This is a genomic window from Bradyrhizobium sp. Ken01, assembly GCF_055807355.1.
Genome location: NZ_JBVVPC010000001.1, coordinates 284,415 through 396,087 on the forward strand (window position 1 = coordinate 284,415; position 111,673 = coordinate 396,087).

The following is a 111,673-nucleotide window of genomic DNA, read 5'->3' on the forward strand; positions in this document are numbered from 1 at the left end:
CTGGCTCTCCATGGATCACGGCCGGCTGTTCTCGCGTGGGCAATTGACCTCGGCTGAATCCAGCGTGATGAACGCTGCACCAAACTGGGCGGCGGCTGTATCGCTCGATCGGCAGCCTGTGTCGCCGTCGGCCCGTGAAATCGAATGGTTTGCCTTCAACGGCAATCTCTATCGGCGGGATCGGACGGGCCTTGCCGGTCAGACATTGATCAAGGCAGGGGATGTGCCCCGCGATGGACCAACGGGATTTCTGGATGTGCACGAGGTCCAGGGGCTGACCGCGCACCTCGCGGCCGGCTGCGGCGTACCGTCTGTACTTGCCGGCAATGACGACTATCCCGCGCAGTCCACCGTTCCGGGTGCCCCGGTCTACCGCTCCTACTGCGGCGACCTCTGGTTCGACATCGACGGCGCCAATGGCAATGTGCTGCAAAGGCTGGATTCGTCGCGGCGGGCTTATCGCTGGTTCTACGGCGCGCTGCACACGCTGGATTTTCCGGTCCTCGTCGCGCATCCGTTGCTGCGCGACTGTTTGGTCGTCGGGCTCTGCGCCCTCGGCTTTCTGTTCTCCATCACCGGCATCGTCATCGGCTGGCGCCGCCTGGTCGCGATGCGTTGAGCGGGCAAAACCACCGCTTACTGATCGTACAATAAAGAGAGGCTGAGCCGACTGCCATGCATAGCTCATAAGCAATCGCATGGCCCGTAGCGCCGGTCGATCGCCTGCAAATTAGACAGTGCGTGCGCGGCGCGCGGATTGCAGTGCAGCGGATGTGGCGTTTCGTCCGGGAAAATTCGTGGTGCGCTGCACTTGTCACGCGTGGAACGATCCACACAGACCTGCTCTCCATGCGGGCAGCGCTGCACTAAAATGTGCCTCGGCGCGCCGCGCTGGTTGCGGACCGGTCCTGTGCGTTGCGACAACTCTGGCCCTATCCCGAGCCCGTCGCTCTGTCGCACACTCGCAAGCGGTGGCATGACAGGGGATGATGATGAGCGCTCTCGGATTGCGATTGAACCTGGCGATGGACGGGAAGCACCCGGTATCCGGTTCAAACGTCGTCCGCAGCTGACGCCAAATGAGCACCGACGAAAATCACTGGGAGGTCGGCACCGATAGCGGTGGCACCTTCACCGACATCATCGCGATCCGGCGCTCCCCCGCGGAGGCGCGGATCGCGAAAGTGCCATCACGCCCGCAGGCTCCGGTTCAGGCGATGCTGGAGGCGATCGACGCGGTGGGCCTGCGCAAGAGCGAGGTCAGGCGCTTCGTCCACGGCACCACGCGCGTAACCAATGCCATCGTCGAGGGCAGGCTGCCGAAAGTGGCGCTGGTGGCGACCGAAGGCTTTGCCGACGTGCTGGAGATCGCGCGCTATCGCCGCCGCGATCTCTACCGTCTCGACATCCCGCCGAAATCGCCGCCGCTGGTGCCGCCGGAACGATGTTTTGGCGTCGCCGAGCGCCTCGATCATGAGGGCCGGGTGCTGAAGGCGCTGGAGGAATCGGAGATCGAGCGCCTGGTCGCGTGGCTGAAAACGACCGGCGTGCAGAGCGTCGCGGTCGCGCTGCTTCACGCCTATGCCAATCCCGTCCACGAGAAAATGCTCGGCGAACGCCTCAAGGGCGTCGTTGCCCACGTCTCGCTGTCGCACGAGGTCAATCCCGAGGCGCGCGAATACGAGCGGACTTCGGCGACCGTGTTCAACGCGGCCGCCATGCCGATCGCGGTGGAATATCTCAGCGAGCTGGAGCAGCGGCTGCCGATCGGCCCGGGCCTGCAGGTGTTTCATTCGGCCGGTGCCATGGTCCCGATCGCGGCCGTGAAGCGGCGGCCGCTGGTGATGGCGATGTCGGGCCCCGCGGCCGGCGTCTCCGCATCCGTCAGCATCGCGCGTCAGCTCGGCACGTCGCGGATGCTGACGTTCGACATGGGCGGCACCACGACCGACGTGTGCCTGATCGTCGACGGCCAGGCCGAGATGACAGACGGCCGCATGCTCGGCGACAAGCCGCTGCGCCAGCCGATGCTCGCGGTTCACTCGATCGGGGCGGGGGGTGGATCGATCGTGCGCCATGGTCCCGGCGGCCTGACGGTCGGACCGGAAAGCGCCGGCTCCGAGCCGGGACCGGCCTGCTACGGCCGCGGCGGTACCGAGCCGACCATCACCGACGCCAACGCCGTGCTCGGCTATCTCAATCCCGAAACCAGGCTCGGCGACCGGATCGGAATCGATATCAAGGCAGCCAGTGATGTCATCGCGCCGATCGCGCGCGCTCTGGGGCTGAGCCTGACCGAAACCGCGCTCGGCATCATCAAGGTCGCGAACGCGACAATGGCGCGTGCGCTCCGCCGCGTCACGGTCGAGCGCGGCATCGACGGGCGCGACTGCACGCTGCTCGCCTTTGGCGGTGGCGGCCCGATGCACGCCGCGGGCCTTGCCGATCTCTACGGGATTGCCGAGGTGGTCGTTCCCAGCGCGTCGAGTGCGTTTTCGGCGCTGGGTTGTCTCACCGCCGATTTCAGCTTTCTCCAGCAGCAAACCCTGCGCGCTGCGCTCGACCGCATCGACATCACCCGTGTATCCGAGCGGATCGGGGTGCTGATTGAGGATGCTTCGGCGCCGCTCATCGCCAACGGCGTTGCCGAGACCGAGATTCGGGTCGAGCTGGTGGCCTTGATGCGCTACGCGGCGCAGAACGACGCTATTCCGGTGCCGTTCGCGCGGCCGCTCGACGTCATCGCGCTGAAGAAGGACTTTCTGGCACGGCACCACGAGCTGTTCGGCTACGCGACGGGCGAGAGCTGCGTCATCGAATCCGTGCGGGTGCAGGCACGCCGTCCATCGACGACCGTCGTGAGCCGGCCGGCCGTTGCGGTCAGAGCGGTCTCCAAAGGCGAGCGCATCTGCTCGTTCGACGGCTTTCACGACGTCGCCACACGCATCATCGACCGTGCCTCGCTGACCGAAATCGTCAGCGGCCCGGCCATCATTGAAGACGCATGGTCGACCGTGGTGGTCCCGCCCGGCTGGCAGGCGAGGCCGGATGTTTCAGGCAATCTGTTCCTGACGCGGGTGGCCGCATGAAGCTCGATCCGTTCGTCGTCGAGGTCATCAGGCACGGGCTCTCGGCCGCGGCCGAGGAGATGAGCCTGGTGATGACGCGCTCGGCGCGCTCGCCGCTGCTGCGCGAGGCCGGCGATCTTTCGTCGGCGATCACGGACGGCCGCGGCGACCTGGTCGGGCAGGGGCGCGACATCCCGATCCATCTCGGCGCAATGGCCTATACGGTGCTCGAATTGCTGAAAGTGGTGCCACGGGACAGCCTGAACGACGGCGACGCACTGATCTACAATGTCGGCCCGCTCGGCGGCAATCATCTCAACGACGTCAAGGTCGTGCGGCCCGTCTTCGTCGACGGCGAGATCGTCGCGTTCGCGGTCAGCCTCGCGCATTGGCCCGATATCGGCGGCACCTGGCCCGGCAGCTATTTTGCGAAAGCCATCGACACCTTCCAGGAGGCGATGCGCATTCCGCCGGTTCTGATCGCCACGGCAAGCGGCGTCAATACGCCGATCGTGCAGCTGCTCAAGGCCAATGTTCGGGATGCCGAATCCTGCGAGGGCGATCTTCTCGCTCAGATCGCCGCAACGAAAGCCGGTGAGAAGCGCATCGTCGAGCTCTGTCGCGAGCACGGCAAGGCGCTCTTCACAGCGGCGCAGTCGCGCCTGCACGATCTCTCCGAAATCGAGATGCGCGAGGCGTTGCGCGATCTGCCTGATGGCGTCTACGAGGGCGAGGATTATCTGGACGACGGCGGCGTCAACGAGGCGCCTGCGCGCATTCACGTCAAGATCACCATCGCCGGCGACGAAGCGACCTTCGACCTCTCGGGAAGCTGCGACCGCGTCTCGAACTTCTGCAACACGACGCCGTTCATGGCCCGCTCTGCGGTTGCCTATGCCGCGCGCATCATGAGCGGGCGCGACATGAACCAGAACGCGGGCGCGCTGCGGCCGCTGACCATCGTCACCCGCCCTGGCTCGATCCTGGAGCCGGGGTGGAATGCCTCGGTCGCGGCCGGCAACCACGAGACCTCGATGCGCATCGTCGATGCGATCTTCCGCGCCATGCAGCATACCATTCCGGAGCGTCTGTCGGCCGGCGGGGCGACCACGGCGGGCGTCCTCTTCTTCGCCGAACCGCGACAGAACGGTTCGTGGAAGATGCTCTACGAGGTCCACGGCGGTGGCGAGGGCGCGCGGCACGATCGAGACGGCATATCGGCGACGCGGGTGCATCTGTCCAACACCTCGAACACCCCGGTCGAGGTGATCGAGGCGAATTACGCGATCCAAGTCGAGCAGCAGGCCATTCGCCGGCAGTCCGGCGGCCCGGGCGCCCATCGCGGCGGGGACGGCGTCATTCGTAGCTATCGCATCCTGGCCCCGTCGATGCATCTGACCACCTGCATCGAACGCATGGTGATGGCGCCGTTCGGCATGCAGGGCGGTGAGCCCGGCAAGGCCTGCCGCATCTCGCTGATCCGGCAGGGTGCGAACGTCGCGATCGACGGCAAGTCGAACCTGGTGCTGCAGCAAGGCGATCTCGTCACGATCGAGACCTGCGGCGGCGGTGGCTACGGCGCCGAGGCTGCGGAATGAAGGGATTGCAATGAGCAAATTGTTGCGAACCGGGCTGAATGCCGGCGACAGCGCGCCCATGGCCGTGGTCGGGGGCGAGGGCGTCTATTTTCATCTGTCGGATGGTCGCAAGCTCATCGACGGCAGCAACACCGGCGGCGGCCTCGGACATCGTCATCCCGCAATGGTGGAGGCGATCCGCCGCGCCGCGGATACGCCCGTCGTGAACGAGGGGTGGACCTGGGTCGGCCGCGAGCAGGCGGCTGACGATTTGATGGCCACCGCCTTCAAGGGCGAAGAGGATTGGGTCGGTGCGGTGCGCTTCTGTATCAGCGGCAGCGAGGCCAACGACATGGCGCTGTCGCTGTGTCAGGCGTTGACGCAGCGGTCCGCGCTGGCAACGCGCGAACGCGCCTATCACGGCATCACCGGCCTGTCGCGCAGCATCACGGTGCAGCCGCAATGGCATGGTGGCCTCGCTGTGCACTCAGGCGGCTCGAAGCTGCCGGCGCCGATGGCGCCGGTGCGGATATTGCCGGCGCCACAGGGCGCTATCTATGGCGCGCCGGCCAACAATGTTCCCCCCAGCGAATATCTGGCCGATGCCACGCGCCTGCTTTCGGATACCGCAGCGACGATCATCGACTACACGCAAGGCGGCATCTATTACGACGGCGCCTATCAGGACGAGGTGGCGCGGTGCGCGCGGCAGGCTGGCTCCTACTGGATCGCCGACGAAGTGGTGACCGGTGCGGGCCGCGCCGGGCGCTGGTTCGCGTTCCAGGGTGCCGAAAGTCGTCCTGAGATCGTGACGCTCGGAAAATCTCTCGGTGGCGGCGCGGCGGCGGTTGCCGCGGTCGTGGTGTCGAAAGACATCCTCGAACGGCTCAAGGGCACGAGCTGGCAGAATTACGGCACGTTGCGCGGGCATCCCATCAGCATGGCCGCCGTTAGCGCCTATCTGAAGGTCGTCAGCGAAGACAGGATTTTGGAGCACGTGAGGGGCCTCGAAAAGCTGTTCACCCGCCGCCTGCTCGCCATCGCGCAGAAACATCCAAGCGTGCAGCGCGTGGCGGGGCAGGGGCTGCACTGGACCGTGGAGCTGCACGGGCCCGACTGGCGCTCCTGGCGCGCTGACACCACCGAGGTGCCGATTGCCTCGCGCGTCGCGGAGCGGGCGCTGGAAGCCGGCGCCGTGATCGGGACCAGCGGCGAGCAGACCTCGCTGTTCCTCGCGCCGCCGCTCGTGATCTCCGAGCATGAGGCCGGACAGCTTCTGGATGCACTCGACCATGGCCTGGATGTTGCCGACGAGGAGCAGAAGTGAGCGTGGATCATGCAACGCACACCATGCCGATCGGCGGCTGGAAAGTCCTGGCGATGCTGCGTTATGCTGCCGCGCGCCGGCACGTTGTTGAAACTGTAGCTTAGCTCAAAGACATCACCAGGAAATCGCTGATGCGTATCGTCAATGTTGCCGCCGCCCAGATGGGCCCGATCCAGAAAGCGGACAGCCGCGAGGCCGTGGTCAAGCGCATGATTGCGCTGATGGACGAGGCCAAGAGCAAGGGCGCCGACCTGATCGTCTATCCGGAACTGGCGCTCACGACCTTCTTTCCGCGCTGGTACGTGGAGGACCGGGCCGAGTTCGACGTCTGGTTCGAGCGCGAGATGCCGAACGCCGCGACCCGGCCGCTGTTCGAGCGCGCGGCGCGGCACCAGATGGCGATGAATTTCGGCTATGCGGAGCTGACGCCGGATGGGCATCATTTCAACACTGCTGTTCTCACCGACAAATCCGGCAAGATCGTCGGCAAATATCGCAAGATCCATTTGCCGGGCCATGTGGAATACGACACCAAGCGCTCGCACCAGCATCTGGAGAAGCGCTATTTCGAGCCGGGCGATCTCGGCTTCAACGTCTGGCGCGAGCTGGGCGGCATCATCGGCATGGCCATCTGCAACGACCGGCGCTGGCCCGAGACCTATCGCGTGATGGGCTTGCAGGGCGTCGAGATGGTGCTGATCGGCTACAACACGCCGTCGGTGAATGCGGAGAGGAGCGATGAGGGCGTCGAGAAACGCCTGTTCCACAACCGCCTCTCCGCGCAGGCCGGCGCCTATCAGAACGCGACCTGGGTCGTCGCGGTGGCCAAGGCCGGCAATGAGGACGGACACCCGCTGTTTGGCGGCAGCCTGATCGTCGATCCCAATGGCGAAATCGTCGCCGAGGCCAAGACGGAAGAGGACGAGCTGCTGGTCCACCCTTGCGACCTCGACGCCACCACCTTCGGCAAGACCACGATTTTCAATTTCGCGCAGCATCGCCGCATCGAGCATTACGGTCTGATCACGAGCCAGACCGGCGCAGTGCCGCCGCCGGAGAAGTGACGTCGATGGCGGACAAGGGCACATCAGGTATTCCCCTGCGCGAGCTCGATCCGCGCGACCGTTACAAGCTGCTCTGCGGCGTGGTGGTGCCGCGGCCGATTGCGCTGGTGACGACGCTCGATGCCAACGGGGCGGTCAATGCCGCGCCGTTCAGCTTCTTCAACGTGTTCTCGGAGAGCCCGGCGCTGATCGTGCTCGGTCTCCAGCACAAGCCGGATCACAGCCCGAAGGACACCACCCGCAACATCCATCGCGACGGCGAATTCGTGGTTCACATGGTGGACGAGGCTCTGTCGGTGGCGATGAACGACTGCGCGGTGGATTTTCCATCCGGTGACAGCGAGGTCGCCGCGGCAGGGCTGGCGACGCTTCCCTCTGTAGACGTGAAGGTGCCGCGCCTCGCCGCGGCACCCTTTGCGCTCGAATGCCGGCGCCATGTCGCGCTGAATTTTTCGCCCGATCGCGAACTGCTCGTCGGCGAGGTGCTCCGGGTTCACGCCCGCGAGGGCCTGGTCGATGAGGCCAACATGTATGTTGATCTCGACGCCTACCGGCCGATCGGCCGCATGTTCGGCAATCTCTACACGACACAGCGGGATACGTTCGCGCTTGTCCGGGAGAGCCACGCGCAATGGCTCGCGCGGCAGGACGCCAAAGAGCTGAAGGACGCCTAGTGATTCGAGAACTGCACCGTACCCAGCGCCATGGTGACGGCCGCCTGTGTCGGGTCGATCACGGCAATGCCGAGCGCGTCTTCGAGGGGGCGGCGATGGCGCGCCATGCCGGCACAGCCCATCACGATGGCGCGGGCGCCGTCCTCGTCGCGCAGCGCGCGGCCGATTTCGATCATCCTGGCGAGCGTGCCTTCCCCCGAGGCAGTTTCCGCGACGCTCATGTTGAGCGGCCGCTCGCCGGCGAGACGTTCGGTCAGTCCCATCTGCCTGAGATAGCGCATGTGACGCGGGATCGAGCGCTGGGCGATCGCGATGACGCCAAAGGTTTCGGCGCGGGCCAGCGCGGTCAGCACGCCGCACTCGGCGATGCCGAATACCGGCCGTTCGGTGCCTTCGCGGCAGACCTGAAGCCCGGGATCGCTGTAGCAGGCGATGACAAAGGCGGCCGAGCTGTTGTCGCCCTCGACCAGCCGGCGCAGCGGCATCGCGACGCCGTCGACATCGTCCTGGGTTTCAATGCCGAACGGACCCTCGGCCAGCGTCTGGCACACCAGTTCGGGGCCGCCGTCGAAACCGAGCGGCTTCAGCGCGTCCTCCAGCCCCTGCGTGACCGCAGGGTTGGAGTTCGGATTGATGACGAGAATGCGAGGTCGGGACATGCTGGTCTTCCTGCAAAATTTCGATCACTTGGCTTGAGCCTATCATGGAGTGCCTCATGACTGAACCCGCTTACGACCTGATCATTCGCGGTGGGCGCGTCGCGACGACGACCGACGTCTTTGAAGCCGATGTCGCTATCTCCGGCGAGACCATCGCCGCTATCGGGCGTGGACTTCCGTCCGCGAAGCGCGAGATCGACGCCCGCGGCAAGCTGGTGCTGCCAGGCGGCGTCGACAGCCACGCCCATATCGAGCAATTGTCCGCTGCCGGCATCATGAACGCCGACACGTTCGAGAGCGCGACCGTCTCGGCGGCCTTCGGCGGCACGACCACGGTGATCCCGTTTGCCGCCCAGCATGTCGGCATGAAACTGCCGCAGGTGGTTGAGGATTATCACGCGCTGGCGAAGAAGGGCGCCGTGATCGACTACGCCTTTCACATGATCATTGCGGATGCGACCAAGGAGACCGTCGAGGAGCACATTCCGGCGCTGGTGAAGCAGGGCCATGCCTCGATCAAGATCTTCATGACCTACGACCGCCTCAAGGTGGACGACGAGCCGCTGCTGGACATCCTTCTCGCCGCGCGACAGTCCGGCGCGATGTTGTGCGCCCATGCCGAGAACCACGGCATCATCGCCTGGATGGTGAAGCGCCTGCTCGCGCGTGGCTACACGATGCCGAAATATCACGCCGTCAGCCACGCCCGCGTGTCGGAGGCGGAGGCCTTCACCCGGCTGATCGGCATGGCGGCGCTGATCGACCAGCCGATCATGATCTTCCATGTCTCGACGGCGGAAGGCGCAAAAGTGATCCGGGACTCGCGCGGGCAGGGGCTGAAGGTCTTTGCCGAGACCTGTCCGCAATATCTGTTCCTGACCGCAGCCGACCTCGACAAGCCCGGCTCCGAGGGCGCCAAGTGGATGTGCAGCCCGCCGCCGCGGACGCATGCCGACCAGGAGGCGCTGTGGCAAGCGCTGTCGCTCGGCGATCTCCAGACCATCTCGTCGGATCACGCGCCGTATCGTTACGACGAGACCGGCAAGCTGCGCGCCGGTCCCCATCCCAACTTCAAACAGGTCGCAAATGGCCTGCCGGGGCTGGAGTTGCGGCTGCCGTTGCTGTTCGACGCGATGGTGTCGAAGGGGCGGCTCGGCCTGGAGAAGTTCGTCGAGCTGACCTCGACCGCGCCGGCCAAGATCTACAATCTGCATCCGCGCAAGGGTTCGATCGCGGTCGGCGCCGATGCCGATATCGCGATCTGGGATCCCGATCGCGAGACCGTGATCGCCGATGAGATGATGCACGATCTTGCCGGCTACACGCCGTTCGCAGGCCGTAAGCTGAAGGGCTGGCCGGTGTCGGTGCTGTCGCGTGGCCGGGTGATCATCGACGGCAACAAGTGTCTCGCGAGCGCCGGCAGCGGCCAGTTCCTCGCCCGCAGCGGCGGTGAGGCGGCCAAACCGACGGGCCGGCTCGTCGCCGATATGGACCCCGAGCGCAATTTCGGAGCGAAGCTACTGTGACGGCGGATCGCGCGCGATGAAGATCGTCATCTTCGGCGGCACCGGCTTTGTCGGCCTCAATGTTGCCGAGGCGCTGCTCGCGCGCGGGCATGAGGTGACGCTCTATGACCGTAAGCAATTGCCGGCGGGAGCGGAGCGATCGTTTGCCGACTATGGTGAGCGGTGTACGGTTGTTCAGGGCGAGATCACCGACATCGAAAGGATCGACGCGCTTCTAAAGCAGAGGTTTGATACGATCGTCCTTGGCGCCGCCATAACCGCCGGGGATCACCTCGAACGAACCACCACCTCGAGTATCCTCGAGATCAACGTGATGGCTCAGATCCCGATCTTGAGCGCGGCGGTCCGCCGTGGCACTCGGCGCGTGATTAATCTCTCATCCGCTTCCGCCTATGGCGCTGCGGGGCAGCGTCATGCGGTGCTGGACGAGGAGACGCCCTGCGATCCCGTCTCCTTCTACGCGATCAGCAAATTCGCCTCGGAACGATCGGTGGCTCGGCTCGCGGAGTTGTGGGATGGTGACTTTCTCAGTGTGCGTTTGAGCGCGGTGTTCGGTCCGTGGGAACGGATCGGCAAGGTACGGGATACGCCGAGCCTTCAGTTTCAAATCCTGGCCGAGTTCGCCCGCTGCGGGCTGGCGCTCATGCCGGGCGCGGGCGTCAAGGACTGGATTTACGCCCTTGATGCGGCCGAGGCCGTGGCGATCTTGATCGAATCCGAGCGGCCGCGCCACCGGCTCTACAACATCTCCAGCGGTGGGCTACGGCCTGCGCTGCAATGGGGCGAGGCCTTTGCGGCGTTGCATCCCGGCCTGCAATGCCGGCTCGCGGCGCCTGGGGAGAAAACCGTCATCAAGCTGCATGGACCCTATCGCGCGCCGCTGTCGGTGACGCGGATGGCGGATGAATTTGGCTGGCGGGCGCGGTTCGGCTGCGCCGAGTCGGCGGCCGCGATGAGCGCCTGGTTGACGCAGCATAAGGAGTGGATCTGAGATGCGGCTGCAGGGGCGCACGGCCATCATCACTGGAGCCGGCTCCGGCATCGGCCGTGCCAGCGCGAAGCTGTTCGCGGAGGAGGGCGCGCATCTCGCTCTGGTGGATCGCGATGCCGCGGGACTTCAGGAAACGTTGAGCCTGGTTGGCGATGCCATGACGCATGTTGGCGATGTCGGCGATGCCGATTTCGCCGAGGCCGTTGCAAACGACGTCGTGGCACGGCACGGCCGGCTCGACATTCTCATGACCGCGGCCGGCTTCTCCTGCGGCGGCACCGTGTTGACGACGGACCCTGCCGATTGGGACGCGGTGTTCCGCACCAATGTCGGCGGCACCTGGCTATGGGCGCGCGCCGCCGTGCCGCAGATGCAACGGCAGAAGAGAGGTTCGATCATCACGCTGGCGTCACAGCTTGCGATTGCCGGCGGCAAGGGCAACAGCGCCTATATCGCCGCCAAGGGCGCGATTATCAGCCTGACGCGGACGATGGCGGTGGATTTTGCGACGGACGGCATTCGCGTCAACGCAATCGCGCCGGGCGCGGTCGACACGCCGATGCTTCGGCGCAGCTTTGCCCGTCACGCCAATGCGGACGAGGTGCGCGAAACGTCGCGCAACCGCCACGCCATGAAGCGGTTCGGGCAGGCCGAGGAGATCGCGCAGGCGGCGCTGCATCTTGCAAGCGATGCGTCCTCGTTTACCACCGGCACCGTGATGGTGGTCGACGGAGGCTGGCTCGCGGCATGAGTGATGCTCTGACAGAGCTCGAAGTGAGCGTTCACGCCGATCTCGCACGGATCGCGCATCCCGGTGCCGCCTGGCTCGGACCGAAGGCGGGCCCGGACGGCGAACCGGCGCTGGACGTGCTCGTGATCGGCGCCGGCCAATCCGGCATCGCCATCGGCTTCGGCCTGATGCGCTCCCGCGTCAACAATATCCTGCTGCTGGACAAGGCCGAGGAGGGGAAGGAGGGGCCATGGCTCACCTATGCCCGCATGCCGACGCTGCGCAGCCCGAAGGACTATACGGGACCCGACCTCGATATCCCCAGCCTGACCTACCAGTCCTGGCATGAAGCCCGTTTCGGCAAGGAAAGCTGGCAGACGCTGAATCTAATCCTGAGGGAGCATTGGGCGGAGTATCTGCTCTGGCTACGGCGCACGATCGGCTTGCCCGTGCGCAACGGCTGCGAGCTCTTGGAAATCCGGCCCGCGGAAGATGGTTTGCTGGCCGCACGCGTGAAACGTGGCGACGGCGTCGAGACGCTCTTTGCGCGCAAGATCGTGCTGGCGACCGGGCAGGAGGGAATGGGGGACTGGATGATCCCCGAGCCGCTGAGCCATCTGCCCAAGAGCTCGGTCGCAACCGTCGCCGACGACATCGATTTCGAAGATCTTCGCGGCAAGCGCGTCGCCGTGATCGGTGCCGGCGCATCGGCCTTCGACAATGCGGCAACCGCGCTGGAAGCGGGCGCGGCCGAGGTGCACCTGCTTTGCCGTCGTGCGCAGATCCAGGTGATCCAGCCCTATCGCTGGCTGACCTTCCGCGGCTTCTTGCGTCATCTCAGCGATCTCGACGATGCCTGGCGCTGGCGCTTCATGCGCACCATCCTCGAGATGCGCGAAGGCTTTCCGCAGCCAACTTACGATCGCTGCGCAAATCATGCCAATTTCATATTGCACGAGGGCGCGCCGATCGACGCGGCCCGCGAGACCGATCGCGGTGTGGAGGTGCAGACGCCGCACGGCGTCATACCTGCGGATTTCGTCATCTGCGGCACCGGCATCGACATGAACTTTGCCGGGCGCGGCGAACTCGCCACATTTGCCGGCAATATCGCAACCTGGGCCGACCGCTACCAGCCCCCGGAGAGCGAGCGCAACGCGCGGCTCGGCCGCTTTCCCTATCTCGCCGACGATTACGCCTTCACCGAACGTGTTGCGGGCGAGACGCCGTGGATCTCGAATATCCATCTCTTCGCCATCGCCTCCACGATGAGTTTTGGCCCGTCGGGGTCGTCGATCAACGCGATGACGACCGCGGTGCCGAAGCTGGTCAATGGCCTGACGCGCGCCCTGTTTCGTGCCGATGTCGAACGGCACTGGGCCTCGCTCCGCGCCTATGACGTGCCGCAGGCCGTGGTCACGCGGCCGGCGCGAAACATGGAGGAATCGCGATGATCGTCCATGCGCCGCCGCGACAAAGCGTCCACAAGAGCGCATCATGAGACTGGCGCGCAACTTGCTTCTTTCTTGACCTGTCCTGCTGGCGTTCCTGTCGAAAATATTGGGGAAAACGAATGCGTTTTGTGTCTTTCAGGTCGGCAACGTGCTTGCTCGCCACCACCGCGTTGTTGCTCATCGCCACTGCGCCTTCGCAAGCGCAAACCAGAGCCGAGACGTTGCGCTATGTCACCGGCGCATCCGTCAACACGCTCGATCCCAACATCCCGGGCTCGACGCGCGAATCCTTCGCGCTCAGCATGAGCACCTACGACCGCCTGGTGGCGTTCGGCCGCAAGCAGCTCAACGGCAAATGGGTGTTCGATCTCGACAAGATCACCGGTGAGCTCGCCGAATCCTACGACGTCAGCCCGGACGGACTGAAGCTGACATTCCGTCTGCGCAAGGATGCCAAATTCCAGGACGGCTCGCCCGTGACCGCCGAGGACGTGAAATGGTCGCTCGATCGCTGCGTCACCGCGCCGATCCTCGGCAAGGCGCAATTGCTGACGGGCTCGCTGACGTCGGCCGACCAATTCAAGGTGATCGATCCCCTCACGATCGAAGTGACGCTGCCAAAGCCCGACAAGCTCGCGCTGCCGAATCTCGCGACGGTCTACCCGCTGATCATCAACTCGAAGGTCGCCAAGGAGCACGCGACCCCGGAAGATCCCTGGGCCACGGCCTGGCTGAAGGAGCATACTGCCGGCAGCGGTGCTTACGTGATCGAGAGCTTCAAGCCCGGCGAGCAGGTGATCATCAAGCGCAACGAGGCCTGGAACCGCGGCTTGCCCGACAAGCCGGCGTTCTTCAAGCGCGTGATCGTGCAGTCCGTGCCTGAGCCCGCGACCCGAGCCAATCTGGTCGAGCGCGGCGACGCCGATCTCGTCGTCGATCTCCAGGCCAGCGACGTGCAGTCGCTCGAGGCCAAGGGCAAGCTCAAGGTGATCTCGACGCCGCAATACAATTCGATCACCTTCGTCTCGATGAACAACCAGATCCCGCCTTTCGACAACGTCAACGTGCGCCGCGCCGTCGCCTTCGCGCTGCCTTATGACGACATGTTCAAGGCCGCCTTGTTCGGCCGCGGCGCGCCGCTGTTCGGTGCGAATTGGCCGGATGGCAAGCCGCTGAACGGCATCTATCCGTTCCAGGCGCCAGTGAAGACCGATCTCGACAAGGCGAGGGAATATCTGAAGGCCGCCGGCCTCCCGGAGGGTTTTTCGACCACCTTCAGCTTCAACGTCGGTCAGGCCTCGACCGCGGAGCCGATGGCTGCTCTCGTGAAGGAATCGCTTGCCAAGATCGGGATCAAGGTCGACATCCAGAAGCTGCCGGATGCGCAGATGTCGACGCAGATCAACGAGAAGAAGCTGCCTTTGTTCACGGAAGGCATCGTCGCCTGGCTGCCCTCGACCGATTACTTCTATCGCAACTTCTACACCGGCAATCAGCGCTGGAATTACAGCTCGATCAACAATCCGGAGCTGGCCGCGATCGCGCAGGAAGCACGCTTCGAGCCCGACAAGGCCAAGTACGAGGAGGATGGCCGCAAGCTCAACGCGATTCATTTCAGCGAGATGCCGCAGATCCCGCTGTGGCAGCCGAACCAGGACGCCGTGATGGCGTCGTCGATCGAGGGCTATACCTACGAGTTCCATCGTCAGGTCGATTATCGCGATGTCAGCCGCAAGTAATCTCGACATGCAAGGGCTCTGAAAGGTGATGACCGGTTTTGGTGCGACCGTGACGCGCGCGGGGAGGCGGCTTCTGTCGTCGCTGCCGGCGTTGTTCGGCGTGCTGGTCTTCACCTTTCTGCTGATGCGGGTCCTCCCCGGAGATCCCGCGGTGTTCTTCGCCTCGGGGCCCAATGCCGGCAAGGAGGAGATCGAGCAGATCCGCAAGCAGATGGGGCTCGACAAGTCGGTGCCGGAGCAGCTCGTGTTCTATCTGTCCGATATCGGCCGCGGCAATCTGGGCCGCTCCATGATGACGGGACAGCCGGTGCTCAAGGATTTGCGCGAGCGTTTGCCGGCCTCGCTGGAGTTGACCTTCACGGCGCTCCTGATCGCGCTGATCGCGGCGGTGCCGCTCGGCGTGGTCGCAGCCTTGAAACCGGGATCGCTGGTCGATCATGGCGTGCGGCTGTTCTGCGCGCTCGGCGTCTGCGTGCCGACCTTCGTGTCGGGCCTGCTGCTGATCTATGTGTTCTACTATCTGCTCGGTCTTGCGCCTGATCCGACCGGGCGGATCGACGTCTTCACCTCGCTGCCGCCGCAGCGCACCGGGTTTCTGTCGGTCGATTTCCTGCTCGCGGGCGACATCGAGGGCTGGTGGGCGGCCTGCAAGCAGTTGATCCTGCCGGCAGTGAGCATGGCCCTGTTCGTCATCGCGCCGCTGGCGCGGATTACCCGTGCGTCGATGCTGGTCTCGCTCGGCAGCGATTTCGTGCGCACCGCGCGCTCGGTCGGATTGTCCTGGCAGAAGGTCGTCGTCACCTATGCGCTGCGCAATGCGATCCTTCCCGTCATCACCATTGCCGGCATCGTGTTCTCGACCATGCTTGGCGCGAATGTCCTGGTGGAGAAGGTGTTCTCCTGGCCGGGCGTCGCCTCCTATGCGCTCGATGCGCTGCTGTCGTCCGATTATGCGCCGGTGCAGGGTTTTGTGCTGCTGATGGCTGGCATCTTCGTGCTGGTCAATCTGGTCGTCGATATCTGCTACGGCATCGCCGATCCCAGGGTGTCGATCGGATGACGAGCGCAACCCTCCGCCATTCGGTCTGGATTTTGCGCGGCAACCCGCTGACCGGGGTCGCCGCGGCCGGTGTCCTCCTGTTTGTCCTGGTCGCGATCTTCGGACCCTGGCTCGTGCCCTATGATCCCGTCGTCTCCAATGTCTCGGAAGCCTTGCAGCCGCCGAGTGCGGCGCATCTCGCCGGCACCGACCAGCTCGGGCGCGACGTGTTCAGCCGCCTCGTCGTTGCGGGCCGCCTCGACCTTGCCATCGCGGTCTCGGCGGTCGGCATCTCCTTCGTGATCGGCGCCGTCGTCGGCTCCTTCTGCGGCTATGCCGGAGGCAGGCTCGATCGCTCGGTCGGCCGCTTCGTCGACGTCATGATGGCCTTTCCGCTGTTCGTGCTGGCGATGGCGATGGTTGCGGCGCTCGGCAACCGGATCGAGAACATCGTGATCGCGACCGCGATCATCAATCTTCCGTTCTACATCCGCTTCGCGCGCGCCGAGGTCAACGTCCGGCGCAATGTCGGCTGGGTGGAGGCGGCGCGTTCCTGCGGCGAGAGCCATTTCTCGGTGGTGCTGCGCTTCCTGTTGCCGAACATCCTGCCGGCGATGGCCGTGCAGATCTCGCTCAATCTCGGCTGGGCGATCCTGAACGCAGCCGGCCTGTCCTTCATCGGCCTTGGCGTCAAGCCGCCGACACCGGAATGGGGCATCATGGTCGCGGAAGGCGCCCGCTTCATCTCGACCGGGCGGTGGTGGCTGGTGGCCTTTCCGGGCCTTGCGTTGATGATGGCCGTGCTGTGCTTCAACCTTCTCGGCGACGGGATGCGGGACATTCTCGATCCGCGCATGCGCACATGAGCGAGACTCTCCTCGAGATCGACAATCTCCACGTCTCGTTCTCAACCCGGCGTGGACTGGTCGAGGCCGTCCGCGGGGTCACGCTCACGGTCGAAGCCGGCGAGATGCTTGGCCTCGTCGGCGAAAGCGGATCGGGCAAGTCGGTGACCGGTTTTGCGACGACGCGGCTGCTCGATGCGGCCGGGCGCGTCACTGGCGGAAGAATCCTGTTTCGCGGCCAGGACGTCACAAAACTCAGGGGCGATGATCTCCGTCAGCTCCAGGGCGCCGCGATGTCGATGATCTTCCAGAACCCGCGTGCGGCGCTCAATCCGATCCGCGCGATCGGCTTACAGATTGCGGACGCGATTCTCACGCATAAGCGGATATCGAAGGACGCCGCTCGCGCCGAGGCGCTGGAGCTGTTGCGCGCCGTCCAGATCCGCGACCCCGAGACGCGGATGAACGCCTATCCGCACGAACTCTCCGGCGGCATGTGCCAGCGCGTCATGATCGCGATTGCGATCTCCTGCAATCCCGCGCTCTTGATCGCCGATGAGCCGACGACCGGACTCGACGTCACCACGCAGAAGGTGGTGATGGACCTCCTGGCGGAGATTGCCGCTGCGCGCGGCATGGCGACGATCCTGATCACGCACGATCTCGGGTTAGCGGCGCGATATTGCCGCCGTATCGCCGTGATGGAACGCGGCCGCATCGTCGAAGAGGCAAGCCCCAGGACACTGTTCGGCGCGCCGCAGCACGCCTATACCAGGCGCCTGGTGGCGGCGTCACCGACCGCGACCTCCGGGATCGCAGACCTCGTGACGGAAGAGGAGCGGGAAGGCTACGCGGCTGTCGTCAGCAGGCCGAGGCAGGAGCCCGTTCACGGGACTCCGCCGCTGCTGGAAGTGCGCAAGCTCGCAAAACGATTCGACGAGGGTGCTGCGGCGGTGGCGGACTTCTCGATGACGATGGCCGGCGGCGAGAGTGTCGGCCTCGTCGGCGAATCCGGCTCCGGCAAGAGCACGACGTCACGCATGATTTGCCGCCTGATCGATCCGAGCGAGGGCGAGATCGTGTTCGACGGGCAGTCGATCGGCCACGTGGCGTCGCGCGATTTTCACCGCTCGCAGTTCCGCAAAGACATCCAGATGGTGTTCCAGGACCCGAACGAGAGCCTCAATCCGCGCTTCACCGCCTTCGATTGCATTGCCCATCCCCTGATGCGGCTCGATCGTATGCGTGGGGGCGATGCGCTGCGCAAGCGGGTGGAAGACTGCGCGAAGCGTGTGGGGCTGCCGCTGGATCTCTTGCCGCGCTTTCCGCATCAGCTCTCCGGCGGCCAGAAGGCCCGCGTCGGTATCGCCCGCGCCATCGCCTGCCGGCCGCGGCTCCTGGTGCTGGACGAGCCGACCGCCGCGCTCGACGTCTCCGTGCAGGCCGTGGTGCTGCAGCTGCTCGACCGCCTCCGGCGCGAGAACGATATCGCACTGCTGTTCGTCAGCCACGATCTCAACGTGGTGCGCATGCTTTGCGACCGCACCATCGTGCTGCGCAATGGCGGCATCGTGGAGCAGGGCGAGAGCCGGGCGTTGTTCGACAATCCCAAGACCGACTACACGCGCAAGCTGGTCGAGGCGATCCCGCATATCGAGACCGGGCCTGTGCTGGCGGCTGCGCTTTGAGGTCTCGACCGGCCCAGATGGTGCGGGATATCCCGCTGGCGAACGTCCGGTTAGTGGCATACCATTTGCACGCCAATGAGCTCTGGTTTCACCTGTTCTTGGCCAACGATGGCCGGCATCACGGCACTATTGGGAGGATTTCATGGATCGCAGGACCGTATTGAAGGGACTTGCCGGCGCGGGCGGTCTGGCGTTGAGCGGCCTTTCGGCCCCGGCGATCGCACAAGGCGCCTCCGCGCGCACCCTGCGCTTCGTGCCGCAAGCAAACCTCGCCAATTTCGACCCGATCTGGGGCACGCAATATGTCGTGCGCAATGCCGCCGCGCTGGTCTGGGATACGCTCTACGGCGTCGATTCCTCGCTGCAGCCGCAGCGGCAGATGGTCGAGTCCGAGGAAGTGACCGACGATGGCACCACCTGGACGTTCAAACTGCGGCCGGGGCTCAAATTCCACGACGGCGAGCCGGTTCGGAGCAAGGACGTCGTTGCGAGTCTCACACGCTGGGCGGCGCGCGATCCGATGGGGCTGATGCTCAAGGCACTGCAGCAGGAGCTCACTGCTGTCGACGATCGTACCTTCAAATGGGTGCTGAAGCAGCCGTTCCCGAAGATGCTCTATGCGCTCGGCAAGAACAATTCGCCTTGCGCCTTCATCATGCCGGAGCGCATTGCGCAGACCGACCCGTTCAAGCAGATCGGCGATTATGTCGGCTCGGGGCCGATGAAGTTCACCAAGAGTGAGTGGGTCCCCGGTGCGAAAGCAGTGTTCGAAAAATTCGCCGATTATGTGCCGCGGCAGGAGAAGGCGTCGTGGCTCGCCGGCGGCAAGCAGATGCTGCTCGACCGCGTCGAATGGATCGTGATGCCCGATCCGGCGACCGCCGCGGCCGCGTTGCAAAACGGCGAGATCGACTGGTGGGAGAACCCGATCGCGGACCTCGTCCCGATCCTGAAGAAGAACAAGAACATCAGCGTCGACATCGGCGATCCGCTCGGCAATGTCGGCTCGTTCCGCATGAACTTCCTGTACCCGCCCTTCAACGACGTGCGGGCGCGGCGCGCGGTGCTGATGGCGATGAGCCAGGAAGACTATATGCGTGCGCTCGTCGGCGACGACAATTCGCTGTGGAAGCCGCTGCCCGGCTACTTCACGCCGGATACGCCGCTCTATACCGAGGCGGGCGGCGAGGTCCTGAAGGGCAAGCGCGATCTCGACGCTGCCAAGAAGCTGCTCGCGGAGAGCGGCTATTCCGGCCAGCCGGTTACGTGCCTCGTAGCGCAGGACCAGCCGATCACCAAGGCGTTCGGCGATGTGACCGCCGATCTCCTAAAGAAGCTCGGCATGAATGTCGACTTCGTCGCGACCGATTGGGGCACGGTCGGCTCCCGCCGCGCGCAGAAGACTCCCCCCGGACAGGGCGGCTGGAACATGTTCCACACCTGGCATGCGGGTTCGGACTGCATCAATCCGGCGCCCTACACCGCCATTCGCGCCAACGGCGACAAGGCCTGGTTCGGCTGGCCGAACAGCCCCGGCACGGAAAAGGAGGTCACGTCCTGGTTCGAGGCCAAGAACCTCGACGAGGAGAAGGCCGCGGTCGCTCGCCTCAACAAGGTCGCGCTCGAGGACGTCGTCTACGCGCCAACCGGCTTCTTCCTCAGCTACACGGCCTGGCGCAAGAACGTCTCCGGCATCACGAAAGGGCCGCTGCCGTTCTTCTGGGGCGTGTCGAAATCCGCATGACCCTGCGCTGAAGCCAGATGCTCTCCTACATCCTCCGGCGTATCGCCTCGACCTTGCCAGTGATGGCGATCGTCGCGCTGTTCGTGTTCAGCCTGCTCTACATCGCGCCGGGGGATCCCGCCGTGGTGATCGCGGGCGATCAGGCAAGTCCAGAGGATGTGGAGCGCATCCGTCAGAGCCTCGGCCTCGACCGACCCTTCCTGATCCAGTTCGGCAGCTGGGTCTGGCGCATTCTGCACGGCGATCTCGGCACCTCGATCTTCACCAATCTGCCGGTCTCGACCATGATCGGGCAGCGTCTCGGGCCGACGCTGTCGCTGATGATGGTCACGCTCCTGCTCACGATCGTGATCGCGGTGCCGCTCGGCGTGCTGGCGGCCTGGAAGGCGGGAAGCCTGATCGACCGGGCCATCATGGCCTTTGCCGTGTTCGGCTTCTCCCTGCCGGTCTTCGTCGTCGGCTATGTCCTCGCCTACATCTTCGCGCTGGAGCTCGAATGGCTTCCCGTGCAGGGCTATACGCCGCTCGCCCAGGGCCTCTGGCCCTGGCTGCAAAATCTGATCCTGCCGGCGATCGCACTCGGCTGTGTCTACATCGCACTGATCGCGCGTATCACGCGGGCCACCATGCTCGAAGTGTTGCAGCAGGACTATATCCGCACCGCGCGCGCCAAGGGCCTCGGGCAGGGCGGCATCCTGTTCGTCCACGCGCTGAAGAACGCGGCGGTGCCGATCGTCACGGTGATCGGGATCGGCATCGCGCTCCTGATCGGCGGCGCGGTCGTCACGGAGAGCGTGTTCGCGATTCCCGGCCTCGGCCGGCTCACGATCGACGCCATCCTGCGCCGCGACTATCCCGTCATCCAGGGCATCGTGTTGCTGTTCAGCTTCGTCTACGTCCTCGTCAATCTGATGATCGACGTCATTTATACGCTCGTTGACCCGAGGATCCGCTATTGACCGACACGACCGTGAATCCGCAGGCGCTGCCGGCGGGCTTCGTCCTCGCGCCGCAACTGCCTGAGATCCTCCGGCCGGTCACAATCCGGCGCGGCTTCGTCGGGCTGCTGCGCGGCCATCCCACCGTTGCCATCGGCGGCACGTTGCTGCTGTTGCTCGTCCTGATCGCGATCTTTGCGCCTTATCTTGGAACGGTGGATCCGACCGCACTTGCACCGGCCAAGCGCACCCGCGCACCGTCGGCGCTTTACTGGTTTGGCACCGACGTCCTCGGCCGCGACATCTATTCACGCGTGCTGTTCGGCGCGCGCGTCTCGCTTACGGTCGGCTTGTCCGTTGCGATCTTCGCCTCCGCGGCCGGTCTCGCCATCGGCATCGTCTCCGGTTTCATCCGCTGGGCCGATGGCATCTTGATGCGCTTCATGGACGGCCTGATGTCGATTCCGCCGATCCTGCTGGCGATCGCGCTGATGGCGCTGACACGCGGCAGCGTCGGCAACGTCATTCTGGCGATTACCGTTGCCGAGATACCGCGGGTTTCCCGTCTTGTCCGTAGTGTGGTGCTGTCGCTGCGCGAGCAGCCTTACGTGGATGCGGCGGTGGCCTGCGGCACGCGCACGCCGATGATCATCCTGCGCCACATCCTGCCGAACACGCTGGCGCCGATGCTGATCCAGGCGACTTACATTTGCGCCAGTGCGATGATCACGGAGGCGATCCTGTCCTTCATCGGCGCGGGAACGCCGCCGACCATTCCGTCCTGGGGCAACATCATGGCCGAGGGGCGCGCGCTGTGGCAGGTCAAGCCCTACATTGTGTTCTTTCCGGCGGCCTTCCTGTCCGTCACCGTGCTCGCCGTCAACCTGCTCGGCGACGGCCTTCGCGATGCGCTCGATCCGCGCATGGCCAAGAGCCTCTGAAGGTGAGGGACTGATCGCGATGGCACTGCTCGAAGTCGAGAATTTGCAAACGCACTTCCGCACGCCCAGCGGCATCAACCGCGCGGTGGAAGGCGTGTCGTTCCATGTCAACGAGGGCGAGACCCTCGCCATCGTCGGTGAGTCCGGTTGCGGCAAGTCGGTGACCTCCATGTCGCTGATGCGGCTGATCCCGGAACCGCCGGGCAGGATCGCCGGCAGCATCCGCTTCGCGGGCAAGGACCTGTTGCAAATGTCGGATCGCGAGATGCGCGCGATCCGCGGCAACGACATCTCGATGATTTTTCAGGAGCCGATGACCAGCCTCAACCCGGTGCTGACCGTCGGGCGTCAAATCCGCGAAACGCTGATGATCCACCAGGGCCTCGACAAGGAGGCCGCGGAGGCGCACGCCATCGAGATGTTGATTCTGGTCGGCATTCCCGAGCCGAAGCGTCGCGTGCGCGAATATCCGCATCAGCTTTCCGGCGGCATGCGCCAGCGCGTCATGATCGCCATTGCACTCGCCTGCAATCCAAAGCTTCTCATTGCGGACGAGCCGACCACCGCGCTCGACGTGACGATCCAGGCGCAGATCCTAAAGCTGATGCTGGACCTCAAGCACCGGGTTGGCGCGGCGATCATCCTGATCACCCACGATCTCGGCGTGGTCGCCGAAATCGCGGAGCGCGTCATGGTCATGTATGCCGGCCGCAAGGTCGAGGAAGCACCGGTGGCGGACCTGTTCCGATCGCCGCGTCATCCCTATACGCAGGGCCTGCTCGGCGCAGTGCCGCGGCTCGGCTCGTCGCTGACCGGCACCGCGAGGCGGCTTGCGGAGATCCCGGGGCAGGTTCCTGATCTGCGCAAGCCCATCGTCGGCTGTGTCTTCGCCGGACGTTGCGCGCTCGCGACCGATCTCTGCCGGCAGTATGCGCCGGGGCTCGAAGAGAAAGGGCCACGTCACGTCGCGGCCTGTCATTATGCGGCCAAGGGAGCGGTCGCGGCATGAGTCCCCCGCTGCTCCAGGTCAACGACCTCAAGAAGCACTTTCCGGTCAAAAAGGGCCTGTTCAGCCGCAAGTCCGAGTGGGTCTATGCGGTGGACGGCGTGTCGTTCGAGATCGCGCGCGGCGAGACGCTCTCGCTGGTCGGCGAATCCGGCTGCGGCAAATCGACGGTCGGCCGCGCCATTCTGCGCCTGTTCGACATCACGGCAGGCCAGGTCATCCTCGACGGCCAGCGCATCGACGACGCCCATCCGAGCACGATGCGCCAGATGCGCCGCCGCGTGCAGGTAGTGTTCCAGGACCCGTTCTCGAGCCTCAATCCGCGCATGCGCGTGCGCGACATCCTGGCTGAGCCGATCCGCAATTTCGGCCTCGCCAAATCCGCGATCGATCTCGAGACCCGGGTGACGGCGCTGATGGATACCGTGCGCCTGCCGCGCGAGGCGCTGAACCGCAGGCCGCACGAATTCTCCGGCGGCCAGCGCCAGCGCATCGGCATCGCGCGGGCGCTCGCCGCCGAGCCCGAGCTGATCGTCTGCGACGAGGCGGTGTCGGCGCTCGACGTCTCGGTCAAGGCCCAGATCGTCAATCTGCTGCAGGATCTCCAGCGCGAGTTCGGCCTGGCACTGCTGTTCATCAGCCATGACCTCGCGATCGTCGAGCACATGACCCATCGCGTCGCGGTGATGTATCTCGGCAAGATCGTCGAGGTGGCGCCGCGCTACGAGATCTTCGCTGCGCCAAAGCATCCTTACACCAAGGCGCTGCTCTCGGCGGTCCCGCTGCCGGAGCCGGGGGCCCAGCGCAATCCGATCATCCTCAAGGGCGACGTGCCGAGCCCGATCAACCCGCCGAGCGGGTGCCGCTTCCACACCCGTTGCCCGCTCGTGTTCGATCGCTGCCGGACCGAGGAGCCGACATTGCGTGCGGCTGGACCCGAGCAGTGGGTGGCCTGTCATCTCGAAGGTAGTGCAGCGGTGGCGAGCGGCTAGCCGTTGGGCTGGCGGCAATCCTCTGGATCGAGGCGTAGGCGCGACAATCGGGCGATGATGCCACTCTGCTCCTGTTTTGCCCGACGAGTCAAAGACGTTTACGACGAAAATTCATTTGTAAAAACAACATCGTTCTACTGTGCATGGGGTTGTTTTCGCGTTTTTTGTTTAGCGGCCTTCAACCTTGGCGGCGCAGGAAGCCGGTGATCGTGACCTTGTCCCAGATGCCGGCCGCCGCAAACGGATCGGCTCGGTTGAAGGCCTCGACGTCGCCACGGCCCGCTGCCTCGATCAGGAACAGGCTGCCGATCATCCTCTCGCCGTCGTCGGAGACCAGCGGTCCCGACATCACGATCTTGACGCCGAAGCGGGAGGTGTCGCTCAGGAAAGCCTTGTGGGCATCGTAATTCGCGAGCCGGGTCGGCAGCGCGCCGTCGCGGTCGAGAGCGTGAATGGCGAACAGCATGGTGGTCTCCGTCTATGTCTCGTTTTCTTGGGACGGCCGCGACAGCGGCCGTCCGGGCTTGTTGTGATGGTGTGCTGACTTACTTGCCGCCGAGCTTGCTGGCTTCCTCGAAAGTCGGGCAGCTGCGTTGCTCCAGCGGCACGTCGAACGGCTGGTAATTGTCCTTGGTGATGACGGTCGGCTTCAGCACGATCTCGGCGATGACGGGCTGGTTGCGCAGGGATCGGATCGCCATCATGGTGCCGAGGCAGCCTTGAAAAAATCCGTTGTAGTCGCCGCTCGCGAGCAGCTTGCCGGACTTGATTGCGTCGATCGCTTCCTTGGTGCCGTTGATGCCGATCACCTGCGCCTTGCGGTTGGCGCCATCGAGCGCCTCGATCGCGCCGACCGCCATGGCGTCGTTGGCGGCGAGCACGCCGTCGATCTGCGCGTTCGACTGCATCAGATTCTCCATCACCTGGAGCGCCTGGAGCCGCTGGTAGTTGCCCGGCTGCGAGGCCAGCAGCTTCGCACCGGCATTTTCCTTCAGCGCGTCGTTGAAACCGCGGACGCGGTCGACATTGGTCAGCGAACCCTTGACGCCCTCGATGATGACGATGTTGCCCTTGCCGCCCAGCGTCTTGAGCAGGAAGCGCGCGGTTTCGAGCCCGAGGCTGTAATCGTCGGCGCCGACGAAGGAGAGGAACTTGCCGCCGGCCGAGCGGTCGGTGATGTTGACGACGGGGATCTTGGCCTCGTTGATCTTCTCGACACCCGGTACCATCGCCTTGTAGTCGACCGGCGTGAAGACGATGGCGCTCGGCTTCTTCACCACGACATCCTCGATCTGGCTGAGCTGCTCGGGAATGCTGTCGGGCTTGGTCGGGATGTACTGCAGCGTCTTCGCGTTCAGCGTCTTCGCCATGTTGTCGGCGCCGACCCGCACCGTCTGGAAGAACGGGTTGGTCTGGTTCTTGGTGAAGACGGCGATGGTTTCGCCGTCGGCTCGCGCTTGCGTGGTGAACACGGCCGCCATCAGCAGCGGCAGCGTCAAATAACCCAGTTTCTGTTTCATGTTGCCTCCATCCCTCGTTTTGCTTGTTGGTCGTTCAAGAACTCATTGCGCGCGGCGGCGGGTTTTCATATCGAGCCAGACCGCGAGAATGACGATGATGCCGGTGACGAGCGGCTGCCAGTTGGCGCTGACCGACAAGAGGTTCATGCCGTTCAGCACCAGCGTCAGGATCAGTGCGCCGATGAAGGTGCCGAAGACAGTACCGACGCCGCCGAACAGGGAGGTGCCGCCGATCAGCACGGCGGCGATCGCGGGCAGCGTCAGGCTTTCGCCGATGTCGGCCTCGGCCGAATTGAGTCGCGACAGGAAGATGATCGAGGCTAGCCCGGCCATGGTGCCGGAGACGGCGTAGACCAGCAGCAGGCGGCGCGCGACCGGAATGCCGGAGAGCCGGGCCGCGACCGGATTGGCGCCGATCGCATAGATCTCCTGGCCCCAGATCGTTCGCTGCGCAAACAGCGTTCCAATCCCGAGGAACACCAGCAGCAGATAGACCGGGATTGGCAGGCCGAACAGATAGCCGCTGCCGATCTGGCGAAAGCCGGCCGGGAAGCCGTGAAGGGTCTCGCCCGCCATGTACCAATAGGTGAGGCCGTTCAGCACCCAGAGCATGCCGTAGGTGGCAATGAAGGAGGGGATGCGGAGCGCGGTGACCATCACGCCGTTGAGGAGGCCAACGAGGCCGCCGCAGGCAAGCCCGGTGAGGATGCCAAGCGCCGGCGAGCCGGTCTTGTGGATCACGGTCCCGGCGATGCAGGCGGACAGCGCGACATTGGCGCCGACGGAGAGATCGAGGCCAGCGGTCAGGACCACCAGCGTCAGGCCCGACGCGATGAAGAAGGTCAGGCTCGCCTGCCGGAGCACATTGAGGATGTTGCCGAGGCTCAGGAAGGAATCGCTGAGCACGGCGAGCGCCGCGCAGATCAGCAGCGCCGCAAGCAGGCGATAGAACAATTGGATCGCGTCCTGCGACAGGAACGAACGGGGCGGCGCGATGGCCTCTTTGCTGATGTCGGTCATGCGCGGCTCCGCAGGCCATCCAGGAACAGCGCCACGATGACGAGCACGCCGACGCTTGCGACCTGCACCGAGGACGGCAGCGAGATCAGGTTCAGCCCGTTGCGCAGCACGCCCACCGAGAGCACGCCGAGCACAGTGCCGAGCAGCCATCCATTGCCGCGCTCGAACGATGTGCCGCCGACGGCGACGGCCGCGATCGCATCGAATTCGAGACCGAGGCCGGCGGTTGGATGCCCGGAATTCATCCGCGCCGTCATAAGCAGGCCGGCGGTGCCGGCCATGGCGCCGCCGATCGCATAGACCGCGATCAGTAGCCGGTTGGGTGACAGGCCGGCATAGCGGAGCGCCTCCCGGTTGCCGCCGAGCGCGAAGATATAGGTGCCGAAGCGGGTGTGATAGAGCAGGCCATGAAAGGCGGCATAGGTGACGAGTGCCATCACGATCGGCACGGGCACGCCGAGCAGCGTCGCCGAGTAAATGTCGCGCACGCTGTGGGGAATGCCGACCACGCTCTGGCCGTCGCTGACGATCAGCGACAGGCCCTGCGCCATGCCGAGCGTGCCCAAGGTCGCAACGAACGGTGGGATGCCAACGATCGCGACCAGCCAGCCGTTGGCGAAACCGAAGGCCGCGCCGACGAGGAGTCCGGCGCCGAGGCCGAGCAACATCGAGTGGGTGGCGAGCGAGACGATGGCGACGCAGAGCGAGGTCAGCGTCAGCACCGCGCCCATCGACAGGTCCAGCCCCTCGGTCATGATGATCAAGGTCATGGGCAGCGCGAGCATGGTCAGGATCGTCGACTGCACCAGCACGTTGGAGAGGTTGGCGACCGACAGGAAGCCGGGCGCGATCGTGCTGAACAGCGCGATCAACAGCACCAGCACGATGGCAACGCCGGGAATCCGTTGCAGCGGATTCGGTTGAGAGACGACCGCGGCCTCACGCATGATGCATCCCCAGTCGCACGATGTTCTCCTCTGTCAGCTCGTTGCGCGCGAGGTGCCCGGCGATGCGACCCTCCCGCATCACATAGGCGCGATCGCAGACATGGCAGATCTCGACCTGTTCGGACGAGATCATCAGCGCCGCCGCGCCTTCCGCGACGAGGCGGTCGATGAGGGCGAAGATTTCGGCCTTGGCACCGATATCGATGCCCCGGGTCGGCTCGTCGAAGATGAAGAGTTTCGAGCCGGCGGCGAGCCACTTGCCGATCACGACCTTCTGCTGATTGCCGCCCGAGAGCAGGCCGACGATCTGGCGCGCGCTGGGCGTCGCAATGCGTAGCTGACGGATCAGGCCGTCGGCGGTGCGCTGCGCGCTGCGCTGGTCGAACAGACCACTCGGGAACAGCTTTCGCAGCGCCGACACCACCAGATTGTCCCCCACCGACCGCAACAGCGCCAGGCCCTCGCTCTTGCGGCTCTCCGGGATCAGCGCGATGCCACGGCGCGCGGCAAGATCAGGCTCGCCGGAGATAGTCTTGCCGTCGAAGACGATCTCGCCTGAGGTCACGGGATCGGCGCCGAAGATCGCGCGCGCGACCTCGCTGCGACCGGAGCCCACCAGCCCACACAGGCCGACGATCTCGCCGCGGCGCACCTCGATGTTGATGTCGGAGATTCCGGTGGTGGCGCTCAGGCCCTTGACCTCGAGCAGCACTTCGCCGGGCTTGTCGGCAAAGTTGCGCGGATAGGTCATGTCGACGTTGCGACCGACCATCATGCGGACGAGCTGGTCCGGCGTGACGTCGGCCGGGCGAACGCCGTCGGTGCGACGACCGTCGCGCAGCACGGTGATGCGGTCGCCGAGCGCGAACACCTCCGCCATGCGGTGCGAGATGTAGACGATGGAGACGCCGTCGGCTTTCAGTCGCGCGATCAGTGCGAACAGCAGCTCGGTCTCGCGATCGGACAGCGCCGCGGTCGGCTCGTCCATCACGAGGATGCGGGCGCTCTGGCTGATCGCTTTGGCGATCTCGACCATCTGCTGCTGCGCCACGCCCAACTTGTCGACGATGGTGGACGGATCGATCTCGAAGCCGATCGTGCCGAGCACGCGCGCGGCGTCGGCGAGAATCTTGCGGCGGTCGATGGTGCCGGGGATGCGGCCCTTCGGCTCGCGGCCAAGAAAAATGTTCTGGGCGATATCGAGATGGGGCACCAGCGAGAATTCCTGGAAGATCACGGCAATGCCGAGCTTCTGCGCGTCCACGGTCGAGTTGATCGCGACCGGCTCGCCCTTGTAATAGAACTCGCCGGCATCGGCGCGATAGGCGCCGCACAGCACCTTCATCAGGCTCGACTTGCCGGCGCCGTTCTCGCCCAGCAGCATATGGACCTCGCCGGGGAAGACGGCAAAGGACACGTCATCCAGCGCCTTGACGCCGGGAAACTCCTTGCTGATGCCGCGCAGCTCCAGCAGCGGGACAGGCGAGGAGGGCTCGACGGCCAATGCGGCGGTGCTCATGCCTGCGCTCCGCTTGCAAAGATCTTTCCGGGATTCATAAGGCCGTGAGGGTCGAGCGCGGTCTTGATCGACCGCATCACATCGACGGCCTCGCCGAGCTCGTCGGTGAGATAGTCGATCTTGCCGAGCCCGATGCCGTGCTCGCCGGTGCAGGTGCCGTCCGTGGCAATGGCGCGGGCGACCATGCGGGCCTGGAGCGCCTTGGCGCCTTCGGCTTCCTCGGGCCTTGCCGGGTCAATCAGGATCAGCATGTGGAAATTGCCGTCGCCGACATGGCCGACGATAGGCGCGGTGAACCCGTGCTCGTCCGCGTCGCGCCGGGTCTCGGTCAGGCATTCCGCCAGCCGCGAGATCGGCACGCAGACATCGGTGATCACGGCGCGCGCGCCGGGGCGTAGGCCCAGGCCCGCATAGAGCGTGTTGTCGCGGGCGTGCCAGAGCCGGCTGCGGTCCTCGGGCGCCTTGGCCCAGGCAAAGCCATGGCCGCCATGGTCGGCGGCAATGGCCTGTGCGGCTTCGGCCTGTTCGGCGACGGAGGTCTCGGAACCATGGAATTCGAAGAACAGGGTCGGGGCTTCGCGATAGCCGAGCTTCGCATAGGCGTTGATGCCGCGCATCATGACGTCGTCGAGCAACTCGATGCGCGCGACGGGGATCGCGGACTGAATCACGGAGATCGCGGTGTCGACGGCGTCCTGCAGGGTATCGAAGCTGCACACCGCGGCCGAGATCGCCTGCGGCACCGGATGCACCTTCAGCGTGATCTCGGTGATGACACCGAGCGTGCCCTCGGCGCCGACGAACATGCGCGTTAAGTCGTAACCGGCGGCTGACTTGCGCGCGCGTCTGGCGGTCCGAATCACGCGGCCGTCGGCCAGCACCACCTCCAGCGCGATGACGTTGTCTTTCATGGTGCCGTAGCGCACCGCCATGGTGCCGGACGCGCGCGTGGACGTCATGCCGCCGATCGAGGCGTCGGCGCCGGGATCGATCGGAAAGAACAATCCGGTGCCGCGCAATTCCGCATTGAGCTGCTTTCGCGTGATGCCGGGTTGCACGACGACGTCCATGTCGCTCTCGTGCACCGTCAGCACCTTGTTCATGCGTGCGAAGTCGAAGCAGACGCCGCCCGCGACCGCGGCCGCATTGCCTTCGAGCGAGGTCCCGGCGCCGAACGGCACGATGGGCATATTCGCGCCCGCGCACAGCTTGACGATCTCCGCGACCTCCTGCGTGGTTTCAGGGAAGACGACGATGTCGGGCGGCAGGTTGCGATAATGCGACTCGCTCTGCCCGTGGTGATCGAGCACGCCACGCGCAACGCTCGCGCGCGGGCCGATCATGCCTGTGAGGCGATCGGCCAATATGCTCGTGCTGACCCGCGGTCCCATCCTTGCTCCCTGTCTCGCCCTGTTGCCGGACTCTTGTCTGGTCCGCAGTCGTTCAGCTTATGCGGCTCTTGCGTCGCTCGCGACCCGCTTCAGGCCGAAATCGTAGTTGAGATGATAATATTCGCCGTCCACCATGCGACCATCCGGCGCACGGCCGGGCGGGCACCGCACAAATTCGCGGATCAGGCTGTCCTTGACCCCAAACACCACATCAGAGTCGAGATACTGGTCGCCAGCCACGAACACATGGGTCACGAGCTGCTCGAAGCCGGGCGCCGAGATCATGAAATGCACGTGCGCCGGGCGCCAGGGATGGCGGCCCTGTGCCTCCAGCATGTCGCCGACCGTGCCGTCATGCGGGATCGGATAGGCAGCCGGCTTGATCGACCAGAAATTGAAGCGACCATTCTGGTCGGTGTGGAAGCGCGCCCGCATCGCGAGATCGCCGATCTTGTCGAGCTGCTGCACGTCGTAATAGCCGTCATCGTCGGAATGCCAGACGTCCACGACGGCGCCGGCAAGCGGCCGTCCGTCGACGGTCGATACCGAGCCGGTGACGAGCATCGGATCGCCTTCCATCGGGCCGGAGATGTCAACGCCGTTGTCTTTCTCGGGCGACGCCTGCACGAAGAACGGACCGAGCACCGTGGTTTCGGTCGCGCCTTCCGGCACCGGATGGTTGATCGCGTCGACCAGCATGGAGACGCCGAGCGCGTCGGACAGCAGGATGAACTCCTGGCGCTTGTCGTCGCACATATGGCCGGTGCGGGTCAGGAAGTCGATGCCGTATTCCCACTCCTTCTGGGTCGGTCGCACCTCGCGGACGAAGGCATGAAGGTGGCGCACCAGCGCTTCGCTGACCTGCTTGATGCGCGGATCGGTCGCGCCCGCGATCCGCTCCAGCACCGCGTCCGTGATCGTGTTCTCGTTGAAATTGCGCATAGAAGCCTCCGTGAATCAGAGTTTTGGCTCGCCGAGGCCGGACAGCCGCTCGACGTGCTTGACGGTCGCGATGAAGTCGGTGTCGCCGTCGCCCTGCGCGACCAGCGAGCCATAGGTCTCGCGCACTTGGGCTGCGAGCTGAAGCGGCACGCCGACGGCGTGGCCGGCGCCGAGGATCAGGTCGAGATCCTTGGCCATCTGCGTGCAGGAGAAGGTCGAGTCGAAGTCGCGGCTGCGCAGGGGCGCGGTCTTGTATTTCACCATCGGTGAGGCGACCGCGCTGTCGTCGAGAACCTTCAGAATGTCCTGCCAGCCGATGCCGCCCTTGCGCGCCAGCGCCAGGCTCTCCGCCATCATGGCGGCCGACACCGCAATCATCAAATTGACCGCAAGCTTGGCATATCGCGCTTCCTCGCCGGGCCCGAGATAGGTCTGGGCGCGGGTGAAGGCGGCGAGCAGCGGCTTTGCCTTTTCGTAGGCGTCCTTCGGGCCCGAGACGAAGCAGCTCAGCGCGCCGGTGTGGACGATGCTGGCATTGCCCGAGACCGGCGCACGCAGGTAGAAGACACCGCGTGCCTGTGCAGCTGCATCGACCTCTGCGGACGCCTCGACGCTCACGGTGCTGGTCTCGATCACAACAGATCCAGCCGCCATCGCGGCGATGAGGCCGGTTGGGCCGAGCAACGCGCCGCGCAAGGCGGCGTCATCGGGCAAGGACGTGACGATCGCGGCCTTGCCCCCCACGGCCTCTGCCGGTGAAGCGGCAACCGAAATGCCTTGCGCGCGCGCCTCGTTGAGCCGTGCGGCGCTCCGGTCGAACGCGGTCACGGCGTAACCAGCCTTGGCGACGAGCACCGACATCGGCAGGCCCATCTTGCCGATCCCGATGAAAGCGATGTCCTTCGAAGAAGCTGTCATTGTTGTTGTCCTTGACGCCTTCACACGGCGTGTCCCTGTCGTTCGATGTCGTGCACCAGCCGCCGGCCGGATTGCACGAGCAGTTGCTTTTTCGCCTCCAGACCGTCGGCCAGCAACCGTGCATTCCGCTTCTTCCACACGCCGCCGATCATCACGGCCTCGATATTGGCAAGGCTCGTCTGCATCACCACGGTGGAAACGGGATCGTGCACCGGGACGAGGTTGAGATCGGAGGAATCGATGACGACGAGGTCGGCGAGCTTGCCCGGCGTCAGCGAGCCGATCTGGTGCTCGCGGCCGAGCATGCGGGCGCCTTCCGTCGTGATCCAGCGCAGCGCCTCGCGGACGGGGATCGTGGTCGTCGCCGGAATGGTGCCGCCGGCCTTGCGCGACTCCGCATTGTCGAGTGCTCGCTGCATCGAGAGCGCCACGCGCGCGGCGGAGAAGAGGTCGCCGGCCAGCACGGATTCCAGGTCGATGCCAATGGTCGGCCGCACGCCGCGCATGAGCAGCCGTCCAGTGATCGGAAAGCCGTGGCCCTGGATCATCTCGTTCTCCGGCGTCACGGAGAACGAGACGCCGAGATCGACCATCCGATCCAGCAGATCGTCAGGCAGGTCGTTGCCATGGACAATGTTGGTGCCCGCGCCGACGAGGCCCGCCTCGATCAGCTTCTCCCAGCCGCCGGGCGTCTTGGCGGGACCGCCGCCCTGATGCATCGATGCGATCAGCTTGAACTCGCGCGCCATGCGGAAATCGTGCATGGCGACGTCGAGCGTCGAATAGTGCGGGCCGAGGATCGCAAGCCCAAGCGTGACGAGGCCGTCGCGGTCGACCAGGGGGCCCGCCAGCAGTCGCTCGACTTCGCGGCGTGGATGCGGGATTTCCGAGAAGTGCGGTTCGCCTGGTTTCGGCTCGGGCTTGGGCGAGCCGTGGAAGAAAGCCGCGCGGATACCGCTCTCGATCAGGCCGTGCACGGCGGCGTCGGTATGATCGGGCGTCGGATTGTTGTGGCACCAGTCGACCAGCGTGGTCGTGCCGTGGTTGATCTGGTTCAGCGCGCCCACCAAGGTCGCGATATAAATGTCCTCTGGTCGGAAGATCGTAGCGAGCCCGGCATGCATGCGGCGGAAATACTCCAGCAGCGTCCAGTTGGCGGCATAGCCGCGCAAGGCCGTCTGCCAGGTGTGCATATGGGCGTTGATCAGGCCGGGGATGACGATGCGCCCGGTACCGTCAACGATCTCCGTTTCGGGCGCGCCACCGATGTCGATCGATGGACGCAAATCAACGATGCGGCTCCCCTCGATCAGCACGTCGCCGATGTCGAGGTCGCCGATCGTGTCATCCATGCTGATGATCGTGGCGGATTTGATCAGCGTGCGCCGCATCGCTTCAAGCCACCGCTTTGCCGGTGACAGGCGGCTCACCGGCCCAGGCGCGCGCGATCAGGTCGCGAATGGCGTTGCGTTCGAGCGGGCGCGGATTCCAGTAGGCGTTGGTGACGGCGAGGTCCGCGGCCTTGTCGATGTCGGCTTCGGGCATGCCGATGTCGCGCAACGCGACCTTCGCACCAAGCCGCTTCGCGAGCTCGAAAAGTCCCTGCGATGCATCGGCGGCGCCGATTGCGCGTGAGATCCGCGCCATCGCGTCGGGCACGGCCGGCGCGTTGTAGGCCAGCGCATGCGGCAGCACGATGGTGTGGGTCTCGGCATGCGGCAGGTCGAAGGTGCCGCCGAGCGTGTGGCAAAGCTTGTGATGCAGCGCCATGCCGACGGTGCCGAGGCAGACGCCGCACAGCCAGGCGCCATAGAGCGCTTCGGTGCGAGCCTCGCGATCGTCGCTGTTGGCGGCGATGGCAGGCAGGGCACGTGCCAACGCGCGAATGCCTTCTTCCGCCATCAGCGACGTGACGGGATTGGTGTCGCGCGCGTAGAGCGCTTCGGCCGCATGTGCGATCGCGTTGATGCCTGAGGTCGCGGCCAGGCTCGCCGGCAGCGTCAAGGTGAGGTCGACATCGTAGATCACGGTCTCCGGCAGGATGGCGGCGTCGCGTACCGTTGTCTTCAGCCCGTTCTCGGTCTGACCGACGATCGGCGTCATCTCCGAGCCGGCATAGGTGGTGGGAATGCAAAGCTGGTTGATTCCGGTGCGCAAGGCCAGCGCCTTGCCGAGCCCGGTCGTGGATCCGCCGCCGAGCGAGACGACGCAGTCGGCATCGCACGCCTTCATCGCCGCAAGCGCCCGCTCCGTGACCTCGAGCGGCGTGTGCATGGTCGCGCCAGGAAAGATGCCGGCGTAGAGCGGACCGAGCGCCGCGCCCAAGCTTTTGCCTTGCGCCTCCTGCTGTGGCGTCGTCAGCACCAGGACGCGCTTGCCGCCGAGACGCTCGACCTCGGTCTTGGCGCTAGCCAGCGTACCGCTGCCGAACACGACGCGGCAGGGCAGGTTTTCAAAGGTGAACGTACCGATCATGCGCCGGTCTCTTTGATGGGATAATCGACCTGGAAGCGTCCGATCCGCAAGTCGCCCAGCGCCTCGCGCACGCGCATATGTTCCGGGTGGGTGGCATAGGCCGCGAGCGCAGCGTGGTCGGTGAATTCGGAGAACAGAACGACGTCGCAGGCGTAGTCGACATTGCTGACGTCGAGGCCGACTTCGATGTGGGTGAGGCCGTCGATCCGGCCGCGCAGCCCCTCGAACAGGGTCTTGACCTTGACCCGGGCGGCGGAACGCTCCGCTGGCGTCTCCCCGCGCAGCCGCCACATCACGATGTGCCTGATCGGGCCCGACATTTCCCTGTTTCCTCGCCTGCTATCTTGCTTCTGTTTGCGCCATTTTGACTTGCGGGATGCGGAAATAAAGGTCAATAATCGTAAGTCTCTTTTCCTGTTTGCGAAAAAATGGACCGCCTGCTCCAGTTGGAAGTATTCGCCAAGACGGCCGAGCTCGGCAGCATGTCCAAAGCTGCCGAAGCCCTGCGCATGTCGAACGCTGCCGCGAGCCGCCATCTCAGCGCGCTCGAGGAGCGCCTTGCGGTCCGGCTGATCGAGCGCAACACCCGTCGACTGTGGTTGACGGAGGCGGGGCAGGTATTGCTGGAGCGCTCGAGCCGGGTCTTGAGCGAACTGGCGGAGGCCGAGGACATCGTCAGCGATCGCGCGCTGTCGCCGCAGGGCACGCTGCGGGTCACGAGTTCGCTGTCCTTTGCGGTGATCTATCTGGCGCCGATGCTGCCAGCCTTCCGCGCGCGCTATCCCAAGCTCAACATGCAGATCACCACCGCCAACCGGTACTCCGATTTCATCGAGGCCGGCATCGACGTGGCGATCAGGACACGCGAGCAGGAGCCGGATTCCAACATCATCGTCCGCCGCATCGGCCAGATGCGGCGTGTGCTCGCTGCTGCGCCGTCCTATCTCGCAAGCTGCGGCGAGCCGGAACAGCCCGTCGATCTCGCGCGCCACAACATGCTGGTCTACAATCTCGCCAACGATCCCTATTCGCTGCGCCTGCGCAAAGGCAATGGCGCGCAGACTGTTCGCGTCACGCCGACGCTCGACAGCAATGACGGCCAGGTCATCCGCGGCGCCGCGCTGGCGGGGCTCGGCATCCTCATCCAGCCGCTCTATATCGTGCAAAGCGATATCGCTGCGGGCCGTCTCGTCCCGGTTCTGATGGACTGGGAGCTGCCGCTGCTCACGATGAATATCGCCTACCAGAACCGTGCCGGACTGCCCGCCAAGATCAGGGTGTTTTCCGACTTCCTGGTCAGCCACATCCGCGAGCATTCGCAGCCGGGGATCTGGATCGACGCGACGAAGTGAGCGACATTTTCGAATTCAGGCGGCTTTGTAGAAGGCACATCCATTGAAAGCCAGGACATCCGGCACCGCATGGCGGCATGCCAACATCGGTCGGCTGCTCAACAACGCAGTGCGGCGCTTCGAAGGTCGTGTGCTCGAACTGATGAGCGAGAAGGGGCATGGCGAAACGCGGATCGCGCATGTCGGCCTCACACGCAATCTCGACGTCGAGGGGACCAGACTGACGGAGCTCGCCCGCCGCGCCTCCATGAGCAAGCAGGCGATGGGCGAGCTGGTCGATCAATGCGCCGAACTCGGCCTGATCGATCGCATCGCCGATCCCACCGATCGGCGCGCGCGCATCGTCATGTTCACGCCGGCTGGGCGCAAATGGCTCGATGCGTTCCGCGATGCGGTCGACGTCGCCGAGCAGGAAATGCGCGCCGAGCTCGGCAAGGCCACGATGGACGCGATCCTGAAAGGGCTGGCGGTCTATGGCGAGCAATTCGACACGCTCCACGAGCCCGAGTAGTCAGGCTACTTGACGATATCGTCAGGCGACCTTACCATGCATGATAATGCTGGTAGGGAGAAGCGCCTTGGAAACACGTCTGACGGCCGCGGTGCTCATCGTGGGCGGGGGGCCCTGCGGGCTGATGCTGGCCAACGAACTCGGCCGCCGCGGCGTGTCCGCGATCCTGGTCGATGAAAAGCCGGGCACGGCATTCAATCCGCAAGCCAATGCGACGCAGGCCCGCTCGATGGAGCACTATCGGCGGCTGGGGTTTGCCGACGAGATCCGACGCGAAGGTCTGCCTGCGGATTACCCGACCGACGTTGCGTATTTCACGCGCTACACCGGTTACGAGCTGGCTCGATTTCAGTTGCCGTCATCGTCACGCGCGGGCGAGCTCGTCAAGGGCATGTCGGGCTCCTGGAGCGCGGCGGAGCTGCCGCATCGCGTCTCGCAAAAATATGTCGAGGCGGTGCTGCGCCGCCATGCGGAACGGCTTCCCGGAATACGGCTTAGCTACGGTCATCGTCTGATCAGCTACGTCGAGAGCGATGACGGCGTCGTCGCCCAGATCGAACGTCTCGATGACAACAGCCGCTTGGAGGTCCGGGCCGACTTCCTGGTCGGGGCCGACGGGCCGCGCTCGATGGTCCGGCAATCGCTCGGCATCGTCTACGGCGGCGAAACCGGAACGCAGCGCGATTTCATGGGCGGCCGCATGCTGGCGGTCTATCTCCGTTCGCCCGACTTCTACGCGAGCATCCCGCATCCGAAGGCGTGGATGTACAATTGCTTCAACGGCGACCGCCGCGCCTTCATGGCATCGGTGAACGGTCGCGACGAGTTTGCGTTTCACACGCAGCTTCGGCTCGATGAGAACGAAAATGCGATCACGATCGACGAAGCCAAAGCAGCGTTCCAGCGCGCTTGCGGCGCGCCGATCGACTGCGAAGTGTTGTCGTTCCTGACCTGGACCGCCGGCCACGCCCTGGTCGCGAATGGAATGCAGCGGGGCAGGGTGTTCCTCGGCGGCGATGCGGCGCATCTGTTCACGCCGACCGGCGGACTTGGCTACAACACCGCGATCGAGGATGCGGTCAATCTCGGCTGGAAGCTCGGAAGCGTCGTCAAGGGCGTGAGCCCGGCGGGGCTGCTCGACAGCTATGAGGTCGAGCGGCGTCCGGTGGCGCTGCGCAACACCGATTATGCGCGTCGCTTTGCCGACTCGCTCGGTCTGTTCGCTCCCGCGCCTGACATTGAGGATGCCACCGACGCCGGCGAGGAGGCGCGGCGGATCGCGGGCATCTATCTCGAACAGCACGCCCGCGCCGAATTCAACATCCCCGGCGTCACTTTCGGCGGGCGCTACGACGGCTCGCCGATCATCGTTTCCGATGGCAGCCAGCCGCCGCCCGACGCCGCGAACGTCTACGTTCCGAGCGCCTGTCCCGGCGGGCGCGCCCCGCATGCGTGGTTGGACGACGGCGTCTCCTTGTACGATCTGTTCGGGTTCGAGTGGACGCTGCTCCAGTTCGGCGAAGTCATGACCGCGCATGCGTCGGTCGCTGAGACCATCCGCCCGATCGGGGTTGATGTGAAACTCGTCACGCTGCCGAAATCCCTGCGCGATCTCTACGAGGCGGATCTGGCTTTGATACGTCCCGACCAGATCGTGGCCTGGCGCGGCAGCGCGTCACAGGCTGGCACGATCGGGCGCGTCCTGGCCCGAGCACTCGGACACAATGCGAGCGACGGCGCACGGCTGGCAAGCTGATCGACTCTCGCCGTCGCATCCGATCAGCGGTTGCGCGGCCAATAATAACAAGACAACAAAAACGACAAATGACACCGGAGGAGGAAACCGTGACGACAAAAGCATTGGAGGACTACGACGATCATGTTGCGACCGTCGTCACTGCCGAGCAGACGGCGAGCAGCCGCCGGCGTATCCTGATCGCCGGTACCATCGGCACCGCGATCGAATGGTACGACTTCTTCATTTACGGCCTGATCGCGCCGTTGGTGTTCGATCAGCTGTTCTTTCCGAAATTCGACCAGCTAACGGCGACCATTGCGGTGTTCGCGACGTTCGCCGTCGGATTTTTGGCGCGTCCGCTCGGCGGGCTGGTGTTCGGTCATTTTGGCGACCGCCTCGGCCGAAAGTCCGTCTTGCTGTGTACGCTGCTCATGATGGGACTTGCGACCATGTCGATCGGATTGTTGCCGACCTACGCCAGTGCAGGCGTGGCTGCGACCGTCGCGCTCGTGGCGTTGCGGTTCGTCCAGGGGTTTGCGCTCGGCGGCGAGTCGACCGCGGCGATCCTTATGGCGATCGAGACGGCGCCCGGGCACCGGCGCGGCTTCTCGGCCGCGGTGATCCAGGCCGCAGGACCCGTCGGTGTCGTGCTCGCCTCCTTCGCGGCGCTCACGATTTCGCGGCTGCCGGAAGCGGACCTGTTGTCATGGGGCTGGCGTGTTCCGTTCCTGATCAGCGCGGTGCTGGTCGCGCTCGGCGTCTACATGCGCCTGCGCATCGAGGAGAGCGCGACATTCCGCGAAGCAAAGGTGACTGAAGTGGCGCCTGTGGTCGAAGCAGTGCGGGAGCACTGGCGGCCGATCCTCATCGTGTTCTTTGCCGAGATGGCGCAGACATCCTATTTCTATCTGACGGCCATCTTCACCATCTCCTTCGCGACCCGTCAGCTCGGCGTCCAGAAAGACGTCATCACGCAGGCCGTGCTGTTCGCCAATCTCGTCGGGCTCGCTGCGATGCCCCTCATCGGCGCCTGGTCCGACCGTATCGGACGAAAGCGTCTGTTCCTGGCCGGCGTGGTGCTCGCAGCCATCTCGATGTTTGCATTCTACGGTGTGGTCGCGAGCCGTGACACGATGCTGGTGACGGGTGCGGTAATCCTCGCCGCGGGGGTGATCCATCCGCTGATGTTCGGGAGCGAAGGAAGCTATTTCCCCGAACTGTTTCCGACCCGCATTCGCTTCACCGGCGTGTCGATCGGAAAGCAGCTCGGGACGGTGCTGGGCGGCGGCATCGCGCCGCTGGTCGCCACCAGCCTGTTTGCGCAGACGGGCTCCACCTACGCGATCACAGGATATTACGTCGTGCTCGCGCTCGCGGCGATGATCGCGCTCGGCTTCGCGCGTGAAACCGGCAAGTCGCGGCTGCTCGGCTAGGGCGAGCGCCATCACCACATCAGGGAGGTTTTCATGGACGTCAGTCTTCTCATCAACGGGCAGGATCAGGCTGCTTCCGGCGGCAAAGTGTTCGAGCGCCGCAATCCGCTGTCGCAGGAGGTCGCAAGCCGTGCGGCCGCCGCGACCGCTTCCGATGCCGACGCCGCCGTGGCGGCGGCCTCCGCCGCGTTTGCCGCATGGTCGGCGTTCGGCCCGAACGCGAGGCGAGCCCTGTTGCTGAAGGCCGCAGATGCGCTTGAGGCCAAGCGCGACGCCTTCATCCGGATCATGATGGCCGAGATCGGCACGACGGAGATCTGGTCGGCTTTCAACGTCAAGCTCGCGACCGGCATGCTGCGCGAAGCGGCGTCGCTCACCACGCAGATCGCCGGCGAGGTGATCCCGTCGGACAAGCCCGGATGTCTCGCGATGTCCATCCGCCAGCCGGCCGGCGTGTGCCTCGGCATCGCGCCGTGGAACGCGCCGATCATTCTCGGCGTTCGCGCCGTGGCGACGGCGCTTGCCTGCTGCAATACGGTCGTGCTCAAGGCCTCCGAGATCTGTCCGGGAACGCACCGGCTGATCGGAGAGGTGTTCAAGGACGCGGGCTTCCCGCCCGGTGTCGTGAACGTCGTGACCAATGCGCCGGCCGATGCGCCGGCGGTGGTGGAACGTCTCATCGCCAATCCGGCCGTGCGGCGGATCAATTTCACCGGCTCGACCCGCGTCGGTCGCGTCATCGCCGAGCTCGCCGGGCGCCACCTCAAGCCGGTGCTGCTCGAGCTCGGCGGCAAGGCGCCCCTGGTCGTGCTCGACGATGCCGATCTCGATGCCGCCGTCGCCGCCGTGGCCTTCGGCGCCTTCATCAACCAGGGCCAGGTCTGCATGTCGACTGAGCGCGTGATCGTGGATGAGGCCGTCGCCGATCAGTTCGTCGCGAAGCTTGCCAAGAAGACAGGCGCGCTTCCGGCCGGCGACCCGCGCCGCGGTCCGGTGGTGGTCGGCTCGATGATCGACGAGGCGCCGGCCAAGCACGTCGTTGCACTGATCGAGGACGCGATCGCCAAAGGCGCCGTCAAGCTCGCGGGCGGCGACCGGGTTGGCACGGTCGTTCCGGCCACCGTGCTCGACCGCGTGGTGCCCGGCATGCGCATCTACACCGAGGAGAGCTTTGGTCCCGTCGTCTCGGTGATCCGCGCGCGTGGCCTGGACGACGCCGTGCGGCTCGCCAACGACACGGAGTATGGCCTCTCGGCCGCCGTGTTCGGCCGCGACGTCGCGCGTGCGCTGACGGTGGCGCAGCGGATCGAAAGCGGCATCTGCCACGTCAACGGCCCGACTGTGCATGACGAGGCGCAGATGCCGTTCGGCGGCGTGAAGGGATCGGGCTACGGCCGCTTCGGCGGCCAGGCCGGGATCGCCGAGTTCACCGATCTGCGCTGGATCACCATCGAGACCCAGCCGCAGCACTATCCCTTCTGACCGCGCAGCAAGCGAAGCCCATCAGGACGCCATTCATGAATTCGAAAGTTCTCACGGTTCGGGAAGCGACCCTCGGTGTGCTTCGCTCGTTTGGCGTCGATCGCGTTTTCGGCAACCCCGGCTCGACCGAGCTTGCCTTCCTCGGCGATTGGCCCGACGACATCGACTACGTGCTCGGTTTGCAGGAAGCCTGCGTCGTCGGCATGGCGGATGGCTATGCGCAGGCGACGGGGCGTCCGGCGTTCGTCAATTTGCACTCGGCGGCCGGACTCGGTCATGCCCTCGGCAATCTCTTCACAGCGTTCCGCAACAAGACGCCGATGGTCGTGACAGCCGGGCAGCAGGCGCGCAGCCTGTTGCGGATGCGACCCTACCTCTTCGCCGAGGACGCCGCACAGTTTCCAAAGCCCTATGTGAAATGGAGTGCCGAACCGGCGCGCGCCGAAGATGTTCCAGCGGCGATTGCGCAGGCCTTCCTCACCGCCATGCAGCATCCGCGCGGTCCGACATTCGTGTCGGTCCCGTCGGACGATTGGGCGCGGCCCGCAATCGCTCCGCCGGTCCGCCACATCGCGACGGAGTTTGCGCCGGATCCGGCGGCGATCGTTCGGCTCGGCGCGGCGATCCGAGCCGCCAAAAAACCTGTCTTCGTTGTCGGGCCCGAGATCGATCGCAACGGCTGCGTCGACGCGATGGTCGCTGTGGCCGAGCAGGCGAGCGCGGCCGTTTGGGCAAGTCCGATGTCGAGCCGTTCGAGCTTTCCGGAATTGCATCCGCTGTTTGCCGGCTTTCTTCCGGCAGCACCAGGAGGGCTCGCCCGCGCCCTGCGCGGCGCCGATCTGATCGTCGTGGTCGGCGCGCCGGTGTTTACTTTCCATGTCGAAGGACAATGCGAATTGCTCGACGACGGAACGCCGGTCTGGCAGATCACGGACGATCCGACGGAAGCCGCATCCGCTTCTGCCGGTGACACCATCATCAGCACGCTCCCGAAGGCGCTGGCTGGGCTGCTGTCGGCGATGCCTGACATCGCGGAGCGCGAGGTGCCGGCCGCGCGGATGCGGCCTGCGGCTCCAGCGGTACAAAATCCGATTCCACCGGCCTATGCGCTCGCCCGGCTCTCGGCGTTGATGCCGGGCAATGCGATCGTGGTCGAGGAGGCGCCGTCGCATCGCCCCGCCATTCAACAATTCCTGCCGCGGCCGGGCGCGGACAGCTTCTACACGATGGCGAGCGGCGGACTCGGTTACAGCCTGCCGGCCTCCGTCGGCGTGGCGCTGGCGCGGCCCGGTCGCCGCATCGTCGCCCTGATCGGTGACGGATCGGCGATGTATTGCATCCAGGCAATCTGGACCGCGGTGCAACGCCGCTTGCCGATCACCTTCGTGATCATGAACAATTCAGGCTATGGCGCGATGCGCGCCTTCAGCCAGCTGATGCAGGCGCATCGCCCGCCCGGAATCGACCTGCCCGGGCTCGACTTTGTGGCGTTCGCAAGGGGAATGGGTTGTCCGGGGCGGCGCGTGACCGATGCCGGGGATGTCAACTACGCCTTGGCCGAAGCGTTGGCATCGAGCGGCCCGGCGCTGGTCGATATCGCCGTCGACGACGCCACGACCGACCTGTTCAGCCATCCGCGCTAGCTGGTAGAGGGACTGGTTCGCGGCGACAAAACAGCCGATGGAAATTTGCTGGTGAAGGCGCGGGTCTTGGGTTGGACACGCGATCCGTCGATCACCTCAAGCCGGCCGCAGCGGTTCAACGTGTGCAACTTCCTGCCAGGCCATGCTGGCCCTGGCCGCAGAGAGTGGCGGACGATCTGCTTGAACGTCGTCGGCGACAGTTCGACGATTTCCGCCAGCGCGAGCGCTGCGCCGTATCCGCCGGCACAATCCTGGACCGGCCGCCACAATTTGTCATTGATGGTGACGAAATTCCCCGCAGGCCGCGTGCTCGCGCGGTCGATGAGGACGGGGTTGCTGGCATGCGGAAACCACGGGCCCATGAGGTGCTCGGCGTAATAGATCGCCAGCGAATCCGAATATCCGCCGGTGCCGTCGCGCCAAGCCCCGAACAGATAGTTCAGGCCGTTGTGCCGCGTGATCGTCACATCGGCGAGTTCAAGTCCTGAAAGCAGCGTCGCGTGGCGCTCCCATTTGTCCGGGAACCGAACGCATTTATAGATGGCGACGTCCCCGTTGGTCGAGCTCTCCGGGATCATCCACAACGCGCCATCGTCCTCGATCAGGAACGGATAGGAGAGGTGCCAAGGCTCGTCCAGCACGGGTACGACCTTCCCGACCGGGCCCGCGCCGTCGAACTCGATCGCGGAAATGATTCCTTTTCCAATTCGGTGATCGAGATCCTCAAAGAAGACGAATGTTCTTCCCTGCCACGTGATGGGGAAGGGATCGGCGTAGAAGTGGTTTCCGGGATCTGCAAGGACGTTCCAGCGAGGCCCTGATAGATCTCCGGTCTGCCAGACGCCGGCACCATCATTGCAGCGCCATCCGACATGCCAATGCGGGGCATAGCAGCAGAGGCGATAGATCTCCTTGGCGATCGATGTCGCTAGGCCGCGCGCGACGTACGCCGCCGGCGGGCTGCCGTTACCAATTCGGGCCGGTCGTGGCAGCTGCGGCACGATGCGCGGTCGTCCCGACAGGATGGCCGCCACCATGGTCAGGGTTCGCGCCATGACGGTTTCCAGTCCGCCGCTCAGACCGGCCGCGATTTCGGCGGAGGGGTGGCCGCGATCGAGGACGGCACCGTCGACCTCGTCGACGATTTCGATCACCGGCAGATCACCGGCGAGAATGGCGGCAAGGGCTGCGTTTTCGCCTGCGGCTCCATTGAACAGCGGGCGGAGATACTGCCGGGCGGAGCAGTTCGGATCCCGCGCGCCACCGGTGAAATCGACGATGACGTCCGCCGTGCCGGCGCGAGCCTGCATCCGTTCGGGACTGATCTTCAGCCTGTCGGCGCCGCAGTGTTTGCCCTTGTGCAACACCAGGCGTTCGAGCTCGAACAGCATGTCGAGTGCCGTCGGTCGCGGCTCCGCCGTTGCCGTCCATGCGATCTGGACCGGTACATCCCGGCCGTCGATCGACAGCGTCTCGCGGCCCATCCATCGCCGCGCATGTTCAATTTCACAGCGAAACTCGATGGTCATGTCGAGCCGATCCGTTTCAATGCGCCCCGATCAAATGACCTGGCCGAGAATTCGAACGTATTCCTCCACCATGGCGTCCACTGAATAGCGCAGCTTCAGACCTTTGGCGTTTTGTCGCAGTTCGTCGCTCAGTTTTTGGTCGGTCAGGAGCCTGGAGACGGCGGCCGACAGCTTGGTATGATCGGAGGCATCGACGAACAGCGCTGTCGGTTTTCCTTCGACGGACAACACCTCGCGCAAGACCGGGAGATCGGTGACGACCGAGGGAACGCCGGCGTTTGCGGCCTCCACAGCGGCGAGGCCGAAGGTCTCCGCCTGCGTCGGAAATACGAACACGTCGAGAGCGGCGAGAAACTCCGCCATCTGGCGCGGAGCAATTTCGCCGAGCAGATGCAGCCTGTCCGATACTCTCAGCTCATCCGCCAACTGCCGCAGCCGGGCCTCGTCGGCTCCCTGGCCAGCCAGTGCGAGGTGCCAGGATGGTTGATCCGGCAACAGACGTATCGCCGCGTCGAGCCGCTTGTGCGGGTGCAATCTTGCTGCGCAGCCGAGCAGGGTGCGATCCGGCGGAAGATTGAATTTCTGTCGCGCGGCTTGCTTCGTCAGGGTGAGCGCCTTGTCGTCGAAGCCGTGCGGGACATGCACCATCCGCGCGCGATAAGCCCTGGGGTAGCGCGAATACTCACGCTGCATGTCCAGCGAGTTGAGCGTGATGCGGTCGAAGAAGCCGAGGCTGCCCATGACGATGTCGGCCATACGGACCGGCCAGCTCATCGACAGCGCGGATGAAACCTGATTGGCGATGACAGGCGCACGGCAGATCAGGCGCGCCACGCCGGCGCCGATGACATTGCCGAAGTGCTGAAAGGTCAGAACGGCGTCGGGCCTGGTGGCCCTGATATGGCCGCCGAGCGTCCACAGCATTTGCAGCAGCGCCAGCGGATTTCCTGGCCGGCTCGACGCGCAATAGATGGTGTCGGGCGGCTCATCGAAGGAATCCGACTTACGGAAGAAGAACAGATTGGTGACCCGGTAGCCGCGGGCGGTCAGCCCGGCGCCAAGCAGGCGCGAGATCTCCTGCGCACCGGCGTTCTCGGCTTGGGTCTGTACGAGAACCACGTGCAGCTTTCGTCCGCCACCGTTGGGCGGCGAGAGTGCTGTCGCAGTCGTCTCGCCCAACGCCTTGTCTGGCTGGTAATGGAGCACGGATCCCGACCCACTAGAGAAACGAATTCTTCACATTCTTAACCCCGTGCTTACCATGGGGGCCTCGCGCGGACACCGACTAGCAATAAACGGAGTTAATGCGCGCCCTGCCGCAAGGGCATCGTTCGCGAATGAATTCCGCTGGTTCCCGACGAAGCGAGGCGCGCGCGTTAACCAATTGGTCACGGCCGCGCCAGGCGCGGGTAACCGCGGATTAACCATAGATATTTACGTTGGAGCAGGCACTGAACAGTGTTCGCAGTTGAATCCGAGTAAAATCCATGACGTTCGGTCGCCGCGCAGACCCGACAAGTTCCGGATCGACCGGTGCCGCCGCGTCGTGGCAGACGCGACAGGCGTCGAACGGCGAGTCGCGCGCATCCGCCGCACGCTTGGGCGGTGCGCTCACGGCCGCGGGTGCGCTCTCCTTCATGCGGGACAACGCTCGCCGCATCCTGACGCTCGCTCTCGCGATTTTTGCCCTTGGCGTCGTCGTTCTCCTGGTGATCCCGGTGCGATTTGCGGCGACCGCGCTGGTCGTGGTCGATCCCCGCGAGCAACGCGTGACCTCGGAGCAGGACGTTCTGCCGGGCATCGGGCAGGATAGCGCCGCGCTGCAGAGCCTGGTCGAAGTGGCGAAGTCCGACGGCTTTCTCGAGCCGCTGATCCAGCAGCTCAAAATTCGGGACGACCAGGACATTTCCGGGGGACATACCGACCCCGCGCGCCTTCTCGAGAGATTCCGCAACCGCCTCGACATTTCCCGGCGCGGGCTGACCTATGTCATCGCCATCCGCTTCACGTCGAACCGGCCGGAGCGGGCGGCCTACTACGCCAATGCCATCGCCGAGGCGTTCGTCGCCAGCCAGGGCCGCAGCCGCACCGATGCGACCGACGAGGCCGCCGACTGGCTCAGTGGCCGGCTCAAATCATTGAACGAACGGTTGAAGGCGTCAGAGGAGGCCGTGGCCACGTTCAAGCTCGAGCACAGGATCGTCAACGCGGGCAAGGATTCCACCACCCAGCAATTGCGGGTCACCGAACTGTCGCAGCAGGTTGCCGCTGCGCGCGCCCGGACCGAAGAGGCGAAGGCCCGCTACGAGCAGGCACAGCGGGACGTGAAGGCGAATGTCGACAGCCCCGTCAAGCAGGATCTGCTGAGCGCCCTGCGCGCACAGCGATCGGCGCTCAATGACCAGATTGCGCAGAAGCGGGCGGTGTTCGGCGATCGCCATCCCGACCTCGTTATGTCCTATAGTCAGTTGACCGATCTCAACAGGCAGATCGAGGTCGAGCGGACGAAGGGCATCGATACCGCAAAATCGGAATACGAGGCCCAGCGCGAACAGCAGAAGGCGCTGGAAGGCCAGATGAAGGCGGCGGAATCGCAGCTTCTGGTCGACGGCCAGGCTCTGGTCCGGCTCCAGGAGCTGCAGCGCGACGCCGAGGCCAACAGAAACATCTACGAGCAGTTTCTTTCGCGCTCCAAGACGACGAACGAGCAACGCCTCTTGCAGAGCTCCCAGACCAAGATTGCGTCGTCCGCCATTCCGCCGTTGCGCTCGACCCTTCCACCGCTGTCTTTACTGCTCGCCGCTCTCGCGATCGGTTCGCTGCTGACATCGACGGCGGTCGTTGCCGCCACGGGACGCGGATTGGACAAATCCGCGACTGATATCCACGACCCCGAACCGGCTTCGCGCCAGCCCGCGACGTGGTCACGTCCGCCCGTGTGGGCCCGCATTCCCGACCTGACGCCTGGCGAAGTCCCCAGAAACATCTGGCAAGGTCCGGTGTCTGCGACGACCGAACTCGATCTCGGTCCCCATCTGCGTCCGCTGCTGGAGCGGCTGGAGAAGGTGCCGGGACCTCGTGGCAAGGTCGTCCTCGTGATGTCGGTCGGGAAGCGCGCCGGCGGCAACACTGTCGCGCGGTCGCTGAATCGATGGGCGGTGAACACCGGGAAGCTGAGCGTCCTGATCCGGGTCGAGCCGGACCTCGGCGGTGCCGGGGCCGGCCTTGCCAAGGGGCAGGCCGACGGCATGACCACCGCGGACTTCCGCAGCGTCGATGAGCTCCTGAGTGCCAGCAAGCGGCCCGGGCCGCCGCCCGCGGACGATATTCGCTCGGAGTTCGATCTGATCGTCGTCCACGCCACCTCCCTGGCCTTGCAGCCGGAGGCGGCGGCGCTGGCTGCTCACGCCGACCTTGTCATGCTGGTCGCGCGCGAAGACGCCGTCGGCTCGGCCGCGATGCGCAGGGCGATGGCTGCGCTCTCCCGGTTTCCCCAAGTGCCGACGGGCATCGTCGTCAATCGCGTGCCTGGCGGCCCCTCGGCGTCGCGTCGCGGCGAAGTGCTGGGGCTGGCTGGTTGACGCCACCCGGCAACGGATTGCCGAGCCGCGCCATTGCCTCGGCTGAGCAGAGGTCTATTCGCCGGAGTCCGCGCCACGGACGGCGTAGGCGCTAGGCTTCGATGGCGAGAAGCGCAGAAGCCCCAGAATCGAAGGATCGACCCCGGTTCGCCGGCGACAGAGGACGTTGAGAGCGATGGTCGCGAGCGCCAGCGACACAGTGGCCGAGATCGCTGCGCCAAGAACGCCGAGCCAGGGAATGAGGACGAGAAATCCGACCAGCCGCAGCGCGACGTTTCCGGCAATCACGGGGACATACTCGCGCTCATAGCCGGTCAGCTGCAAGATCGCCGCAGACGGACCGCCCGCCGCTTGGAACGCCGTTCCGATCGCGAGCACGATCAGGACCCAGTGTTGCGCAGCGAAATGCGGCCCAAATAGGTTGAGCAGGTGGGGGCCGCCAACCCAGATCAGGAGAAGTCCGCTGACCACGCACACCGCGGTCACTTCCGCCATGAGCCGCAACGTTCGCTCGAATTCCTGATGGTTCTTGCTGAAGTACAGCGACGGAAGCCGACGTGCGCCAAAACTGTACAGTGCGGCCGACAGCATGGCGAAGATGTTGGCCAGCCGCGAAGCGGCAAAGTAAATTCCGGCGGTTGCCGGGTCCAACATCCAATAGACCAGAATGACGTCGAAATACTGGTTCGCGGCTTCGAGGATGGATGCGACCCAGAAATGAAGCGCGCTCGATCTCCAGCGCGACGTCTCGGACCTCACCGCCGTGCCGCGGAAATTCGGCAGGGTTCGCGCAATCGCGATGATCTGTGCAATCAGTCCGACCGACATGGCAATCGTCATTACGGCGATCAATTCGGCGGGATCGAGCTGGCGATGGCCGGACATGATTGCGAGCAGGAACAGCACGACGCTGACGCGCCAGAAGAACTCCCTGTTTCCTTCGCCCATGAGAATGCTGACCAGCGAGCGTGCGATCTGGCTGCCAAGCATCAGCCCCGCATTCACGGCCGTGTAGGCCGACACCGCGATGACCAGCAGCCACGAGGCCCCTTTGATGTTCGCGCCGATCGCCATTGTGCCGATCGCAATCAGCATCGCGACCGAGGAAATCTTTAGGCTCGATAGCAGCACGCCTTTGGTGAGGTCGGGCTGATTTCCTACCCGATACTCGTTTAGAAATCGCACCAGCAGCGATTCCTGGCCCACCAGACCGACGACTGCTGCCATCTGGGCCACCGAAAGCCAGGTCGCAAAGATGCCGAACCCATCGGGCGACATCGTTCGTGCCGCAAGCGAAAACAACGCGAACGCAAGCGCGCCGCTACCAACCTTGAGAAGGATGGTTCCGGCAACACCGCGCGTCACGTCGCGCCGCATGAACTGGATGATGGATTCGATCATGGAAATTTAAGGGGCAACTTCCCCTGGAGAGACATTTTCCGATTACCTGCGACAGCCTAGCATGCCGAAAAACCGCGAGTGTTAATGGACGGCCTCCATGATCCTGCCGGCCGCGGCGACGTCGCGGCCATGCCCGTTGCTTCACTATGGAACATCGCTGACCCCATTGTCCCAGATAGAGCAAAGTGCGGCCTGATCGCGTGGCGGCATAGCGCCGCATCGACGGCCAATCAGGCGATATAAGCCGCTGGAATGCGGACCGGCTCGCCGGGAACGACCATCCAGAGCAAGGCGCGTGCCGGTTCTCATCGGGCCGGGCAGTCTCCGCTGCATTAACCGAGATATCGAGAAATGATCGCGTTTGGTCCTGCGATGCGACATCAGGCGAGAGAATTGCACGGGCAATCATAGTTGACCGTGGGAGCCTGGACCATGACGGCGGATAGCAACGTGCCCGAGCCGAACGCCGCAGCCGGCCCTTCGACGATCGTCGCCGACATCGCGATCGTTGGCGGCGGCCTTGCGGGCTCGCTGGCGGCGGCCGTGCTCGCGCGGTCAGGGCATCGTGTCGCTCTCGTCGACAAGCGCGCGGTTCATCCGGACGAGTTCCGGGTCGAGAAAATCGGCGGCCATCAGCTGGAGATGTTGCGCAAGCTGGGCTTCCTCGACGCGCTCGATAGCGTGGCCAGCCGATATGACCAGGTGCTCAATATCAGGGAAGGCAAGGTGGTCGATGTCAGCGTCGGCCGGGCTTACGGACTTCCATATGCCGATCTCGTCGCGATGGCGCGCAGTCAACTGCCTGATCCGTCCAGCCTGATCGTCGACGAGGTCACGGCCGTCAATTGCAGCGACGATATCCAGCATATCGAGCTCGCGTCCGGGCGGCGCATGACAGCGCGCCTTGTCGTGCTGGCCACGGGCATGGCGGGCGTTCTCGGCTACAAGCTCGGTATCAAGCGGCGGGTGCTGGCCGAGCGCCATTCGGTCACGCTTGGATTCACGATCGCGCGCCGGGACGATGTGCCGTTCGATTTCGCGGCGCTGACCTGTTACGGCGAGCGCACGGCGGACGGCATCGATTATCTCAGCCTGTTTCCAGTGCGTGGCGGCATGCGGGCAAACCTCTTCATGTTCCGCGACCCGGCCGATCCGATCATGCGCGAATTGCGCCGCGAACCGGAAGCGACGGTGTTGCGCCTGCTGCCGGGATTGCAGCCTTACCTCGGTGATTTCCACGTGATCGACCGGGTGCAGAATTGGGTGATGGACCTGTCCATCGTGGAAGGACATCTCCAGCCCGGCGTCGTGCTCATCGGCGATGCGTTCCAGACCAATTGCCCCGCCGCCGGCACCGGCGTTGCCCGCCTGCTGGTGGACGTCGACCGCCTCTGCAGCGAATATGCGCCGCGTTGGCTCATGACCGGGGGCATGGGCCAGGACAAGATTTCGGAATTCTATTCCGATCCCGACAAGGTCGCGGCTGACCAGCAGTCACTGAAGATGGCGCGCTTCCGGCAGGCTCTGACGTCCCGCAACGATATCGGCTGGGACGTGCGGCGACGGCTGCACTTCCTGCGACGCAGGATCACCCACCGGGTCGATCAAATGCGGCCAGGCTGGCTGGCGCATGTTCGAAGCGCGCTACGCGCCTGAGAGCCGTCGTATCGTCGGGGGGCCTCGCCGGTCAGCGCGTGGGCGTTGAGGTGCGGGTCGGCAGGAGCCGGAACTCCGACATTCGCTTGGCGGCCAGTTTCAGCCAGGGAGCCTGTTTCAGTGCGAACAAGGAAATGGCGCCCACGGTGCTGCCGGCCTGCGTGACCGCCCACATCGGAGAAGGCTGCGCGCCGAACAGTTTCTTGTAGGGCTCGTCACCGATCGTAAAATCGAGCATCTGGTCCCCGCGCTCGATGCAATCCTTCGCCACCTGCTCGAACATCAGCGCGCCCAGGGACTGGCTCTTGTATCCCGCAATGTCGAAGGCACTCATGATGACGAGGAAGCTGCCTCGATGGCAGAGCCCGAGCACGGCGGCGATCACTTCGCCATCCATCTTCATCGCATAGAGCCGGACAAAGGAGCCGAGGCCGCGCTGCGCCATCTCGGAATAGAAGCCGTAATATTCGGGGCGCTGGAGCAGATCTCCGTCGCCTTGCGCCTGAAAGCGCGGACCCCGGAATTTGCGCATCACGTCCAGCGCCTCGATCACGGAGGCGCTGTCGCCGCAGCATGAAAAACTTAAGTCGCCCTTCTTCTGGAGCTGCCGGGACTTTTTTGCGAGCTCCTTCTGGTAGGAACGGTCGATCGCGCTGGCGCGCCATTGCTCGAACGGCGCGACGAGAACGGTTGCGTAAGCATTGGAGTCCATCGCGACGCGGCGAGGCGTCGCCAGGAGATTCTCGATCGGAAGCCGTCCATCCGGCAGCTTGGTCATTCGGAGCAGATCGAACGGGCGGACGAGGTACCTGATTTCCGCGCACGCACTCTCGTCCTTGAGCAACTCGGAAAACACCTGCGGGCTGCACACCGGCGCCAGATAGTCGGAGACGCGGAGGTCGGCGAATTCGACGGTCCGTATCGGGCCGCGCCGGATCCGCAGCAAGGGCAGCACCATCGCAAGGGCGCGCGTTGTGCGGTGACGGACCACGACAACCAGAGGAGTTGCGCCTGCATGAGACGCGAGCCTGGTGTAGAGGGTGTCCAGCCAGAGCGGATGCTGGAACGCGGTGGCGGCCGAATTGTCAAACAGCTCCGCGTAATCAGGCGACAGGAAATCGAATTCCTGCTCGATGGCGATGTCGAACGTGTTGCTAGCTTTGTTCATGCACAACCAGGGAAACCGGATAGCTCGGGACGGGGCGCTCGAGCCGGATCTGCGCTTTATAGCAGGGTCGTTACGGGCGAGACACCGGCGGCGTGCAGTTTGCATTAATGCCTCGCGCAGGGCTCATATCGTTACCAAATCGTTAATTTCGCAACATCGCCACGACGCAGCGATGGAGATCGACCTGCGCTAGCAAATTATTAACCGCGCTTAAGGAAGGTCATCTCATGGCCAGCCTGCAGACCGAGGTGGATTCCGGAGCACCCGGGAGCGCGATCTGGACGACGCGCAGCGTTGGCGTTGAGAAGATTGCCAAGGTCGCGATCAGCTGTTCGATCACCATCAACGTGGTCGCATCGATGGGCATCTTCAACGCAGCGCTACTGCCGGCGGAGCTGAGCTTTCTGCAGCAGGCCGTTGCCCTTCTGATGTGGGCCGTCCTGATCTACGCAAGTGCATTCGTGCAGCCGCACCTGCGGTTGCAGGTGAATCCCGATCTGGTGGCGCTGGTCGCATTCTACGCCTTCGCTATTGTCTCGGTGTTCTGGTCCAGCCTGAGCGTCGCGGCGATCATGAAGAGCGCGGCGCTTGCGATGACGACGTTCGGCGCATTTTGCCTCGTCACGCGCGTCGACGTGGACGAGATCGTGAGAGCCACGGCCCTTGGGCTTTTCATATTGGTCGCCGCGTCGGCTGTCTGTGCGTTGGCCGTGCCCGACATCGGGATCGATCACAGCTGGATGCACAACGGTCAATGGCAGGGCGTCTACGAATCGAAACAGACGCTCGGCTTCGTCGGCGCGTATCTGATGTTCTTGGCCTGCTATCGAAAGATGACGGGGCAGGGGTGGCCGGCCTTCCTCGCCGTGTTCCTGCTGGCGTCAACATGTGTGCTCGCGTCGGAATCGCGTGGCGCCGGCGCTGTCGCCCTGGCCGCTTGCGCCATGCTCGTGACCTCGATGTGGTCGGTCAGCTGCATGAGGCTCTATGCGCTCCTGCCGTTTGTCATGTGCATTCTGGCCGGCCTTCTGATCCTCTATTTCTACGCGACGGGATACGACGCGATCCATATCGGCGATGCCAGTATCGATTTCACCGAACGGACCTTCATCTGGCACTACGCGATCAGCCATTTCAACGATGCGCCGCTGCTCGGCTTCGGCATCAACGGCTTCTGGACGATCCCGTCGATCTACGATTATTTCGAACAGAATCACGGCTGGGTGCTCGACAATTATCACAGCGGCTACATCGCGATCCTGATGGAGACCGGATTTCTGGGCTATACGCTCTTTACCGCGAGCGTCCTCCTGTTCTCGCACAAGATCCTCCATCTGATCTCCGCTCGCACGATCGACCGGTCGCACTGTGCCCTCATCATCGGATTCGTCGTCCTCAGCTTTCAGACCAATTTTACGGAGACGACATTCCTTCGTTCGACGATGTTCACATCCGTGCTCCTGGTGGGCTTTTTCTTCGCGACGTGCAGGCCGGTGCGACCGACGGAATTCCAGGCTCCAGGAATGGAAGCAGTATGACCTCCATGCGCGCGCGTTGGCCGAGAAGCTTCAATCTTGCGGCTACGGCGGTTTTTCTTGTATCGCTGTTCTCCCACGCCCATGGGGCCGAGCAAGCCGCCGCCCGTGACACGCCAAAACTGGGTCGCGGTATCAACATTCTCGGCTACGATGGAATCTGGGAAGGCGGCCAAAACGCGCCATTTCGCCTGGAAAATCTGACTGCGATCAAGAAGGCGGGGTTCGCGCATGTCAGGATCAATTTCTTCGGCTTCAAGTTCATGGGCCCGGGGAATGTCCTGGACGAGATCGTCCTGAGGCGGCTCGACGCCGTCATCGAGGAGGTTCTCGCGAGGAAGCTCGTTCCCATCGTCGACGAGCACGATACCCACCTTTGCCAACGCGACGTTTCCGGATGCGCCGAGAAGCTCAAGGCGTTCTGGCGGCAGATCGCCGAGCGCTATGCCGGAAAATATCCGGCACTCGTTTTCGAAGTGTTGAACGAGCCTGGTGGAGAAATGACGTCCGCCGGCTGGAATTCGCTCCTCAATGAATGTCTCGGCATCATCCGACGCACCAATCCCGAACGGCCTGTCATCGCCGCCGTTCTCAACACCGATGAGATCCCTGTCGACGCGCTGATTCTGCCGGCCGAGGACAGGCATCTCATCGTCACGTTTCACTATTACGCGCCGATACGGTTCACCCATCAGGGCGCGCCGTGGTCTCCGACGTTTTCGCGGATCGGGCCCCTGGACTGGGGGAGCCCGGAGGATGAAGCGAAGGCTGCCGCCGACTTCAGGAAGATGAGTGTCTGGGCGGAGAAAGAGCAGCGCCCGGTTTATGTCGGCGAGTTCGGAGTGTACGAGCGTGCGCCATCCGACAGCCGGCAGCGATATTTGTCATTCGTGGCGAGAAGCGCCGACAGGCTCGGCTGGTCATGGGCCTATTGGCAGTTCGATCACGACTTTGCCGCCTTCGACAGCTCGCGTCAGGCCTGGAAGCCAGGTATCCTGCGTGCGCTGATGCCGCCGACGCGTTGAAGTCGGGTCCCAAGCCCGCTCATGTAACGGAAGGAGTGTCGGGCCTTGACCCGTCGGGCAAAACACCCGCCACCGCGTCAACCCCTCTCCGCAAAAATATTCCACTTTACCGAAATTCGGAAATGGCGTATGTGTCGTCCATCCCGGCTCATCCTTGAGGGGCGATCTTGTGGTCGTCATGTTCGCGAGCCGGGGCTTGCGGTGGACGCGGCAGCGTTCGGGTGCGAGTGGCCAAGGGCAGGGCGGATTGCTCTCCGTGAGCCCAAGGCTTCGTTCCGACGAGCGGCGCTGTCAGGCTTCGTCTCGTCTGTAAGTTTCCGGCTTCGTCGACAGGGCTGGGAAAACTGCGGCGAAATGGCGGGCCGTGCGTACGGCAAAACCGTGTGGTCCTGGCCGTCGTTGCTACGGTCAAGCCCTGGCGAATGCGGCATCTGCGTCAACCGGCGCGGTGTCGGTGACTTTCGCCAAGGCGAGGGAGGCCAGCAAGAACTCGGCTCCCGGGAGAGCACGGCATAAGCCGTCCAACCATCGCGCAGGGAAGGCCGAGTGATTGGCACCACCTGTATGCTGCTGTGCGGTTTTCCTGCGTGTGCTTTTCGCGCAGCGGACCGCGGGTGCGAGGTCAGCACCCGGCCTTCCCTGCGCCCTCTTGGATAAGAGGGTGGAGCGACTGAAGCAAAGCTCGGGCGAAATCAGCCGCGAGGACGTGAAGGCGTGTCTGCGATTCAAAATGCGAGATGGAAGAGCGACGCTGCTTCCCCTTGCTCCGTCATTGCGAGCGCGTCAACGGCCGCGCTTCATCTCCTCGCCATCCACCACCTCCGGCGCCATGGCCTCCCACGCGCTCGAGGCGAATTGCCGCCGCCACGTCACGATCACCACGGCTGCCGTGGTCACGAACAACACCCAGGGGCTGACGAACCAGCCGAGATAGCCGAGTGCGAAGAAGAAGGCGCGCTGGCCGCGGTTGAAATGACGGCCGGCAGATTCGAACAGGCGCGAGGTGCGGATCACATGAGCTTCGGCCTCCGGCGTGTCACGCTGCGAGGCCGCCGGCATGCCGCCGAACAGGATCGCGACATAGTTGAACAGGCGGTACGACCAGGCGAATTTGAAGAAGGCGTAGACGCAGATCAGGACAAGGCCGACGCATTTCAGCTCCCACATGGCCGGCGAGGTGCTGAGATCGATCGGCAGCTTGCTCAAGATCGTGATCGCGTCGTTGGTCGCGTGGAGCAGCGCCAGCGCGCCGCCGAGCGCGATCAGGCTGGTGGAGGCGAAGAAGGCGGTGCCGTTCTGCAGCGAGGCCATGATCTGCATGTCGACCATGCGCGCGTCGCGGTCGAGCAGCCGGCGCACCCAGACCTCGCGGTAGCGGTTCATCCGCGCCGACAGGCTGTCGCGGCCATACGCCGAATGCTCCAGCGTCAGGGCGTAGACCAGCCATTCGATGATGAAGAAGCCGACGGCGGTGATGTCGACCCAATGCCTGCTCATGTGTATCTCCTGATCGCAACGCTTGCCACGCATGGCGAGGTGCAGCAACGATTGATTGGCGGCAGGCGATGGCGTTAAAAGCGGCTCGCTTCAAGGGGTATCGAGAAGGACTGATGACATGGCTGCGCTGAAACTCGCAATCGGCAACAAGAATTACTCGTCATGGTCGATGCGGCCCTGGCTCGCACTCCGCGCCAACGATATCCCGTTCGTGGAGACCCTCATCCCGCTCTACACCGATAATCCCGCGGACAAGGAGCAGATCATCTCGTTCAGCCGCGCCGGCAAGGTGCCGGTGCTGGTCGACGGCGACATCACGGTGTGGGATTCGCTCAGCATCATCGAATACATCGCCGAGCGCTATCCGGAAGTGAAGCTGTGGCCGGACGACGCCGCCGCCCGCGCCCATGCCCGTTCGGTGTGCGCCGAGATGCATTCCGGATTCATGGCCCTTCGCAACGAATGCGGCATGAACCTGCACCGTCCGGTGCGCCCGGTGACGCTGTCCGCGGACGCCGAGGCCAATATCGCGCGCGTGCAGGAGATCTGGCGCGAGTGCCGGACCCGCTATGGCACCAATGGACCGTTCCTGTTCGGGCGCTTCGGCGCGGCGGATGCGATGTATGCCCCGGTCGTGCACCGCTTCCGCACCTACGCGATCGAGGTCACGCCGGAGACCAAGACCTACATGGACACGATGCTGGCGCTGCCGGCGTTCCAGGAATGGACCCGGGACGGGCTCGCCGAAACGCTTGTCATCGAAAAGTTCGAGAACGTGTAGCCCGTGGTTGCGATCGGGCCTCGCTCGATCGCCCGAGTGATCGGCAGGGAGAGGGACCTCACGGCCTGGGAACCGCCCAGGGCGGTGGATCACGCCAGCCCCGACGGCCGTTTGCCCCATACCCCGGAAGAACGGGTTCCAGCGGTATCATCGGCCGGCGGCATCACTCTGAAATAACTGCAAAATTCGCACGTTTGCCATGTCGCATACTGCTGGCCAAAAACGCCCGTCGCATGCTATACAGCGGGCGGGTTTCCGGCCGGCCGACGCAGTGGGACCATGGGCGTGGCAGGCGTTGTTTGAGTGATGGAGAGGGTGTTGAAGCACAAATTCCCTATTGGCGCGCGCGTATTGTTCACCGCCAGCAATGTCGCACGCCCCGCTGCCAGCGGCTCGTATGAGGTCATCCGCCTCCTGCCGACCGATGGTGACGACTGTCAGTACCGGATCAAGAGCTCGACCGAAGCCTTCGAACGCGTCGCCAAGGAAAGCCAGCTCGCGCTGTCCTGAAGGCCGACGCTACCCGCGCATTGGCGCGTCCTCGGGAATTTGTATTCTGCCGCCGTCAAAAGGCCCGCTTCACCTTCAAAAGGTAGGCTGGGGGCAGTCGCCGACTCTCGGTACTCGCTTTGACCATTCGCTCTCTGCTCGCGTGAGGGGACGTCGCGCATGAACTGGGCATGGGCCTCGTCGCTCGACCAAATCTGGCGCTCGCCAGCCTTTCCGATGTGGATGATGCTGGCGGCTGCCGGCTTCTTCGGACTTATTCTCCTGGTGACGCTGCTGCGCGCCGAGCGGTCGGTCGCCAACGGCGCGCTGACCGTCATGACCTTGCTGGCCATTGCCATCGCGCTGGCTGCCGTCGTGCGCGTCGATGGACCGGCGGGGCAGTCCACGCCGACCGAGGCGCGTGCACAGGCCGCGATGAGCCTGCCGGCGTTGTCCTGTCTCGACGATCTCGCCGGCGATGCCGTGGCCATTGGCTGCGAGAAGGCGCTGTTCGGCGCGCCGGACGTGGCGGCTGCGGCCGTCTCCACCACCGCGGCCAGGATCGATCGGCTGATGTCGCTTGGCGATGCCGCGACCGCCGAGAAGAGCCTGACGTCCGACGTCAAGGTGCTGCGCAAATCGCTGGAGCGTGATCGCTATGGTCTGGTCGCGCAGGTGCTGGTCGTGCGCGACGGCTGCACGCAGTTCGATTGTGCAGCTTTCCGCTCGCTGACCGATCAGCAGCAGGTCGCCGCCAACATGGATTCTCATCTCTACGACACGCTGGTTGCGCGCTACGCCCCGACATGGAATGCGCCTGCAGCAGCGCAATCGTTGCCGGCCACTGCCGCGCTTGCGGGACTGCCGCCGTCGATGCCGACGGGCAAGCCGACCAATGCCGAGTTCCCGAGTGCCTCGTCGACGCCGCCGGTCAGCATCATGAATCCGGAGCCGGCGACGCGTCAGGCGGCGCCCACCGCGAACGCGGCGGCTCCGCGCCCCCCGGCAGCGGCCTCGGCACAGGCCGCAGCTCCCGCCGCGAAGAGGCCGCCTGCGCCCAAGGCTGCGCGGGCGCCGGCTGCAGCACCGGTTCCGCTCACGCCGCCGCCCGCCGCTCCCCCGGCTGCGGATAACGAGTAGATCGGCATTCCAAATGGGTGGCTGCCCGGCTAATGCTGGGGCATGCCACTACATCTGATCAAGCTCGCCGTCGGCTGCGAATCCGTCAAGGAATTGAAGGAGTGGACCGCCGAACGGATGCAGACCGCCAAGAAGAAGGGTCTGCCGCAACATCACATCCACATCACCCGCATGGTGCCCAAGCGCGACGCCGAGATCCTGTCGGGCGGGTCGCTCTATTGGGTGATCAAGGGCGAGGTCGCCGCGCGCGAAAAGATCATCGGCATCGAGCCGTTCCGCGACAAGGACGGCATCGGGCGCTGCCGGATCGTGATGCAGCCGAAGGTGATCCCGGTGTCGCCGCGGCCGATGCGCCCGTTCCAGGGCTGGCGCTACCTTGCCGACGATTCGGTGCCGCCCGATCTCGGCAAGTCAGCCGCCGGCTCGATCGCGGCGATGCCGGAGCCGATGCGACGCGAGCTGCGCGATCTCGGGCTGCTCTAAACCGCGAGATTGTCGATCAGTCGGGTCGTGCCGAGCTTGGCCGCGACCAGGATGCGCAAGGGGCCGTCCTTGCGCGAGATGACAGGCGCCAGGGTCGTTGCATGGCGCACCTCGAAATAGTCGAGCTCAAAGCCGGCCGCCGTGATCATCGCAGCACCGCGCGCCATTGCGGCCGTGACCGCTTCGCCGGCACGGATGCGCCCGGCGCTCTCCTTCATGGCGCGGTACAGCGTGGTTGCTGTCTGCCGCTCCTGTGGTGACAGGTAGACGTTGCGCGAGGACATCGCGAGCCCGTCGCGCTCGCGCACGGTGCGGGAGCCGATCACCTTGACGCCGAGGTCGAGGTCGCGGGCCATCTGCGCCACCACACGCAACTGCTGGAAATCTTTCTCGCCGAAGATCGCGACATCCGGCCGGCACTGCGTGAACAGCTTGCCGACGACGGTGGCGACGCCGCCGAAGAAATGCGGGCGGAAGCGGTCCTCGAGTCCGGCCAGCGCCGGTCCCTCCGGTATGATGCGGGTGGCAAAGCCCTCCGGATACATGGCCTCGGCGCCGGGATGCCAGACGACGTCGACGTCCTCGGCGGCGAGCCTGGCGAGATCGGCCTTCCAGGTTCGCGGATAGGCGCCAAAATCCTCGGTTGGGGCGAACTGGGTCGGGTTGACGAAGATCGACACCACGACGCGGCTCGCGCGCCGCCTGGCCAGGCGCACCAGCGACACATGGCCGTCATGGAGCGCTCCCATGGTCGGGACCAGCGCGATCGTGGCCTTTCGCTTGCGAAGATTGTCGACGGCGCGTCGCAAGGTGGGGACCGTGCGGGCGATCAAGGGGCTGCGTGACATCAGAACTCGACGGGGTTGGGAACCGGCGGCCGCGTCCCGGCGCCCGGCAGGCTAACCTTAACAAGCGGCGACGATGGACGCCACGCATCCGGATGCGGCACAGCATCCCGCGCAATGCCGCGCAAGCGGTCGCGACATTGTGGGCTGGATCACAGACGCGAAGCGGCGCGGCGATTCATCATGAAGGACGGCGCGCCGCGATTCGTATTGCCTGTCACGCATTTCACTTGACCGCAGACGCGGCCAACTCGAAGATATTCGTTAGGGGTGTTGAGGATCGCGATGCTTGTGCAAGCTAGCCAAGGCCAGTCCGGCTCGGCGCATGTTGTCGTGCTCGGCAACGAGAAGGGCGGCTCCGGCAAGTCGACGACCGCCCTGCACATCGCGGTCGCGCTTCTGAAAGCCGGCCAGCGCGTCGCCACCATCGACCTCGACTGCCGCCAGCAGAGCTTTACTCACTACATCAACAACCGTTCCGCTTGGGCGCGCCGCACCAAGCTCGACCTCGAACTGCCGCTGCATCGCTGCATCAAGCTCGGCGAAACCATGCAGGTCGCCGAGAACGAGAATTCGGAGTTCCTTCAGTTCATGGAGGCGGTCTCGGCGGTCGAGAGCAGCTTCGACTTCATCGTCATCGATACGCCCGGCACCGACAGCTACCTGATGCGGCTTGCGCACTCGATGGCCGACACGCTGGTGACCCCGATCAACGACAGCTTCCTCGATTTCGACGTGCTCGGCACCGTCGATCCCGCCAATTACGCGGTGACGGGCGAGAGTCACTACGCCGAGATGGTGCGTGATGTCAGGCGCAAGCGTCGCCAGCTCGATGGCGCGACCACCGACTGGATCGTGGTGCGCAACCGCCTGTCGATGCTCGGCTCCCGCAACAAGCAGCTGGTTGCCGAGGGGTTGAAGGATTTGTCGCTACGGCTCGGCTTCCGCTACGTCGACGGCTTCGCCGAACGCGTCGTCTATCGCGAGTTCTTCCCGCGCGGACTGACCGCGCTGGACGAGATCGACGAGGCCACTCTCGGCATGCGGCCCAATCTCGGCCATCTCACCGCAAGGGAAGAGGTGACGAGCCTGCTGCGGCAGCTCAAGCTTCCGCTCGACGAGCGCGGACGCCGCCGTGCGGCCAACCGCGCCGAGTGGTTCAATCAGGTCGACAAGCCGCTCGAGGTTCACGACATCCTCGGCGCCTGAGGTGGCGGTATGTCGCTACTTCTGGTCGATCAAAGCGGCCGGTCTCCCGTGGGAACCGAGCCTGCGCTCAGCCGTTTTCACCCCGCGTTTACTGCAAAATTGAACCCGATCGAGACAGGTTGCGTCGGAAGGTGACGTGCACCCTGACGTAACCGTATGGGAACGAGGTGCCCAAGAAACGAGTGCGCCGCACAATGAAAGGGCTGATGGTTCACAATATTTAGCCTTCCTGTCACGCGGCTGTGACATATATTAGGGAATAGGCGACCAGGAGCCGAAGAGCTCCGGAAGAACACGATTTTCAACAGGGATTCAGGCCGCAAGAGCCTGAGGCTGAGGACGAAAATGAAGCGTGGAATTGCCGTTCTGGTTTCGGTCAGTGCCCTCTGCGGCGTCGCCTATTTCACGGCGAGCAAGTGGGCAATCAGGCACGAGACCATCACCTTCTACGATGCCTCGCGCGACAACCGTGCGGTGCCCGTCGATATTGCGATCCGTCGTGACAAGGAAATGCAGGCCAATGCCGGCATGATCACGATGCCGGTCGCCGTGATCAACCACGGTAACACCGTCAAGAACACCGAGTACGGCTTCCTCGCCAACATTTTCGCCGCGCGTGGCTACCTCGTCGTCAGCCCGCAGCATGATTTGCCGACCGACCCTCCGATGGTGACCAAGCCCGGTGAGATCTACGTCGGCCGGCTGCCGCAGATCCTGCGCGGCGTCGCCAACATCCATCTCGCCATGCAGGAGATGAAGAAGGTTCAGCCCAACGCCGACTACGACAAGGTGACCATGGTCGGCCACTCCATGGGCGGCGACATCACGATGTATTTCGCCAAGCAGTACCCGGATGAGGTCAAGAAGGTCGTCACGCTCGACAATCTTCGCGTGCCCTTCGTCACCGCCGGCAAGTTCAAGATCCTGTCGTTCCGCTCCACCGATCCGCAGTTCAAGGCCGACGCGGGCGTGATCCCGACCGACGAGGAATGCGAGAAGGCCGGCATCCAGGTCGTGAAGACCGAATTCCAGCACAACGACATGCGCGACACCGGTCCGGACGCTGCCAAGAACTCGATCCAGGGCATGCTCGACAAGTTCCTGAGCGTGACCGATAGCGAGGTGGCGCCGGTCGACACGCAATCGTCCCCGCCCAAGATACTCGAGCCCGGTCCGGTCGCCTTGATGGCGCCTGCCAAGAGCTGACGCCTTCCTCGTCGTCGATAGCGGTTTTCAAAGCCTCCGCCGGCTGACGCCTGCGGGGGCTTTGCACATTGACCGGGCTGCATGCGCTGACCACATTAGCCGCTCACGCAAGGGTCAAGGAATGTCCGGCGAACCCATCAAACCGCGCGGCCGCGATGCCGTCTCGGCGCAACAAGATGGCGCTGTGCCGCAGGCGGGGACCTCGACCTCGGAGGACATCGCCGCCTTCGTCGCAAACGCGCGCGCGCTGTCACCGCATGCGCCCGGTGCGAAAGGGCGGCTGATCTTCGCGCTGGATGCGACGATGAGCCGCCAGCCGACCTGGGACATGGCCTGCGCGCTTCAGGCCGACATGTTCCGTGAGACCGCCGCGCTCGGCAGTCTCGATATCCGGCTCGTCTACTATCGCGGCTTCAACGAGTGCCGCGCCACGGGATGGATCTCCGACAGCGCCAAGCTTGCGACGCTGATGGGCAAGATCGATTGCCGTGGCGGCGACACCCAGATCGGCAAGGTGCTGAGCGAGGCGCGGCGCGAGGCGGTCGCATCCGGCGTGCGCGCCGTCGTCTTCGTCGGCGACGCCATGGAGGAGAACGTCGACGAGCTCTGCGCCAAGGCCGGCGAGCTCGGCATGCTCAAGGTGCCCGTGTTCGTATTTCAGGAAGGCCATGACGCGGTGGCCGAGCAGGCCTTTCGCGAGATCGCGCGCCTAACCGGCGGCGCCTGGTGCCGGTTCGATCCGGGCGCGGCGGCGCAGTTGCGCGAGCTGTTGCGCGCAGCCGCCGCCTACGCGGCCGGCGGACGCGAGGCGCTGTTGCAATTGGCGAAGACCGCCAGTGGTGCGGCCAGGCTGATCGGCCAGATGAAGTAGCGCTGGGGCGCGGTCGGCGGGGCGCAAGGACACGATGCTTTTTGGCGGTAGGCCGACTATATTCCGGCCATGACCCTGATCGCCGGCGCTATCGCCGTTATTACCCTTTATCTGCTGCTCCAGATGTTCCGTTCGGCCAATCCGGCCGTGCTGGCACGCGCGATCAGGTTCGGTGGCGGCGTGGTGGCGCTGGCCGTCGCAGCGTTCACAGGCTTGAAGGGCGAACTGGTGGTGGCGATCCCGCTCGGGATATTCGGTGCCGGGCTCCTGGGCTGGACACCGATGGCAAACGCCGGCTTCGGCCATATCGGCGGGCTGTTCGGCGGGGGCGCGACGCGCCCGGCCGGTCAGGCCTCGCGCGTGCGCTCGCAATTCCTGGATATGCGGCTCGATCACGATTCCGGCCAGCTCGGAGGCCGGATCGTCGCCGGGCCTCACGCCGGGCGCGATCTCGATGAGTTCGATCTCGCGGCCCTGCTGGCAATGGTCCCGGCGTTCGACGCCGAGAGCGTGGCCCTACTTGAAAGCTATCTGGACCGCCGGTTTCCCGCTTGGCGTCAGAACGCGCAGGGCGACGCGGCAGGGGGGCAGCGCCGCACGGTGGCGACCGGCAAAATGACGACGGAGGAGGCCTATCAGATCCTTGGCCTGCAGCCGGGAGCGGGGCGGGACGACATCAGCCGGGCTCACAAGTCCCTGATGAAGAAACTGCATCCCGACCAGGGGGGCTCGACGTATCTCGCTGCCCGTGTAAACGAGGCCAAGGATACTCTGCTTCGCACGCATAACGGCTAACTCCGGCACCACGCTACAAACGCTCGTCCCGTGTGAGCTCTGCTTGCTCTGTTTGCCGTCGCCCCGATGCCCGCCATTGTCGGCGTGGTCGATCCCTTGCGTAAAGTTTTAACCGTAAATCCTTGACGAGAGGTTGTCGTGGAACAGCCTCGTCGGCCACCGCATCCCGAAAATGAAAATGCCCGCGCAAGGCGCGGGCATTTTCATTGGAGCGATGCGAAAGATCAGTTGCGGACGGTCATGCAGGAGATATCGGCGCGCTTCAGGGTGCGGCACACGGCTTCGGCCTGGTCGCGGTCGAGCCCGGCGAAGCGGGCGCGGTAGAGCTTGCGATTGTCTTTCGCGACGACCGGCTCGGTGAACGGGTCGGCCTTGCTGAGCAGGCCGCGAGCCGAGCTGCGCGCCGCGTCGATGCGCTGCTGGGCTTCGTTCTCGCTCTCGAGCGCGCCGACCTGGACGATCCAGCCGCTATGGGTGACGACCGGCTTCGTGGTGGCGCTCATCTGGATCGGCTGCAGCGCCGGGTCGGCTGACGCGAGCTTCGCAGCAGCCGGGGCGGGTGCGGCGGCAGTGGCGGCCGGCAATACGCCGAGGATGCCGTTGCCGCTGCCGAAGCCCGCCGGCTGCCGCGGCAGCTCGGTACGGGCGATCTCGGCCCTCGGAGCTTCCGGTTGGCTGACGACCTCGGGCTTGTTGATAAGGTCTGCACGGGCGACCACGGCGCCCGAGGTTTCGGCGACGTCGGAGCGCGACGCGACCGTGCTCGTGACCTGCGGTGCGATCTGAGCCGGGGCGGCGGAGGCGACCTTCACCGCGCCGGCCTTGACCTGGACGGTCTTGACCCGGACCGGCTTCATCGGCTCGGACGAGCCGGGGATGATCGAGAGCGGCTGGCTCAAGATCACGCCATTGGTGAGCGGCGCAGGCTCGATCTTGGATTCTGTCGGCCGAACTTCAGGCCTGTTGGGCTGAGCCGGCGGCACCGCGGCAGTCGCAGCCGCAAGCGTCGAGAGGCGCGCGGCGAGACGCGACGGGGCTGCATCGGGAGCAGGGGCAGCCGACGCCTGGACCTGCGGAGCGGAACGGGCCGGGGTATCCGACGCATCGGCAATCTCGGCAGCCGCGTCGGAGCTGTTGCGTTCGGTGACCGCGACGACGGTATGGGTGGTCACGGCCTTATCGAGGTTCTCCGCGAGCAGGTTGCGCATGATGGCGTCGCGTGAACCGCCGCTACGGCCGCCCAGCACGACGCCGATCAGGTGGCGATTGCCGCGGCGCATCGAGGTCACGAGATTGAAGCCGGAGGCGCGGGTGTAGCCGGTCTTGATGCCGTCCACGCCCTCGACATTGCCGAGCAGATGATTGTGGTTCCGGATCGACTGTCCGCGCCAGTTGAACGTCGAGGTCGCGAAATAGCGATAGTAGCGTGGGAAGCGCTCCTGGATGGCGCGTCCGAGCGTGGCCTGGTCGCGCGCGGTCGTGACCTGCTCGTCGTTGGGAAGGCCGTTGGCGTTGCGGTAAACCGTCCTGGACATGCCGAGCGAACGCGCCTTGCGCGTCATCATCTGGGCGAAGTCGTCCTCGTCGCCGCCGATCGCTTCCGCGATCACAACGGCTGCGTCGTTGGCGGAGCGGGTGACGAGACCCTTGATCGCGTCCTCGACGCGGATGGTCTGGCCGGCACGCAGGTTCAGCTTGGTCGGATCCTGATCGGCGGCGTGCTGCGACACCGGCATCTCGGTGTCGAGCTTCATCTTCCCTGACTCGAGACGCTCGAACAGCAAATAAAGCGTCATGATCTTGGTCAGCGAGGCCGGATGCCGGATCCCGTCGGGGCTCGTTGCCTGAAGCACGGAGCCGGAATTGCCGTCGACGATGATCGACGCGAATTTCGGGCTGGAACTCTCGGACACATCGCGCTGCACGCGGTGGTGCGCGGTGTGACGCCGGTGGCGCCGCGCCTCGGCAGCATCTGTGGTGAAGATGACTGCACTGGTGACCGCAAGAAGCCCAAAAACGCCAACCCGCGCCAAGCGCGAGGAAGACAAGTTTTTACGAAGCATGAAACCCCGTCCCCGTTTCTGACTTGATCACCGGCTCGTGAGGCGAAATTGTGCCCAAGGGACCCGGGATCATTACCTGCTCAGGCTGTCCTCCGCAGGTGTTCGCCGCGGGGGACGTTGGGCCTGAGCCGCTGTTCTGGCTAAGGTGATGTTCTCCAACGGCTTTCGGCCGCTTGTGGAAGCTGAACACGTCCAGGGAATCAAAGTAGGGGGCCGCGGTTTCCAAAAGCTTAAGGAACCATTGCGGGAAACCCCGGGAATTTCTGCGATTTTGCACGCAATTTTGTGCGACGCACAAAATTCTTGACTTTTTTGTGCGTTGCACTAATTGTGAGCAGAGTCAGGGAGCCGGGGCTTCCCGACAAGAGCTAGGGAAAAGGATTCCGAATGTTCAAGGTTGAAGACTTTCAAGGCTACGGGAAAGAGCATTTCGAGCAGTACGTCGCCTCCGCGACCTCGATGCAGCACGGCCTTCAGGCGATCGCCAGCGCCTATGGCGACTACACCAAGAAGTCGTTCGAAGACACCAAGTCCTTCGTCGAGAAGCTTTCCGGCGTGAAGTCGCTGGACAAGGCCGTCGAAGCGCAGACCGAATTCGCCCGTTCCGCCTACGAGTCCTTCGTCGCGGAATCGCAGAAGATCGCCGGCCTCTATAGCGACCTCGCCAAGCAGGCGTTCAAGCCGGTCGAGACCATCGTGTCGAAGTTCACTCCGGCCGCCAGCTAACGCTTCCTGACGTCCTGGAATCAAAAGCCCGGCTGCAGCAGCCGGGCTTTTTTTGTGTCGCGGCGTGTCGATCTCAGCGCGCCACGCGCAGCTTGGACAACGACGTGCCGATGTCCTTGAACACCGAGACGGTCTGATCGGCCTTCGTCACCAGATAGAATTTTTCGGTGCCGCTCGCGCAATATTGCAGCACGCTGGACGTCGGATCGCTCCCGGTGTTCACTTGCACCGTATAGATCGTGATGTTCGCCGCCTTGGCGTTGTCGCACAGCTTCTTCTGCCGCGCGTCGATTTGCCAGGCGTTGCTGTACCAGCGGTTCTGCGTGTTGAGACCGTCGGAGAGCAGCACGATCGCGTCCTTGTAGGTGTAGTTGGTGTCCTTGGCCGGCGCGTTCATGGGATCGCCGGTCGACAGTGTCATCCAGCCCCAGGCGAGGCCAATGCCCTGGTTGGTGTTGCCGGTGGGCTTCATGGCGTCGATACGGCTCTTGAGTGAGTTCCAGTCGTAGCTCAGCGGCATGATTGGCTGCAGATAGGACGAACTGCCGGTTTCGCAGTAGGAGTACTGTTCGGCCGGGAACAGCGTTCCCGCATTGCCGCTCGTGGGCGTCGTGTTCTTGGTGTCGTAGTCCTGGTCGCGGTCGACCACGCATCCCGTCCAGGTGTTGTGGTTGGCGGACCTGGTGCCGCGGGCCGCGTCCCAATCGCTGAAATCGACCCAGTACTTATTGTAGTTGCTGGCGCCGACGTTGACGTCCTTGGCAAACGGAACAATCGAGATGTAGACGTCGCCATTGGACTTGGCGAGCGGGCTGAGCTGGTCGACCAGGCTCTTCGCGGCGGTCTGCATCGCCGCCATCTTGCCGTCGTCAGCCATCGAGCCCGTGTTGTCGAGCACCAAGGCCACGCGCATGCGCACCAGGCCCCAGGCGCTGGTAGAATCGGCGCCGACGTCGAGTGTCGGGAAACCTGCGACCTTCATGAAGGCGGTCGTGTAGGTGCCGGTGCCGGTGACCTGGATGGTGGAGCCCATGCTGGTGCTTGCGGTGTACGTGGCCGCAATGCTGACCGACGGCAGGGCGTTGGTAGCAGTGAACAGGGCATTGAAATAAGCCTGCGCCTTGGTGCTGATCTGCGACGTCGTGATGGTGCCGGACGACAGATCCTTGGAGACCATCAGCGACGTGGAATCGAGGGCCGCCTGCATTGCGGAACGAGCCTGGGCCGCGCGGCTGTAATCGATTGCAGCTCCGACGAAGCCCAAAACCGGGAGCAGCGCGATGGCGAAGATCACGGCGATATTGCCTTGTTCGGCCGCTGCAAACCGGGAGAGGTGCCGACCAACAATACGGCTGACGAGGGGCACGCGAGACATGACGATTCCCGGAAATCTGTGGCTTTGCCCGTTTTCGCGCCACGCCATTGAACGCAGGGTAAATTGGTCCGTAGAAAACCGGAGCTAACCCGCGCGAAGCGGCTGCAGCCGCGTTACGGCCGGGTTCCTGGTCAACATCTTCTAAACCGGTGGGGCGGAAGCTTTTGTCAAATCAGTCCGGATTGATTAACCTTGGTGAGGATCGCCCGGACCGGGAATCGGGACCGCCATGCCAGCATCGGCCGAGCTGTCGCACGCTTGCGGCGAGCCGGGGGCAGGCCCATATTCGGTGAGGCCGATCCGGCTTGGACCGGACCGGCTGGAAGCGGCGATCCAACAAGGCGGTACGCCTGTGCGAAGCTCCGAAGGCCGGGGCTGCGCGGCGAACCGTCATACGCTTCCGTGGGGAATTTGAACGCCTGAGCCATGCCGCAACTGTCTTCCAGACCAGATCCGTCCGCGGCCGCCGCCGCCCACGCTGCCCTGATGAGCAACGACGAGAACCGTTCCGGCGGTCCTTCCGCGCCAAACACGTCCGTCATCACCAAGGTCAAGCCGAAGACCAAGCGGCCGAACCTGTACCGTGTGCTGATCCTGAACGACGATTACACGCCGATGGAATTCGTCGTTCATGTGCTGGAGAAATTCTTCCAGAAGGACGCTGAGGCTGCAACCAAGATCATGCTGCACGTTCATCATCACGGGATCGGGGAGTGCGGCGTGTTCACCTACGAGATCGCCGAGACCAAGGTGACGCAGGTGATGGATTTCGCTCGCAAGCACCAGCATCCGCTGCAATGCGTGATGGAAAAGAAGTAAGACACAACACGTTACGGCGCGTTCGAAGCCGGTTCTTGTGCAAGTCGCAGTGTGATTGCCGCGTGATGTCTACGCGCGATGTTCGTTGCAGAGGGCAAAACTACGGAATTTCGGACCGGTGCCGATCGTGCCCAAACCGGAACGGGTTTTGCATCGAAGAATACCGCAGCTGTGCAGCCGCCTGAGTCGCGGAACCGGTCTTTCGCCGCGATCTTGTATAACTATATGTGACAAAGGTTGTTGTTGCCTGACCGGGCGATGGCGATCATGATGGTGGGGGCCATAGAGGACGCGAATGCCGACTTTTTCCCAAAGCCTTGAACAATCCCTGCATCGTGCACTGGCGATCGCAAACGAGCGTCATCACCAATACGCGACGCTCGAGCATCTCCTGCTCTCCCTGATCGACGACTCCGATGCAGCCGCCGTCATGCGCGCCTGTAGCGTCGACCTCGACAAGCTCCGTACGAGCCTCGTCAATTATCTTGAGACCGAATTCGAAAACCTGGTGACGGATGGCGCCGACGACGCCAAGCCGACCGCAGGGTTCCAGCGCGTGATCCAACGCGCGGTGATCCACGTGCAGTCGTCCGGTCGCGAAGAGGTGACCGGCGCCAACGTGCTGATCGCGATCTTTGCCGAGCGCGAGAGTCATGCCGCGTATTTCCTGCAGGAGCAGGACATGACGCGCTACGACGCCGTCAACTATATCAGCCACGGTATCGCCAAGCGGCCGGGCGTCTCCGAGGCGCGGCCGGTGCGCGGTGTCGACGAGGAGACGGAGACCAAGGGCAGCGAGGACGCCAAGAAGAAGGGCGAGGCGCTCGAGACCTATTGCGTCAACCTCAACAAGAAGGCGCGCGACGGCAAGATCGATCCGGTGATCGGGCGCAATTCCGAGATCAACCGCGCGATCCAGGTGCTGTGCCGCCGCCAGAAGAACAATCCGCTGTTCGTGGGCGAGGCCGGCGTCGGCAAGACCGCAATCGCGGAGGGGCTTGCCAAGCGCATCGTCGACAGCGAGGTGCCTGAGGTGCTGGCGGCTGCGACCGTGTTCTCGCTCGACATGGGCACGCTGCTCGCCGGTACGCGCTATCGCGGCGACTTCGAGGAACGCCTGAAGCAGGTGCTGAAGGAGCTCGAGGCCCATCCCAACGCCATCCTGTTCATCGACGAGATCCACACCGTAATTGGTGCGGGCGCGACGTCGGGCGGGGCGATGGATGCCTCGAACCTGCTCAAGCCCGCGCTCGCTTCCGGCACGATCCGCTGCATGGGCTCGACCACCTACAAGGAATACCGCCAGCACTTCGAGAAGGACCGCGCGCTGGTGCGGCGCTTCCAGAAGATCGACGTCAACGAGCCGACGGTCGAGGACGCGATCGCGATCCTCAAGGGCCTCAAGCCGTACTTCGAAGACTACCACCGGCTGAAATACACCAATGAGGCGATCGAGGCTGCGGTGCAGCTCTCTTCGCGCTACATCCACGACCGCAAGCTGCCGGACAAGGCGATCGACGTGATCGACGAATCCGGCGCGGCGCAGATGCTGGTCGCCGAGAACAAGCGCAAGAAGACCATCGGCATCAAGGAGATCGAGACCACGATCGCCTCGATGGCGCGGATCCCGCCGAAGAGCGTGTCGAAGGACGATGCCGAGGTGCTCAAGCATCTCGAGCAGACCCTGAAGCGTACCGTGTTCGGTCAGGACAAGGCGATCGAGTCGCTCGCCGCTTCGATCAAGCTGGCGCGGGCCGGCCTGCGCGAGCCGGAGAAGCCGATCGGCTGCTATTTGTTCTCGGGTCCGACCGGCGTCGGCAAGACCGAGGTCGCGAAACAGCTCGCGGCGTCGCTCGGCGTCGAGCTGTTGCGCTTCGACATGTCCGAATACATGGAGCGGCACACCGTGTCGCGCCTGATCGGCGCGCCTCCCGGCTATGTCGGCTTCGACCAGGGCGGCCTGCTCACAGACGGCGTCGATCAGCATCCGCATTGCGTGGTGCTGCTCGACGAAATCGAGAAGGCGCACCCCGATCTCTACAACGTGCTGCTCCAGATCATGGATCACGGCCGGCTCACCGACCACAACGGCAAGCAGGTCAACTTCCGCAATGTGATCCTGATCATGACCACGAATGCGGGCGCGTCCGATCTCGCCAAGCAGGCGTTCGGCTTCACGCGCTCGAAACGGGAAGGCGACGACCACGAGGCGATCAACCGGCAGTTCGCGCCGGAATTCCGCAACCGTCTCGATGCCGTCGTGTCGTTCGGCCATCTCAGCGTCGAGGTGATCGGTACAGTGGTCGAGAAGTTCGTGCTTCAGCTCGAGGCGCAGCTCGGCGATCGCGATGTCACCATCGAGCTGTCCGAGCCCGCCAAGACCTGGCTGGTGAAGCATGGTTACGACGAGCAGATGGGCGCACGTCCCATGGCTCGCGTGATCCAGGAGCACATCAAGAAGCCGCTGGCCGACGAGGTGCTGTTCGGCAAGCTCAAGGGTGGCGGCCATGTCCGCGTCGTTCTGGTCAAGGACGAGGCCGACGAGACCAAGGACAAGATCGGCTTCGAGTTCGTCGAGGGTCCGGTCACGCCGAAGCAGGAGAAGCTCCCGGGTGCCCGCAAGCGCCCGCCGGGCAAGTCCAAGCCCGGTGGCCCCGGCGGCTCGAAGGGGCCGACCAAGAGCCCGCTGGTCAAGGTTTGATCTGCACGCGAAGAATTGAGAAGGCCGGCTGAGAAGCCGGCCTTTCTTATGGGCAGTCAAATATAAGCAAGAATATCCCGTATGACCAACACGCCTTCTGCAAACTCGTCGTCGGCTTCCTCGATCCCCGCCGACGATCCCGGCCGTGCCCTGACGGTCGCCGATCCCGACGGCGCTGACGTGCCGCATATCTCTGTGGCCGGCGGCACCTACACGGTCCTGGTGTCGGGCGCGCAGACCGCAGGACGCTATTGCCTGGTCGACATGCTGGTGCCCGCCGGCGGCGGGCCCCCGCCGCACCGCCACGACTTCGAGGAAATGTTCACGCTGCTCGAAGGCGAACTTGAATTCACCTTTCGCGGTAAGTCCCACACCGTAAGTGCCGGGTCGACCGTCAACGTTCCGGCCAACGCGCCGCACGCGTTCAAGAACGTGTCCGGCAAGACGGCCCGTATGCTCTGCATGTGCACGCCAGCGGGACAGGACGAATTCTTCCTGGCGGTTGGCTTTCCCGTTGAAGGCCGCACATCGCCACCGCCGAAGCCGACCCCGGAAGAGATGGCCGAGAAAGGCAAGCTGATCGCAGCACTGCTGCCGAAATATCGCACCGAGATAGTGAAGATGTGAGGCGCGGAGGACGCAGCCGAAATCGGCCTTCCCAAATGGTCGTGCGCTATTCGCCGCGCAGACGCTGGTCGTCCTGCACCCGAACATGCTCGGCGCCGCGCGCTCCCGCGGGCGACAGCCGCAACATGCTCAGCGCCGCGCCGCAGAGCGCGAAGCCGACGCCGGTCAGCAACGCGATCCGGGTTCCCTCGATCGGATAGCGGCCGAGGAACAGCGCCACCAGCGCTGCGCCGGTGGTCTGGCCGAGCAGCCGCGCCGTCCCCAGCATGCCGCTGGCGCCGCCGGCACGCTCGCGGGGGGCGGCCGCGATCATGGTGCGGTTGTTGGGGGTCTGGAACAGGCCGAAGCCGGCGCCGGCCAGCGCCATCCGCCAGATCACGTCGAGCGGCGTGGGCGCCGCCGGCAACAAGGCGAGCGCAGCGAGGCCGCAGGCGAACAGCGTGAGGCCGATGCCGCCGAGCAGGCCGGCCGGATAATGCTCGACCAGGCGACCGGCCAGGGGGGCTGCGAACGCGACCGCGATCGGCCATGGCGTGATCAAGAGGCCCATATGCACCGCCGAATAGCCGAAGCGGCTCTGGAGGTAGAAGGGGATCGCGACGAAGGCCAGCATCTGCCCACAGAACGAGGCGATCGAGGTCGCAATCGACAGAGCGAACACCGGGATCCGCAACAGGTCGATCGGCAGCAGCGGCGAGGCCATGTGGGTCTCGCGGTAGATCAGCAGCGCGCCGGCGACGAGCGCGATGGCGAACTGCACGAGACAGGTGATCGCCGCTTCGCCATGACCGACGCTGTCGACGGCCGCGATGCCGACGCCGAAAGTGATCGCGGACAGCCCCGCGCTCTGCCAGTCGAAGGAATGGCTCGCAGGCCTAGTGTGCGGAAGGCTGCGCAGGCCCAGTACCAATGTCACCACTCCGAGCGGGACGTTGATAGCGAACAGCCAGGGCCAGCTGCCGAACGCGAGGATACCGGCGGCGAGCGTCGGGCCGACCGCGGCCGAGAAAGCAACGACGAGGGCGTTGAGCCCGATGCCGCGGCCGAGCTGGCTACGTGGGTAGGTGAAACGCACCAGCGCCGCGTTGACGCTCATGATGCCGGCCGCGCCGAACCCCTGCACGATGCGTGCGATCGTGAGCAGCGGCAGCGTGTGCGCCAGCGCGCAGAATGCGGAGGCAAGCGTGAACAGCACCAGCCCGACCAGATAGACGCGGCGATAGCCGACGATCTCGCCGAGCGAAGCCAGCGGCAGCAGCGAGATCGTGATCGCGAGCTGGTAGCCGTTGACGATCCAGATCGAAAACGCCGGGCTGGCGTCGAGGTCGGCCGCGATCGTCGGCAGCGCGACATTGGCGATGGCGCTGTCGACCACTGCCATGATGATGCCGAGCGCAATGGTGAGGACCGCCTGGCTGCGCTGCGGCTGCGGCAGGCCGTCGGCGTGCTCCATGGGGGCTGGCGACATGATGGCGGCGTGCTTGATTCGAGCCGTGGTTCGTCTCCGGGTTAGGAAATTGCGAGATGCATCGCAACCCGGCAGGATACGGGCGGTTCCTGCGCCGGGCGCGGGTCCACCGGCACCGCGGGCATGGGTCGGCACGGCCTTCGCGGGCTCACCAGCGCGAGGTCGACTTCCCGAACACGTAGAGCGCGACGAGCCCAACCGTCACCGCGGTCGAGACGATCAGGATGATGCGGTCCCAATCGATTCCGCTCCGCTCGGCGCGGTTGAGATTGAGAGCGGTGAACAGGGCCTTCATGGCAAATCGGCGCATTGGGCGGCCCTCGCGGGTGCGCACGATGACACTGTCGGCGCAGTCCGGCTTGATGCAGCTCACGCCGGACTGCGCCGGCGCCGGTCGCTACACCGGCGGCGGATTGCGGTCGGTGAAGGTGGTGCGCTGGTGCCAGTAAGGATAGGGCAATGTCACCTTGCTTGCCGCGTCGAGCTTTGCAATCTGGTCCTGGGTCAACGACCAGCCGACAGCGCCCAGATTTTCGCGCAGCTGCGTCTCGTTGCGCGCGCCGATGATCAGCGTCGAGACGGTCGGACGCTGCAGCAGCCAGTTCAGTGCGATCTGCGAGACGCTCTTGCCGGTTTCCTTGGCGACCTCGTCGATCGCATCGACGACGCGGTAGACGTGCTCGTCCGGCACGGGTGGACCGAACTCGGCCGTCTTGGGCAGGCGGCTTACGTCAGGCTTTGGCTGGCCGCGGCGGATCTTTCCGGTGAGGCGTCCCCATCCGAGCGGCGACCAGACCACTGCGCCGAGGCCCTGGTCGAGGCCGAGCGGCATCAGCTCCCATTCGTAGTCGCGCCCGATCAGTGAATAATAGGTCTGGTTGGCGACGTAACGCGGGAAGCCATGCTTGTCGGCAACGCCAAGCGATTTCATCAGGTGCCAGCCCGAAAAGTTCGACACGCCGACGTAGCGGATCTTGCCGGCGCGCACGAGCACGTCGAGCGTCGCGAGCACCTCCTCAGGAGGGGTGAAGGCGTCGAAGCCGTGAAGCTGGAACAGGTCGATGTAATCGGTGCCGAGCCGGCTCAGCGAAGCATCGATGGCTGTGAGCAGATGCTGTCGCGACGACCCAATGTCGTTGGAGCCGTCGCCGAAGCGGAACGTCGCCTTGGTCGAGACCAAAACCTTGTCGCGGCGGCCCTTGATGGCCTCGCCGAGAACGCGCTCGGATTCGCCGAGCGAATAGACGTTCGCGGTATCGAACATCGACACGCCGGCATCGAGGCAGATATCCAGAAGGCGCCGCGCTTCGGTCGCGTCAGTCGCGCCCCACGCGGCGAGGCGTCCCACGCCGCCGAAGGTGCCGGTCCCAAGACTCAAGGCGGGCACCATGAGGCCCGAGCGGCCCAAGCGTCGGTATTCCATCGATTTGCTCCTCGGCTGGCCGCTGATTGATCCCCGCGACCTCTGTGCAGGATGGTAAAGCAAGCGTGCGCAGTGTCCTACGCCGCGCTCACATACCGGCCTTGCTGGGAAACGGCCTAGTCGTGCAGACGCATGTCATCGAATGCTGCGTCAGTCACGCGCGGGCCGGCCGCCGTTGTCGGAAGCCGAGCGGCGTCCCTCGTTGCTGGTGAGGGAAGGCAGGCGGCCTCGCCTTCGTGCGCCTGCCGCGGCAGGACCGTCAGACCCCAGCCCACCACGACCAGCACCGCGAGTCGGATCGCGATCACGCCGAGCAAGACCTCCGATCCGCTTATGGTGGCGTTGGTTCTCATGTGCAGAGCCTGATCCCGACGGCAGCACCTGACAATCTGGAATTCACGAGCATGGCCTTCGCCTGAAGCGAAGGCTCGGGCCATTGGCTGCCCGGACGTCAATGCCGCGACTGGCTCTGCCGGAAGTCGCGCGGTGACATCCCGAAATGCTCGCGGAAGACGCGGCCGAAATGCGAGAGGTCGTTGAAGCCCCAGGCGAAGGCGATCTCGCTGATGTGGCGGTGCGCGAGCACGGGGGAGGCGAAGTCGCGCCTGCATTGAGCGAGGCGCTCACCCAGCACGTAGCGCTGGAACGAGGTGTCCTCGTCGGCGAGGAGATCGTTGACATAGCGGGACGAGATGCCGAGTGCCGCCGCGGTCTCGGACAGTGAGAGATCGGGATCGGCAAGATGAGCCCGGATGTGCGCCTTCAATCGGTAGAGCAGGGCGGAGCGATGCGTCGAGGACGGCAGCGGTGTCTTGCCCAGCCGCTCCCCCAGCGCCATCGCCAGGACATCGACGGCCTGTTCCGACAGAGCGGCGGCGTGGTGCGGATCGATCTGATCCGCGCTCTGGCAGAGCCGGTAGATGAAATCGTAGGCGATCCGCTGCAGTGGCGAGTCCGGTCCGAAAGCGCTGGCGGTTAGGGTTTCAGTCGCACCGAGCCGGCGCTGCAGCATCTCGCGCGGCACCTTGAAGATGGTCTGCGTGAAGGTGCCGTCGAATTTCAGCTCGTAGGGCCGGGTGGTGTCATAGAGCGCAAACTCTCCCGGATGCACCACCGCCTCGCGCCCGTCCTGCACCACGGCGCCGGCGCCGCGATTGCCGAGCGCGATCAGGATGAAATCCTGATCCGAGCGCGCGATGCGCGACGGCGTGCGCAACACGTGCTGACGGTCGGAGCAGACCTCGGAGCATTCCGCCTTGCCCAGTGACGCCCGGGTGACCGAGCCGCGAAAGGCGCTGCCAAGATCGGACTTGCAGTCGAGCCCGACGAAGACGTCGCAGACGATATCCTGCCAAAGCGCAAGCCGACGGTGGCCTGGGCTGTCGTCCGTGGTGAACTGGATTGGCATCTGCAGAGCCTCCCTTTCACATCCCGCAACATCGCGCGTTGGCGCAGGTCCCGCCTGGCCGGAGGCAAATCCCGTACCGGGCCGGCGATCCCGTCCGGTCGAGTTTTTGTTCCGCCGCGGTCGAGCGCCCGCCGCCCGGCTTGGTCAAATAGACTGCATCGGACCTGGCTTCCGATCAACCGGCAAGGGAGGCGGGAATGGGCATCGAACATCCGAAATACAAGGTCGCGGTGGTGCAGGCGGCGCCCGCCTGGCTCGATCTCGACGCCTCGATCGACAAGTCGATCGCCCTGATCAGGGACGCCGCCGAGAAGGGCGCCAAGCTGATCGCCTTTCCGGAAGCCTTCATCCCCGGCTACCCTTGGCACATCTGGATGGATTCGCCGGCCTGGGCCATCGGTCGCGGCTTCGTGCAGCGCTATTTCGACAATTCGCTGTCCTATGACAGTTCGCAGGCCGAGCGGCTGCGCGACGCCGTGCGCAAGGCCAAGCTCACTGCCGTGCTCGGCCTGTCCGAGCGCGACGGCGGCAGTCTTTATCTGGCGCAATGGCTGATCGGGCCCGATGGCGAGACCATCGCAAAGCGCCGCAAGCTGCGGCCGACCCATGCCGAGCGCACGGTGTATGGCGAGGGCGACGGCAGCGATCTCGCCGTGCATGCGCGGTCCGACATCGGCCGTATCGGCGCACTGTGCTGCTGGGAGCATCTCCAGCCGCTGTCGAAATACGCGATGTACGCCCAGAACGAGCAGGTCCATGTCGCGGCCTGGCCTAGCTTTTCGCTCTACGATCCCTTTGCGCCGGCACTCGGCGCCGAAGTGAATAACGCCGCCTCGCGGGTCTATGCGGTGGAGGGCTCCTGCTTCGTGCTCGCGCCATGCGCGACGGTCTCGCAAGCGATGATCGACGAGCTGTGTGACCGGCCGGACAAGCACGCGCTGCTGCATGCCGGCGGTGGCTTCGCTGCGATCTACGGTCCCGATGGCAGCCAGATTGGCGACAAGCTCGCGCCGGACCAGGAGGGCCTCTTGATTGCCGAGATCGATCTTGGCGCTATCGGCGTCGCCAAGAATGCCGCTGATCCAGCTGGGCACTATTCGCGCCCTGACGTGACCCGGCTCCTGCTCAACAAGAAGCGATACCAGCGCGTCGAGCAGTTTGCGCTGCCGGTCGACACCGTCGAGCCCACGGATATTGCCGCGGCGGCGAGCTGATCGCCGGAATCAAGGGGAGGCACGCCTATGGAATCCGCAATTCCTCTGCATCTCGAGACCCCGCGCACGCGCCACAAGCGCGTGCCGGACGATTACCAGCCGCCGTACCCGTCCTTCGTGGCGCGCTATAAGCCTGCCGTGAACCGCGTCGTGATGGCGTATTTCGGCCTGCAATATCGCGATACGGCGCCGGCGGCTGCAACGGATAGGCTCGCCGAAATCGCGGCGCGGTTTGCCGCGGAGGGTGGGCCCACGCATTGGGACCGCGCGCAATATGCTGATCAGGCCGGCTACGAGAACGTCGTCTCGGTGGCCTATTGGGACGACATCGCTCGCTTCGACAAATGGTTTGCACCGGCGCGCGAGGCCTGGACCGGAACGCAGCGCGAGGGCATCGGCACTTTCATCGAGGTGCTGCGCCCCATTGTGGCGCGGCACGAGACGCTGTTTTCCTCGCTCGGCCGGCCCGAGGGCGTCGCCGCTATCGCCGGCGGCATGAGCGGCGAGGTGCAGGAGCACGCCTATTGGGGCGGCATGCGCGACCGCATCCCGCTGTCGCAGACCGATCCAATGTCGCCGGGCGGCAATCCCGAATTGATCCGTGACGGCGCGCGGCTACGCGTGCAGGCGCACGACAATCTCTGCCTGATCCGATCAGGCCAGGATTGGAGCGATACCGAGTCGTCCGAGCGAAAGCTCTATCTCGACGACGTCGAACCGGTGTTGCGCGAGGGCATGGATTTCCTGCGCGATGACGGCCTCGGCATCGGCTGTTACGCCAACCGTTACATGCGCGTGCTTGCAGCCAACGGGGACGCGAGTGAAAAGTCCTATGGTCAAAGCTGGTGGAAGAGCCTGGCGGCGCTGGAACGGTGGGCGGAATCGCATCCGACCCACGTCAGGATATTCGGCGCCGCGATGAAGTACCTGTCCACGCTCGGCCCCTCGGCAAGACTGCGGCTCTACCACGAGGTCACCGTGGCGGCTGCCGACGAGCAGTTCTTCGAATATCTGAACTGTCATGCCAAGACCGGCATGCTGGCGGCGGTGGAGACCGTCGCCGCTTGATAGAGTTAGATCACGCAGTGACCGAGCAGCTCGGGATGCGCCGCGCAGATGTGATGCGCGCCGGCGTCCCGCAGCTCGGTCTCGCTGCCGTAGCCATAGAGCACGCCGATCGCGGTCATGCCGTTGGTGCGGGCGCCGACCACGTCATGGCTGCGGTCGCCGATCATGATCGCGCTGGCGGGATCGACTTTGGCTTCGTCGAGCGCGTAGCGCAGCAGGTCGCGCTTGTCGACGCGGGTGCCGTCGAGTTCAGAGCCGAACACGCGCTCGAAATACGGCTTCAGGCCAAAATGCTCGACGATGCGGCTGGCGTAGACCGCCGGCTTGCTGGTCGCCACGAACATGCGCGGTGTTGTCGCGGCAAGCGTTGTCAGTGTGTCCATGATGCCGGCATAGGCCTCGTTCTCGAACAGGCCGACATCGCTGAAGCGCTCGCGATAGAGCAGCAGCGCCCGGTCGGCAAGTTCCGCGCTGCCCGTGAGCTTTTGCAGGCTGGCATGCAGCGGCGGCCCGATGCACCAGGTCAGCTCGTCTTCGCTCGGCACCGCGACGTTGAGCCGCTCCAGGGCGTACTGGATCGAGCGCGTGATTCCGGGCTTCGGGTTGGTCAGCGTGCCGTCGAGATCGAAATAGATCGTAACCATCAGGGTGGCACCGGCGTTGATATCGTCGCCTGTTGCTAGTTGGCTGGGTCCTCAAGTCAAGAGGGGATGCTTCATTGTTGCCGAGCCCATTCGACGATCGCGGCGGCGTCGGTGCCGGCCCGTGCCTCCCAAGCCGTGATCGCAGGCGTTGCCGCCTTTCGGAGCGTGGCGACGAGAGACGGCGGCGCCGGCTCGGCGATATGGACGCCATTGTCCCGCATGCGCGCATAGTTCTCGATGGTGCGGTGGGTCAGTAGCGCGAGCTGGCTCTGCTCCGTCTCGGCCGCCGCGACCAGCACCTCGCGCTGCATCGGCTCGGACAATTCGGCAAAGGCGTCGCTGCGGACGAAGGCGATCGAGATCGGCATCGCGTAGTTGATGGCCGTGAAATGCGGCAGAAAGTCCCACAATTTGCGCCCCGCACCGCCGTCTCCGGAGGTGACGAAGGCATTCAGCCGGTGTTCCCTCAGTCCGGCCAGCGCCGCGTCCATCGGCAGGAACTGCGCGTTCGCGCCGGCCGCGCGCATGACCTCGGTGGAATTGGCATCGTAGGTTCGCAAGTTCAGTTTCGGCAGGTCGTCGGCACCTTCGAGCGGCCGCTCCGACCAGAGGCCCGTGGCCGGCCAGATCGTCACATAGAGCAGCTTGAGGCCGCGCGCCGCGAGGGCCTTCTCATAGAGTGGGCGCGCCCGCAGATTGGCGGCGCGGGCGAGGTCGACCGATTGCACCAGGAAGGGCAGGGTGGACAATCCGAACACAGGGTCGAGACCCGAGAGTGCGCCCGCGAAGGCATCGCCGCCCGCGATCCGGCCGTCCAGCGCCGCGCGCGGCATCTCGCCCGAGTTGATCTTGAGCTGGTTGTCGAAGGCGTTGGTCACGGTCACGAAACCGTGGGTACGGTCGGAGACGCGGCTGGCGAAGGTCGCGAGTCCAATCCCGGAGATGTTATTCTCAGGGTATTCCGTGGTCATCCGCCAAGTGACTTGAGATGCGACCTGAGACGTGACTTGAGACGTCACCTGCGCGGCGGCTGGCGCGACGCTCAGGGTGACTGCGGCGAGGACAAGGATCGCGCGGATCCGTTTGGCGGGGTAACGCATTGGGAGAAGCAGGTCAGGCAGCATATATTGGCAACTCGTCGAACCATGGCACGATGCCACAACATGGCAGATCACACTGTCGCATGCCGCGCCGAGGCGCGCCACCGCCATGCCTGCACAGGATGGGTGCAGATTGCGATGTTCATCATCCTCGCGCTGCTCGTCCCGGCGACACAGGCCGCGGCGTGGGACAGTTCGCCCGCCAAGACCGATGTCGCCGTCCCCAGCGTCGAAGAGCTCGCGATGCCGCCGGCGAAGCCCGCGGATGCGCGCGAGAGCGACACGCGGGAATCGATCTGCCTGATCGTCGAGGCCGCAGCGCGCGATGCCAATCTGCCGCTGGAGTTCTTCGCCCGCGTGATCTGGCAGGAGAGCCGCTTCCAGGCCGATGCGGTGGGACCTATGACGCGCAGCGGCGAACACGCGCAGGGGATCGCGCAATTCATGCCGGGCACCGCGAGCGAGCGCGGGCTGCTCAATCCCTTCAATCCGGTGCAGGCGCTGCCGAAGTCGGCGGAATTCCTGAACGAGCTGCGCAAGCAGTTCGGCAATCTCGGCTTGGCGGCGGCCGCCTACAATGCCGGGCCGCGCCGGGTGCAGGAATGGCTCGCCGGCACCGGCGGCATGCCGGAGCAGACCCGCAATTACGTTCTTGCCATCACTGGCACGAGCGTCGATGCGTGGGCCAAGGCAGGCGCAACCGGCAAGGGGCCGCCGAGCGCGCCGCCGACGAGCTGCCGCGATCTGATGGCGCTTTTGAAGCGCGCGCCAAATGCTTTCGTCGCTGAGCTCGAGCAGCATGTGGAGCTTGCGGCCGCAAAGATCTGGGGCGTGCAGCTCGCCGCCGGCTTCGACCGCAACCGGGCGCTGGCGATGTATTCCCGCGCGGTCACGCGGCTGAGCGCCGTGATCGGCGATCGTGATCCGAGCCTGCTCAGCTCGGTGATGCGCAGCCGCGGCACGCGCGCCTTCTACCAGGTGCGCATCGGCGCCGATACGCGGAGCGAGGCGGATGAACTCTGCGGTCGCATCCGCAAGGCTGGCGGGGCGTGCTTCGTGCTGAAGAACCGCGGCGTGAGCGGGTAGGGTATCTGTCCCAGCGTGCATGCCAGCCCCGCCGCGCGCTTCCTTGACGCGAGGCGCCGCATTGCCCGTTATGCGGGCACGATTCCTCATCCGGCCAAGACTCCCGTGGCGCTTCCTCCGCTCGATTCACCTCAATGGCAAAGTCCCTGGCGCGCCTTTGCGTGGGGGCTGCGCTCGATCACGCAGACGATCCTCACCCTCGTCCTGTTCGCAACCTATCTCGGCATTGGCGCGCTCGCCCACGATACCCATTTCAGCCTGCTCTGGGCGCTCTGCTCGACGCTGTTCGTCTGGGCGGGGCCGGCGCAGATCATCCTGATCACCACGCTCGGCTCAGGCGCGACCATCATCCAGTCGGCGATCGCAGTCACCGTCAGCGCCGTGCGCCTGTTTCCGATGGTGGTCTCGGTGTTGCCGCTGATGCGCACGCCGACGACGAAGCGGCGCGAGCTGTTCTTCGCGGCGCATCTCACTGCAGTGACACTGTGGGTCGAATGCCATCGCTTCCTGCCGCAGGTGCCGCGTGAACGCCGGATCGCCTTCGTCAACGGACTTGGCTTCGGTCTCGTTTCGGTGTGTCTCACCGCCAACACGGTCGGCTATTTCCTTGCCGCCAATCTGACCCAGACGCTTGGCGCGGCGATCCTGTTGCTGACGCCGCTGTCCTTCCTGTTCTCGACCGCAAGCAACAGCCGCGAGGTCGCCGATGTCGTCGCACTGGCGCTCGGGGTTCTGCTCTATCCGCTGGCGGCGAAGATGAACTCCGGCCTCGACATCCTCGTCAGCGGCCTCGTAGCGGGCACCATTGCCTATGGCGTGCATTGGTGGCGGGAGGTGCGCGCATGAACTTTGCGCAGCTCATTGGCGACTGGCAGGCGCTGGCGGTGCTGTTCGTCGCCGGCGTTGTTCCCAACCAGATATGGCGCATGCTGGGCCTGTGGTTTGGCGGCGGCATCGACGAGGGCTCCGAGCTTCTGGTCTGGGTACGGGCGGTCGCCACCGCGATCCTGGCCGGCGTCATCGCCCAGATCGTGGTCGAGCCGCCCGGGGCGCTTGCGAGCGTGCCGGACGCCTTGCGCTACGGTGCGGTCGGCGCCGGTCTCGTCGTCTTCCTGCTGACCCGCCGCTCGATCTTCGCGGGCGTGGTCGCGGGCGAAGTCTTCATGCTGGCCGGCAAGTGGTGGTTGGGCTAAAACCGCCGGCGAACAGCAGGGAATTGGAAATATGGTTCGCGAAAACCAGCTCCGCGAGGGTGAAGTCTCCATCGAGCTGCCGCCGACACAGGATGCCGGCCTCGTCTTCATCGGCCGCATCCGCACGCCCTGGAGCTCGCGGCTGGAGACCCCGCGCCAGGGCCGGACAGACGGCCCGATATGCCGCCTCGAGGTCTTCGAGCCGTTCGTGCCGGCGATCAAGGGCGTCGATTTCTACAGCAATCTCGAAGTGCTCTACTGGCTCGACAAGTCGCGCCGCGACATCGTCCTGCAAAGCCCGAAGAACAATGAGAAGACCCGTGGCACGTTTTCGCTGCGCTCGCCGGTGCGCCCCAATCCGATCGGCACGTCGATCGTGAAGCTGGTCGGCATCGAGGGCAACGCGATTCTGGTGCGGGGGCTCGATTGCCTCGACAACACGCCGCTGATCGACATCAAACCAGATCGTTGCGAGTTCACGCCGCTGACCGCGCCGCAGCCGGGGGATTTTCAGACGGAGTGAATTTTCTCCGTCATTCCGGGGCGTGCCGTAGGCACGAGCCCGGAATCCATCGGGCAGCAGAGAAGGCCGTGAAATGCGGGCTCGCGACTTCGTCGCGCCCCGGAATGACGATTAGCTCTTCAACGCCGCGATCAGCTTGGTCGCGTTCTCTTCCAGCACCTTGACGTCTTCCTTGCGGCTGGCGGGCGGAAGCATCGCTATGCCGTCGTGGCGCGGCATCACGTGCATGTGCAGATGAAACACCACCTGTCCGCCGGCCGCCTCGTTGAACTGCTGCACGGTGATGCCGTCGGCCTTGAATGCCGTCATCGCTGCCGCAGCGATCTTGTGCGCGCCGCGGGCGACATGGGCGTAGTCGTCAGGCTTGATGTCGAGGATGTTGCGGGCAGGCGCTTTTGGAATCACCAGCGTGTGGCCAGGTACCCGCGGCATGATATCGAGGAAGGCGAGCACGTGCTCATCCTCGTAAACCTTGTGGCAGGAGAATTCACCGCGCAGGATCTTCGCGAAAATGTTGTCGGGGTCATAGGCGGTCATGGCGGCGGCTCCTCGAAACTTTGCGCTTACTGTCACCAGCCGCAGCGAACCGTCAAGGCGCCTCGTCGACGCCTTTGCGGAACGGGCCGAGCCCGGCCAGCTCCCGTCCGGCTTCCGCGACATAGGCGCGTTCGCGCTTGAGGTAATCGTCGATGGCGCGGCGCAAGCCCGGATCGGCGATGAAGTGAGCGGAGTGGGTGGTTCGCGGCAGGTAGCCGCGCGCGATCTTGTGCTCGCCCTGCGCACCGGCTTCGACGTTCGTTAGCCCGCGTTTGATGGCGAAGTCGATCGCCTGATAATAGCAGACCTCGAAATGCAGGAAGGGATGATGCTCGACCGCACCCCAGTTGCGGCCGAACAGCGTGTCCGAGCCGATGAAGTTGATCGCGCCCGCGATCCAGCGACTGTTGCGACGGGCCATCACCAGCAGCACGTCATCGCTCATGGTCTCGCCGATCAGCGAAAAGAATTCGCGGGTGAGGTACGGCCGGCCCCATTTGCGCGAGCCGGTCTCCATGTAGAACATGAAAAACGCATCCCATGCGTCTTCGGTGATGTCCTTGCCCGTGAGCCAGTGGATCGTGACGCCGGCTGCCAGCGCATCGCGCCGCTCGCGCTTGATCGATTTGCGGTGGCGGGAGTTCAGCGTCGCCAGGAAATCGTCGAAACTCGCAAAACCCTCGTTGTGCCAATGGAACTGCTGGTCGGTGCGCTGGAGGAAGCCGTGCTCGGCGAGCAGCTTCCACTCCGCCTCCCGGGCGAAAGTGACGTGCACCGAGGAAGCCTTGCTGACTCCGCATAGCGCCACGAGCCCGCTCGCCAGGGCCTCCGTGATGCGCTCGCGGTCAACGCCCTCGCGGACCAGCAGCCGCTGTCCCGTGGCCGGCGTGAAGGGAACCGAAACCTGCAGCTTCGGATAGTACCGCCCGCCGGCGCGCTCATAGGCATCGGCCCAGCCGCGGTCGAAGACATATTCGCCTTGCGAGTGCGATTTCAGATAGCAGGGCACGACACCGGCGACCTGGCCGTCGATCTTGGCCACGAGATGCCGCGGGCCCCAGCCGGTGCGGATTGTTGCCGAACCCGATTTCTCAACGGCCGACAAAAACGCGTGGGAGACAAAGGGGTTATAGGCAGGCTTTGAGAGGCCGGGGGAATCGCCTGGAAGCCCGGATGAGGTTCCCTTGCCACGCCCGTTACAAAGCTTGCCGGGATTGGCGCAGGCGTCCCAGTCGTCCGGCGATACTTCGCCAATGGAAGGTACGGCCTCAAGGGTGATTTCGGATGGTGCCATCATGCCCAAGATCGTGCATTGCAGCAGCGACTTCAAGAGTGGGAAACATCAAGCCTACGGCACGAAGCCCTCGAAGATCATCTGGTCCGCATGTTGCGCGACCCGCGTACGTTGCTCGGTCGTACGTACGGTCCAGCCGAGCAGAGCGCAGCCGAACAAATTGCGGGCGATCCAGGGGGCCGGGGCGGGCAGGTCGTCGACCCTGAAGGCGACGAAATGCGGCTGGGTCTGGAAGCCGTGGCGCAGGTACAGCATGCTGTCGCGCTGCTCCTGGGTCAGGTAAGCCCAGTATTCGTCCTCATAGCTCCGCTGCGCGACGATGCCGCGCGGGCGGGAGGGCAGCAGCTCGGCCAGCGCCAGCACCTGGTCCGGGTCGAAGGACATGCCGACGGCAGGTCCGTCATAGGACGCCAGCACCTCGGCCATCCGCTTCACCAGCTTGCGGTCGCGGTCAAAATGGCTCTTGACCTCGATCACCAGCGGCACGTGGCCGGCGACCAGGCCGCAGAGGTCGCTGAGCGACATCATCCGCTCGGCCGTGTCCTTGAACGTGAGCGCCTTCAGCTCGGCGGCGGTTTTCTCGACCAGCGGCCCGGTAGCTTCGGTGAGGCGGCCCAGCGCATGGTCGTGATGCACCATGGCCTCGCCGTCGGCGGAGAGCTGGATGTCGACCTCGATCGAGAAATTGCCAGCAATCGCAGCCTGTACCGCGCCCGGCATGTTCTCGACAATGCCGCGGGAAATATCGTGCAGGCCGCGGTGGGCGACCGGGCGGGCTGTCAGCCAGTCAGGAGCGTGCATTCGCCTCAGGCGACCTCGAACACGCCTTCGACCTCGACCGCCGCATCCGCGGGCAGCGAGGCGACGCCTACCGTGGTGCGGGCATGGCGGCCCTTGTCACCGAAGGCTGCGACCATCAGGTCGGAGGCGCCGTTGAGGACCTTCGGCCCGTCCAGGAAGTCCGGCGCCGAGTTGATGAAGCCGCCGAGGCGCACCACGCGCACGACCTTGTCGAGGTCGCCGAGCGCCGCCTTGACCTGGGCCAGCAGGTTGACGGCGCAGCCGCGGGCGGCCGCCGCGCCGTCTTCGATGGTCACGCCGGCGCCGAGCTTGCCCTTGGCGATCAGCTTGCCGGCGGGATCAAAGCAAACCTGGCCGGAGACGAACAGCAGGTTACCGGTGCGTACGAACGGGACGTAATTGGCCACGGGGGTGGGGGCTTCGTGCAGCTTGATGCCCTGTTCCGCCAGCTTGTGCTCGACCGTGCCCGCCATGTCCGACCTCGTTGTCCAAAAATCCATCCGCCCGGGCGCATCCCTTGCAGCACGGGCGGGCTCTGTTTCGCCCATCATGCCGCCACATGCAAGCAACCGTCGGGGTGGCAATTTGTTGAGGCAAGGCAGGAGGTTCAACGCAAGGGCCGCAACTTTACGTGAAACGGCCTCAGTTGCGACGCAATGGAACGTTCATTAAAATGTCGAATCTGCGCTTTCCCCAGGGACCAGACATGCTGCACCTTTTCCGGACTTCGCTCGGTGTGACGGCGCTTGCGGCGGCCGCTCTCGGCCCCGGAGGCGGGGCACTGGCCGCGAACGGTCCGTTCCTCGCGCATCAGGCGCTCTATGATTTGAGCCTGGTGAAATCGCGCTCCAATTCGATCAACAGCGCGCGCGGCCGCATCCTCTACAATTTCACCGGAAGTTCGTGCGAGGGCTACACCTCCGAATTCCGCCAGGTGTCCGAGCTCGACAGTGGCGAGGGCAAGGTCACGCTCAGCGACCTCCGCTCCAATTCCTGGGAGGACGCAGGCGGCAAAAGCTACCGCTTCAAGATCGAGACGCGGATGAACGAGGCGGATGCCGGCCGGGTCGATGGCTCGGCGGAGCGCGACGGCGACCACATTAACGTCAAGCTGAAGCTGCCGGCGCCGAAGAGTTTCACGCTCGACGGCAAGATCGTGTTTCCGACCGAACAGATACAGCGCATCATCGCCGCCGCGAAGGACGGCAAGTCGCTGCTCGAGCTCTCCGTCTATGACGGCTCCGACGATGGCCAGAAGGTCTACAACACGCTGACCGTGATCGGCCAGCCGATCCCGGCCGAGCGCGAAGGTTCGCCCGATCCCTCAACGTCCGATGAGCACATGAAGTCGCTCAAGCGCTGGCCCGTCACCGTCAGCTATTTCGACCGCGAGGCCCAGCGGAAGGAAGGCGAGCAGACGCCGGTCTACGCGATGGCATTCGAGCTCTACGAGAACGGTGTCTCGCGCCAGCTTGTGCTCGATTACAATGATTTTGTGATTTCGGGCGCGATGGGCAAGTTCGACGCGAAGGACAGCAAGCCCTGCAATTGAGGGCTGGCCTGCAACGCGGTCTCTGGCTACGCTCCCTCCCAACCACAAACATCCGGGAGGCATCATGCCCAAGCTCGATCATCTCCGCCCCAGCGGCCTGCATCACAATCCCGCCTATTCGCATGTCGTCACGGCCACGGGGGCGCGGACAATCTACATCTCCGGCCAGGTGTCGGTGGACGAGGAGGGGCGGATCGTCGGCGAGGGCGACATCGCCGCGCAGACCACGCAGGTGATGCAGAATCTCGGGCATGCGCTGAAAGCAGCCGGCGCGAGCTACGCCAACATCGTGAAGATCACGACGTTCGTCGTGAACTACAAGCCGGAGCTGCGCCCGATCATCGGCAAGGCCCGCTCGGCGTTCTTCGAAGGCATGGAGCCGCCGGCCAGCACGCTGGTCGGTGTCACGGCGCTCGCCGCGCCGGAATGGATGATCGAGATCGAGGCGGTGGCGGTCGCGGATTGAGATATTTCCCGTAGCCTGGATGGAGCGAAAGCGTAGTCCGGGCTACACTTCCCTCGTGAGCGACATCTCTTGCAGAAGAACCATCGCTTCGTCTGCCCTGTCAGCGGGCACAAACAGATGATCGTGGTGGAATGCCGACACGGCGTTCACGCTGATGCCGGCTCCAGCGAGATGTGCCGTGATCGCCGCCAGGAAACCGACCGCATCGAGTGCGGAGTGGACCGTCAGGGTGATCAGGCACGATGCAAATGCGTAGTGTAGTCCCGCCGCTTCGGCCTCGTCGCGAGGGATCACGAGTGTCGTTCCTTCCTGCTCGCGGAACGTCAGCAAAGGGCTGAGCGCAGCGGCAAGCGGCTGGTTTGTCGGGCTCGTGCAGAACACGAAGATGCCTGGCCGCAGATCCGGCTTCATGTCTCTCAGCAGCGCGTCGAGGTCGCGTTTGCCTGTCATCACTCCTCCGCCTTTTCCGGCCCCTCATACGCGATGCCGCGGATCACTGCGGCGCTGCCGAATTTCTTGCGCAAGCTGTCCACCGCGCGCTCGGCGTGGGCGGCACGGCGGTCGAGCATGTCGGTGTCGTCGGCGACTGAACCCTCGCGCAGGGCGCTGACGCCGGCGCCCATCAGGCGGAAAGCGGTGCCGTCGATCTCCTTGGCCAGCATCTCGCGGCAGATCGAGAAGATCTTTGCGGCAAGCTGCGTCGGCGCCGTGATCGACTGCGAGCGAGTGCGCTGGCGGAAATCGGCGGTCTTCAGCTTCAGCGTAACGGTCGAGCCGGCGAGCTCGCTGCTCTTGAGGCGAGACGACGTCTTCTCGCACAGCCGCCACAGGATCTTCTCCAGCGTGGCGAAGTCGCGGATGTCGGTCTCGAACGTCGTCTCGCTCGAAATCGTCTTGGCGCCCCGATCTGGCTCGACGCGGCGGTCGTCGATGCCGCGCGCCAGCCGCCACAGCCTGCGGCCGTCGCTCGGAAACTGCCGCATCATCTCGATCTCGTCGGCCTTTTGCAGGTCGGCGATGATGCGGAAGCCGCGTTGCACCAGACGCTCCTGTGTCGCGGGTCCAACGCCGAAAATGAAGCCGACCGGCTTGTCGGCCAGCATCTCGCGCGCTTCCTCCTGGTCGAGCGCGGCAAACCCGCGGGGCTTGTCGAGGTCGGAGGCGATCTTGGCCAGGAACTTGTTGCAGGAGAGGCCGACCGAGACGCTGATGCCGATGTCGCGCTCGATGTTACGTGCGAACCGCGCCAGCACCTTGGCCGGGATCATGCCGTGCACCCGCTCGGTGCCGGAGAGATCGAGGAACGCCTCGTCAATCGAAAGCGGCTCGACCAGTGGCGTCAGCGCCTGCATGGCCTGGCGCACCTCGCGCCCGACCCGAACATATTTCGCCATGTTCGGCGGGATCACGGCCGCATGCGGGCAGGCTTCCAACGCCTTGTACATCGGCATGGCCGAGCGCACGCCGTAGGTGCGCGCGATGTAGCAGGCGGCCGACACCACGCCGCGCTTGCCCCCGCCGATGATGACGGGCCTGTCGGCGATGTCGGGATTGTCGCGCTTCTCGACGGTCGCGTAGAAGGCGTCGCAGTCGATATGGGCGATGGTCAGGCTTGCCAGCGCGCGGTGGCGGGCGAGGCGGGGGGAACCGCAGGCGGAACAGCGCCGCACGCCGATATCCAGATCGGCCGAACAATCCCGGCAGAAGCAGCGGGGCCCGGCCGTCTCCAGGGAGGTCACGGCACGTCGCGCTCCCAATGGGAGTCGCCGAGCGCGTCGCCGAGAACCTGCCGCGCTGCGGCAACATTGGTCGGATGCAGTTCCGCGGACGAGGCAAAGGCCTTCACGGTGGCGTCATCGCGCATCACGAAATCGAGCACGCTCAGCAGGAAATTGGGATCCGAGGCGGCATTGCGCAGCATCTCCGGGCCGACCCCTGTCTCGGCCAGGAACAGGCCCAGCCGCTCCGGCTCGCCCGCGACGAAAGACAGCGCCTGAAGCGCAACGATTTCAGCGACTTCGCGGGGGTTGTGAACAGGCTTTTTCACGTGGCCGGTTTGCCTTTCCGTTAACTTTCGGTGTCTACTTTGGGCCACCATGCCCGAGTCTCGTTCGTAAGTCTTGCGACCCCCGACAAGCAACTGGAAACCACATCGCAGAAAGTCGGCCCTCGGGTTTAACGAAACTCAAGCGAATTCGAGGCTAGTTTGAATCCAGTTTTCGAAGCGCCGGCGACCGGCGCCTGAGGCGTCACATGCATCGGTCTGCGGACCAATCAGGAGGGCGGGATGGCTAAGACCGTCCTGATCGTGGAAGACAACGAGCTCAACATGAAGCTCTTCCGCGACCTGTTGGAGGCGCACGGCTACCAGACCACCGGCACCAGCAACGGCTACGAGGCGCTCGACCTCGTTCGCAAGATGCGGCCCGACCTCGTGCTGATGGATATCCAATTGCCGCAGGTCTCGGGCCTGGAGGTGACGCGCTGGATCAAGGACGATCCGGAGCTGCGCAGCATTCCCGTCGTCGCCGTTACCGCATTCGCGATGAAGGGCGACGAAGAGCGCATCCGCGAGGGCGGCTGCGAGGCCTATTTATCCAAGCCGATCTCGGTCGGCAAATTCATTGAGACGGTCCGACGTTTCATCGGATAGGAAGTGAGTTCACAGTGTCCGCGCGTATCCTCGTCGTCGATGACGTCCCTGCCAACGTCAAGCTGCTCGAAGCCCGCCTGTCCGCCGAGTATTTCGACGTGATGACCGCCGCGAACGGCACCGAGGCGCTGGCGATCTGCGCTCGCGCCGAATGCGACATCATCCTGCTCGACGTCATGATGCCGGACATGGACGGTTTCGAGGTCTGCCGCCGCCTCAAGACCAATCCGGCCACGCACCACATTCCCGTCGTGATGGTCACCGCGCTCGACAGCCCGGCTGACCGCAACCGCGGGCTGGAAGCCGGCGCCGACGATTTCCTGACAAAACCCGTCTCCGACGTCGTGCTGATCGCGCGCGTGCGCTCGCTGACCCGGCTGAAGATGATGACCGATGAGCTGCGCATGCGCGCCATCACCTCGCTCGAGATCGGCATGCAGGCGCCCGAGCGCAGTGCAATCTCCGACACCGGCAAGGGCGGCCGCATCCTGCTGGTCGACGATCGTCAGTCCTCCTATGAGCGGCTGGCGACGATCCTCGCCGCCGAGCACACCATCGACGTCGAGCCGAACCCGACGGAGGCGCTGTTCCACGCCGCCGAGGGCAATTACGATCTGCTGATCGTCTCGCTCGACCTCAACAATTTCGACGGCCTCAGGCTATGCAGCCAGGCGCGCTCCCTGGAGCGCACGCGGCATGTGCCGATCCTGGCGATCGCCGACCCCGAGAACGCGACGCGCCTGCTGCGCGGGCTCGAGATCGGCGTCAACGACTATCTGCTGCGTCCCATCGACAAGATCGAGCTGCTGGCGCGTGCCCGCACCCAGATCCGCCGCCGCCGCTACACCGACCATCTGCGCGACAACGTGCAGAACTCGATCGAGATGGCGATCACGGATGCGCTCACCGGGCTGCACAATCGCCGCTACATGGAGAGCCATCTCGCGACGCTGGCCGAGCAGGCCGCGACCCGCGGCAAGCCGCTGGCGCTGATGATCCTGGACATCGACTACTTCAAGTCGATCAACGACAATTACGGCCACGACGCCGGCGACGACGTGCTGCGCGAATTCGCCGTGCGGGTGCGCAAGTCGATCCGCGGCATTGACCTTGCCTGCCGCTACGGCGGCGAGGAGTTCGTCATCGTGATGCCGGAGACCGATCTCCACGTCGCCGGCATGGTCGCCGAGCGCCTGCGCCGTTCGATCGCCGGCGAGCCCTTTGCGATCCACAAGGGCACCAAGCGCATCGAGGTCACGATCTCGATCGGCCTGACCACGCTGGAGCAGAAGGGCGAGGCGGTTGGCGATGTCCTCAAGCGCGCCGACACCGCGCTGTATCGCGCCAAGCACGACGGCCGCAATCGCGTGGTCTCGCACGCGGCGTGAGGCCGCTCGCAGAGCCCGGCGCAAAAAAAAACGCGAAAACAACCCCATGCACAGTAGCCGACGCTAGTCGGATCAATGGCTTACGTCGGCCGCAAACGGGTCGATGCAGACAGCAACACCGTTTGACTCGTCGGGCAAAACAGGAGCATCCTGCTAGCCTCCCGAACATCCCACGAACTCCGCTGTCATCGCGCAGGCGAGGAGCGGCACGCCACGGCGGACCAGCCGGCGTCCACCCTTCAAGTCAGGGAGGATACGGCTCCGACCATTCTGCCTTGGCCAGGGCCGCGCCCGTGCTGGACTTCGCGATGATTTCGTAAGTGTACAGGCCGGAATTGCAGGGGCCCCAGGTTCGTAAGCTCTCCGGCTTCACGATGTTGTCTGAGGGGAATGGGATCTCCTGGCCCCCCATCTCGTAGTTCTTCTCTCTGCGAAACTTGACGACGATCGTGCGCGTGCCGGGCGGCACACTTTTCAACTTGATTTCGGGATTGGGGAAGACGGTGGTGCAGGGCCGCGGAGGTCCAAACGTGAATTGGATCTTCATATCGTCAGCCCAGGCCGGATTGCAGATGATCAGAAATGAAAATGATAGCAATGACGAAAGTCTAATCATGGGCACGCCCCAAAAAGAAATCAGTGTATCGGCAGGGCCGCCTGAAGCCAAGTTTACCCGTTTCTCGCTCTTGCAGCCCTCTTCGGGACGTCACAGAAAAGGCCCGCCGTAGCGGGCCCTGTGGAGATGGCGAAAGTCCGGGTCACTTCTGATCGACGTTGCTGGTCCCCGAACCGGGCGTACCGATCGGCAAGCCGTTCGCCGCATGTCCGACCCCGACGCCGGGCGCACTGACCGCTCCTGGCGTTTGATCCTGCGGAAGCGTCTTGACTCCGGTTCTTGCTTGCTCCGCGGGACTCATCTGGCCCTTGTTGTCGCTGTTGGCACCGTTGGTGGCCGTGATGCCGGACCTGTCGGTCCCGTTCGGCGTGCCCGTCTGTGTCGACCCGGACGCGGTGTTGCCCGCGCCCGAGCTGCTCGGTGCGGCCGGTGCACTCGCGGTGTTGCCGTTCGGCGTCGGGGGCTGAACGTTCGGGTTGGTTGGAGAGTTGTTCGTGTGAGCGCCGGTTGAGGTTCCGTTTGTGCCCATGCCGGATGGCGCCGAGGGGCCTCCATTGGCGGCGCCAGACGTGCCAGTGCCTGCGCCTGAGCTCGCGGATGATCCGGACGCGCCACCGCTCGCGGCCGCGCCGCCCGCGCCTCCGCCAGCGCCACCACCACCTCCGCCGCCTTGTGCGAGGACGGGCGCGGCAACAGCGAAGGACAGTGCGGCTGTAAGAAGAAGCGATTTTCGATTCATGACCTTCTCCGGGTGTAAAGAAGATCAACGACGTCGAAATGACGATGGTTCCTTTCCTCCACTCGCTTCGGGAGTTCAGCTTCTAGCGGAGCTTCCTGATCTATTCGCGGACGTTCGCGGCATACTCTTCGATGATGCACCGCCGGGTTCTCATCCCTCTCGCGGAGCTTCACTTCTGGCTTGGACGTCGGTGGATCATCGCTCATGCGTCACACCAGCTGTCCCTCGGCAGGCGACTTCGATCAAGACTAGATCAATGCGAAGGTGGGACTTGGTTGAGCAGCTGCGATACTGCCGTAACGACCTGGGCGGGCGCGAAGGGCTTGCTCAGCAGAACGCTATTGGGCACGCCGTGAGAGGGCCACTGATCGGCTCCAGCGCCGGTCATATAGACCACCGGCATCTCTGGATTGATCTCTCGGGCCTGCTTTGCAACGTCCCAGCCGGTGAGCTTACCGGCCAAATGAACATCGGTGAGCAACGCGCGGTATTTGGTAGGGTCGCCTTTCAGCAGGGCAACCGCGTCCTCGCCTGATGAAACAGTCTCGGTCTGAAATCCACCGTCTACGAGGGCCTCGCCCACCATCTCTTGGATGAGAGCTTCGTCCTCTACAATGAGGACTAGCAACAATTGGCTATCTTGCACCGGCCCCACCCTCTGTCGCGCACCATCGCGGCAGTGCAGATAAGTGTAAGAGTGCACAAAAGTTCCCGCATGGAAACCGGCGCCGCGTGCACTCCCTCAGGGACATCGGCGCGCCTTCTTGCGGCGAGCGGACCTTCCGGCTGCGTCAGGGATGGCGGGCCGACCGCTTGCCTGGCTTCACTGCAGCCTCGTCTCCCACGTCCACCCCCGCATTCCGCAACAGCACCGTCGCCGCCTCCTTCGCGGCACGCGCCATGGCGGGGTCGTCGCGGACGAGATCCTGCGCGATCGAGCCGTCGACCAGCAGCACGAGCTGCGTTGCGAGCGCCTCCGCGTTCGCGACGCCGAGTTCGTTGAGGCGGTCGCGAAACCAGACGCGGCGGCTTTCCTTGAAGGCGATGGCGATCTTCTTCACGGCGCGGTCGGCCGGGCCAAGCTCGGCAACCGCATTCACGAACGGGCAGCCGCGAAAGTCTTTTGCGGCGAAGCGGCGCTCAAGCGAATCGAAGGTGGCGAGGATCTGCTCGGCCGGGGGCTTCTCGGAGGGGCGGGGCTGCACGAAGCGCCGCTCCAGATAGGCCGCGATCAGCGCGTCCTTGGAGGGGAAGTGGTTGTAGAGCGTGCGCTTGGAGATGCCGATCTCGGCCGCGATGGTGTCGACGCCGATGGCGCGAATGCCTTGCAGATAAAACAGCTTGTCGGCGGTCTCGAGGATCCGCTCTTTCATCGTCTGTGGGGCGGGCGGGGGAGCCATGCGGCGGTGAGTGTCCTGTTCGCTTGACAGCGCGTGCTATCCATAGCCTAAGTACACAGGTCTGTGTAACCAAAATCAACTGATATTGCAGACCACGGCGCTCGCGCCGCGCCGATGAGGGAGAACAAAATGCCCCTGTTGCAGGTCCTGCGCCCGACATTGCCCATCCTGATCGGCGCCTCGATCATGCTGACGCTGAGCATGGGGCTGCGGCAGAGTCTCGGCATCTTCATGCAGCCGCTGACCCACGACATCCATCTGTCGATCTCCGATTTCACGCTGGCGCTGGCCGTGCAAAATCTCGCCTGGGGCTTTCTCCAGCCGCTCGCCGGCGCGATGACCACGCGCTACGGCTTCCGTCCGATCATGATCGCAGGCTCGTTCATGTACATCGCGGGCCTGGTGTTGATGGCAACCGCGAACGGTCTCGTCGCCATCATGATCGGCGCCGGTGTGCTGATCGGCACCTCGCTCGCCTGCACCGCGGCGGCGATCGCGATGTCGGTGGCGGCGCGCGCGGTGCCCGCGACGGTGCGCTCCACCGTGCTCGGCATCGTCTCGGGCGCGGGCTCGCTGGGCGCGCTGCTCTCGGCGCCGCTCGGGCAGATGCTCAACGAGGGGTTCGGCTGGCGCGTCGGGCTCGCCGGCTTCGTGGTGATGTCGGTGTTGATGATCCCCGCGGCCTGGTATGCCGGGCGCGTCGACGCGGTTCCGCTGCCGAAGCCCGCGACTGACGAGATCGTGGACGCCACGGCGTTGATTGCAGCGAAGACCGCTTTCGGCAATGCGTCCTTCGTGGTGATGACCTGCGCCTATCTGGTTTGCGGCATGCAGCTCGTGTTCCTCACCACGCACCTGCCGTCCTATCTCGCAATCTGCGGCCTCGATCCGATGCTGAGCGCGCAGACGCTCGGCATGATCGGCGGCTTCAACGTGCTGGGCTCGCTGTTCTTCGGCTGGGCCGGCCAGCGCTGGAACAAGCTCGCGCTGCTCGGCGGCATCTACGTCCTGCGTTCGCTGGCGCTGGCCTGGTACTTCATGCTGCCGGCGACGCCTGCCTCGACCTTGCTGTTCGGGGCGATCATGGGCTTCCTGTGGATGGGTGTCGGCCCGCTGGTCGCGGGCGCGGTGGCCGAGATGTTCGGCCTGCGCTGGCAGGCGATGATCCAGGGCCTCGCATTCATGAGCCACCAGATCGGCAGCTTCCTCGGCGCCTACGGAGGAGGGGTGCTCTACGACGCGCTCGGCTCCTACACCATGGCCTGGCGCATCGGCGTGGCGCTGGGATTGGCCGGCGGCATCATCCAGGTCGCATTCGCGCTGATCCGGCCGTCGCGGCCGCCGGCGCCCGTGTTGCGGACGGCGTAGCGGGGCGGGCGTGTCCTCATGAGCCTCCGCTTTGGAGTTTACAGCGGACGCCGCGCTGCTTCGTCGTGATCGGCCCGCTTGTGCCCCCAAACGGACATTTGGGCTCGCCGCTGAGCGCTAACAGCTCTATTTTGGAGCGCCGGTCTGGTTACCCGAACCGGTGGTCTGTTCGCTTTCCGGCCGGCCCGGAGGGTGCGCAGAAGCGCCCGGCTTGTCTTGATCTGCCACGAACCCGGACTGTCCGGAATTGCGTGTCTTGAGCCCCTTGTCTGCATCACGCTGCATCTGCTCGTTGGGCTCGCTAGTCTTGAGCCCACTGTCTACACCACGGTGCATCTCCTCCTTCGTTTGCTCACTAGGTGCGGCCTTTTGCTGTTGGGCCACTGCTTGGAAGGCAATCGCGCTTCCGGCAACGACTATCATCGCGAGAGTTGCTGTTCGCATGCTTTCCTCCAGTGTGATGCCCCGTCTCGCTAAACGCGCGGACTTCCCAGTGTTTCCTAGTTCCGATTGTTATTTCAAAAGGTACGCCGAACGACGGGATGGGATGGGCTCACATGTCGCCTTGGCTCATCTGCGACCTCGAAGGCCTTCAGGTCTGCGGCCGATGTTGGCGGTAAACCGGACATCTGGCGGGCGGCCGCTTAACGGGTACACGCCTAGGCAGGGCGGAAGCGCACGCCTTCGTCTCCATCGCGGCGGATAATTCAGCGGGCATCCGATCAAGGGAGCTGCCCGTTACTTACTGAAGTGTGTTCGCACTGTCCTGAGGGCGCGACCAAGAAGAAACTCGCCCGGCGAAGACGTGCTTGCGGAATTCGCGATGACGAAACCGGAGATGACAAAGAAGATTTCGACCCCGACCCAGTCGAACCATGTGTAGGGCGCCGCGGACGGGTAGAGAACATCGGCGGCGACGGTGCGCTCGAAACCCGGGACGCCAATCGACACCCATGCCCAGGACCAGAACATCTGGTGAAACATGGCGACGCCGAGGGCGGCCGCGAAGCGCAGCGGATCCAGCAACGGCAAATGGCTCTTCACGGGAATGGATCAGGTTCATACAACGATCCCGCTGGAGATATTGAAACCGGTCACGGCGCTCTGCGAGGTGGGTCACACTTGGTCTGTCCCGGGCCAAATGAATCAATTCCGCTCATTGATCGAACTCGATCAATTTTGCTCGATCCCGCAATATGATTTGTCGCTGGGACTGCCCGATGAAGCTGAGAATGTCACGATCCCTGAGTTGTGACAGAGCACGTGACACCGTCTCCAGTGTCAGGCCCAGATAGTCGGCGATATCGCGACGGTTCATGGGGAGGCTCATCACTCCAGCGGCAGTCAAGCGGACGTCCATCTCGATCAAGAAAGCCGCGACTTTCTCGATTGCCGTTTTCCTCCCGAGTAACAGCATGTGAGTTTCGGCATGTTGAAGGCTGCCCGTGACAAGCCTGAGCACATTGTTGGTCGCGGTCGCACTGCCACGCTCCCGCTCGGCGACATTCTGGCGATCGGTCAGGCGGACAATCGTTTCCACAATCGCCTCAGCGGTAAATCGGTGAACTGAACCGTTCTCGACGCCGAAGATGTCACCCGGCAGGTGAAACGCCATGATCTGTCGCCGACCATCAGCTAACAATTTATAGCTTCGAACCGCTCCGCTCTTGACCTGGTAAAGATATTGGATCGGCTCCGCCTCTCCGAAGATCTCGGTGCCGCGTCGATATTTGAATTCGCTGCAAAACACAGCGTGCCCGACGAGCGCATTCAATTCGCTCGAGCTTGGCCGCTGAGGCACAATTTGTTGCTTTCTTACGAGCATCGTTCCTCCCCGGCGTTGCGCGGAACCAAACTGAGGCTATGGGAAAGAACGGCAAGCAAGGTTGAGGGAGATCAAATTCGATTTGATGAGCGCAGCGGTACTGGAGCAAGGCGAAAAGAACAGCCGCCAGCGCTTGGGGCACTGGCGGCTCATTGGGGAAGTGACAGTGTTCGCTACGCAGGCAGCATGGACTAACGCGTGCGTGCTGACCGCTTGAGATCGGCGACCTTGAACCTGTTGCCGGCCGCCAGGCTGCTGCACAACCAGTGGGCCTTGTTTCGGTTTTCGCCCAGGAACGTCTTGGTTTCGACGCAGTCCAGGTAGGATTTGTGGGTGATGGTGTCTCGGCAGGTCGGCGAGAAAGGTCTGTATTCTATGTTGCCGCCCGACTCGCTGCATCCAACCCAGGGCTCCTTGCCCTGTGGGAAGCTTGATGCGCAGCCACCGTTGCAGCTGCTGGCGACTTTCTCCAGGCTGGCAATTCTCCCCATCACAGGACCCGGCGCATACGAAGGCGTTTGCGCGGCTGACGTTTGAGCTGTTGAGGCAGTCCGACGCGGCGCAATTGTGTTTGATCCCCGCTCCGACACATGCGGCCTTGCCACCTGTTTCGGTGCGTCGACCGTGACGGGGGAATCGTGGCGGCGGAGCCGGTTGGGATTTGCGACGCTGCCGGCGCGCACAGCAAGACGGTCGACAAGACAGCCATGGTTGAAGGCACGACAAGGCTTGATGAGAATCTCATGACCATGTCCTTCCAAAGCCGGGACGGACATTCCGCCCGGCAAGTGCACGGTAACATACATTTCGGAGCGAGCAACCGAGGGTTGATGGAATGTCCGCCCATGACTCGCCGCGCCGAGCTCAGCTCTCGTGCCCCGGATGCAGCGCAGCGTCACTTCGACGGTGCGCTGCCGAGCGTCCGGGACACGAGAGAGGGGCCAAAATAAAACGGGGCCCGAAAGGGCCCCGCAAAAGTCTTCTACGTTCCGCGATCTTGCTTACTTGATCTTGGCTTCGCGGAATTCGACGTGCTTGCGCGCGACGGGATCGTACTTCTTCTTGACCAGCTTGTCGGTCATGGTGCGCGAATTCTTCTTGGCGACGTAGTAGAAGCCGGTGTCGGCCGAGGACACGAGCTTGACCTTGATGGTGACCGCTTTGGCCATGTTCAGAACCTCAGGAATGAAGGGAATCTGGAGCCGGCCAAATGGCCCGCGTTGGCCGGCAACCTAGCCAGAAACGGCCTGATGTCAAGATTTTAGGGCTCGAAAACCGCTCAAATCGGCCCGATTACGCCTCGAAGAACCGGTTTTTAGGCCGTGGCAGGCCCAGATTCTCCCTCAAAGTGGGCCCTTCGTACTCTTTCCGGAAAATCCCGCGGCGCTGCAGCTCCGGGACCACCTTGTCGACGAAATCGGCGAGGCCGGCGGGCAGGAACGGGAACATGATGTTGAAGCCGTCGGAGCCGCGCCCGACCAGCCATTCCTCCATCTGGTCGGCGATGGTTTTGGCCGTGCCGACGAACGAGAGCCCGCCATAGCCGCCGACGCGCTGGGCGAGCTGGCGCACGGTGAGCTTGTCGCGGGCGGCGAGGTCGACCATGCGCTGGCGACCGCTCTTGCTGGCGTTGGTTTCGGGGATTTCGGGAAGCGGTCCATCCGGATCGAAGCCGGAGGCATCCGTGCCGAGGATGACCGAGAGCGAGGCGATCGCGCTGTCGTAATGCACGCGGCTGTCGAGCAGCGCGCGCTTCTCCCTCGCTTCGTCGACGCTGTCGCCGACCACGACGAAGGCGCCGGGGAGGATCTTGAGGTGTTCAGGGTCGCGGCCGACCTTCTCCATGCGGCCCTTGATGTCGGCATAGAGTTTCTGGCTGTCGGCAAGGCTGCCGCCGCCGGTGAAGACGGCTTCAGCAGTCTCAGCGGCGAGCTGCCTGCCGTCCTCGGAGGCGCCCGCCTGCACGATCACCGGCCAGCCCTGGACCGGGCGGGCGATGTTGAGGGGACCGCGCACCTTCAGATATTTGCCCTGATGATCGAGCACATGCATCTTGGCGGGATCGACGAACACGCCGCTTTCGACGTCGCGCACGAAGGCGTCGTCGGCAAAGGAATCCCACAGGCCAGTGACGACGTCGTAGAACTCGCGGGCGCGCTTGTAGCGCTCGGCGTGCTCCATGTGGTCGTCGAGGCCGAAATTCAGCGCCGCATCCGGGTTCGAGGTGGTGACGATGTTCCAGCCCGCACGCCCGCCGCTGAGATGGTCGAGCGAGGCGAAGCGCCGCGCGACGTGATAGGGTTCGTCGAACGTGGTCGAGCCCGTCGCGATCAGGCCGATCCGCTCGGTAACGGCCGAGAGCGCCGACAACAGCGTGAATGGTTCGAACGAGGTGACCGTGTGGCTGCGCTTGAGCGCATTGACTGGCATGTTCAAGACGGCGAGGTGATCGGCCATGAAGAAGGCGTCGAACTTGCCTGCCTCGAGCTTCTGGATCAGCGTCTTGATGTGGCCGAAGTTGAAATTGGCGTCCGGCCAGGCCTCGGGATAGCGCCAGGCGCCGGTGTGGATGCTGATCGGGCGCATGAACGCGCCAAGCTTGAGTTGCCGTTGTGCCATCGCCCGGTGTCCGTTCCTGGTGTCGTTGCGGAAGACATAGGCATGCCCAGGAACTCCGCCATCGGGGGAGGCGGGAAGATTATTTTGTTTTTCGATGTCAGCTCAGCACATTCGCGTCATTCCGCGGGGCGCGCCCGGAACGACGGAGGAGTCCCATCGAACCGATCCACGGCACACTCCGACCAAGCCATGACTTTCGCTCACGAGGAGACCTTCGATGGCAGGTGCAATGACCGTGGACGGGCGCATCATCCGCATCGACCGGCCCATGCCCTGGGTCGGGCGGCTAATGTCATTGCCGCTGCTGGCTGCGAGTTTCTATCTGCTGTGGAATGTCGCGCTCGGCCTGCGCCAGGATTTCTCCGGCTTCGGCAGGCTGGCCGACGATCTCGTGCCAGTGTTGGTGTTCACGGGGCTCGGACTGCTTGTCGGCGTCCCCGGCCTCATCCTGCTCACCTTCCGCACCTTCGTCGTACTGAACGATACGCTGCGCCAGATCGTCATCACCAGGCAGTTCGGCCCGCTGAACATTCGCAGGCATCGTGATCTCGCCGACTATCATTTCATCAGCATCACTGACGACTACGATCCTGAGCTGACGGCCTATGACGTCAATCTCTGCGGCAACAAGGGCACCGAGCCGATTACGTTGATGAGCTTCACCAGGCGCGAGGAGGCGGACAAGCTCGCGAAGGAGATCGGTCGCGTCCTTAAGTTGCCGGCGCGCGACTATGTCGGGACCGAGCCGGACGCGGACTGAGATTCCAGCTTTGACGCGTTTTCTTGAAACGCCTCAGCTCAAAATGTCCTTCTGCATCTTGCCGCCGTAGAAATGGAAGAACGGCACCGGCGCATCGTGGCGGAGCGGGCCGGTGGCAAGGCGCGCGTCGAGCTCGTTGAGCACGTTGCGCGTCATCGGATGCAGATCGGCGAGCGGCTTCGAGCCGAGCTCGACCCAGACCAGCTCGACCAGCTCGGCATCGGCATGGATCACGCCATCGACGCGATGGGTGATCGCGGAGGCGTCCGCGGTGAAGAAGCGCGTGTCGAACCGCTTGACGCGGCCGGGCGGGGTGATCGCGCGCGCGATCAGGAACAGGCTGGAGGGATCGGGCAGCAGGCCCGCATCCGCGAACGGCTTCCAGGCGCCTTCGAGTTTTGCCTTGCCCTGGGTCTTGCGTCCCAGGCAGAGGCCGGTCTCCTCGCAGGCCTCGCGGATCGCGGCAATCGCCAGCGACTTCGCGCGCGAGGCCGGCGTCTTCGGACTGCCCTTGGCGAGATTGGCTTCCAGCTCGGCGGTTACAGGGGCGGCGCACGGCACACGATAATCGTCCTTGTCGACGCGGCCGCCGGGGAAAACGAACTTTCCGGGCATGAACACCACCTTGTCGTGGCGCTTGCCGACCAGGACTTTTGGAGTTGTGCCGCTGCGATCGACCAGGATCAGCGTCGCCGCATCCCGCGGGCGGAAATAGGGATGATGGTCGGCTTCCTTGCCCTCGTGGATCTTCGCCTTTTCCGCCTGCGCCGTATCCGTCATGTCCTCACCCAAACTACTTTTGCTTATTTTGCTTACACCGGCGGAATACCATCCGTCGGGTTCTCGTCAAACCCGTGCATGCGCAGAGCCCATTGCAATCCGACCACGGCTCCCTTCACCGGCTGCAGCAGTGCCAGCGAGGCGACGAAGGTGAAGGGCAGATAGGCCGCGAAGCTGATCCAGACCGGCGTGGTGTAGTTGGTCTCGATCCAGAGGACGGTGGGCACCACGATGTGGCCGACGATGACGATGACGAGATAGGCGGGCAGATCGTCTGCCCGATGCGGGGTGAAATCGAGGCCGCAGACCGAGCAATTGTCCGCGGTCTTCAGGAAGGCGCGGAACAGTTTTCCGTCGCCGCAGCGCGGGCAGCGGCCGCGAAAGCCGCGCTTCATGGCAGCAAAGACGTCGCGCTTCTCGACGAGGCCGGTCTCGCGGGTCCAGATCTTCGGGGCTGTGCTCACCATGCCTTACCCTTCTGACCCTTGCCCTTGCTTTTTCCCTTGGCCTTTTTCCCCTTGCCGGGCTTCTTCGGCTTGTCCGGCTTGCGCTTCTTGTCGGGACTGCGCCCGGGGTGCGCCTTGAACGAGGGGCGGCGTTGCGGACCGGATCCCCTGCGGCCGCGCGGCGCGGCCTCGCCGGACGATGACAGCAGCTCGAAGCGCAGCGCGCCCGCGATGGGAGCTGCTTCGATCAGGCGGACGTCGACGACGTCACCGAGCTGATGCATGGTGCCGCTGCGCGTGCCGACGAGGGCGTGGCGGCCTTCGTCATAATTGAAATATTCCGTGCCGAGGGACCTTATCGGGATCAGGCCGTCGGCGCCGGTCTCAGCGAGCTTGACGAACAGGCCGGCGCGCGTGACGCCGGAGACACGGCCCTGGAAGCTCGACCCGATGCGGTCGGCGAGGTGATGGGCGATCAGGCGGTCGACGGTCTCGCGCTCCGCCTTCATCGCGCGCCGCTCGGTCACCGAGATGTGGGCTGCGACTTCGCTCAACGTTTCCGGCGTCTCGGTGTCGGGCAGCGCGCCTTCGCCGAGGCCGAGCGCGCGAACCAGCGCACGGTGCACGACGAGGTCGGCATAGCGGCGGATCGGCGAGGTGAAATGCGCATAGCGGCGCAGGTTCAGACCGAAATGACCGTAATTCTCCGAGGAATATTCGGCCTGCGCCTGGGCGCGCAGCACGACCTCACTCACCAGCGGAAAATGGTCGTGGCCTTCGAGCTGCGCCAGCACGCGGTTGAACAGAGCGGGGCGCAGCGCGCCGCCTTTCGCGAACGGAACGTCGAGCGTCTGCAAAAACTCCGCGAGCGCGTGGACCTTTTCCAGAGTCGGCTCGTCATGCACGCGGTAGATCAGCGGCAGCGACTTCTTCTCCAGCATCTCGGCTGCCGCGACATTGGCGAGGATCATGAACTCCTCGATCAGCTTGTGCGCGTCGAGCCTGTCGGGCACGACGACACGGTCGACCGTGCCGTCCGGCTTGAGCAGGATCTTGCGCTCGGGCAGATCGAGATTGAGCGGATCGCGCTCGTCTCGCGCGCGCTTGACGCAGGCATAGGCGGCATAGAGCGGCCGCAGGATCGGGTCGAGCAGGGGGCCGGTGGTGTCGTCCGGCCGGCCGTCGATCGCGGCCTGCGCCTGGGCATAGCTCAGCTTGGCTGCGGAGCGCATCAGGATACGATGGAAGCTGTGCGAGCGTTTCCGCCCGTCGGGGGCGATGATCATCCGCACCGCGAGCGCGCCGCGCGGCTGGCCCGGCACCAGCGAGCACAGATCGTTGGAGATGCGCTCCGGCAGCATCGGCACGACGCGGTCGGGGAAATAGACCGAGTTGCCGCGATCGAGCGCGTCGCGGTCCAGCGCGGTGCCCGGCCGCACGTAGAAGCTCACATCGGCGATGGCGACATCGACGATGAAGCCGCCTCTGTTGTTCGGATCAGGATCCGGCTGTGCGTGCACCGCGTCGTCGTGATCCTTGGCATCCGGCGGATCGATAGTGACGAGCGGCACGTCGCGCCAGTCCTCGCGCCCCTTCAAAATGGCCGGCTCCGCCGCTTCGGCTTCGCGCTCCGCCGCGGGGCGGAATTGCAGCGGGATGTCGTGCGCGTAGATCGCGATCAGGCTGATCGCCTTCTCCGACTTGACCGAGCCGAGCTTCTCCTTGACGCGGCCCGATGCCAGCCCAAAGCCGCGCGAGCGGATGATATCGACGCTGACGAGATCGCCGTCCTGCGCGCCGTACGTCTCGGTCGGGGCGATGTTCAGCTCGCGGTCGGCGGACTTCTTGTCGACGGGGATGATCCGTCCGCCGCCTTCGGGCAGGCTGCGGAAGACACCGAGGATGCGGCTCTTGGTCTTGTCGAAAACCTTGATGATGTGGCCGCGATAGGCCGGGCCTTCGGTCTCGTCGGAGCGTTCGACGCGCAGCAGCGCGCGATCGCCGACGCCGGCCGCGGTGCCGGGCTTGGGCCGGCGCGGCATCGTGATGAGGATTTTTGGCGGTTCGCCGCTTTCGACTTCGTCCCATTCGGTGGGGGAGGCGACCAGCTCGCCGTCAGCGTCGCGGCCGGTGATGTCGGCGACCAGCGTCGGCGGCAGGCTGTCCGGCTCTGAAATCGTATGGCGCTTTTTCTTGACGAGCCCGTCGTCGGCGAGCTCGCGCAGCATGCGCTTGAGCTCGATGCGGTCGGCGTTCTTCAGGCCGAACTCGCGTGCAATTTCGCGGGTTCCGACCTTTCCGGGATTTGCCTTGATGAAGGCGACGATGGCTGCCCGGTCGGGAAAGCCACGGTCAATCTTGCGTTTCACTTAACCTCTATTTGGTGCCGGCACTCTTCTTGGCCGGAGCTTTGGCGCCAGCTGCCTTGGTCGGCGACGTTTTGGCCGTCGACGACACGGCGGCGCGCGCCTTGCTGGTGGATTCGGATTTGGGTTTGGCCGCCTTCTTCGCGGCCGGCTTTTTGGTTTTTGGCGCGGCGTCGTCGCCGTCGGCGGCCTTCGCCGCGGCCTTCTTGGCCTTGGCCGGCTTCGCCGCCTTCTTCGGCTTCTTGCCGCCGCCCTTGGCCGCGCGCTCGTCGATCAGCGCGATCGCCTGCGGCAGCGTGATGGCATCTTTCTCGATGTCGCTCGGGATGGTCGCGTTGACGCCGCCGGCCGTGACATAGGCGCCGTAGCGGCCGCCCTTCACCGTGACGGTGCCGAGGCTGGGATGATCGCCGATCGCCTTGCCGGGATCGGCGCCGAAGCGGCGGCTCGGGCCCTTGGCGATCTTCTCCGCGATCAGCGTCACTGCGCGGTTGATGCCGATGTCGAACACTTCGTCGCCGGCCTCCAGGCTGGCATAGGTCTTCTCGTGCTTTACGAACGGCCCGAAGCGGCCGAGACCCGCGGTGATCGGCTCGCCGGTTTCCGGGTGCTTGCCGATCTCGCGCGGCAGCGACAGCAGCTTGAGCGCAAGCTCGAGTTCGACATCTCCAGGGGAAGTCCCCTTGGGAATGCCCGCGCGCCTGGGCTTCTCACCCTCCGCATAATCCTTCTGCTCGCCGAGCTGGATGTAGGGGCCGAACCGGCCGGCCTTGACCCAGACATCGCGACCCGTATCAGGGTCCTGGCCGAGCGAACGGTCGGCGGTGGCCTCGCCATCGGCGGCGAGCTGACGGGTGTAGCGGCATTCCGGATAGTTCGAGCAGCCGACGAAAGCGCCGAACTTGCCGGCCTTCAGATTCAGCCGTCCGTTGCCGCAGCTCGGGCATTGCCGGATGTCGCCACCATCGGTGCGAGGCGGATAGATGTGCTGGCCCAGCATGTCGTCGAGCACGTCGAGCACCTGGGCTACGCGCAGATCCTTGATCTCGTCGACCGCGCCGATGAAGCCGGTCCAGAAATCCTTCAGCACCTGCTGCCAGGAGATCTCGTTGTTGGAGATGCGGTCGAGCTGCTCTTCGAGATTGGCGGTGAAGTCGTATTCGACGTAGCGGGCAAAGAAGCTTTCGAGGAACGCGACCACGACGCGGCCCTTGTCCTCGCCGTGCAGGCGCTTCTTCTCGAGCTTGACGTAGCCGCGGTCCTTGAGGACCTGGAGGATCGAGGCATAGGTCGAGGGCCGGCCGATGCCGAGCTCTTCCATGCGCTTGACCAGCGAGGCCTCGGAGAAGCGTGGCGGCGGCTCGGTGAAGTGCTGGGTGACGGCGAGCGACTGCCGCTTCAGCGCGTCGTTGGGGCTCATCGCGGGCAGGCGGCGGGAGTCCTCGTCCTCCTCGTCGTCGCGGCCTTCCTGATAAAGCGCGAGGAAGCCGTCGAACTTGACGACCTGGCCGGTGGCGCGCAGATCCAGCGTGCGGCCGCCAACCTTCGCCGTGATGTCCACCGTGGTGCGTTCCAGTTCGGCCGATTCCATCTGGCTCGCGATGGTGCGCTTCCAGATCAGTTCATAGAGTCTCGCCTGGTCGGATTCGAGCTTGCGGCTCATGCTGTCGGGGCGGCGCGACATGTCGGTCGGCCGGATCGCTTCGTGGGCTTCCTGGGCGTTCTTGGCCTTGGCCTGGTACTGGCGCGGCGCATCCGGCACATAGGCGTTGCCGTAATCCTCGCCGATCACCTTGCGTGCCTGGGTGATCGCGGACGGATCGATCTGCACGCCGTCGGTACGCATATAAGTAATGAGTCCGGTGGTCTCGCCGCCGATGTCGATGCCTTCATAGAGCCGCTGCGCGATGCGCATGGTGTGCGCCGGCGCAAAGCCGTACTTGCGGCTGGCTTCCTGCTGCAGCGTCGAGGTGGTGAAGGGCGCCTGCGGATTGCGCCGGGCCGGCTTGGCATCGACCGCGGTCACGGCGTAGCTCGCGGCTTCCAGAGCCTTCTTGAAGTCCTCGGCTTCCGCGCCGGTGCCGATGTCGAGGCGCTGGATCTTCTTGCCGTCGGCGCCGACGAGACGGGCCTCAAAGGCGTCGCCGCGCGGCGTCAGCAGGGTCGCGATCAGCGACCAGTATTCGCGCGCGACGAACTTTTCGATCTCGAGCTCGCGGTCGCAGACCAGCCGCAGCGCCACCGACTGCACGCGGCCGGCCGAGCGGGCGCCCGGCAGCTTGCGCCACAGCACGGGAGAGAGGGTGAAGCCGACCAGATAGTCCAGCGCGCGCCGCGCCATATAGGCGTCGACCAGCGCACCGTCGATCTGGCGCGGATGCTTCATGGCGTCCGTGACCGCCTGCTTGGTGATGGCGTTGAACACCACGCGCTCGATCTTGTGGTCCTTGATCGCACGCTTCTCTTTCAGGACCTCCAGTACGTGCCAGGAGATGGCCTCGCCCTCGCGATCAGGGTCGGTGGCGAGAATCAGGCGATCGGCGTTCTTGAGGGACTTGGCGATGTCGTTGAGCCGGCCGGCCGCCTTGGGGTCGACCTCCCAGATCATCTTGAAATTGGCGTCGGGATCGACGGAGCCGTTCTTCGCGGGCAAGTCGCGGACATGGCCAAACGAGGCCAGAACCTCGTAGGACGAGCCCAAATACTTGTTGATCGTCTTGGCTTTCGCCGGCGACTCCACAATGACGATATTCATGTAGTTCCAGTAACTTATGGGGAAATTTGGGGCCGAATTCGATGAGATTCGGGTCGGCCCTTTCGTCCCGAACATGGGTGGTGAGGCCCTCGCTGTCAAATCGAGGAGTGTTGAAAGCCATCCCGATGGGAAAAGTTTCATATCGAGAAAGTTGCAAAATACCACCTTTGAGTTGCGGCCGATGTCGGCGTAATGTTTCTGCGGGGCGATGGATTCGGGTGGGGGCTGGTGACTAAGCCAGGAAAGAAACGGGCGGGCGCCGCATCGCGCGCGGCTGGAGGCTCGCGTCACGAGGAACCGGGGGAGGGCGGCGTCGAGGAGGCGGTCGCCTTCATCGCCGAGCAGGTCGGAGCGCTGCGCAAGCTCGCCGAGCGGCACAAGCTCGACGTGCTGCACTATCTCCTGGGAATGACCAAGCTCGAGGCCGACGAGCATCTGCGGCTGCGGAGCAAGCGCAGGCTGTCGTAAGGGGTGTGGTCGCTAACCCGTCATCCTGAGGTGTGAGGCTTGAGATGCGAATGCATCGCAAGCCGAGCCTCGAAGGATGAGCGGCCTCGCTGATGCAGCCGGGCCGTCGCCCTTCGAGGCTCGCCGAAGAGGCGAGCACCTCAGGGGGACGGTGAGAGGTTGGGGCGCGCCGCTTCAACAATCGTCATTGCGAGCGCAGCGAAACAATCCAGAGTCTTTCCGCGGTAAGATTCTGGATTGTTTCCGCCTTCGCCGGGGCTTCTGCGGACAAGTCGCTCCGTTCGCAATGACGGCGTCGTTAGCCGTTGCGGTTTGCCATTTTGGCCAATCGCTGACCGAGATATTCGGCCGTGGCGAGGTCGCCCTGCGGCAACGAGCCGTCAATCAAGTGTGTTGCCAAGCCAAGCTGGCTGCCTAAACGATTGCGGCCGGTCGGATCCTCCCCACCGGGAATATCCAGCCCGCACCAGAGCATACCGTGCTGCGCGGCCAGAATGGAAAAGTAGGACAGTGTGTGGAGTTGATCGCCGCTTGCGCAGGCGCCCGTGGTGAATCCGGCTGCGATCTTGTTGGCCCATTGTTGCCGGCTCCATCGATCACTTGAAGCATCGGCAAACGCTTTGAATTGAGCGGCTGGTCCGCCCATATAGGTCGGGCTGCCAAACGCAATTGCGTCGGCGCGGTCGATCGTCTCCAGTAAGCTCTCATTCTGGAAGCGGCCTGACAGGATGTCGTCGCCGGCGATGCGACAGAGCGTGACCTGCGCCTTGCCATCCGCTCCGCGCCCAACCGCATGCGCCAGCTTCTCGGTGGTGCCGGAGGTGGAAAAATAGACAATGGCGAGGAGGGGCATGGTGGCGCCACTTTGGTGGACCTCGCCATCCTTCACGCTGGCGATGTCTTGTACAAGTCCTGCCGCGCCACACTCGCTCTCCCTCCGGTGTCGTCCTGGCGAAAGCCAGGACCCATACCGCAAGGTCTATCGACCTGAGCGCGGTGCGAATTCCGGGTGACGAGCCTTCGCCAAACTCCTCCTTGGGGTAATGGGTCCTGGCTTCGCCAGGACGACGTTGGAGAGATAGAGCGCCGCTATGCCATCGATCGCCGTCGCGGCGCAGACCGCGGCTTCAGCGTGGTATCGGCGTGCCTCAGCAATCGCCCGTCCTCTGCGCGCAGCTCCAGCTTCTTCACCGGGCGGCCTTTCTCGCGATCGACCAGGATGGTCGCGATCTCCGACGGGCGATCGTCGAATTCCTCGCTCCATTGGCGCAGCGCTACCAACACCGGGAAGACGCCGCGGCCCTTCGGCGTCAGCACATATTCCTCGTAAGGGCTGCCGTCGGAGGCGGGGGCGGTCGCCAGAATGCCGTGGTCGACCAGCGCGCGCAGCCGGGTGGACAAGATGTTCTTGGCCATGCCTAGCTTGTTCTGAAACTCGCCGAAGCGGCGCAGGCCGAACAGCGCCTCGCGGATGATCAGCACCGACCACCGGTCGCCGATCGCTTCCAGCGATCGCGCGATCGGACACGCGTCGCCCTCGAAGCTCGTCCTTTTCACCACGGTCTCGTCCTTTCGCGATCGCACGGTCCCGTCGCCGTTCACGTGCTTGTGTGGTTGCATCATAAAACCATATGCCCTAGATGGCAATCATAGTTTTATGATGCAACCACTGGAGGCGAACGTGAGACTGAAGAACAAGACGGCCCTGATCACCGGCGGCAATAGCGGCATCGGACTGGCGACGGCAAAGCTGTTCGTGGCCGAGGGCGCCAGAGTGGTGATCACCGGACGCAACAAGGAGACTCTCGAGGCGGCCGCGAAGGAGCTCGGGTCGAACGCGCTCGCGCTGGCCGCCGACGCCACCGACATTGCCGCGACCGAAGCTGCGATCAAGAAGGGCGCCGAAAAGTTCGGCAAGTTCGACGTCGTGTTCGCCAACGCCGGCATCGCCGGCGGCACGCCGCTCGGTTCGACCACGCTGGAGGATTTTCAGAGAGTCATCAGCACCAATCTGACCGGCGTGTTCTTCACCGTGCAGTCGGCGCTGCCTTATCTCAACGACAACGCTTCGATCATCCTCAACGGCTCGGTAATCTCCGTGCTCGGCATTCCCGGCTACTCGGCCTACGGCGCCGCGAAGGCCGGCGTGCGATCGATGGCGCGAACCATGGCCTCGGAGCTGTCACCGCGCGGGATTCGCGTCAACGTAGTCGCGCCCGGTGCGATCCGCACGCCGATCTGGGGACCTGCGACCGCGACGCCCGAAGCCGAGAAGGAGTTCGAGAAGCGGATCGCGCTGACGACGCCGCTGGGCCGCATTGGTGAAACAGATCACGTTGCAAAGACGGTGCTGTTCCTCGCCTCCGACGATTCCGCGCATGTGCAGGGCCAGGAAATCTTCGTCGACGGCGGCGCGGTGGCCTCGCCGAGCGGCGCGCCGATCTATCGCGGCTGATCAATTGAAGTGAAAAGTGAATCGGTCGGCACAGCAGCAAGCGGTTGCGCCGACCGGTTCCCACGTCTCGCGAGCTGTATTTTCTGAACCTTGCGTGAGACGTTGAACCTTCGCTTGCGCTGCCAAGACACTTTTACGGGCAGGGTCACGAAGACTCATTTTCAAGGGAGCCCGATATGCCAAAGGCAGCTCGTATTATTTCCCCGATTTCAGCACCGCCTATTTACACCGAAAACTCCGCCGTTCCCGCCAAGCGTTCCGATACCTCCGAGTTCATCGGGGTCGCTCTTTTCTCGGGCATCGGCCTGTTCGTTTCCCTCGTCGCCGTCATCCTCGGCATTCAGGGCGCCTGGTTTTAGCTTCGCCGATCGCGCACCGGTCGATCAGCCGCCGCGACGAGTTGCGGCGGCTGACGATGGTCCCGTTCGCTCAGGCCGCGCGCAGCGTGGTCGCCGCCTGAAGCGCGCTTGCGAGGGACTTCTCGCGATGCTCGGGCCCGACCTGGATGCCGTCGGCACTGATGAATTCGGGATGATGAATCCCCATGAAGCCGAACACGCCACGCAGATAGCTTTCGAGGTGCTCCAGCGACGCGGCGGGCGTGCCCGCGCCGTAATAGCCCCCGCGCGAAATCGCGAAGATCACGCGCTTGCCGCCGGCAAGGCCCTGCGGGCCGTTGGCCCCGTAGCTGAACGTCTTCCCCGCCACCAGGACACGGTCGATCCAGGCCTTGAGCTGGCTCGGAATGGTGAAATTGTACATGGGCGCGCCGATCACGACGATGTCGGCGGCAAGGAATTCGTCCAGCGCGGCCTTGCTGGCGGCGAGGTCGGGGCCGAGCTC

General features: G+C 64.5%; 107 protein-coding genes (2 of these 107 only partly in view). 57 read left to right on the top strand and 50 right to left on the bottom strand.

Going from position 1 to position 111,673, the window contains the following annotated elements; genetic code table 11:
* The 6 genes from AC0L3S_RS01295 to AC0L3S_RS01320 form a co-directional block, all read left to right on the top strand.
* Positions 1–619 carry the end of a PepSY domain-containing protein gene (locus AC0L3S_RS01295; protein WP_473277843.1) on the top strand. It extends 809 nt beyond the left edge of the window, so the window shows 619 of its 1,428 coding nt (coding positions 810–1,428); its start codon lies off the left edge, out of view; its stop codon occupies positions 617–619.
* Between the two features lie 460 nt (positions 620–1,079).
* Positions 1,080–3,089: a hydantoinase/oxoprolinase family protein gene (locus tag AC0L3S_RS01300; RefSeq protein ID WP_473277844.1), complete on the top strand. Its 2,010-nt coding sequence runs from the start codon at positions 1,080–1,082 to the stop codon at positions 3,087–3,089.
* Positions 3,086–4,666, top strand: coding sequence for a hydantoinase B/oxoprolinase family protein (locus AC0L3S_RS01305; protein ID WP_473277845.1), 1,581 nt, complete (start codon positions 3,086–3,088; stop codon positions 4,664–4,666). The genes AC0L3S_RS01300 and AC0L3S_RS01305 overlap by 4 nt, the downstream gene beginning before the upstream one ends.
* Before the next feature lie 10 nt (positions 4,667–4,676).
* A complete protein-coding gene (locus AC0L3S_RS01310) occupies positions 4,677–5,972 on the top strand; it encodes an aminotransferase class III-fold pyridoxal phosphate-dependent enzyme (protein WP_473277846.1) in 1,296 nt (431 codons plus the stop codon).
* Between the two features lie 131 nt (positions 5,973–6,103).
* Positions 6,104–7,036 (top strand): N-carbamoyl-D-amino-acid hydrolase, encoded by a 933-nt coding sequence (locus AC0L3S_RS01315; protein WP_473277847.1) that lies wholly within the window; start codon positions 6,104–6,106, stop codon positions 7,034–7,036.
* A gap of 5 nt (positions 7,037–7,041) precedes the next feature.
* Complete coding sequence (locus tag AC0L3S_RS01320; protein ID WP_007608557.1) at positions 7,042–7,710, top strand: flavin reductase family protein; 669 nt, start codon at positions 7,042–7,044, stop codon at positions 7,708–7,710.
* Here the strand turns inward: AC0L3S_RS01320 and AC0L3S_RS01325 are convergent.
* Positions 7,707–8,369, bottom strand: a complete 663-nt coding sequence (locus tag AC0L3S_RS01325) for an aspartate/glutamate racemase family protein (RefSeq protein ID WP_473277848.1) — start codon at positions 8,367–8,369, stop codon at positions 7,707–7,709. The genes AC0L3S_RS01320 and AC0L3S_RS01325 overlap by 4 nt on opposite strands.
* Positions 8,370–8,425: 56 nt before the next feature.
* On the opposite strand from AC0L3S_RS01325, the gene hydA reads away from it, so the two are divergent.
* The 4 genes from hydA to AC0L3S_RS01345 are packed head-to-tail and all read left to right on the top strand — an operon-like array spanning position 8,426 to position 13,070.
* Positions 8,426–9,895 (top strand): dihydropyrimidinase, encoded by a 1,470-nt coding sequence (gene hydA / locus AC0L3S_RS01330; RefSeq protein WP_473277849.1) that lies wholly within the window; start codon positions 8,426–8,428, stop codon positions 9,893–9,895.
* A gap of 16 nt (positions 9,896–9,911) precedes the next feature.
* On the top strand, positions 9,912–10,886 hold the full coding sequence (locus AC0L3S_RS01335; protein ID WP_473277850.1) for an NAD-dependent epimerase/dehydratase family protein: 975 nt from the start codon (positions 9,912–9,914) through the stop codon (positions 10,884–10,886).
* Position 10,887: 1 nt separating this feature from the next.
* A complete protein-coding gene (locus tag AC0L3S_RS01340) occupies positions 10,888–11,637 on the top strand; it encodes an SDR family oxidoreductase (RefSeq protein ID WP_473277851.1) in 750 nt (249 codons plus the stop codon).
* Positions 11,634–13,070, top strand: coding sequence for an NAD(P)-binding domain-containing protein (locus AC0L3S_RS01345; protein ID WP_473277852.1), 1,437 nt, complete (start codon positions 11,634–11,636; stop codon positions 13,068–13,070). Before AC0L3S_RS01340 ends, AC0L3S_RS01345 begins: the two co-directional genes overlap by 4 nt.
* Here AC0L3S_RS01345 and AC0L3S_RS01350 read toward each other — a convergent pair.
* Positions 13,033–13,251 (bottom strand): hypothetical protein, encoded by a 219-nt coding sequence (locus tag AC0L3S_RS01350; protein WP_473277936.1) that lies wholly within the window; start codon positions 13,249–13,251, stop codon positions 13,033–13,035. The two genes, AC0L3S_RS01345 and AC0L3S_RS01350, sit on opposite strands and share 38 nt — an antisense overlap.
* On the opposite strand from AC0L3S_RS01350, the gene AC0L3S_RS01355 reads away from it, so the two are divergent.
* The 9 genes from AC0L3S_RS01355 (at position 13,190) to AC0L3S_RS01395 (ending at position 24,002) form a co-directional block, all read left to right on the top strand.
* On the top strand, positions 13,190–14,809 hold the full coding sequence (locus AC0L3S_RS01355) for an ABC transporter substrate-binding protein (protein WP_473277853.1): 1,620 nt from the start codon (positions 13,190–13,192) through the stop codon (positions 14,807–14,809). The genes AC0L3S_RS01350 and AC0L3S_RS01355 overlap by 62 nt on opposite strands.
* A gap of 25 nt (positions 14,810–14,834) precedes the next feature.
* A complete protein-coding gene (locus AC0L3S_RS01360; RefSeq protein ID WP_473277854.1) occupies positions 14,835–15,869 on the top strand; it encodes an ABC transporter permease in 1,035 nt (344 codons plus the stop codon).
* A complete protein-coding gene (locus tag AC0L3S_RS01365) occupies positions 15,866–16,714 on the top strand; it encodes an ABC transporter permease (RefSeq protein WP_473277855.1) in 849 nt (282 codons plus the stop codon). Before AC0L3S_RS01360 ends, AC0L3S_RS01365 begins: the two co-directional genes overlap by 4 nt.
* Entirely contained in the window at positions 16,711–18,381 is a 1,671-nt protein-coding gene (gene nikE, locus AC0L3S_RS01370; RefSeq protein ID WP_473277856.1) for a nickel ABC transporter ATP-binding protein NikE, read from the top strand. The genes AC0L3S_RS01365 and nikE overlap by 4 nt, the downstream gene beginning before the upstream one ends.
* Before the next feature lie 142 nt (positions 18,382–18,523).
* Complete coding sequence (locus AC0L3S_RS01375; protein WP_473258173.1) at positions 18,524–20,125, top strand: ABC transporter substrate-binding protein; 1,602 nt, start codon at positions 18,524–18,526, stop codon at positions 20,123–20,125.
* Positions 20,126–20,142: 17 nt separating this feature from the next.
* Positions 20,143–21,084: an ABC transporter permease gene (locus AC0L3S_RS01380; protein WP_007608573.1), complete on the top strand. Its 942-nt coding sequence runs from the start codon at positions 20,143–20,145 to the stop codon at positions 21,082–21,084.
* Entirely contained in the window at positions 21,081–22,004 is a 924-nt protein-coding gene (locus AC0L3S_RS01385; protein ID WP_007593091.1) for an ABC transporter permease, read from the top strand. Before AC0L3S_RS01380 ends, AC0L3S_RS01385 begins: the two co-directional genes overlap by 4 nt.
* Positions 22,005–22,023: 19 nt before the next feature.
* The gene (locus AC0L3S_RS01390) at positions 22,024–23,013 is read left to right on the top strand and encodes an ABC transporter ATP-binding protein (RefSeq protein ID WP_473258167.1); all 990 of its coding nucleotides are present in this window, start codon (positions 22,024–22,026) and stop codon (positions 23,011–23,013) included.
* The gene (locus AC0L3S_RS01395; protein WP_473258165.1) at positions 23,010–24,002 is read left to right on the top strand and encodes an ABC transporter ATP-binding protein; all 993 of its coding nucleotides are present in this window, start codon (positions 23,010–23,012) and stop codon (positions 24,000–24,002) included. Before AC0L3S_RS01390 ends, AC0L3S_RS01395 begins: the two co-directional genes overlap by 4 nt.
* Before the next feature lie 178 nt (positions 24,003–24,180).
* On the opposite strand, the gene AC0L3S_RS01400 is transcribed toward AC0L3S_RS01395, so the two are convergent.
* From AC0L3S_RS01400 to AC0L3S_RS01450, 11 genes are all read right to left on the bottom strand, one after another.
* The gene (locus AC0L3S_RS01400) at positions 24,181–24,468 is read right to left on the bottom strand and encodes a YciI family protein (protein ID WP_473277857.1); all 288 of its coding nucleotides are present in this window, start codon (positions 24,466–24,468) and stop codon (positions 24,181–24,183) included.
* Positions 24,469–24,547: 79 nt separating this feature from the next.
* On the bottom strand, positions 24,548–25,522 hold the full coding sequence (locus tag AC0L3S_RS01405; RefSeq protein WP_473258161.1) for a sugar ABC transporter substrate-binding protein: 975 nt from the start codon (positions 25,520–25,522) through the stop codon (positions 24,548–24,550).
* Between the two features lie 42 nt (positions 25,523–25,564).
* Positions 25,565–26,542, bottom strand: coding sequence for an ABC transporter permease (locus tag AC0L3S_RS01410; protein ID WP_473258159.1), 978 nt, complete (start codon positions 26,540–26,542; stop codon positions 25,565–25,567).
* Entirely contained in the window at positions 26,539–27,489 is a 951-nt protein-coding gene (locus AC0L3S_RS01415; RefSeq protein WP_473258157.1) for an ABC transporter permease, read from the bottom strand. Before AC0L3S_RS01415 ends, AC0L3S_RS01410 begins: the two co-directional genes overlap by 4 nt.
* Entirely contained in the window at positions 27,482–29,008 is a 1,527-nt protein-coding gene (locus AC0L3S_RS01420) for a sugar ABC transporter ATP-binding protein (RefSeq protein ID WP_473277858.1), read from the bottom strand. Before AC0L3S_RS01420 ends, AC0L3S_RS01415 begins: the two co-directional genes overlap by 8 nt.
* Positions 29,005–30,399 carry an FAD-linked oxidase C-terminal domain-containing protein gene (locus tag AC0L3S_RS01425; protein ID WP_473277859.1) on the bottom strand — a complete coding sequence of 465 codons (1,395 nt, stop codon included), beginning with the start codon at positions 30,397–30,399 and terminating at the stop codon, positions 29,005–29,007. Before AC0L3S_RS01425 ends, AC0L3S_RS01420 begins: the two co-directional genes overlap by 4 nt.
* Before the next feature lie 57 nt (positions 30,400–30,456).
* Entirely contained in the window at positions 30,457–31,341 is an 885-nt protein-coding gene (locus tag AC0L3S_RS01430) for an intradiol ring-cleavage dioxygenase (RefSeq protein ID WP_473277861.1), read from the bottom strand.
* 15 nt (positions 31,342–31,356) lie between these two features.
* A complete protein-coding gene (locus AC0L3S_RS01435) occupies positions 31,357–32,259 on the bottom strand; it encodes an NAD(P)-dependent oxidoreductase (protein ID WP_473277862.1) in 903 nt (300 codons plus the stop codon).
* Positions 32,260–32,279: 20 nt separating this feature from the next.
* Complete coding sequence (locus AC0L3S_RS01440; protein ID WP_473277863.1) at positions 32,280–33,650, bottom strand: amidohydrolase family protein; 1,371 nt, start codon at positions 33,648–33,650, stop codon at positions 32,280–32,282.
* A gap of 4 nt (positions 33,651–33,654) precedes the next feature.
* On the bottom strand, positions 33,655–34,734 hold the full coding sequence (locus tag AC0L3S_RS01445) for a maleylacetate reductase (RefSeq protein ID WP_473277864.1): 1,080 nt from the start codon (positions 34,732–34,734) through the stop codon (positions 33,655–33,657).
* A complete protein-coding gene (locus AC0L3S_RS01450) occupies positions 34,731–35,054 on the bottom strand; it encodes a Dabb family protein (RefSeq protein WP_473277865.1) in 324 nt (107 codons plus the stop codon). The genes AC0L3S_RS01445 and AC0L3S_RS01450 overlap by 4 nt, the downstream gene beginning before the upstream one ends.
* Before the next feature lie 108 nt (positions 35,055–35,162).
* On the opposite strand from AC0L3S_RS01450, the gene AC0L3S_RS01455 reads away from it, so the two are divergent.
* From AC0L3S_RS01455 to mdlC, 6 genes are all read left to right on the top strand, one after another.
* Positions 35,163–36,086 (top strand): LysR substrate-binding domain-containing protein, encoded by a 924-nt coding sequence (locus AC0L3S_RS01455; RefSeq protein ID WP_473277866.1) that lies wholly within the window; start codon positions 35,163–35,165, stop codon positions 36,084–36,086.
* A gap of 43 nt (positions 36,087–36,129) precedes the next feature.
* Positions 36,130–36,597: a MarR family winged helix-turn-helix transcriptional regulator gene (locus AC0L3S_RS01460; protein ID WP_473277867.1), complete on the top strand. Its 468-nt coding sequence runs from the start codon at positions 36,130–36,132 to the stop codon at positions 36,595–36,597.
* Between the two features lie 46 nt (positions 36,598–36,643).
* On the top strand, positions 36,644–38,353 hold the full coding sequence (locus AC0L3S_RS01465; protein ID WP_473277929.1) for an FAD-dependent oxidoreductase: 1,710 nt from the start codon (positions 36,644–36,646) through the stop codon (positions 38,351–38,353).
* 89 nt (positions 38,354–38,442) lie between these two features.
* Complete coding sequence (locus tag AC0L3S_RS01470) at positions 38,443–39,768, top strand: MFS transporter (protein WP_473277868.1); 1,326 nt, start codon at positions 38,443–38,445, stop codon at positions 39,766–39,768.
* 33 nt (positions 39,769–39,801) lie between these two features.
* The gene (locus AC0L3S_RS01475) at positions 39,802–41,250 is read left to right on the top strand and encodes an aldehyde dehydrogenase (RefSeq protein WP_473277870.1); all 1,449 of its coding nucleotides are present in this window, start codon (positions 39,802–39,804) and stop codon (positions 41,248–41,250) included.
* Positions 41,251–41,285: 35 nt separating this feature from the next.
* Complete coding sequence (gene mdlC / locus AC0L3S_RS01480; RefSeq protein WP_473277871.1) at positions 41,286–42,893, top strand: benzoylformate decarboxylase; 1,608 nt, start codon at positions 41,286–41,288, stop codon at positions 42,891–42,893.
* Here mdlC and AC0L3S_RS01485 read toward each other — a convergent pair.
* Both AC0L3S_RS01485 and AC0L3S_RS01490 read right to left on the bottom strand, forming a co-directional pair.
* Entirely contained in the window at positions 42,890–44,422 is a 1,533-nt protein-coding gene (locus AC0L3S_RS01485) for a glucosamine inositolphosphorylceramide transferase family protein (RefSeq protein WP_473277872.1), read from the bottom strand. The genes mdlC and AC0L3S_RS01485 overlap by 4 nt on opposite strands.
* Before the next feature lie 30 nt (positions 44,423–44,452).
* The gene (locus tag AC0L3S_RS01490) at positions 44,453–45,628 is read right to left on the bottom strand and encodes a glycosyltransferase family 4 protein (RefSeq protein ID WP_473277873.1); all 1,176 of its coding nucleotides are present in this window, start codon (positions 45,626–45,628) and stop codon (positions 44,453–44,455) included.
* Positions 45,629–45,909: 281 nt separating this feature from the next.
* On the opposite strand from AC0L3S_RS01490, the gene AC0L3S_RS01495 reads away from it, so the two are divergent.
* Entirely contained in the window at positions 45,910–48,003 is a 2,094-nt protein-coding gene (locus tag AC0L3S_RS01495; RefSeq protein WP_473277874.1) for a GumC family protein, read from the top strand.
* A gap of 54 nt (positions 48,004–48,057) precedes the next feature.
* On the opposite strand, the gene AC0L3S_RS01500 is transcribed toward AC0L3S_RS01495, so the two are convergent.
* Complete coding sequence (locus tag AC0L3S_RS01500) at positions 48,058–49,404, bottom strand: lipopolysaccharide biosynthesis protein (RefSeq protein ID WP_473277875.1); 1,347 nt, start codon at positions 49,402–49,404, stop codon at positions 48,058–48,060.
* A 432-nt stretch (positions 49,405–49,836) separates the two neighbouring features.
* Between AC0L3S_RS01500 and AC0L3S_RS01505 the strand changes: the two genes are divergently transcribed.
* Entirely contained in the window at positions 49,837–51,060 is a 1,224-nt protein-coding gene (locus tag AC0L3S_RS01505; protein ID WP_473277876.1) for an FAD-dependent oxidoreductase, read from the top strand.
* A gap of 31 nt (positions 51,061–51,091) precedes the next feature.
* On the opposite strand, the gene AC0L3S_RS01510 is transcribed toward AC0L3S_RS01505, so the two are convergent.
* Complete coding sequence (locus tag AC0L3S_RS01510) at positions 51,092–52,228, bottom strand: GNAT family N-acetyltransferase (protein WP_473277877.1); 1,137 nt, start codon at positions 52,226–52,228, stop codon at positions 51,092–51,094.
* Positions 52,229–52,455: 227 nt separating this feature from the next.
* On the opposite strand from AC0L3S_RS01510, the gene AC0L3S_RS01515 reads away from it, so the two are divergent.
* Both AC0L3S_RS01515 and AC0L3S_RS01520 read left to right on the top strand, forming a co-directional pair.
* Positions 52,456–53,766 (top strand): O-antigen ligase family protein, encoded by a 1,311-nt coding sequence (locus AC0L3S_RS01515; RefSeq protein ID WP_473277878.1) that lies wholly within the window; start codon positions 52,456–52,458, stop codon positions 53,764–53,766.
* Positions 53,763–54,788 (top strand): glycoside hydrolase family 5 protein, encoded by a 1,026-nt coding sequence (locus tag AC0L3S_RS01520; RefSeq protein ID WP_473277880.1) that lies wholly within the window; start codon positions 53,763–53,765, stop codon positions 54,786–54,788. Before AC0L3S_RS01515 ends, AC0L3S_RS01520 begins: the two co-directional genes overlap by 4 nt.
* A gap of 783 nt (positions 54,789–55,571) precedes the next feature.
* On the opposite strand, the gene AC0L3S_RS01525 is transcribed toward AC0L3S_RS01520, so the two are convergent.
* Positions 55,572–56,285, bottom strand: a complete 714-nt coding sequence (locus tag AC0L3S_RS01525) for a DUF599 domain-containing protein (protein ID WP_007611356.1) — start codon at positions 56,283–56,285, stop codon at positions 55,572–55,574.
* Positions 56,286–56,403: 118 nt separating this feature from the next.
* Between AC0L3S_RS01525 and AC0L3S_RS01530 the strand changes: the two genes are divergently transcribed.
* From AC0L3S_RS01530 to AC0L3S_RS01545, 4 genes are all read left to right on the top strand, one after another.
* Positions 56,404–57,066 carry a glutathione S-transferase family protein gene (locus tag AC0L3S_RS01530; RefSeq protein ID WP_473259469.1) on the top strand — a complete coding sequence of 221 codons (663 nt, stop codon included), beginning with the start codon at positions 56,404–56,406 and terminating at the stop codon, positions 57,064–57,066.
* A 306-nt stretch (positions 57,067–57,372) separates the two neighbouring features.
* Positions 57,373–57,576, top strand: coding sequence for a hypothetical protein (locus AC0L3S_RS01535; protein ID WP_007611353.1), 204 nt, complete (start codon positions 57,373–57,375; stop codon positions 57,574–57,576).
* A gap of 159 nt (positions 57,577–57,735) precedes the next feature.
* A complete protein-coding gene (locus AC0L3S_RS01540; RefSeq protein ID WP_473277881.1) occupies positions 57,736–58,695 on the top strand; it encodes a hypothetical protein in 960 nt (319 codons plus the stop codon).
* A 42-nt stretch (positions 58,696–58,737) separates the two neighbouring features.
* Positions 58,738–59,178: a DUF1489 family protein gene (locus tag AC0L3S_RS01545; RefSeq protein ID WP_007603229.1), complete on the top strand. Its 441-nt coding sequence runs from the start codon at positions 58,738–58,740 to the stop codon at positions 59,176–59,178.
* Here AC0L3S_RS01545 and panC read toward each other — a convergent pair.
* The gene (panC, locus tag AC0L3S_RS01550) at positions 59,175–60,026 is read right to left on the bottom strand and encodes a pantoate--beta-alanine ligase (RefSeq protein ID WP_473277882.1); all 852 of its coding nucleotides are present in this window, start codon (positions 60,024–60,026) and stop codon (positions 59,175–59,177) included. The genes AC0L3S_RS01545 and panC overlap by 4 nt on opposite strands.
* A 282-nt stretch (positions 60,027–60,308) precedes the next feature.
* Here panC and AC0L3S_RS01555 point away from each other — a divergent pair, with 282 nt between their 5' ends.
* The 4 genes from AC0L3S_RS01555 (at position 60,309) to AC0L3S_RS01570 (ending at position 64,104) form a co-directional block, all read left to right on the top strand.
* The gene (locus AC0L3S_RS01555) at positions 60,309–61,232 is read left to right on the top strand and encodes a division plane positioning ATPase MipZ (RefSeq protein WP_007603231.1); all 924 of its coding nucleotides are present in this window, start codon (positions 60,309–60,311) and stop codon (positions 61,230–61,232) included.
* A gap of 345 nt (positions 61,233–61,577) precedes the next feature.
* Positions 61,578–62,438, top strand: a complete 861-nt coding sequence (locus AC0L3S_RS01560; RefSeq protein WP_473259477.1) for an alpha/beta fold hydrolase — start codon at positions 61,578–61,580, stop codon at positions 62,436–62,438.
* 121 nt (positions 62,439–62,559) lie between these two features.
* Positions 62,560–63,309: a vWA domain-containing protein gene (locus AC0L3S_RS01565; protein ID WP_473259479.1), complete on the top strand. Its 750-nt coding sequence runs from the start codon at positions 62,560–62,562 to the stop codon at positions 63,307–63,309.
* Between the two features lie 69 nt (positions 63,310–63,378).
* Positions 63,379–64,104, top strand: coding sequence for a DnaJ domain-containing protein (locus AC0L3S_RS01570; RefSeq protein WP_473259481.1), 726 nt, complete (start codon positions 63,379–63,381; stop codon positions 64,102–64,104).
* Positions 64,105–64,328: 224 nt separating this feature from the next.
* Here the strand turns inward: AC0L3S_RS01570 and AC0L3S_RS01575 are convergent, their stop codons facing one another.
* On the bottom strand, positions 64,329–66,167 hold the full coding sequence (locus tag AC0L3S_RS01575) for a serine hydrolase (protein ID WP_473277884.1): 1,839 nt from the start codon (positions 66,165–66,167) through the stop codon (positions 64,329–64,331).
* Positions 66,168–66,554: 387 nt separating this feature from the next.
* Between AC0L3S_RS01575 and AC0L3S_RS01580 the strand changes: the two genes are divergently transcribed.
* Positions 66,555–66,893: a phasin family protein gene (locus tag AC0L3S_RS01580; RefSeq protein WP_007603238.1), complete on the top strand. Its 339-nt coding sequence runs from the start codon at positions 66,555–66,557 to the stop codon at positions 66,891–66,893.
* A 73-nt stretch (positions 66,894–66,966) separates the two neighbouring features.
* On the opposite strand, the gene AC0L3S_RS01585 is transcribed toward AC0L3S_RS01580, so the two are convergent.
* Positions 66,967–68,268 carry a vWA domain-containing protein gene (locus tag AC0L3S_RS01585; protein WP_473277885.1) on the bottom strand — a complete coding sequence of 434 codons (1,302 nt, stop codon included), beginning with the start codon at positions 68,266–68,268 and terminating at the stop codon, positions 66,967–66,969.
* A 486-nt stretch (positions 68,269–68,754) separates the two neighbouring features.
* Between AC0L3S_RS01585 and clpS the strand changes: the two genes are divergently transcribed.
* The 3 genes from clpS to AC0L3S_RS01600 all read left to right on the top strand — a co-directional run bounded on the left by clpS (position 68,755) and on the right by AC0L3S_RS01600 (position 72,415).
* Positions 68,755–69,087 carry an ATP-dependent Clp protease adapter ClpS gene (clpS, locus tag AC0L3S_RS01590; protein ID WP_018455182.1) on the top strand — a complete coding sequence of 111 codons (333 nt, stop codon included), beginning with the start codon at positions 68,755–68,757 and terminating at the stop codon, positions 69,085–69,087.
* 295 nt (positions 69,088–69,382) lie between these two features.
* Positions 69,383–71,788: an ATP-dependent Clp protease ATP-binding subunit ClpA gene (clpA, locus tag AC0L3S_RS01595; RefSeq protein WP_275167959.1), complete on the top strand. Its 2,406-nt coding sequence runs from the start codon at positions 69,383–69,385 to the stop codon at positions 71,786–71,788.
* Positions 71,789–71,869: 81 nt separating this feature from the next.
* A complete protein-coding gene (locus tag AC0L3S_RS01600; protein WP_473259487.1) occupies positions 71,870–72,415 on the top strand; it encodes a cupin domain-containing protein in 546 nt (181 codons plus the stop codon).
* A 46-nt stretch (positions 72,416–72,461) separates the two neighbouring features.
* On the opposite strand, the gene AC0L3S_RS01605 is transcribed toward AC0L3S_RS01600, so the two are convergent.
* From AC0L3S_RS01605 to AC0L3S_RS01625, 5 genes are all read right to left on the bottom strand, one after another.
* Positions 72,462–73,883 (bottom strand): MFS transporter, encoded by a 1,422-nt coding sequence (locus AC0L3S_RS01605; protein ID WP_473277886.1) that lies wholly within the window; start codon positions 73,881–73,883, stop codon positions 72,462–72,464.
* A 148-nt stretch (positions 73,884–74,031) separates the two neighbouring features.
* A complete protein-coding gene (locus tag AC0L3S_RS01610; protein ID WP_473277937.1) occupies positions 74,032–74,256 on the bottom strand; it encodes a hypothetical protein in 225 nt (74 codons plus the stop codon).
* A 24-nt stretch (positions 74,257–74,280) separates the two neighbouring features.
* Complete coding sequence (locus AC0L3S_RS01615) at positions 74,281–75,306, bottom strand: aldo/keto reductase (protein ID WP_473259494.1); 1,026 nt, start codon at positions 75,304–75,306, stop codon at positions 74,281–74,283.
* Positions 75,307–75,422: 116 nt separating this feature from the next.
* Positions 75,423–75,659, bottom strand: coding sequence for a hypothetical protein (locus tag AC0L3S_RS01620; protein WP_473277888.1), 237 nt, complete (start codon positions 75,657–75,659; stop codon positions 75,423–75,425).
* Positions 75,660–75,757: 98 nt separating this feature from the next.
* Positions 75,758–76,714, bottom strand: coding sequence for an AraC-like ligand-binding domain-containing protein (locus tag AC0L3S_RS01625; RefSeq protein ID WP_473277889.1), 957 nt, complete (start codon positions 76,712–76,714; stop codon positions 75,758–75,760).
* 197 nt (positions 76,715–76,911) lie between these two features.
* On the opposite strand from AC0L3S_RS01625, the gene AC0L3S_RS01630 reads away from it, so the two are divergent.
* Both AC0L3S_RS01630 and AC0L3S_RS01635 read left to right on the top strand, forming a co-directional pair.
* Positions 76,912–77,928 carry a carbon-nitrogen hydrolase family protein gene (locus tag AC0L3S_RS01630; RefSeq protein ID WP_473259500.1) on the top strand — a complete coding sequence of 339 codons (1,017 nt, stop codon included), beginning with the start codon at positions 76,912–76,914 and terminating at the stop codon, positions 77,926–77,928.
* 27 nt (positions 77,929–77,955) lie between these two features.
* Complete coding sequence (locus AC0L3S_RS01635) at positions 77,956–78,996, top strand: phenylacetaldoxime dehydratase family protein (RefSeq protein WP_473259502.1); 1,041 nt, start codon at positions 77,956–77,958, stop codon at positions 78,994–78,996.
* A gap of 5 nt (positions 78,997–79,001) precedes the next feature.
* On the opposite strand, the gene AC0L3S_RS01640 is transcribed toward AC0L3S_RS01635, so the two are convergent.
* Entirely contained in the window at positions 79,002–79,640 is a 639-nt protein-coding gene (locus tag AC0L3S_RS01640) for an HAD family hydrolase (RefSeq protein ID WP_473259505.1), read from the bottom strand.
* Positions 79,641–79,711: 71 nt separating this feature from the next.
* Positions 79,712–80,764 (bottom strand): TRAP transporter substrate-binding protein, encoded by a 1,053-nt coding sequence (locus AC0L3S_RS01645; protein WP_473277890.1) that lies wholly within the window; start codon positions 80,762–80,764, stop codon positions 79,712–79,714.
* A gap of 114 nt (positions 80,765–80,878) precedes the next feature.
* On the opposite strand from AC0L3S_RS01645, the gene AC0L3S_RS01650 reads away from it, so the two are divergent.
* The 4 genes from AC0L3S_RS01650 to tsaA all read left to right on the top strand — a co-directional run bounded on the left by AC0L3S_RS01650 (position 80,879) and on the right by tsaA (position 83,542).
* Positions 80,879–81,826: a transglycosylase SLT domain-containing protein gene (locus AC0L3S_RS01650; protein ID WP_473277930.1), complete on the top strand. Its 948-nt coding sequence runs from the start codon at positions 80,879–80,881 to the stop codon at positions 81,824–81,826.
* A gap of 105 nt (positions 81,827–81,931) precedes the next feature.
* Positions 81,932–82,672, top strand: coding sequence for an AzlC family ABC transporter permease (locus AC0L3S_RS01655; protein WP_473277891.1), 741 nt, complete (start codon positions 81,932–81,934; stop codon positions 82,670–82,672).
* Positions 82,669–83,019: an AzlD domain-containing protein gene (locus tag AC0L3S_RS01660; protein WP_473277892.1), complete on the top strand. Its 351-nt coding sequence runs from the start codon at positions 82,669–82,671 to the stop codon at positions 83,017–83,019. The genes AC0L3S_RS01655 and AC0L3S_RS01660 overlap by 4 nt, the downstream gene beginning before the upstream one ends.
* Positions 83,020–83,050: 31 nt before the next feature.
* The gene (gene tsaA / locus AC0L3S_RS01665; protein WP_473277893.1) at positions 83,051–83,542 is read left to right on the top strand and encodes a tRNA (N6-threonylcarbamoyladenosine(37)-N6)-methyltransferase TrmO; all 492 of its coding nucleotides are present in this window, start codon (positions 83,051–83,053) and stop codon (positions 83,540–83,542) included.
* 111 nt (positions 83,543–83,653) lie between these two features.
* On the opposite strand, the gene AC0L3S_RS01670 is transcribed toward tsaA, so the two are convergent.
* From AC0L3S_RS01670 to AC0L3S_RS01685, 4 genes are read right to left on the bottom strand one after another with little or no spacing between them, the layout of a single operon-like run.
* Positions 83,654–84,079 (bottom strand): HIT family protein, encoded by a 426-nt coding sequence (locus tag AC0L3S_RS01670; RefSeq protein WP_473277894.1) that lies wholly within the window; start codon positions 84,077–84,079, stop codon positions 83,654–83,656.
* A gap of 52 nt (positions 84,080–84,131) precedes the next feature.
* On the bottom strand, positions 84,132–85,373 hold the full coding sequence (locus AC0L3S_RS01675; RefSeq protein ID WP_473277931.1) for a GNAT family N-acetyltransferase: 1,242 nt from the start codon (positions 85,371–85,373) through the stop codon (positions 84,132–84,134).
* Positions 85,374–85,427: 54 nt separating this feature from the next.
* Positions 85,428–86,174 (bottom strand): glycerophosphodiester phosphodiesterase, encoded by a 747-nt coding sequence (locus AC0L3S_RS01680; RefSeq protein ID WP_473277895.1) that lies wholly within the window; start codon positions 86,172–86,174, stop codon positions 85,428–85,430.
* 5 nt (positions 86,175–86,179) lie between these two features.
* Positions 86,180–86,647, bottom strand: a complete 468-nt coding sequence (locus AC0L3S_RS01685) for a RidA family protein (RefSeq protein WP_473259516.1) — start codon at positions 86,645–86,647, stop codon at positions 86,180–86,182.
* A gap of 233 nt (positions 86,648–86,880) precedes the next feature.
* Here AC0L3S_RS01685 and AC0L3S_RS01690 point away from each other — a divergent pair, with 233 nt between their 5' ends.
* Both AC0L3S_RS01690 and AC0L3S_RS01695 read left to right on the top strand, forming a co-directional pair.
* On the top strand, positions 86,881–87,726 hold the full coding sequence (locus tag AC0L3S_RS01690; protein WP_275167938.1) for a cell envelope integrity EipB family protein: 846 nt from the start codon (positions 86,881–86,883) through the stop codon (positions 87,724–87,726).
* A 64-nt stretch (positions 87,727–87,790) separates the two neighbouring features.
* Complete coding sequence (locus AC0L3S_RS01695; RefSeq protein ID WP_473277896.1) at positions 87,791–88,192, top strand: RidA family protein; 402 nt, start codon at positions 87,791–87,793, stop codon at positions 88,190–88,192.
* A 42-nt stretch (positions 88,193–88,234) separates the two neighbouring features.
* On the opposite strand, the gene AC0L3S_RS01700 is transcribed toward AC0L3S_RS01695, so the two are convergent.
* Genes AC0L3S_RS01700 through AC0L3S_RS01710 form a run of 3 tightly spaced genes read right to left on the bottom strand, consistent with a single transcriptional unit; the run spans position 88,235 to position 90,239 of the window.
* Entirely contained in the window at positions 88,235–88,642 is a 408-nt protein-coding gene (locus tag AC0L3S_RS01700) for an ACT domain-containing protein (protein ID WP_473277897.1), read from the bottom strand.
* Positions 88,642–89,931, bottom strand: coding sequence for a DNA polymerase IV (locus AC0L3S_RS01705; protein WP_473277898.1), 1,290 nt, complete (start codon positions 89,929–89,931; stop codon positions 88,642–88,644). The genes AC0L3S_RS01700 and AC0L3S_RS01705 overlap by 1 nt, the downstream gene beginning before the upstream one ends.
* Positions 89,928–90,239 (bottom strand): DUF3572 domain-containing protein, encoded by a 312-nt coding sequence (locus AC0L3S_RS01710; protein ID WP_473260085.1) that lies wholly within the window; start codon positions 90,237–90,239, stop codon positions 89,928–89,930. The genes AC0L3S_RS01705 and AC0L3S_RS01710 overlap by 4 nt, the downstream gene beginning before the upstream one ends.
* A 240-nt stretch (positions 90,240–90,479) precedes the next feature.
* Between AC0L3S_RS01710 and AC0L3S_RS01715 the strand changes: the two genes are divergently transcribed.
* Both AC0L3S_RS01715 and AC0L3S_RS01720 read left to right on the top strand, forming a co-directional pair.
* Positions 90,480–90,845, top strand: a complete 366-nt coding sequence (locus AC0L3S_RS01715; RefSeq protein ID WP_007603272.1) for a response regulator — start codon at positions 90,480–90,482, stop codon at positions 90,843–90,845.
* Positions 90,846–90,859: 14 nt separating this feature from the next.
* Entirely contained in the window at positions 90,860–92,233 is a 1,374-nt protein-coding gene (locus AC0L3S_RS01720) for a PleD family two-component system response regulator (RefSeq protein WP_473259527.1), read from the top strand.
* 244 nt (positions 92,234–92,477) lie between these two features.
* Here the strand turns inward: AC0L3S_RS01720 and AC0L3S_RS01725 are convergent, their stop codons facing one another.
* A complete protein-coding gene (locus tag AC0L3S_RS01725; protein WP_473277899.1) occupies positions 92,478–92,849 on the bottom strand; it encodes a hypothetical protein in 372 nt (123 codons plus the stop codon).
* Between the two features lie 308 nt (positions 92,850–93,157).
* Between AC0L3S_RS01725 and AC0L3S_RS01730 the strand changes: the two genes are divergently transcribed.
* The gene (locus AC0L3S_RS01730) at positions 93,158–93,316 is read left to right on the top strand and encodes a hypothetical protein (RefSeq protein WP_473259531.1); all 159 of its coding nucleotides are present in this window, start codon (positions 93,158–93,160) and stop codon (positions 93,314–93,316) included.
* A gap of 525 nt (positions 93,317–93,841) precedes the next feature.
* Here AC0L3S_RS01730 and AC0L3S_RS01735 read toward each other — a convergent pair.
* Both AC0L3S_RS01735 and AC0L3S_RS01740 read right to left on the bottom strand, forming a co-directional pair.
* The gene (locus tag AC0L3S_RS01735; protein ID WP_473277900.1) at positions 93,842–94,234 is read right to left on the bottom strand and encodes a response regulator; all 393 of its coding nucleotides are present in this window, start codon (positions 94,232–94,234) and stop codon (positions 93,842–93,844) included.
* Positions 94,235–94,379: 145 nt separating this feature from the next.
* Positions 94,380–94,988 carry a TetR/AcrR family transcriptional regulator gene (locus AC0L3S_RS01740; protein WP_473259538.1) on the bottom strand — a complete coding sequence of 203 codons (609 nt, stop codon included), beginning with the start codon at positions 94,986–94,988 and terminating at the stop codon, positions 94,380–94,382.
* A 129-nt stretch (positions 94,989–95,117) separates the two neighbouring features.
* Between AC0L3S_RS01740 and AC0L3S_RS01745 the strand changes: the two genes are divergently transcribed.
* The gene (locus tag AC0L3S_RS01745) at positions 95,118–96,356 is read left to right on the top strand and encodes an MFS transporter (protein WP_473277901.1); all 1,239 of its coding nucleotides are present in this window, start codon (positions 95,118–95,120) and stop codon (positions 96,354–96,356) included.
* 126 nt (positions 96,357–96,482) lie between these two features.
* On the opposite strand, the gene AC0L3S_RS01750 is transcribed toward AC0L3S_RS01745, so the two are convergent.
* The 5 genes from AC0L3S_RS01750 to AC0L3S_RS01770 form a co-directional block, all read right to left on the bottom strand.
* Positions 96,483–96,800: a hypothetical protein gene (locus AC0L3S_RS01750; RefSeq protein ID WP_354205504.1), complete on the bottom strand. Its 318-nt coding sequence runs from the start codon at positions 96,798–96,800 to the stop codon at positions 96,483–96,485.
* 294 nt (positions 96,801–97,094) lie between these two features.
* Entirely contained in the window at positions 97,095–97,400 is a 306-nt protein-coding gene (locus AC0L3S_RS01755; protein WP_473277902.1) for a hypothetical protein, read from the bottom strand.
* Between the two features lie 112 nt (positions 97,401–97,512).
* Complete coding sequence (locus AC0L3S_RS01760; RefSeq protein ID WP_473277903.1) at positions 97,513–98,181, bottom strand: helix-turn-helix domain-containing protein; 669 nt, start codon at positions 98,179–98,181, stop codon at positions 97,513–97,515.
* 1,001 nt (positions 98,182–99,182) lie between these two features.
* Positions 99,183–99,350: a 50S ribosomal protein L33 gene (gene rpmG, locus AC0L3S_RS01765; protein ID WP_007603295.1), complete on the bottom strand. Its 168-nt coding sequence runs from the start codon at positions 99,348–99,350 to the stop codon at positions 99,183–99,185.
* Positions 99,351–99,474: 124 nt separating this feature from the next.
* Positions 99,475–100,800, bottom strand: coding sequence for an LLM class flavin-dependent oxidoreductase (locus tag AC0L3S_RS01770; protein ID WP_473277904.1), 1,326 nt, complete (start codon positions 100,798–100,800; stop codon positions 99,475–99,477).
* Positions 100,801–101,017: 217 nt separating this feature from the next.
* On the opposite strand from AC0L3S_RS01770, the gene AC0L3S_RS01775 reads away from it, so the two are divergent.
* A complete protein-coding gene (locus tag AC0L3S_RS01775) occupies positions 101,018–101,560 on the top strand; it encodes a hypothetical protein (RefSeq protein WP_473259551.1) in 543 nt (180 codons plus the stop codon).
* A 33-nt stretch (positions 101,561–101,593) separates the two neighbouring features.
* Here the strand turns inward: AC0L3S_RS01775 and AC0L3S_RS01780 are convergent, their stop codons facing one another.
* The 4 genes from AC0L3S_RS01780 to topA are packed head-to-tail and all read right to left on the bottom strand — an operon-like array spanning position 101,594 to position 107,907.
* Positions 101,594–102,340 carry an NUDIX hydrolase gene (locus AC0L3S_RS01780; protein ID WP_473277905.1) on the bottom strand — a complete coding sequence of 249 codons (747 nt, stop codon included), beginning with the start codon at positions 102,338–102,340 and terminating at the stop codon, positions 101,594–101,596.
* A gap of 32 nt (positions 102,341–102,372) precedes the next feature.
* Entirely contained in the window at positions 102,373–102,807 is a 435-nt protein-coding gene (locus tag AC0L3S_RS01785; protein WP_473277906.1) for a DUF983 domain-containing protein, read from the bottom strand.
* Complete coding sequence (gene rnr / locus AC0L3S_RS01790) at positions 102,801–105,155, bottom strand: ribonuclease R (RefSeq protein WP_473277907.1); 2,355 nt, start codon at positions 105,153–105,155, stop codon at positions 102,801–102,803. Before rnr ends, AC0L3S_RS01785 begins: the two co-directional genes overlap by 7 nt.
* 7 nt (positions 105,156–105,162) lie before the next feature.
* Entirely contained in the window at positions 105,163–107,907 is a 2,745-nt protein-coding gene (topA, locus tag AC0L3S_RS01795; RefSeq protein ID WP_473277908.1) for a type I DNA topoisomerase, read from the bottom strand.
* 228 nt (positions 107,908–108,135) lie between these two features.
* Between topA and AC0L3S_RS01800 the strand changes: the two genes are divergently transcribed.
* Positions 108,136–108,375 (top strand): hypothetical protein, encoded by a 240-nt coding sequence (locus tag AC0L3S_RS01800; RefSeq protein WP_247286819.1) that lies wholly within the window; start codon positions 108,136–108,138, stop codon positions 108,373–108,375.
* 298 nt (positions 108,376–108,673) lie between these two features.
* Here the strand turns inward: AC0L3S_RS01800 and AC0L3S_RS01805 are convergent, their stop codons facing one another.
* Positions 108,674–109,264 carry a flavodoxin family protein gene (locus AC0L3S_RS01805; protein ID WP_473277909.1) on the bottom strand — a complete coding sequence of 197 codons (591 nt, stop codon included), beginning with the start codon at positions 109,262–109,264 and terminating at the stop codon, positions 108,674–108,676.
* Between the two features lie 200 nt (positions 109,265–109,464).
* Positions 109,465–109,935: a winged helix-turn-helix transcriptional regulator gene (locus AC0L3S_RS01810; protein WP_473277932.1), complete on the bottom strand. Its 471-nt coding sequence runs from the start codon at positions 109,933–109,935 to the stop codon at positions 109,465–109,467.
* A 121-nt stretch (positions 109,936–110,056) separates the two neighbouring features.
* On the opposite strand from AC0L3S_RS01810, the gene AC0L3S_RS01815 reads away from it, so the two are divergent.
* Together AC0L3S_RS01815 and AC0L3S_RS01820 are read left to right on the top strand one after the other, a co-directional pair.
* On the top strand, positions 110,057–110,830 hold the full coding sequence (locus AC0L3S_RS01815; protein ID WP_473277910.1) for an SDR family oxidoreductase: 774 nt from the start codon (positions 110,057–110,059) through the stop codon (positions 110,828–110,830).
* A 176-nt stretch (positions 110,831–111,006) separates the two neighbouring features.
* On the top strand, positions 111,007–111,189 hold the full coding sequence (locus AC0L3S_RS01820) for a hypothetical protein (protein WP_473277911.1): 183 nt from the start codon (positions 111,007–111,009) through the stop codon (positions 111,187–111,189).
* Between the two features lie 70 nt (positions 111,190–111,259).
* On the opposite strand, the gene AC0L3S_RS01825 is transcribed toward AC0L3S_RS01820, so the two are convergent.
* On the bottom strand, positions 111,260–111,673 hold the 3' portion of the coding sequence (locus AC0L3S_RS01825; RefSeq protein ID WP_473277912.1) for an FMN-dependent NADH-azoreductase. 195 nt of this gene lie beyond the right edge of the window; 414 of the gene's 609 nt are visible here — the last part of the coding sequence; its start codon lies beyond the right edge, outside the window — the gene reads right to left on this strand; it ends in the stop codon at positions 111,260–111,262.

Excerpts from the sequence above, each read along its gene's own strand:
- AC0L3S_RS01340 (WP_473277851.1), top strand. The coding sequence starts at position 10,888 with ATGCGGCTGCAGGGGCGCACGGCCATCATCACTGGAGCCGGCTCCGGC.
- AC0L3S_RS01315 (WP_473277847.1), top strand. The coding sequence starts at position 6,104 with ATGCGTATCGTCAATGTTGCCGCCGCCCAGATGGGCCCGATCCAGAAA.
- clpA (WP_275167959.1), top strand. The coding sequence starts at position 69,383 with ATGCCGACTTTTTCCCAAAGCCTTGAACAATCCCTGCATCGTGCACTG.
- AC0L3S_RS01445 (WP_473277864.1), bottom strand. The coding sequence starts at position 34,734 with ATGATCGGTACGTTCACCTTTGAAAACCTGCCCTGCCGCGTCGTGTTC.
- AC0L3S_RS01515 (WP_473277878.1), top strand. The coding sequence starts at position 52,456 with ATGGCCAGCCTGCAGACCGAGGTGGATTCCGGAGCACCCGGGAGCGCG.
- AC0L3S_RS01760 (WP_473277903.1), bottom strand. The coding sequence starts at position 98,181 with ATGCTCGTAAGAAAGCAACAAATTGTGCCTCAGCGGCCAAGCTCGAGC.
- AC0L3S_RS01780 (WP_473277905.1), bottom strand. The coding sequence starts at position 102,340 with ATGACGGATACGGCGCAGGCGGAAAAGGCGAAGATCCACGAGGGCAAG.
- AC0L3S_RS01625 (WP_473277889.1), bottom strand. The coding sequence starts at position 76,714 with ATGCCAATCCAGTTCACCACGGACGACAGCCCAGGCCACCGTCGGCTT.
- AC0L3S_RS01420 (WP_473277858.1), bottom strand. The coding sequence starts at position 29,008 with ATGAGCACCGCCGCATTGGCCGTCGAGCCCTCCTCGCCTGTCCCGCTG.
- AC0L3S_RS01510 (WP_473277877.1), bottom strand. The coding sequence starts at position 52,228 with ATGAACAAAGCTAGCAACACGTTCGACATCGCCATCGAGCAGGAATTC.
- clpS (WP_018455182.1), top strand. The coding sequence starts at position 68,755 with ATGAGCAACGACGAGAACCGTTCCGGCGGTCCTTCCGCGCCAAACACG.
- AC0L3S_RS01475 (WP_473277870.1), top strand. The coding sequence starts at position 39,802 with ATGGACGTCAGTCTTCTCATCAACGGGCAGGATCAGGCTGCTTCCGGC.
- panC (WP_473277882.1), bottom strand. The coding sequence starts at position 60,026 with ATGTCACGCAGCCCCTTGATCGCCCGCACGGTCCCCACCTTGCGACGC.
- AC0L3S_RS01630 (WP_473259500.1), top strand. The coding sequence starts at position 76,912 with ATGGGCATCGAACATCCGAAATACAAGGTCGCGGTGGTGCAGGCGGCG.
- AC0L3S_RS01635 (WP_473259502.1), top strand. The coding sequence starts at position 77,956 with ATGGAATCCGCAATTCCTCTGCATCTCGAGACCCCGCGCACGCGCCAC.
- AC0L3S_RS01435 (WP_473277862.1), bottom strand. The coding sequence starts at position 32,259 with ATGACAGCTTCTTCGAAGGACATCGCTTTCATCGGGATCGGCAAGATG.
- AC0L3S_RS01675 (WP_473277931.1), bottom strand. The coding sequence starts at position 85,373 with ATGGCACCATCCGAAATCACCCTTGAGGCCGTACCTTCCATTGGCGAA.
- AC0L3S_RS01425 (WP_473277859.1), bottom strand. The coding sequence starts at position 30,399 with ATGGGACCGCGGGTCAGCACGAGCATATTGGCCGATCGCCTCACAGGC.
- AC0L3S_RS01355 (WP_473277853.1), top strand. The coding sequence starts at position 13,190 with ATGCGTTTTGTGTCTTTCAGGTCGGCAACGTGCTTGCTCGCCACCACC.
- topA (WP_473277908.1), bottom strand. The coding sequence starts at position 107,907 with ATGAATATCGTCATTGTGGAGTCGCCGGCGAAAGCCAAGACGATCAAC.
- AC0L3S_RS01350 (WP_473277936.1), bottom strand. The coding sequence starts at position 13,251 with ATGAGCAACAACGCGGTGGTGGCGAGCAAGCACGTTGCCGACCTGAAA.
- AC0L3S_RS01520 (WP_473277880.1), top strand. The coding sequence starts at position 53,763 with ATGACCTCCATGCGCGCGCGTTGGCCGAGAAGCTTCAATCTTGCGGCT.
- AC0L3S_RS01700 (WP_473277897.1), bottom strand. The coding sequence starts at position 88,642 with ATGACAGGCAAACGCGACCTCGACGCGCTGCTGAGAGACATGAAGCCG.
- AC0L3S_RS01770 (WP_473277904.1), bottom strand. The coding sequence starts at position 100,800 with ATGGCACAACGGCAACTCAAGCTTGGCGCGTTCATGCGCCCGATCAGC.
- AC0L3S_RS01500 (WP_473277875.1), bottom strand. The coding sequence starts at position 49,404 with ATGATCGAATCCATCATCCAGTTCATGCGGCGCGACGTGACGCGCGGT.
- AC0L3S_RS01320 (WP_007608557.1), top strand. The coding sequence starts at position 7,042 with ATGGCGGACAAGGGCACATCAGGTATTCCCCTGCGCGAGCTCGATCCG.
- AC0L3S_RS01690 (WP_275167938.1), top strand. The coding sequence starts at position 86,881 with ATGCTGCACCTTTTCCGGACTTCGCTCGGTGTGACGGCGCTTGCGGCG.
- AC0L3S_RS01725 (WP_473277899.1), bottom strand. The coding sequence starts at position 92,849 with ATGATTAGACTTTCGTCATTGCTATCATTTTCATTTCTGATCATCTGC.
- AC0L3S_RS01660 (WP_473277892.1), top strand. The coding sequence starts at position 82,669 with ATGAACTTTGCGCAGCTCATTGGCGACTGGCAGGCGCTGGCGGTGCTG.
- AC0L3S_RS01440 (WP_473277863.1), bottom strand. The coding sequence starts at position 33,650 with ATGCGGCGCACGCTGATCAAATCCGCCACGATCATCAGCATGGATGAC.
- AC0L3S_RS01380 (WP_007608573.1), top strand. The coding sequence starts at position 20,143 with ATGCTCTCCTACATCCTCCGGCGTATCGCCTCGACCTTGCCAGTGATG.
- AC0L3S_RS01530 (WP_473259469.1), top strand. The coding sequence starts at position 56,404 with ATGGCTGCGCTGAAACTCGCAATCGGCAACAAGAATTACTCGTCATGG.
- AC0L3S_RS01535 (WP_007611353.1), top strand. The coding sequence starts at position 57,373 with ATGGAGAGGGTGTTGAAGCACAAATTCCCTATTGGCGCGCGCGTATTG.
- AC0L3S_RS01465 (WP_473277929.1), top strand. The coding sequence starts at position 36,644 with ATGCTGGTAGGGAGAAGCGCCTTGGAAACACGTCTGACGGCCGCGGTG.
- AC0L3S_RS01390 (WP_473258167.1), top strand. The coding sequence starts at position 22,024 with ATGGCACTGCTCGAAGTCGAGAATTTGCAAACGCACTTCCGCACGCCC.
- AC0L3S_RS01450 (WP_473277865.1), bottom strand. The coding sequence starts at position 35,054 with ATGTCGGGCCCGATCAGGCACATCGTGATGTGGCGGCTGCGCGGGGAG.
- AC0L3S_RS01545 (WP_007603229.1), top strand. The coding sequence starts at position 58,738 with ATGCCACTACATCTGATCAAGCTCGCCGTCGGCTGCGAATCCGTCAAG.
- mdlC (WP_473277871.1), top strand. The coding sequence starts at position 41,286 with ATGAATTCGAAAGTTCTCACGGTTCGGGAAGCGACCCTCGGTGTGCTT.
- AC0L3S_RS01345 (WP_473277852.1), top strand. The coding sequence starts at position 11,634 with ATGAGTGATGCTCTGACAGAGCTCGAAGTGAGCGTTCACGCCGATCTC.
- AC0L3S_RS01325 (WP_473277848.1), bottom strand. The coding sequence starts at position 8,369 with ATGTCCCGACCTCGCATTCTCGTCATCAATCCGAACTCCAACCCTGCG.
- AC0L3S_RS01585 (WP_473277885.1), bottom strand. The coding sequence starts at position 68,268 with ATGTCTCGCGTGCCCCTCGTCAGCCGTATTGTTGGTCGGCACCTCTCC.
- AC0L3S_RS01410 (WP_473258159.1), bottom strand. The coding sequence starts at position 26,542 with ATGACCGACATCAGCAAAGAGGCCATCGCGCCGCCCCGTTCGTTCCTG.
- AC0L3S_RS01740 (WP_473259538.1), bottom strand. The coding sequence starts at position 94,988 with ATGGCTCCCCCGCCCGCCCCACAGACGATGAAAGAGCGGATCCTCGAG.
- AC0L3S_RS01375 (WP_473258173.1), top strand. The coding sequence starts at position 18,524 with ATGGATCGCAGGACCGTATTGAAGGGACTTGCCGGCGCGGGCGGTCTG.
- AC0L3S_RS01745 (WP_473277901.1), top strand. The coding sequence starts at position 95,118 with ATGCCCCTGTTGCAGGTCCTGCGCCCGACATTGCCCATCCTGATCGGC.
- AC0L3S_RS01715 (WP_007603272.1), top strand. The coding sequence starts at position 90,480 with ATGGCTAAGACCGTCCTGATCGTGGAAGACAACGAGCTCAACATGAAG.
- hydA (WP_473277849.1), top strand. The coding sequence starts at position 8,426 with ATGACTGAACCCGCTTACGACCTGATCATTCGCGGTGGGCGCGTCGCG.
- AC0L3S_RS01335 (WP_473277850.1), top strand. The coding sequence starts at position 9,912 with ATGAAGATCGTCATCTTCGGCGGCACCGGCTTTGTCGGCCTCAATGTT.
- AC0L3S_RS01485 (WP_473277872.1), bottom strand. The coding sequence starts at position 44,422 with ATGACCATCGAGTTTCGCTGTGAAATTGAACATGCGCGGCGATGGATG.
- AC0L3S_RS01695 (WP_473277896.1), top strand. The coding sequence starts at position 87,791 with ATGCCCAAGCTCGATCATCTCCGCCCCAGCGGCCTGCATCACAATCCC.
- AC0L3S_RS01680 (WP_473277895.1), bottom strand. The coding sequence starts at position 86,174 with ATGCACGCTCCTGACTGGCTGACAGCCCGCCCGGTCGCCCACCGCGGC.
- AC0L3S_RS01495 (WP_473277874.1), top strand. The coding sequence starts at position 45,910 with ATGACGTTCGGTCGCCGCGCAGACCCGACAAGTTCCGGATCGACCGGT.
- AC0L3S_RS01430 (WP_473277861.1), bottom strand. The coding sequence starts at position 31,341 with ATGCGCAATTTCAACGAGAACACGATCACGGACGCGGTGCTGGAGCGG.
- AC0L3S_RS01415 (WP_473258157.1), bottom strand. The coding sequence starts at position 27,489 with ATGCGTGAGGCCGCGGTCGTCTCTCAACCGAATCCGCTGCAACGGATT.
- AC0L3S_RS01310 (WP_473277846.1), top strand. The coding sequence starts at position 4,677 with ATGAGCAAATTGTTGCGAACCGGGCTGAATGCCGGCGACAGCGCGCCC.
- AC0L3S_RS01395 (WP_473258165.1), top strand. The coding sequence starts at position 23,010 with ATGAGTCCCCCGCTGCTCCAGGTCAACGACCTCAAGAAGCACTTTCCG.
- AC0L3S_RS01580 (WP_007603238.1), top strand. The coding sequence starts at position 66,555 with ATGTTCAAGGTTGAAGACTTTCAAGGCTACGGGAAAGAGCATTTCGAG.
- AC0L3S_RS01685 (WP_473259516.1), bottom strand. The coding sequence starts at position 86,647 with ATGGCGGGCACGGTCGAGCACAAGCTGGCGGAACAGGGCATCAAGCTG.
- AC0L3S_RS01565 (WP_473259479.1), top strand. The coding sequence starts at position 62,560 with ATGTCCGGCGAACCCATCAAACCGCGCGGCCGCGATGCCGTCTCGGCG.
- AC0L3S_RS01575 (WP_473277884.1), bottom strand. The coding sequence starts at position 66,167 with ATGCTTCGTAAAAACTTGTCTTCCTCGCGCTTGGCGCGGGTTGGCGTT.
- AC0L3S_RS01650 (WP_473277930.1), top strand. The coding sequence starts at position 80,879 with ATGTTCATCATCCTCGCGCTGCTCGTCCCGGCGACACAGGCCGCGGCG.
- AC0L3S_RS01455 (WP_473277866.1), top strand. The coding sequence starts at position 35,163 with ATGGACCGCCTGCTCCAGTTGGAAGTATTCGCCAAGACGGCCGAGCTC.
- AC0L3S_RS01560 (WP_473259477.1), top strand. The coding sequence starts at position 61,578 with ATGAAGCGTGGAATTGCCGTTCTGGTTTCGGTCAGTGCCCTCTGCGGC.
- AC0L3S_RS01750 (WP_354205504.1), bottom strand. The coding sequence starts at position 96,800 with ATGCGAACAGCAACTCTCGCGATGATAGTCGTTGCCGGAAGCGCGATT.
- AC0L3S_RS01505 (WP_473277876.1), top strand. The coding sequence starts at position 49,837 with ATGACGGCGGATAGCAACGTGCCCGAGCCGAACGCCGCAGCCGGCCCT.
- AC0L3S_RS01400 (WP_473277857.1), bottom strand. The coding sequence starts at position 24,468 with ATGCTGTTCGCCATTCACGCTCTCGACCGCGACGGCGCGCTGCCGACC.
- AC0L3S_RS01605 (WP_473277886.1), bottom strand. The coding sequence starts at position 73,883 with ATGTCGCCAGCCCCCATGGAGCACGCCGACGGCCTGCCGCAGCCGCAG.
- AC0L3S_RS01645 (WP_473277890.1), bottom strand. The coding sequence starts at position 80,764 with ATGCTGCCTGACCTGCTTCTCCCAATGCGTTACCCCGCCAAACGGATC.
- AC0L3S_RS01640 (WP_473259505.1), bottom strand. The coding sequence starts at position 79,640 with ATGGTTACGATCTATTTCGATCTCGACGGCACGCTGACCAACCCGAAG.
- AC0L3S_RS01405 (WP_473258161.1), bottom strand. The coding sequence starts at position 25,522 with ATGAAACAGAAACTGGGTTATTTGACGCTGCCGCTGCTGATGGCGGCC.
- AC0L3S_RS01785 (WP_473277906.1), bottom strand. The coding sequence starts at position 102,807 with ATGGTGAGCACAGCCCCGAAGATCTGGACCCGCGAGACCGGCCTCGTC.
- tsaA (WP_473277893.1), top strand. The coding sequence starts at position 83,051 with ATGGTTCGCGAAAACCAGCTCCGCGAGGGTGAAGTCTCCATCGAGCTG.
- AC0L3S_RS01820 (WP_473277911.1), top strand. The coding sequence starts at position 111,007 with ATGCCAAAGGCAGCTCGTATTATTTCCCCGATTTCAGCACCGCCTATT.
- AC0L3S_RS01775 (WP_473259551.1), top strand. The coding sequence starts at position 101,018 with ATGGCAGGTGCAATGACCGTGGACGGGCGCATCATCCGCATCGACCGG.
- AC0L3S_RS01670 (WP_473277894.1), bottom strand. The coding sequence starts at position 84,079 with ATGACCGCCTATGACCCCGACAACATTTTCGCGAAGATCCTGCGCGGT.
- nikE (WP_473277856.1), top strand. The coding sequence starts at position 16,711 with ATGAGCGAGACTCTCCTCGAGATCGACAATCTCCACGTCTCGTTCTCA.
- AC0L3S_RS01600 (WP_473259487.1), top strand. The coding sequence starts at position 71,870 with ATGACCAACACGCCTTCTGCAAACTCGTCGTCGGCTTCCTCGATCCCC.
- AC0L3S_RS01620 (WP_473277888.1), bottom strand. The coding sequence starts at position 75,659 with ATGAGAACCAACGCCACCATAAGCGGATCGGAGGTCTTGCTCGGCGTG.
- AC0L3S_RS01555 (WP_007603231.1), top strand. The coding sequence starts at position 60,309 with ATGCTTGTGCAAGCTAGCCAAGGCCAGTCCGGCTCGGCGCATGTTGTC.
- AC0L3S_RS01305 (WP_473277845.1), top strand. The coding sequence starts at position 3,086 with ATGAAGCTCGATCCGTTCGTCGTCGAGGTCATCAGGCACGGGCTCTCG.
- AC0L3S_RS01615 (WP_473259494.1), bottom strand. The coding sequence starts at position 75,306 with ATGGAATACCGACGCTTGGGCCGCTCGGGCCTCATGGTGCCCGCCTTG.
- AC0L3S_RS01525 (WP_007611356.1), bottom strand. The coding sequence starts at position 56,285 with ATGAGCAGGCATTGGGTCGACATCACCGCCGTCGGCTTCTTCATCATC.
- rpmG (WP_007603295.1), bottom strand. The coding sequence starts at position 99,350 with ATGGCCAAAGCGGTCACCATCAAGGTCAAGCTCGTGTCCTCGGCCGAC.
- AC0L3S_RS01540 (WP_473277881.1), top strand. The coding sequence starts at position 57,736 with ATGAACTGGGCATGGGCCTCGTCGCTCGACCAAATCTGGCGCTCGCCA.
- AC0L3S_RS01365 (WP_473277855.1), top strand. The coding sequence starts at position 15,866 with ATGACGAGCGCAACCCTCCGCCATTCGGTCTGGATTTTGCGCGGCAAC.
- AC0L3S_RS01300 (WP_473277844.1), top strand. The coding sequence starts at position 1,080 with ATGAGCACCGACGAAAATCACTGGGAGGTCGGCACCGATAGCGGTGGC.
- AC0L3S_RS01570 (WP_473259481.1), top strand. The coding sequence starts at position 63,379 with ATGACCCTGATCGCCGGCGCTATCGCCGTTATTACCCTTTATCTGCTG.